The organism is Polaromonas sp. P4_F4, from assembly GCF_056401355.1.
Genome location: NZ_JBFUJO010000003.1, coordinates 168,150 through 283,492, shown reverse-complemented (window position 1 = coordinate 283,492; position 115,343 = coordinate 168,150). Strand labels below are relative to the sequence as shown.

92 protein-coding genes, 2 tRNA genes, 3 rRNA genes and 2 pseudogenes (2 of these 99 cut by a window edge) are annotated in these 115,343 nt (G+C 63.1%); 49 read left to right on the top strand and 50 right to left on the bottom strand.

The annotated features are described in order from the left end of the window. Window positions 1-214, top strand: the end of a protein-coding gene (locus AC1DUR_RS05595; RefSeq protein ID WP_477719178.1) for a helix-turn-helix domain-containing protein. 575 nt of this gene lie to the left of the window's left edge; 214 of the gene's 789 nt are visible here — the last part of the coding sequence; its start codon lies beyond the left edge, outside the window; its stop codon occupies window positions 212-214. 271 nt (window positions 215-485) lie between these two features. After that, window positions 486-1,574 carry a fatty acid desaturase gene (locus AC1DUR_RS05590; protein WP_477719177.1) on the top strand — a complete coding sequence of 363 codons (1,089 nt, stop codon included), beginning with the start codon at window positions 486-488 and terminating at the stop codon, window positions 1,572-1,574. 128 nt (window positions 1,575-1,702) lie between these two features. On the opposite strand, the gene AC1DUR_RS05585 is transcribed toward AC1DUR_RS05590, so the two are convergent. Continuing rightward, entirely contained in the window at window positions 1,703-2,026 is a 324-nt protein-coding gene (locus AC1DUR_RS05585) for a DUF4148 domain-containing protein (RefSeq protein WP_477719176.1), read from the bottom strand. Window positions 2,027-2,440: 414 nt separating this feature from the next. Beyond that, on the bottom strand, window positions 2,441-3,367 hold the full coding sequence (locus AC1DUR_RS05580) for a LysR family transcriptional regulator (RefSeq protein ID WP_477721456.1): 927 nt from the start codon (window positions 3,365-3,367) through the stop codon (window positions 2,441-2,443). Between the two features lie 209 nt (window positions 3,368-3,576). Here AC1DUR_RS05580 and AC1DUR_RS05575 point away from each other — a divergent pair, with 209 nt between their 5' ends. Next, window positions 3,577-3,831: a DUF4148 domain-containing protein gene (locus AC1DUR_RS05575; protein ID WP_477721455.1), complete on the top strand. Its 255-nt coding sequence runs from the start codon at window positions 3,577-3,579 to the stop codon at window positions 3,829-3,831. A gap of 313 nt (window positions 3,832-4,144) precedes the next feature. On the opposite strand, the gene AC1DUR_RS05570 is transcribed toward AC1DUR_RS05575, so the two are convergent. The 3 genes from AC1DUR_RS05570 to aptA all read right to left on the bottom strand — a co-directional run bounded on the left by AC1DUR_RS05570 (window position 4,145) and on the right by aptA (window position 9,285). Next, window positions 4,145-5,491 (bottom strand): cation:proton antiporter, encoded by a 1,347-nt coding sequence (locus AC1DUR_RS05570; RefSeq protein ID WP_477721454.1) that lies wholly within the window; start codon window positions 5,489-5,491, stop codon window positions 4,145-4,147. 157 nt (window positions 5,492-5,648) lie between these two features. Continuing rightward, window positions 5,649-7,760, bottom strand: a complete 2,112-nt coding sequence (gene fusA / locus AC1DUR_RS05565) for an elongation factor G (protein WP_477721453.1) — start codon at window positions 7,758-7,760, stop codon at window positions 5,649-5,651. A gap of 166 nt (window positions 7,761-7,926) precedes the next feature. Continuing rightward, window positions 7,927-9,285, bottom strand: a complete 1,359-nt coding sequence (gene aptA, locus AC1DUR_RS05560) for an omega-aminotransferase AptA (protein ID WP_477721452.1) — start codon at window positions 9,283-9,285, stop codon at window positions 7,927-7,929. A gap of 155 nt (window positions 9,286-9,440) precedes the next feature. Here aptA and AC1DUR_RS05555 point away from each other — a divergent pair, with 155 nt between their 5' ends. Then, the gene (locus tag AC1DUR_RS05555; RefSeq protein ID WP_477721451.1) at window positions 9,441-10,379 is read left to right on the top strand and encodes a LysR family transcriptional regulator; all 939 of its coding nucleotides are present in this window, start codon (window positions 9,441-9,443) and stop codon (window positions 10,377-10,379) included. 31 nt (window positions 10,380-10,410) lie between these two features. On the opposite strand, the gene AC1DUR_RS05550 is transcribed toward AC1DUR_RS05555, so the two are convergent. Together AC1DUR_RS05550 and AC1DUR_RS05545 are read right to left on the bottom strand one after the other, a co-directional pair. Continuing rightward, complete coding sequence (locus tag AC1DUR_RS05550) at window positions 10,411-11,664, bottom strand: phospholipase A (protein WP_477721450.1); 1,254 nt, start codon at window positions 11,662-11,664, stop codon at window positions 10,411-10,413. Between the two features lie 29 nt (window positions 11,665-11,693). Then, window positions 11,694-12,194: a hypothetical protein gene (locus tag AC1DUR_RS05545; RefSeq protein ID WP_477721449.1), complete on the bottom strand. Its 501-nt coding sequence runs from the start codon at window positions 12,192-12,194 to the stop codon at window positions 11,694-11,696. A gap of 392 nt (window positions 12,195-12,586) precedes the next feature. Here AC1DUR_RS05545 and AC1DUR_RS05540 point away from each other — a divergent pair, with 392 nt between their 5' ends. Then, the gene (locus AC1DUR_RS05540; protein ID WP_477721448.1) at window positions 12,587-13,411 is read left to right on the top strand and encodes a phosphate/phosphite/phosphonate ABC transporter substrate-binding protein; all 825 of its coding nucleotides are present in this window, start codon (window positions 12,587-12,589) and stop codon (window positions 13,409-13,411) included. A 48-nt stretch (window positions 13,412-13,459) separates the two neighbouring features. Here the strand turns inward: AC1DUR_RS05540 and AC1DUR_RS05535 are convergent, their stop codons facing one another. Further along, window positions 13,460-15,601 carry a UvrD-helicase domain-containing protein gene (locus AC1DUR_RS05535; protein ID WP_477721447.1) on the bottom strand — a complete coding sequence of 714 codons (2,142 nt, stop codon included), beginning with the start codon at window positions 15,599-15,601 and terminating at the stop codon, window positions 13,460-13,462. Between the two features lie 164 nt (window positions 15,602-15,765). On the opposite strand from AC1DUR_RS05535, the gene AC1DUR_RS05530 reads away from it, so the two are divergent. After that, window positions 15,766-16,728: an AEC family transporter gene (locus AC1DUR_RS05530; RefSeq protein WP_477721446.1), complete on the top strand. Its 963-nt coding sequence runs from the start codon at window positions 15,766-15,768 to the stop codon at window positions 16,726-16,728. A gap of 88 nt (window positions 16,729-16,816) precedes the next feature. Here AC1DUR_RS05530 and AC1DUR_RS05525 read toward each other — a convergent pair whose 3' ends face one another. Further along, window positions 16,817-19,276 (bottom strand): spermine/spermidine synthase domain-containing protein, encoded by a 2,460-nt coding sequence (locus AC1DUR_RS05525; RefSeq protein ID WP_477721445.1) that lies wholly within the window; start codon window positions 19,274-19,276, stop codon window positions 16,817-16,819. Between the two features lie 13 nt (window positions 19,277-19,289). Then, window positions 19,290-20,027: a protein-L-isoaspartate(D-aspartate) O-methyltransferase gene (locus AC1DUR_RS05520; protein ID WP_477721444.1), complete on the bottom strand. Its 738-nt coding sequence runs from the start codon at window positions 20,025-20,027 to the stop codon at window positions 19,290-19,292. 380 nt (window positions 20,028-20,407) lie between these two features. On the opposite strand from AC1DUR_RS05520, the gene AC1DUR_RS05515 reads away from it, so the two are divergent. Next, window positions 20,408-22,750: a PAS domain-containing sensor histidine kinase gene (locus AC1DUR_RS05515; RefSeq protein WP_477721443.1), complete on the top strand. Its 2,343-nt coding sequence runs from the start codon at window positions 20,408-20,410 to the stop codon at window positions 22,748-22,750. Window positions 22,751-22,780: 30 nt separating this feature from the next. On the opposite strand, the gene AC1DUR_RS05510 is transcribed toward AC1DUR_RS05515, so the two are convergent. From AC1DUR_RS05510 to AC1DUR_RS05475, 8 genes are all read right to left on the bottom strand, one after another. Continuing rightward, window positions 22,781-23,101: a non-heme iron oxygenase ferredoxin subunit gene (locus AC1DUR_RS05510; RefSeq protein WP_477721442.1), complete on the bottom strand. Its 321-nt coding sequence runs from the start codon at window positions 23,099-23,101 to the stop codon at window positions 22,781-22,783. Then, window positions 23,101-23,487, bottom strand: a complete 387-nt coding sequence (locus tag AC1DUR_RS05505) for an SUF system Fe-S cluster assembly protein (protein ID WP_477721441.1) — start codon at window positions 23,485-23,487, stop codon at window positions 23,101-23,103. The genes AC1DUR_RS05510 and AC1DUR_RS05505 overlap by 1 nt, the downstream gene beginning before the upstream one ends. Window positions 23,488-23,492: 5 nt before the next feature. Next, on the bottom strand, window positions 23,493-23,942 hold the full coding sequence (sufU, locus tag AC1DUR_RS05500) for a Fe-S cluster assembly sulfur transfer protein SufU (RefSeq protein WP_477721440.1): 450 nt from the start codon (window positions 23,940-23,942) through the stop codon (window positions 23,493-23,495). Next, window positions 23,942-25,207 carry a SufS family cysteine desulfurase gene (locus AC1DUR_RS05495; protein ID WP_477721439.1) on the bottom strand — a complete coding sequence of 422 codons (1,266 nt, stop codon included), beginning with the start codon at window positions 25,205-25,207 and terminating at the stop codon, window positions 23,942-23,944. Before AC1DUR_RS05495 ends, sufU begins: the two co-directional genes overlap by 1 nt. A 217-nt stretch (window positions 25,208-25,424) precedes the next feature. Then, a complete protein-coding gene (gene sufD, locus AC1DUR_RS05490; protein ID WP_477721438.1) occupies window positions 25,425-26,753 on the bottom strand; it encodes a Fe-S cluster assembly protein SufD in 1,329 nt (442 codons plus the stop codon). Between the two features lie 86 nt (window positions 26,754-26,839). After that, window positions 26,840-27,610 (bottom strand): Fe-S cluster assembly ATPase SufC, encoded by a 771-nt coding sequence (gene sufC / locus AC1DUR_RS05485; RefSeq protein WP_477721437.1) that lies wholly within the window; start codon window positions 27,608-27,610, stop codon window positions 26,840-26,842. A 12-nt stretch (window positions 27,611-27,622) separates the two neighbouring features. After that, window positions 27,623-29,071: a Fe-S cluster assembly protein SufB gene (gene sufB, locus AC1DUR_RS05480; RefSeq protein WP_477721436.1), complete on the bottom strand. Its 1,449-nt coding sequence runs from the start codon at window positions 29,069-29,071 to the stop codon at window positions 27,623-27,625. Window positions 29,072-29,113: 42 nt separating this feature from the next. Further along, window positions 29,114-29,578 (bottom strand): SUF system Fe-S cluster assembly regulator, encoded by a 465-nt coding sequence (locus AC1DUR_RS05475; protein ID WP_477721435.1) that lies wholly within the window; start codon window positions 29,576-29,578, stop codon window positions 29,114-29,116. 320 nt (window positions 29,579-29,898) lie between these two features. Between AC1DUR_RS05475 and AC1DUR_RS05470 the strand changes: the two genes are divergently transcribed. Beyond that, window positions 29,899-30,153, top strand: a complete 255-nt coding sequence (locus AC1DUR_RS05470; protein ID WP_477721434.1) for a DUF1488 family protein — start codon at window positions 29,899-29,901, stop codon at window positions 30,151-30,153. Beyond that, window positions 30,140-30,454, top strand: coding sequence for a hypothetical protein (locus AC1DUR_RS05465; RefSeq protein ID WP_477721433.1), 315 nt, complete (start codon window positions 30,140-30,142; stop codon window positions 30,452-30,454). Before AC1DUR_RS05470 ends, AC1DUR_RS05465 begins: the two co-directional genes overlap by 14 nt. Window positions 30,455-30,656: 202 nt before the next feature. On the opposite strand, the gene priA is transcribed toward AC1DUR_RS05465, so the two are convergent. Next, a complete protein-coding gene (gene priA / locus AC1DUR_RS05460) occupies window positions 30,657-32,867 on the bottom strand; it encodes a replication restart helicase PriA (RefSeq protein ID WP_477721432.1) in 2,211 nt (736 codons plus the stop codon). A 375-nt stretch (window positions 32,868-33,242) separates the two neighbouring features. After that, entirely contained in the window at window positions 33,243-34,352 is a 1,110-nt protein-coding gene (gene hemE / locus AC1DUR_RS05455) for a uroporphyrinogen decarboxylase (protein ID WP_477719150.1), read from the bottom strand. Window positions 34,353-34,491: 139 nt separating this feature from the next. On the opposite strand from hemE, the gene AC1DUR_RS05450 reads away from it, so the two are divergent. Next, a complete protein-coding gene (locus AC1DUR_RS05450) occupies window positions 34,492-34,869 on the top strand; it encodes an aminoacyl-tRNA synthetase (protein WP_477721431.1) in 378 nt (125 codons plus the stop codon). Window positions 34,870-34,950: 81 nt separating this feature from the next. Here AC1DUR_RS05450 and AC1DUR_RS05445 read toward each other — a convergent pair whose 3' ends face one another. Further along, complete coding sequence (locus tag AC1DUR_RS05445; RefSeq protein WP_477721430.1) at window positions 34,951-37,536, bottom strand: EAL domain-containing protein; 2,586 nt, start codon at window positions 37,534-37,536, stop codon at window positions 34,951-34,953. 215 nt (window positions 37,537-37,751) lie between these two features. Here AC1DUR_RS05445 and AC1DUR_RS05440 point away from each other — a divergent pair, with 215 nt between their 5' ends. Further along, window positions 37,752-38,057 carry a hypothetical protein gene (locus AC1DUR_RS05440; protein ID WP_477721429.1) on the top strand — a complete coding sequence of 102 codons (306 nt, stop codon included), beginning with the start codon at window positions 37,752-37,754 and terminating at the stop codon, window positions 38,055-38,057. A 44-nt stretch (window positions 38,058-38,101) separates the two neighbouring features. Here the strand turns inward: AC1DUR_RS05440 and AC1DUR_RS05435 are convergent, their stop codons facing one another. The 4 genes from AC1DUR_RS05435 to AC1DUR_RS05420 all read right to left on the bottom strand — a co-directional run bounded on the left by AC1DUR_RS05435 (window position 38,102) and on the right by AC1DUR_RS05420 (window position 43,176). After that, window positions 38,102-39,427 carry a class I SAM-dependent methyltransferase gene (locus AC1DUR_RS05435; RefSeq protein WP_477721428.1) on the bottom strand — a complete coding sequence of 442 codons (1,326 nt, stop codon included), beginning with the start codon at window positions 39,425-39,427 and terminating at the stop codon, window positions 38,102-38,104. 205 nt (window positions 39,428-39,632) lie between these two features. Further along, on the bottom strand, window positions 39,633-40,379 hold the full coding sequence (locus AC1DUR_RS05430) for a hypothetical protein (protein ID WP_477721427.1): 747 nt from the start codon (window positions 40,377-40,379) through the stop codon (window positions 39,633-39,635). Window positions 40,380-40,591: 212 nt separating this feature from the next. Further along, window positions 40,592-41,023, bottom strand: coding sequence for a CoA-binding protein (locus tag AC1DUR_RS05425; RefSeq protein ID WP_477719144.1), 432 nt, complete (start codon window positions 41,021-41,023; stop codon window positions 40,592-40,594). 104 nt (window positions 41,024-41,127) lie between these two features. After that, a complete protein-coding gene (locus AC1DUR_RS05420; RefSeq protein WP_477721475.1) occupies window positions 41,128-43,176 on the bottom strand; it encodes a protein-disulfide reductase DsbD family protein in 2,049 nt (682 codons plus the stop codon). A gap of 388 nt (window positions 43,177-43,564) precedes the next feature. On the opposite strand from AC1DUR_RS05420, the gene AC1DUR_RS05415 reads away from it, so the two are divergent. The 11 genes from AC1DUR_RS05415 to AC1DUR_RS05365 all read left to right on the top strand — a co-directional run bounded on the left by AC1DUR_RS05415 (window position 43,565) and on the right by AC1DUR_RS05365 (window position 55,873). Continuing rightward, window positions 43,565-45,175, top strand: coding sequence for a B12-binding domain-containing radical SAM protein (locus AC1DUR_RS05415; RefSeq protein ID WP_477721426.1), 1,611 nt, complete (start codon window positions 43,565-43,567; stop codon window positions 45,173-45,175). A gap of 215 nt (window positions 45,176-45,390) precedes the next feature. After that, window positions 45,391-45,666 (top strand): DUF3303 domain-containing protein, encoded by a 276-nt coding sequence (locus AC1DUR_RS05410; RefSeq protein ID WP_477719141.1) that lies wholly within the window; start codon window positions 45,391-45,393, stop codon window positions 45,664-45,666. Window positions 45,667-46,017: 351 nt separating this feature from the next. Beyond that, complete coding sequence (locus tag AC1DUR_RS05405; RefSeq protein ID WP_477721425.1) at window positions 46,018-46,779, top strand: molybdate ABC transporter substrate-binding protein; 762 nt, start codon at window positions 46,018-46,020, stop codon at window positions 46,777-46,779. A gap of 60 nt (window positions 46,780-46,839) precedes the next feature. Further along, window positions 46,840-47,226: a DUF488 domain-containing protein gene (locus AC1DUR_RS05400; RefSeq protein WP_477719139.1), complete on the top strand. Its 387-nt coding sequence runs from the start codon at window positions 46,840-46,842 to the stop codon at window positions 47,224-47,226. Between the two features lie 17 nt (window positions 47,227-47,243). After that, window positions 47,244-47,840 carry a hypothetical protein gene (locus AC1DUR_RS05395; protein ID WP_477719138.1) on the top strand — a complete coding sequence of 199 codons (597 nt, stop codon included), beginning with the start codon at window positions 47,244-47,246 and terminating at the stop codon, window positions 47,838-47,840. 244 nt (window positions 47,841-48,084) lie between these two features. Then, on the top strand, window positions 48,085-48,720 hold the full coding sequence (locus AC1DUR_RS05390; protein ID WP_477721424.1) for a LysE family transporter: 636 nt from the start codon (window positions 48,085-48,087) through the stop codon (window positions 48,718-48,720). Between the two features lie 53 nt (window positions 48,721-48,773). Beyond that, window positions 48,774-49,634 (top strand): creatininase family protein, encoded by an 861-nt coding sequence (locus AC1DUR_RS05385; protein ID WP_477721423.1) that lies wholly within the window; start codon window positions 48,774-48,776, stop codon window positions 49,632-49,634. An 84-nt stretch (window positions 49,635-49,718) separates the two neighbouring features. After that, on the top strand, window positions 49,719-51,254 hold the full coding sequence (locus tag AC1DUR_RS05380; protein ID WP_477721422.1) for an ATP-binding protein: 1,536 nt from the start codon (window positions 49,719-49,721) through the stop codon (window positions 51,252-51,254). After that, entirely contained in the window at window positions 51,251-51,937 is a 687-nt protein-coding gene (locus tag AC1DUR_RS05375; RefSeq protein WP_477721421.1) for a response regulator, read from the top strand. The genes AC1DUR_RS05380 and AC1DUR_RS05375 overlap by 4 nt, the downstream gene beginning before the upstream one ends. Window positions 51,938-52,144: 207 nt before the next feature. Continuing rightward, entirely contained in the window at window positions 52,145-54,022 is a 1,878-nt protein-coding gene (locus AC1DUR_RS05370; protein WP_477721420.1) for a potassium transporter Kup, read from the top strand. 489 nt (window positions 54,023-54,511) lie between these two features. Next, entirely contained in the window at window positions 54,512-55,873 is a 1,362-nt protein-coding gene (locus AC1DUR_RS05365; protein ID WP_477721419.1) for a PQQ-dependent sugar dehydrogenase, read from the top strand. A gap of 147 nt (window positions 55,874-56,020) precedes the next feature. Here AC1DUR_RS05365 and AC1DUR_RS05360 read toward each other — a convergent pair whose 3' ends face one another. The 13 genes and pseudogenes from AC1DUR_RS05360 to AC1DUR_RS05300 form a co-directional block, all read right to left on the bottom strand. Then, the gene (locus AC1DUR_RS05360) at window positions 56,021-57,199 is read right to left on the bottom strand and encodes a hypothetical protein (RefSeq protein ID WP_477721418.1); all 1,179 of its coding nucleotides are present in this window, start codon (window positions 57,197-57,199) and stop codon (window positions 56,021-56,023) included. 78 nt (window positions 57,200-57,277) lie between these two features. After that, window positions 57,278-57,730: pseudogene (locus AC1DUR_RS05355) on the bottom strand (histidine phosphatase family protein); the annotation flags it as partial. Window positions 57,731-57,955: 225 nt separating this feature from the next. After that, a pseudogene (locus tag AC1DUR_RS05350) lies at window positions 57,956-58,162 on the bottom strand (histidine phosphatase family protein); the annotation flags it as partial. Between the two features lie 110 nt (window positions 58,163-58,272). After that, a complete protein-coding gene (locus AC1DUR_RS05345; RefSeq protein WP_477721417.1) occupies window positions 58,273-59,280 on the bottom strand; it encodes a threonine dehydratase in 1,008 nt (335 codons plus the stop codon). Between the two features lie 58 nt (window positions 59,281-59,338). Further along, window positions 59,339-59,977 carry a LysE family translocator gene (locus AC1DUR_RS05340; RefSeq protein ID WP_477721416.1) on the bottom strand — a complete coding sequence of 213 codons (639 nt, stop codon included), beginning with the start codon at window positions 59,975-59,977 and terminating at the stop codon, window positions 59,339-59,341. 45 nt (window positions 59,978-60,022) lie between these two features. Beyond that, the gene (locus tag AC1DUR_RS05335) at window positions 60,023-60,739 is read right to left on the bottom strand and encodes a VOC family protein (RefSeq protein ID WP_477721415.1); all 717 of its coding nucleotides are present in this window, start codon (window positions 60,737-60,739) and stop codon (window positions 60,023-60,025) included. 3 nt (window positions 60,740-60,742) lie between these two features. Further along, the gene (locus AC1DUR_RS05330) at window positions 60,743-61,738 is read right to left on the bottom strand and encodes a PhzF family phenazine biosynthesis protein (protein ID WP_477721414.1); all 996 of its coding nucleotides are present in this window, start codon (window positions 61,736-61,738) and stop codon (window positions 60,743-60,745) included. A gap of 22 nt (window positions 61,739-61,760) precedes the next feature. Further along, window positions 61,761-62,381, bottom strand: coding sequence for a glutathione S-transferase family protein (locus AC1DUR_RS05325; RefSeq protein WP_477721413.1), 621 nt, complete (start codon window positions 62,379-62,381; stop codon window positions 61,761-61,763). 41 nt (window positions 62,382-62,422) lie between these two features. After that, a complete protein-coding gene (locus AC1DUR_RS05320) occupies window positions 62,423-63,727 on the bottom strand; it encodes an aminotransferase-like domain-containing protein (RefSeq protein ID WP_477721412.1) in 1,305 nt (434 codons plus the stop codon). A 54-nt stretch (window positions 63,728-63,781) separates the two neighbouring features. Beyond that, entirely contained in the window at window positions 63,782-64,111 is a 330-nt protein-coding gene (locus AC1DUR_RS05315) for a DHCW motif cupin fold protein (RefSeq protein WP_477721411.1), read from the bottom strand. Continuing rightward, a complete protein-coding gene (locus AC1DUR_RS05310) occupies window positions 64,108-64,455 on the bottom strand; it encodes an antibiotic biosynthesis monooxygenase family protein (protein WP_477721410.1) in 348 nt (115 codons plus the stop codon). Before AC1DUR_RS05310 ends, AC1DUR_RS05315 begins: the two co-directional genes overlap by 4 nt. Beyond that, on the bottom strand, window positions 64,455-65,411 hold the full coding sequence (locus AC1DUR_RS05305) for a DMT family transporter (protein WP_477721409.1): 957 nt from the start codon (window positions 65,409-65,411) through the stop codon (window positions 64,455-64,457). Before AC1DUR_RS05305 ends, AC1DUR_RS05310 begins: the two co-directional genes overlap by 1 nt. Beyond that, window positions 65,408-66,019 (bottom strand): LysE family translocator, encoded by a 612-nt coding sequence (locus tag AC1DUR_RS05300; RefSeq protein ID WP_477721408.1) that lies wholly within the window; start codon window positions 66,017-66,019, stop codon window positions 65,408-65,410. Before AC1DUR_RS05300 ends, AC1DUR_RS05305 begins: the two co-directional genes overlap by 4 nt. Before the next feature lie 109 nt (window positions 66,020-66,128). On the opposite strand from AC1DUR_RS05300, the gene AC1DUR_RS05295 reads away from it, so the two are divergent. The 8 genes from AC1DUR_RS05295 (at window position 66,129) to AC1DUR_RS05260 (ending at window position 79,121) form a co-directional block, all read left to right on the top strand. Beyond that, a complete protein-coding gene (locus AC1DUR_RS05295; RefSeq protein ID WP_477719118.1) occupies window positions 66,129-67,625 on the top strand; it encodes an aminotransferase-like domain-containing protein in 1,497 nt (498 codons plus the stop codon). A 603-nt stretch (window positions 67,626-68,228) separates the two neighbouring features. Then, entirely contained in the window at window positions 68,229-69,257 is a 1,029-nt protein-coding gene (locus tag AC1DUR_RS05290; RefSeq protein WP_477719117.1) for a DUF11 domain-containing protein, read from the top strand. A 31-nt stretch (window positions 69,258-69,288) separates the two neighbouring features. Next, a complete protein-coding gene (locus tag AC1DUR_RS05285; RefSeq protein WP_477719116.1) occupies window positions 69,289-69,792 on the top strand; it encodes a hypothetical protein in 504 nt (167 codons plus the stop codon). Window positions 69,793-69,901: 109 nt separating this feature from the next. Then, entirely contained in the window at window positions 69,902-70,066 is a 165-nt protein-coding gene (locus AC1DUR_RS05280; RefSeq protein ID WP_477721407.1) for a hypothetical protein, read from the top strand. Further along, window positions 70,063-71,298 carry an autotransporter outer membrane beta-barrel domain-containing protein gene (locus AC1DUR_RS05275; protein ID WP_477721406.1) on the top strand — a complete coding sequence of 412 codons (1,236 nt, stop codon included), beginning with the start codon at window positions 70,063-70,065 and terminating at the stop codon, window positions 71,296-71,298. Before AC1DUR_RS05280 ends, AC1DUR_RS05275 begins: the two co-directional genes overlap by 4 nt. A 106-nt stretch (window positions 71,299-71,404) precedes the next feature. Continuing rightward, window positions 71,405-76,954: a hypothetical protein gene (locus AC1DUR_RS05270; RefSeq protein ID WP_477721405.1), complete on the top strand. Its 5,550-nt coding sequence runs from the start codon at window positions 71,405-71,407 to the stop codon at window positions 76,952-76,954. Window positions 76,955-76,961: 7 nt separating this feature from the next. After that, on the top strand, window positions 76,962-78,509 hold the full coding sequence (locus AC1DUR_RS05265; protein WP_477721404.1) for a COG1361 family protein: 1,548 nt from the start codon (window positions 76,962-76,964) through the stop codon (window positions 78,507-78,509). Window positions 78,510-78,746: 237 nt separating this feature from the next. Continuing rightward, window positions 78,747-79,121 carry a cupin domain-containing protein gene (locus tag AC1DUR_RS05260; RefSeq protein ID WP_477719112.1) on the top strand — a complete coding sequence of 125 codons (375 nt, stop codon included), beginning with the start codon at window positions 78,747-78,749 and terminating at the stop codon, window positions 79,119-79,121. A gap of 101 nt (window positions 79,122-79,222) precedes the next feature. On the opposite strand, the gene AC1DUR_RS05255 is transcribed toward AC1DUR_RS05260, so the two are convergent. Then, window positions 79,223-80,959, bottom strand: coding sequence for a phospholipase D family protein (locus tag AC1DUR_RS05255; RefSeq protein WP_477719111.1), 1,737 nt, complete (start codon window positions 80,957-80,959; stop codon window positions 79,223-79,225). Between the two features lie 152 nt (window positions 80,960-81,111). Continuing rightward, complete coding sequence (locus tag AC1DUR_RS05250; protein ID WP_477719238.1) at window positions 81,112-83,049, bottom strand: ATP-binding cassette domain-containing protein; 1,938 nt, start codon at window positions 83,047-83,049, stop codon at window positions 81,112-81,114. Window positions 83,050-83,199: 150 nt separating this feature from the next. Here AC1DUR_RS05250 and AC1DUR_RS05245 point away from each other — a divergent pair, with 150 nt between their 5' ends. The 7 genes from AC1DUR_RS05245 to rrf all read left to right on the top strand — a co-directional run bounded on the left by AC1DUR_RS05245 (window position 83,200) and on the right by rrf (window position 91,779). Next, the gene (locus AC1DUR_RS05245; protein WP_477719237.1) at window positions 83,200-83,679 is read left to right on the top strand and encodes a (2Fe-2S)-binding protein; all 480 of its coding nucleotides are present in this window, start codon (window positions 83,200-83,202) and stop codon (window positions 83,677-83,679) included. Next, entirely contained in the window at window positions 83,676-85,988 is a 2,313-nt protein-coding gene (locus AC1DUR_RS05240; RefSeq protein ID WP_477719110.1) for a xanthine dehydrogenase family protein molybdopterin-binding subunit, read from the top strand. The genes AC1DUR_RS05245 and AC1DUR_RS05240 overlap by 4 nt, the downstream gene beginning before the upstream one ends. A 492-nt stretch (window positions 85,989-86,480) precedes the next feature. Beyond that, window positions 86,481-88,015, top strand: a 16S ribosomal RNA gene (locus AC1DUR_RS05235). A 139-nt stretch (window positions 88,016-88,154) separates the two neighbouring features. Next, window positions 88,155-88,231: transfer RNA gene (locus AC1DUR_RS05230), tRNA-Ile, on the top strand. A 27-nt stretch (window positions 88,232-88,258) separates the two neighbouring features. Beyond that, a tRNA-Ala gene (locus AC1DUR_RS05225) sits at window positions 88,259-88,334 on the top strand. A 306-nt stretch (window positions 88,335-88,640) separates the two neighbouring features. Beyond that, window positions 88,641-91,520, top strand: a 23S ribosomal RNA gene (locus tag AC1DUR_RS05220). A gap of 146 nt (window positions 91,521-91,666) precedes the next feature. Then, window positions 91,667-91,779: ribosomal RNA gene (gene rrf, locus AC1DUR_RS05215) — 5S ribosomal RNA — on the top strand. The 16S, 23S and 5S rRNA genes sit together here with 2 tRNA genes alongside, the layout of an rRNA operon. Before the next feature lie 206 nt (window positions 91,780-91,985). On the opposite strand, the gene AC1DUR_RS05210 is transcribed toward rrf, so the two are convergent. Genes AC1DUR_RS05210 through AC1DUR_RS05200 form a run of 3 tightly spaced genes read right to left on the bottom strand, consistent with a single transcriptional unit; the run spans window position 91,986 to window position 95,421 of the window. Continuing rightward, complete coding sequence (locus AC1DUR_RS05210) at window positions 91,986-92,906, bottom strand: MBL fold metallo-hydrolase (protein WP_477719109.1); 921 nt, start codon at window positions 92,904-92,906, stop codon at window positions 91,986-91,988. Window positions 92,907-92,930: 24 nt separating this feature from the next. Beyond that, window positions 92,931-94,616, bottom strand: a complete 1,686-nt coding sequence (locus AC1DUR_RS05205; RefSeq protein WP_477721403.1) for an AMP-binding protein — start codon at window positions 94,614-94,616, stop codon at window positions 92,931-92,933. Between the two features lie 58 nt (window positions 94,617-94,674). Continuing rightward, window positions 94,675-95,421: a DUF8198 family protein gene (locus AC1DUR_RS05200; RefSeq protein ID WP_477721402.1), complete on the bottom strand. Its 747-nt coding sequence runs from the start codon at window positions 95,419-95,421 to the stop codon at window positions 94,675-94,677. A 67-nt stretch (window positions 95,422-95,488) separates the two neighbouring features. Between AC1DUR_RS05200 and AC1DUR_RS05195 the strand changes: the two genes are divergently transcribed. The 5 genes from AC1DUR_RS05195 (at window position 95,489) to AC1DUR_RS05175 (ending at window position 100,350) form a co-directional block, all read left to right on the top strand. Then, entirely contained in the window at window positions 95,489-95,995 is a 507-nt protein-coding gene (locus AC1DUR_RS05195) for a hypothetical protein (RefSeq protein WP_477719106.1), read from the top strand. A 14-nt stretch (window positions 95,996-96,009) separates the two neighbouring features. Then, window positions 96,010-97,635, top strand: coding sequence for a GMC family oxidoreductase N-terminal domain-containing protein (locus AC1DUR_RS05190; protein WP_477719105.1), 1,626 nt, complete (start codon window positions 96,010-96,012; stop codon window positions 97,633-97,635). Between the two features lie 57 nt (window positions 97,636-97,692). Next, window positions 97,693-98,607: an esterase/lipase family protein gene (locus AC1DUR_RS05185; protein ID WP_477719104.1), complete on the top strand. Its 915-nt coding sequence runs from the start codon at window positions 97,693-97,695 to the stop codon at window positions 98,605-98,607. Between the two features lie 205 nt (window positions 98,608-98,812). Beyond that, entirely contained in the window at window positions 98,813-99,481 is a 669-nt protein-coding gene (locus tag AC1DUR_RS05180; RefSeq protein WP_477719103.1) for a helix-turn-helix transcriptional regulator, read from the top strand. 209 nt (window positions 99,482-99,690) lie between these two features. Beyond that, a complete protein-coding gene (locus tag AC1DUR_RS05175) occupies window positions 99,691-100,350 on the top strand; it encodes a Crp/Fnr family transcriptional regulator (protein WP_477719102.1) in 660 nt (219 codons plus the stop codon). Window positions 100,351-100,363: 13 nt separating this feature from the next. Here AC1DUR_RS05175 and AC1DUR_RS05170 read toward each other — a convergent pair whose 3' ends face one another. Genes AC1DUR_RS05170 through AC1DUR_RS05160 form a run of 3 tightly spaced genes read right to left on the bottom strand, consistent with a single transcriptional unit; the run spans window position 100,364 to window position 105,191 of the window. Further along, window positions 100,364-102,265 carry a S8/S53 family peptidase gene (locus AC1DUR_RS05170; protein WP_477719101.1) on the bottom strand — a complete coding sequence of 634 codons (1,902 nt, stop codon included), beginning with the start codon at window positions 102,263-102,265 and terminating at the stop codon, window positions 100,364-100,366. Window positions 102,266-102,296: 31 nt separating this feature from the next. After that, entirely contained in the window at window positions 102,297-103,415 is a 1,119-nt protein-coding gene (locus tag AC1DUR_RS05165) for a phosphatase PAP2 family protein (protein WP_477719100.1), read from the bottom strand. 27 nt (window positions 103,416-103,442) lie between these two features. Further along, window positions 103,443-105,191: an adenylate/guanylate cyclase domain-containing protein gene (locus AC1DUR_RS05160; protein ID WP_477721401.1), complete on the bottom strand. Its 1,749-nt coding sequence runs from the start codon at window positions 105,189-105,191 to the stop codon at window positions 103,443-103,445. A 136-nt stretch (window positions 105,192-105,327) separates the two neighbouring features. Here AC1DUR_RS05160 and AC1DUR_RS05155 point away from each other — a divergent pair, with 136 nt between their 5' ends. The 3 genes from AC1DUR_RS05155 to AC1DUR_RS05145 are packed head-to-tail and all read left to right on the top strand — an operon-like array spanning window position 105,328 to window position 107,606. Beyond that, complete coding sequence (locus AC1DUR_RS05155; protein ID WP_477721400.1) at window positions 105,328-105,705, top strand: hypothetical protein; 378 nt, start codon at window positions 105,328-105,330, stop codon at window positions 105,703-105,705. A gap of 9 nt (window positions 105,706-105,714) precedes the next feature. Beyond that, on the top strand, window positions 105,715-106,500 hold the full coding sequence (locus AC1DUR_RS05150; RefSeq protein WP_477721474.1) for a DUF6065 family protein: 786 nt from the start codon (window positions 105,715-105,717) through the stop codon (window positions 106,498-106,500). Window positions 106,501-106,502: 2 nt separating this feature from the next. After that, window positions 106,503-107,606, top strand: a complete 1,104-nt coding sequence (locus tag AC1DUR_RS05145) for a hypothetical protein (protein ID WP_477721399.1) — start codon at window positions 106,503-106,505, stop codon at window positions 107,604-107,606. Between the two features lie 75 nt (window positions 107,607-107,681). Here AC1DUR_RS05145 and phhA read toward each other — a convergent pair whose 3' ends face one another. The 3 genes from phhA to hppD form a co-directional block, all read right to left on the bottom strand. Continuing rightward, the gene (gene phhA, locus AC1DUR_RS05140) at window positions 107,682-108,566 is read right to left on the bottom strand and encodes a phenylalanine 4-monooxygenase (protein WP_477721398.1); all 885 of its coding nucleotides are present in this window, start codon (window positions 108,564-108,566) and stop codon (window positions 107,682-107,684) included. Then, window positions 108,554-109,327 (bottom strand): transporter substrate-binding domain-containing protein, encoded by a 774-nt coding sequence (locus tag AC1DUR_RS05135; protein ID WP_477719236.1) that lies wholly within the window; start codon window positions 109,325-109,327, stop codon window positions 108,554-108,556. The genes phhA and AC1DUR_RS05135 overlap by 13 nt, the downstream gene beginning before the upstream one ends. An 82-nt stretch (window positions 109,328-109,409) precedes the next feature. Then, a complete protein-coding gene (hppD, locus tag AC1DUR_RS05130; RefSeq protein WP_477719097.1) occupies window positions 109,410-110,549 on the bottom strand; it encodes a 4-hydroxyphenylpyruvate dioxygenase in 1,140 nt (379 codons plus the stop codon). 193 nt (window positions 110,550-110,742) lie between these two features. Between hppD and AC1DUR_RS05125 the strand changes: the two genes are divergently transcribed. Together AC1DUR_RS05125 and AC1DUR_RS05120 are read left to right on the top strand one after the other, a co-directional pair. Next, complete coding sequence (locus AC1DUR_RS05125; RefSeq protein ID WP_011485093.1) at window positions 110,743-111,216, top strand: Lrp/AsnC family transcriptional regulator; 474 nt, start codon at window positions 110,743-110,745, stop codon at window positions 111,214-111,216. Window positions 111,217-111,467: 251 nt separating this feature from the next. Further along, window positions 111,468-112,205: an N-acetyltransferase family protein gene (locus tag AC1DUR_RS05120; protein WP_477719096.1), complete on the top strand. Its 738-nt coding sequence runs from the start codon at window positions 111,468-111,470 to the stop codon at window positions 112,203-112,205. 65 nt (window positions 112,206-112,270) lie between these two features. On the opposite strand, the gene AC1DUR_RS05115 is transcribed toward AC1DUR_RS05120, so the two are convergent. Then, the gene (locus AC1DUR_RS05115) at window positions 112,271-112,594 is read right to left on the bottom strand and encodes a hypothetical protein (protein ID WP_477721397.1); all 324 of its coding nucleotides are present in this window, start codon (window positions 112,592-112,594) and stop codon (window positions 112,271-112,273) included. 301 nt (window positions 112,595-112,895) lie between these two features. Here AC1DUR_RS05115 and AC1DUR_RS05110 point away from each other — a divergent pair, with 301 nt between their 5' ends. Together AC1DUR_RS05110 and lnt are read left to right on the top strand one after the other, a co-directional pair. Beyond that, a complete protein-coding gene (locus AC1DUR_RS05110; RefSeq protein ID WP_477719094.1) occupies window positions 112,896-113,750 on the top strand; it encodes an HlyC/CorC family transporter in 855 nt (284 codons plus the stop codon). Between the two features lie 21 nt (window positions 113,751-113,771). After that, on the top strand, window positions 113,772-115,343 hold the 5' portion of the coding sequence (gene lnt / locus AC1DUR_RS05105; protein ID WP_477721396.1) for an apolipoprotein N-acyltransferase. Its footprint extends 111 nt past the window's final position; 1,572 of the gene's 1,683 nt are visible here — the first part of the coding sequence; its start codon is at window positions 113,772-113,774; the stop codon falls past the right edge of the window.

Here is a 115,343-nt window from a genome sequence, read left to right as displayed (position 1 = left end):
GCAACGGCTGAGAGCCCGCGGCTACTCGGCCAACGAGTTCCACCTCAGGATGTCCCGGGCCGAAATCGGCAGCTACCTGGGCATGAAGCTGGAGACCGTGAGCCGGACCTTTTCGGCTTTCCAGCACAAACGCCTGCTGGAAGTGGACAAGCGCCATATCCGCATCACCGATCCGGAAGGCCTGACGCGGTCATTCGAGATGCATGTGCATTGAGTGCTTCGCAGTTCATCGAAGCACGGGCGGTTGATGTGAATCAAAGCGCCGCCGGGGCAGGCCCGCTAAGCTGACACGCTTTGACCCACGACCCTGCCGCGGCCTGATGGGCGGGTGCCTGCCTGACCGTCCACTCATCCCTTCTGCGTCAATGCAGCCGTCGCCGGCGCCGGGCGGACCGGGCGTCTGAACATGGCCAGCATCTCCTGTACGTCCTGCTGTCCTGCTTTCCTGCACTTGTTCCGCATCAACCACAACCTGCCGAAATTTCATGCCTGCTGATCTCACCGAAGCTATCCCGCACCGAAAAATCATCCGCTCCTGGCTCGCACCCATCGCCACCAAAAACACCGCGTACGCCCTGTTCCTGGTGGTGTCGGATCTTGCCCTGTTCGCGCTGGCCATCACTGCGACCGTCTTGTTGGCCCAGCCTGCGCTGCAGGTGCTGGCGGCCATCCTGACCGGCCTGGTCATCGGGCGTCTTTTCATCCTGGGTCACGATGCCTGCCACCAGAGCCTGACCCCGCACCGCCGGCTCAACCGGTGGCTGGGGCGCCTGGTGTTCATGCCGTCCCTCACGCCTTACAGCCTCTGGGACGTCGGCCACAACGTGGTCCATCACGGCTACACCAACCTCAAGGACTTCGACTTTGTCTGGCAACCGTATTCGATCGAGGCCTACCGAAGCATGCCTGCCTGGCGCAGGCTGTGCGAGCGCCTGTACCGAAGCGGCTGGGCGCCGTGGTTTTACTACGGCGTTGAAATCTGGTGGAAGCGAATGTACTTCCCGTCCCGGGCGTTGATGCCCACACGCCGCGGCATTTTCACGGCCGACTGCCTGCTGGTCACCGCGGTGGCAGCCGCCTGGATTGCCGCGCTCGCCTATGCGGCATCCGCGACCGGCCAGTCGGTGGCGTGGCTGCTCGGCGTCGCGTTTGTGCTGCCGCTCTTTGTCTGGAACGCCTTGATGGGCTTTGTCGTCTATGTCCATCACACGCATACCAGCGTTGCCTGGTACGAGCAAAAAAACGACTGGTCGGCGGCCAGCCCTTTTGTCTCGACCACGGTGCACCTGACATTCGGTGCAGGCATCGGCTGCGCGCTGCACCACATCATGGAGCACACGGCGCATCACGTCGACATGAGCCTGCCGCTGTATCGCCTCAAGAAAGCGCAGGCGCTGCTCGAGAAAAAACTGCCGGGCCGGATTGTGATTCAGCCGTTTTCATGGGCATGGTATTTCCAGACGGCCCGGCGCTGCAAGCTCTACGATTTCGAGCGGCAATGCTGGACAGACTTTGCCGGAAGGCGAACGAGTCAAGGCCTGTTCGCCCTGAAACGCACTTCCGTTTCAGGATGAACAGGCCCCGGCGCCCACCGCGGAATGCGGGCGCCTGAACGCGTGCACCCCGCTGCGCAAAAGCGCAGCGGGGTGCGTGGCTGTCGCACCGCCAATGGGCCTGGGGCCCGGGTGCTCAGGGTGCTTGTTTATTGAACAGCAGGATAGGCATGCTCAAGGGCGCTGACCGATACAGCGGTACCCGACGACGCTTCGGCCTTGACTTCAGCACGGGTCCTGGTGCTGGCCGGTGCCGCCTTGACCTGTTTGTAGCCGCTGTTCAAATTCGCGTCATAGCCTGCGCGCTGTGCCTGCAGCAACTCGGCCTGCACGTCGGCACGGGTTTTGGTGCTGGCGGCGCTCACCTGGTCCAGCTGGTCCAGCGGATAGGGGTCGCGGCCTTCGGCGAAGCTGTTGGCAGAGGCAAGTGCAGCGATGGCAAGAATGGAGGCAGAGACAAGAGTCGATTTCATGATGAATTTCCTTGAGAGTGTTTTTTGAAATATCCGGTCGGACGGGCTTTCTGCCCGAGGGGCCTTCATCGCTGAGTCGCTGATATGTGTGGCTCATCGATGCACTGAACCTTGTTCCGCATCGCTGATAGACAAGTGCGCTTTGGCAGAACATTCCATTATCAAAACTGGAACAATGAAAGCGCCATATGCTGGAACTTTTTGGCACGCTAAAAGTTCCGGGCCGCAGCCTCATCAAGCGCAGCTACATGGCTGCCACGTTGCTGCACATGGCGAAATCGGACGATGCCGGACTCTCATTGCAGAAAGGACGTGCCAGGTTCTGGCATGTCATATGGGGACTGATGGCCGGTTTTCCATGCCAGCCGCGGTCTGGGCTCCCATGACCTTGCGCGTGCGCGGTAAAGGCTCAGCTCAGTCGTGTCGCGCGTCCATCTTCTTGACCACAGCCCGCGTGTACTCGGTCATGAATTCCAGAAACACGCTGGTTCTTGCCGGAATGAATTTGCGGCTGGGCAGTGCCGCATACAGGGTGTTGGTGCCCGTGATCCAGGGCGACAGGATTCGTTTCAGCTCGCCGCTGTGGAGGTGGTTGGCCACCATGTGACTCGACTGGCTGATGATGCCGGCGCCATCGACGCAGGCGCGTATCAGCGTGTCGGAGTGGTTGACCAGCATGGCGGGCTCGATCGGCACTTCCAGCTCGCGCTTATTCTCGTCGGGATTGATGAGGCGCCAGACGCGGTGCCGGTTCGCCGGAACCTTGATCCGCAGGCAGCGGTGCCGGGCGAGGTCTTCGGGCTGCTGCGGAATGCCGTTGCGGCGCAGGTAGTCGGGTGAGGCGCACAGGATGCCGTCCGACGAGGCAATCGGCCGCGCAATGATGTTGGCATCGAAGGTATCGGTCGCACCCAGCAGCGTCAGGTCGTAGTCTTCCACCGGTGGCACCAGAGGCGAGTCCACGTGGATATCCAGCACGACCTTGGGATAGCGCCGCCCGAACTCGGCCACCAGCGGCCCCAGCACATGCACACCGAAGATGGGCGGCGTCAGGATGCGGATCACACCGGACATTTCCTGGGCATGCGCCTGCGCCGCCGCGTGGGCCTCGTCGATGTCGCTCAGGATGTGGCGCACGCGAGCCAGGTAGGCAACACCTGCATCCGTCAGTGCCATGCGGCGGGTGGTGCGATGCAGCAGCCGCACGCCCAGATGGTCTTCCAGGTCGCTGACCAGCCGGGTCACCACGGCCGATGACATGTCGAATTTGCGCGCTGCGGCGGCAAAGCTGCCGTCGTCCACCACCTGTTGAAACACCCGCATTGATTGAAGACGGTCCATGGAATACCCTCGCTTTTCACCTGATTATTGCTGTTTTAGCAGCAATAAATTGTTAATTTTGCTGTTTTTTGATTTGTTTGAAAGGAATAAAGTTCGTCCATCGATGAGCCGGAGCCCCCTTGCAAGGCGACTCACCGAGGCTGGACAGACGGGGTAGATGAGCCCGCCATGCCCGGAAATGTCACTTTAACTTTGAGAGGACTTTCATCATGAAATCAAAATTGATTGCCAGCGCCGTTGTGGCGATTGCTGCCCTGACTTCCGTAGCCGCTTCGGCCCAGACTTTCAATTCCTATCTGTGGGATCAGATGAAAGTGCCTTCGACCCGCACGCGTGCTGAAGTCCAGGCCGAAGTGCTGCAGGGGCAGCGTGAAGGGGCCACGGCCAGTTCCAGCTCTAACGGCGACACGTCTGGTACTGCATCCCAAGGCGCTGCCGGCGTCGTGAAGGCCGTCCAGAAATAAGCGACGCCAGTGAGACAACGGCAGGTGCCCGCTCCAGGCTGGCATCTCCGGTGTACGGTGTATTCACGCAAAGGCTCCGGCGCCCTGACAGGTTCCGGGGCCTTTGCACGTGGTGGATACGCAAAGACCGTCCGGGCCCTTACAAAAATCGCTCAGGCACGGTCGGGACTGTGCGTGGCAGTTGCTGCAAAAACAATGGCTGCTTGATGGCTGTTTGCGCCCCTCTTGCTTCAGCAGTCGGGGAGTCGGCGGATTTGGTGGTGAATAGCTTGATGCACGCTGCAGCGGCCCCCTGTGCGGGGCGCTGCGGCTGTTACTCGGGTGGTACGCCGGACGCCGGCCGGTCGGCGTCCGGGCCCCGGCGTGATGTCTTGCGCGCCTCATAGCGCTTCATCAGCGGCGTGACCGAAATGCCGTGCGCAATCACCGAGGCAATCACGACCGCCAGCGTGATGGAGAGCAGGCGCTGGGCCAGCGCTGTTTCAATGTCGTGGCTGATGGCGTAGAGCAGGTAGTACAGCGAGCCGATGCCACGAATGCCGAACCAGCCCATCAGGCGGCGCTGCGCGCCCTTCACGGGCGTGCCCAACAGGCCAAGGTATACCGCCAGCGGGCGAATCACCAGGAACAGCGCCGGGATGAACCACAGCACTTCACTGTGAAAGCGTACCGTGGCAACCAGCACCCCCACGGTCAGCACCATGGCCACTTCGACAAAGCTTTCCAGCTGGCTGTTGAAGCGCTGCACCTCGTTCATCATGTGGGCGGGAGCTTCGGCGCCGGAGGCATGCTGCTCTGCCGCGCTCAACTCGGGCGCAGGCGGGGCGACCGGCACTTGCGGCAGCTCGTCAATGCGCCGGAGCGCCAGCCCGGCGGCGAACACGGCAAGAAAGCCATAGGTCTGGCTGACCAGGGCCAGGCCGTAGGTCAGGGCGATCAGCCCCAGGGCAATGAATTCGTCAGAGCCCAGTGCCTCGCGATGGCGCATGCGCAGGTAGAGGATGACGCGGCCGATCAGTGTGCCCATCAGGTAGCCCAGCCCGAGGCCGCCGGCCACCGCCCACAGCACATCAACCGCCCACCAGCGCCAGCCGCCGTCGCCCAGTTCGTGCAGGCCCAGCAGGCCCAGCCCGAGCATGACGAAGGGGAAGGCCGAGCCGTCGTTGAGGCCGCCTTCGCCGGTCAGGCCAAAGCGCAGGCGATCCCGGTCCCCCACATTGGCCACCTGTACGTCAGACGCCAGCACCGGGTCGGTGGGGGCCAGAATCGCGCCGAGCAGCACGGCCGCGCCCAACGGCAAGCCGAGGCCCCACACGCCGAGTGCCGTGATGGCGCCCACCGTGGCCACCATCGACACCGTGGCCAGCTGCACCGGGATGCGCCAGCGCCGGTCCGTCAGCGGTAGTTTCAGCTTCATGCCCGCGGTGAACAGCGATATCAGCACGGCCACTTCGGTGAGCCGTTCCAGCAGCGCCACGTTCTTCAGCGCGTCAAGCTTGAGAAGGCCCAGACCCATAGGCCCGATGGCCACGCCCACCCCGAGGTAGAGCATCGCCGCGCTCAGCGGCAGGCGGGCAATGAAGGAGCCGCTCAGGGTCATCACAATCAGCAAGGCGCCGACGATGATGCAGCCCAGGGTGAAAGCATCCGGCTCCATCATGGTGGAGCGGACAGGTGGTGCGGCGGCGGTTGCCCTTCAGCGCAAAAGACGGTGCAAGTCATTTGCACAGCTTAAAGCAAACCCGTTCGGTGGGCGCTGGCCGCCGGGACCGTGATTCCATGATGCTTATGGCGGGGAACCTGGTCCGACCTGATCACTACCTGCCCATTCCCTTTCCGCGAATGATGGCGTCGGACACATCGGCGGGCGCCTCCGTGTAGTGCTTGAACTCCATCGTGTAGGTGGCCCGGCCTTGCGTTAGTGAGCGCAGCGTCGTCGAGTAGCCGAACATTTCGCTCAGCGGTACTTCGGCGCGCACCAGCTTGCCGCCGCCGCCGGCGATGTCTTCCATGCCCTGGATCATGCCGCGGCGCGTGGACAGGTCGCCCATCACATGGCCCATGAAGTCTTCCGGCATTTCGACTTCAACCGCCATCATGGGCTCGAGCAAAATCGGCTTGGCGCGGCGCATGGCCTCCCTGAACGCGATGGCGCCGGCCATGCGGAAGGCGTTTTCATTCGAATCGACGTCATGTGACGAACCGAACACCAGCGTGGCCTTCACGTCAACCACCGGATAGCTGGCCAGCACGCCGGCCGTCAGGGCATCCTGGATGCCCTTGTCCACCGCCGGAATGTATTCGCGCGGCACCACGCCACCCTTGACGGCATCGACGAACTCATAGCCCTTGCCCGGTGGCTGCGGCTCGACGTTCAGCACGGCATGGCCGTATTGCCCGCGCCCGCCCGACTGCTTGATGAACTTGCCTTCAACGTCCTTGACGGCCTGCTTGATCGTCTCGCGGTAGGCAACCTGGGGTTTGCCGACAGTCGCATCCACGCCGAACTCGCGCTTCATCCGGTCGACCAGAATCTCCAGGTGCAGCTCGCCCATGCCGGAGATGATGGTCTGGCCGGATTCTTCGTCGGTTTGCACCCGGAACGAGGGATCTTCCTGGGCCAGCCGGTGCAGCGCCACCCCCATCTTCTCCTGGTCGGCCTGGGTCTTGGGCTCGACGGCCTGGGAGATCACCGGCTCCGGAAAGACCATGCGCTCCAGCATGATCACCTTGTCCGGGTCGCACAGGGTGTCGCCGGTGGTCACGTCCTTCAGGCCCACCGCCGCCGCAATGTCGCCGGCATGCACTTCCTTGATTTCCTGCCGGACGTTGGCGTGCATCTGCAGCAGCCGCCCGAGCCGCTCCTTGCGCGTCTTGCCCGGGATGTACACCGTGTCGCCCGTCTTGACCACGCCCGAGTAGACGCGAAAGAAGATCAGCTGCCCGACAAACGGGTCCGTCATGACCTTGAACGCGAGCGCGGAAAACGGCTCGTCATCGCCGGGGTGGCGCTCGGCCGTCTTGTCGTCTTCGGTGTGGCCGAGGATGGCCGGCACGTCGACCGGTGAGGGCAGGTAGTCGATGATGGCATCGAGCAGCGCCTGCACGCCCTTGTTCTTGAAGGCGCTGCCGCACAGCATCGGGACGATCTCGTTGGCGATGGTGCGCTGGCGAATCCCCTGCCGGATTTCGTCTTCGCTCAGCGCTTCGCCGGCGAGGTACTTTTCCAGCAAGGGCTCGCTGGCTTCGGCGGCGGCCTCGATCATTTTGTCACGCCAGGTCCTGGCGGTGGCGAGCAGCTCGTCCGGAATGTCGCGGTATTCGAAATGCAGGCCCTGGCTGATGTCATCCCAGACGATGGCTTTCATCTTCACCAGATCGACCACGCCCTGGAAGTGATCCTCGGCGCCGATCGGAATCTGCACCGGCACCGCCACGCCTTTCATGCGCTCGCCGATCTGGCGCTGCACGCGGAAAAAGTCGGCACCCACGCGGTCCATCTTGTTGACGAAGGCAATGCGCGGCACCTTGTACTTGTTTGCCTGGCGCCACACGGTTTCCGACTGCGGCTGCACGCCGCCGACGGAATCGTAGACCATGACCGCGCCGTCGAGCACGCGCATGGAGCGCTCGACCTCGATCGTGAAGTCGACGTGGCCCGGCGTGTCGATGATGTTGATGCGGTGTTCCGGGTAGTTGCCGGCCATGCCTTTCCAGAAGGCGGTCGTCGCGGCGGACGTGATGGTGATGCCGCGCTCCTGCTCCTGCTCCATCCAGTCCATGGTGGCCGTTCCCTCGTGGACCTCGCCGAGCTTGTAGTTCACCCCGGTGTAGAACAGGATGCGCTCGGTCGTGGTGGTCTTGCCGGCGTCAATGTGAGCGCTGATGCCGATGTTGCGATAGCGTTCAATGGGTGTTTTGCGAGTCATGACGTCTCCTTGCGCACCAGGTTGGGCAGGCACGACCGGCGCTTTGTGCAACAACAGCGTCCGGCGAAGCCCGCCTGATCAGGGTATGCGAAGGAGATGCTAAAAACAATAGCGAATTACCGCAGCGAACGCTGCGCGTGCAGTTCAAGGGGCGCGAGGGGCTGGCTTATGCCGTTTCGGCCAGCGCATCGCCCAGCGCGTTGATCAGCCGGTCGATCTCGGCCTTTTCGCTGATGAAGGGCGGGGCCAGCTGGATGGTGTCGCCGCCATAGCGCACGTAAAAGCCTTTCTTCCAGCAGTTCATCGCAATCTCGTAAGGGCGGCGTGCCGGCTCGCCCGGCAGCGCGGCAATCGTGAAGCCGGCGGCCAGGCCGTAGTTGCGGATGTCGGCCACATGCTTGCTGCCTTTGAGGCTGTGCACGGCGTTCTCGAAATGCGGCGCCAGCGCCTTGACGCGGCCGATCATGTCTTCCTTCTGCAGCACATCGAGCGCGGCCACGCCGGCGGCGCAGGCCACTGGATGGGCCGAGTAGGTGTAGCCGTGCGGGAACTCGATCATGTACTCCGGGCCGCCCGCGTCCATGAAGGTGTCGTAGATGTCTTTTGTCGCGACCACGGCGCCCAGCGGCTGCGCGCCATTGGTCACCTGCTTGGCGATGTTCATGATGTCGGGCACCACGCCAAAGGCCTCGGCGCCGGTCCAGGCGCCGCAGCGGCCAAAGCCGGTGATGACCTCGTCAAAAATCAGCAGGATGTTGTGGGCCGTGCAGATCTCGCGCAGGCGCTGCAAATAGCCCTGCGGCGGAATCACCACGCCGGCCGAACCGGAGAAGGGTTCGACGATCACGGCGGCGATGGTGGACGCGTCGTGCAGCGCAATCACGTCGAGCAGGCGGTCGGCCAGCTCGGCCCCGGTGGGCGGCATGCCGCGGTGAAAGGAGCCGGTCGGCGGCTGGGTGTGCGGCAGGTGGTCGGCCTCGACCCCCTGGCCAAACAGCTTGCGGTTGGCCGCGATGCCGCCGACCGAAATGCCGCCGAAGTTGACGCCGTGATAGCCCTTTTCGCGGCCGATCAGGCGCGTCTTGCCGGCCTGGCCCTTGGCGCGCCAGTAGGCCCGCGCCATCTTGAGCGAGGTGTCGGCTGCCTCGGAGCCCGAGCCGGTGAAGAACACATAGTCCAGGCCCTTGGGCGTCAGGTCCTTGATCTTGTTGGCCAGCTCGAAGGCCAGCGGGTGGCCGAACTGGAAGGCCGGTGCGTAGTCGAGCTTGCCGACCTGGCGGCTCACGGCCTCGGTGATTTCGCGCCGGCAATGGCCCAGGCCCGAGCACCACAGGCCCGACAGGCCGTCAAAAATCTTGCGTCCCCCGGCGTCCGTCAAGTAGGCCCCGCTGGCCTCCACCACCATGCGCGGGTTGGCCTTGAAGCTGCGGTTGGCGGTGTAGGGCATCCAGTGGGCGTCCAGCCAGGCGGCATCCATGCGGGGGTCGGCGGCCGTTGTCGGTTGCTCAAGGTCAGTGAAGCGCATGTGCGTTCTCCGGAGTTTGGTGTCAGGAAATGGTTGGGAGTGGCCTCTCGCGAGAACCCGAGAGCCCGGGAGCCTTTTCGCGAGGCGATGAGGACATTCTGGAGTGTTCTGTTAACCTCTAAAAGCATGCAATATCAATGTTTACTTGAGGTTTTATGCAAGTGAAGCGCGCCGTGCTGGGGCAGTTGAGCGACATGGACCTGCGGCTGCTGCAGGTGTTCAAGAGCGTTGTGGATTGCGGCGGCATGGCCGCAGCTGAGCTGGAACTCAACATCGGCACGTCCACGGTCAGCCGCCATGTGAAGGACCTGGAAACCCGGCTGGGCCTGGTGCTGTGCCGCCGTGGCCGGGCCGGTTTTGCCCTCACGCCCGAGGGGCAGCGGGTTTATGAAGAGACTTTGCGCTTGCTGGCTTCGGTTGAGGGTTTTCGGAACAGCATTGACGATATCCACTCACGCATGGGGGGAGCGCTGGCGGTCGCGGTGTTCGACAAGACCGCCAGCAATCCGCGGGCTCACATTGGTGAGGCGATTGCCGAATTCACCGAACAGGCGCCAGACGTGCACCTGCAACTACATGTGGCGTCAATCAACGCTATTGAGCGTGGCGTGATGGATGGCAGCTACCAGGTGGGCATCATTCCGGCCCACCGCAATTCGCACAGTCTGCTGTATGCCGAGCTGTTCAGCGAGACCATGCTGCTGTACTGCGGCGCGCAGCATCCGTTGTTTGGCGCCGACCCGGGGTCTTCGCTGACCTGGGACGGGCTGCAGGCCTACCATTTCGCGGGGCTGGGCTATCACTCGCCCAACATGGCCTTAAGCCACAGCGCAGGCCTGTCGCGCAAGGCCACGGGGTTTGACCAGGAGGCCATTGCCACCCTGATCCTCTCGGGGAAGTTCCTCGGCTTCCTGCCAGACCACTACGCCGAAGCCTTTGAGCGACGCGGCCAGATGCGGGCGGTGCAGCCCGCCGTGTTCCGCTACCCATGCACTTTTGTCAGCCTGCTCAGGCGCTCCCCTCAGCCATCGCGCGTGGTTCAGGCCTTTCACGATTGCCTGGTGCGGGCGCACGGCCCGAGCAGGACGCCCTGAAGCGCAGCAGCGAAGGATCAGGACTATTGGACTACCAGTCCACCACGCTCAGGCCCAGGCTCAATACCGTGCGCTTTCTGTTGAAGTCCAGCAGGCTGTCGCCATAGCCGCTGAACAACTGCACGTGGTAGCGCAGGCCGGTGTAGCTCGATGAGGAGGCGGGCCCCACCATCCAGTCCAGGCGGGCCGAGCCGCGGGCTTCCTTGCGCAGCGAATGCCGCACCGTGAGGCCCAGGCTGTGGGCCTTGTTGATCTGCCAGGCACCGGTCAGTTCTGCGCGGCCCACGTAGTTTTCGATCCCGGGGTTGTCGTCATTGCCGGACGACTCGCGCAGCCGGTCCCAGACCCGGCCCTGCAGTGTCAGGCTGGAGTCGCCGGCCAGTGTTTTCTCGGCCGCACCCATCAGATAGACGCGGTTCCAGCTGCGTGACAGCGGCAGCGACTGCCCGTTGGACTGGTGCACCAGTCCCAGCCCGGAGAGCCGGTAGTTCCAGCCACCGGCCAGCGGAATCTGGTGCGGGTAGATGTAGATCAGCTCGGGTTCATGGTCGGTATTGCGAAACGGGCGTGACAGTCCGCCGTTGAACAGCTGCCAGTAACTTTGCTGGGTGTAGCCAAACCACAGCGAGTCGTGGTCGTCCTGGTCCGCGGGGCCGCTCTTGAGCAGGCCCTTGGCGATCTTGGTGCGGACCGACAGCTGGATTTTGTTCTCGGTGCGGCCGTAGGCCTGCGCCGTCAGGGCCGTATGGCCGGCGGCCGTCGAGGACGGCTGGGTGTTCACGCTGTCGGAGGCCGAGACGGCCAGCGAGGTGGGCCGGTAGCCGCGCAGGGAAAAGGTGTCGCAGTCGGTGCCGCGCTGCAGTTCCCAGAACCTGGAGAGCACGCCGTACTGGTCGTTTTTGCAGCCGAGCGGTTTGCCGTCCGGTGCATCGCTGTTCATGGCGGGCAGCACCAGCACCGGCATGGCCGGCTGGCCCGTGTCCGGATTGGCCGGCGCGGTGGTCAGGGTGGGGGCCGGTTTGCCGGCCCCCACCGCCCCGTTTGCGGCTGGCGCCGCCGCGGGCGACTGCGAATCCGCCCATTGCTGAAAACACGCCAGCTGCGCCGCGGCATCGTTCTTCAAGGCCTGGCAAGCCTGCCAGCCCTCGCTGGACGGACGCTGGAGCGGCACACCAGCCGCCGGCGCGGCCTGGGCTTGCGCCGCGCCGGTCAGCAGGCCGGCGAGCAGCAGGGCGCTGGGCAGGTGGCGGGCCGGTGTGGATCGTTGGAGAGGCAGGGGGGACATGGCGTCAGTCATCACGGCGGGTGAAATCCTCAAGGTAATCGGGTCAGGGTGAAGGGCACGTCAGGCGCGTTGGCCGGTGCGCTGCTGCTGGTGTCTTTCCAGGTGCCCCGGAACATCCGGCCGCAGGAGCCTTCCACCGCTTCACCATTCCAGGTGCCGGTGATGCTGATGTTGTCGGACGACTCATCCAGCAGCAGCAGGCCGTCCTCCAGGTCGCCGGCCAGCGCGGCTTTCGCGGCATGGCCGCCAGCCTTCGGCGTGTCCTTGCTTCCGCGCAATTCACGGCTGACCGTGCCGGCCAGGCTTTCCGTGAACTCCGCATGCCGCTCCAGCCGCATGGTGGCGCGGGCCGGCAAGCCGGTGGGCGGATTGGTAAAGCGCACGGCCCACAGGCCGTGCAGTTGCTCGGCCTTCAGGGCGTGGGGAGGCGGGCATGCCGCCGCTTTCGTTGTGTTTTGGGCGCTGACCCCGGAAAAATGGGAGCAGGCAGCGATGAACAAGAGCGTGAGCCGGAGCATCTTTGACGTCATGACTGGGTAAATGTCCTGGTTAGACCGCTCTGGCGCTGGTACGGCAACCAGGGCGTAGCGGAACACAATGAAAGTGATGGATTCGTGCCCAAGGCTGGCGCCAGGCCGCGGCGAGGGCTGCATGCCGGCGGCACCGGCCGCGCAAAGGGACGAAGGGGACGAAGGATCGCGGTTGGAATAAGGATTTAAGTTGTCAATGCGCGAAGTCGGTTTGAGTTTAAAAACAACGCGCAGTGGGTTGAGCTTGGATGAACTTGTGCACTATTTCACGGGCAAGGGCATCAAGAGCAAGCGCGGGCGTGGCGGCAATGCGGTATGCAGGTTAACCCGAGGGAGTGCAAGAATTTGTAACCTGATAATCGCCGGATGTTCCTATTATCCGAAAGAATTTCATGACCATTCGTAAGTGTCTGTGTGCGCTGGCTCTCGGGCTGGGTGCGGTGGCCGGGTCGGCCTGGGCCCAGGGCGGTCCGCTGCTGTTCGCGGTGAACGAAGGCGTGACCTACCGTGTCAACCCCGTCGCCACCGTCGAGCGTTTTCGGGAAATTTCGGAAGACCTGAGCAAACTGCTCAAGCGGCCGGTCAAGGTTCAGCCTGTCACCGACTACAAGGAGCTGGCGGCAGGGCTGGCCGAGCAGCGCTACGACCTGGCCTATGTGCATCCGGCGCACCACTCCATCCGCGCCATGACCAGCGGCGGCTACCACCTCGTGGCGTTGACCAAGGGCTTCACCGAGTACAAGGCGTCGTTCATGGTGCGAGGCGACTCGACCCTGAAAACCCTGGCCGACCTGAAGGCGGGCAAGATCGGCGCGCCCGACGAAGACTCCATCACCTCGGTGATCATGCGCGCCACCCTGCGTGACGCACTGGGGTCGCAGCCGCTGCCCGCCACCTATGTCAAGCTGCAGGAGGCGGTCCCCTTCATGATTGAAAACAACTTTGTGGCGGCTGGCGTCAGCGCATCGCGCGCCGTGGTGAAAAACTGGCAGGACAAGGGCGGCAAGGTGCTGGCCAGCAGCAAGCCGGTCCCCATCAAGCACATGATTGCCAGCAGCAAGCTGTCTGAAGCGCAGCGCGCCCAGCTCACCAGCTACTTCGTGGAGCTGGACCAAAACTCCGAAGGCAAAAAGCGTCTGGACGCACTCAATGTCCCGGGCTTTCTGGTCTCCGACGAGGCCGCCCTGATCGGCTTGGGCAAGTGGCTGAGCATTTGACGGCAGGGGCCTGAGTCGCGCATCCAAAGGGGGCGCAGTCGCGGCCCTCTAGCGCAGTTCCGAGGCCGCCGCGGCGGCCAGTCCATCGGCTGATTTTTTGGCAAACTCGGCCCGCAGGGCCTTGAGCTTTTCGCGCGGGTCTTCTTTCACCGTGGCCTTGTCCAGCGCCATCTCGGCAATAAACCGGCTCGGGATGCCGGCGATGGTGTCACGGTTCTTCTTGCGCCGGCGCAGCCAGTTCACCGCCAGCGTGCGCTGGGCGCGGGTGATGCCCACATACATCAGGCGACGCTCTTCCTGCAGGCGCAGCGCAATGTTGTCGGTGTTGCTGCCGTCGTCTTCTTCGAGCTTGAAAGGCAGCAGGCCTTCGTTGCAGCCGGCCAGCATCACATGCGGCCACTCCAGGCCCTTGGAGGCGTGCAGGGTGGACAGTGTCACCACATTCTGGTCACCTTCGCGCTCGCTGATGGTGGACAGCAGCGCAATCGTCTGCACCACTTCAAGCATGGTTTTGGTTTCTTTGGCCGTGGTCACGCCCGCCGCATCGTCAATCTGCCCGCCGCAACGCTGCGCCATCCAGTCGCAAAAATCCATCACATTGCTCCAGCGCGCGGCCGCGACCTTTTCGCTGTCTTCGCCGTCGTAGAGGTGTTTTTCGTAGTCGATTTCCTTGAGCCAGTCGTTCAGAAACGTGCGCGCATCTACCGCACCCACGGTGCGCCTGGCACGGTATTCCAGCTCGTTCAGATAGCGGCCGAATTCCTGCAGCGAACCGACCGCCTTGGCCGGCAGCACCGAGCTCAATGAGTTGCTGAACAGCGCCTCAAACAGGCTGAGCTTGTACTGGTCGGCAAAGGTGCCCAGGGCGCCCAGTGTGGTGTGGCCGATGCCGCGCTTGGGCGTGGTCACCGAGCGCATGAAGGCCGGGTTGTTGTCGTTGTTGACCAGCAGGACCATCCAGCTGCACAGGTCCTTGATCTCGGCGCGGTCAAAAAAGCTTTGCCCGCCCGACACCTTGTACGGAATCTGCGCCTTGCGAAAGGCTTTTTCCAGCGGCTTGGCCTGGTGATTGGCGCGGTAGAGCACGCAAAAATCTTTCCATTCCTTGTACTGGCTGCCCACGGCCTGCAGCTCGCCGCCCGCGCGCAGGCTCTGGATGCGGGCCACCACGCGCTCGGCCTCGTGCTCTTCGCTGTCGCAGTCCACCACGCGCACCGGCTCGCCCTCGCCGAGTTCCGAGAACAGGGTCTTTGGAAACAGCTTGGGATTGGGGCCGATCACGTTGTTGGCGGCGCGCAGGATGGCGCTGGTCGAGCGGTAGTTCTGCTCCAGCTTCACCACCTTGAGGCTGGGGTAGTCCTGCGGCAGTTTCTTCAGGTTGTCCAGCGTGGCGCCGCGCCAGCCGTAGATCGACTGGTCGTCGTCGCCCACGGCCGTGAAGCGGCCGCGCGCGCCCACCAGCAGTTTGAGCACTTCATATTGCGTGGCGTTGGTGTCCTGGTATTCGTCGACCAGCACATGGCCAAGGGACTGCTGCCATTTGTTGCGAACTGCTTCGTGCTCCCGCAGCAGCTTGAGCGGCAGGCCGATCAGGTCGTCAAAGTCCACGCTCTGGTAGGCCGTCAGGCGCTCTTCGTAGTGCGCCATGACGCGCGCCACCAGGCGCTCTTCATCGTTGCTGGCCTGGGCTGCGGCCTGGGCGGCATTGAGCCCCTGGCCTTTCCAGGCGCTGATGGTCCACTGCCACTGGCGCGCCGTTGCCACGTCGGTGCTGCCGCCGGCGTCTTTCAAAATGCTGGTCACGTCATCGCTGTCCAGGATAGAGAACTGCTGCTTCAAGCCCAGCGCCTGGCCGTCCTGCCGCAGCATGCGCACGCCCAGCGCGTGAAAGGTGCAGATCAGCACGCCCTTGGCCTGCTTGCCGATCAGGCTTTTGGCGCGTTCGCGCATCTCGGCGGCCGCCTTGTTGGTGAAGGTGATGGCGGCAATCTGTTCGGCCTTCAGCCCGGACTGGATCAGCCGGCCGATCTTGTGCGTGATCACCCGCGTCTTGCCCGAGCCGGCACCGGCCAGCACCAGGCAGGGGCCGTGCAGGTAGTTGACGGCTTCCTGCTGGGCGAGGTTCAGCCCGTGACTGGCAGGAGAAGCGCCCGACGGGGCGGCAGGGGGAACAGGGGAGGGAGACGACATGCAGGCGGGGCGCTTGGAGAAATGGTGAAGCAGCTTGGGTTAGCTTGGGTGAGAGGGGCTTGGCGTGAAGAAACCGGTAATCAGGGTCCGGAAAAATTAGCGCGGAACAGCGGGAATCATAGCCAGTCACCGGCGTGCCCGGCTGGCCGGTGACAATACGCCCTGTGTTAAGCATTCTTCTGGTCACCTTTCCCTTCTTTGCCCTGGTGCTGTGCGGCTATGTCGCCGCCCGCCGCGCGCTGCTGCCGCAGCTCGCGATTCCGGGGCTCAACACCTTTGTGCTGTATTTCGCGCTGCCGTGCATGCTGTACCGCTTTGGCGCGAGCACGCCGGTTGCCCAACTGCTCGATGCCAGCCTGGTCGCCGTGTACCTGCTGTGCGCGCTGCTGCTGGTGGCGTTCACGATTGCGGTCACACGGGACCGGCCCAAGGGCCGCATCGGCTGGAACGATGCCTCTTTCGGCGCACTGGTGGCCACTTTCCCCAACACCGGATTCATGGGCGTGCCGCTGCTGGTGGCGCTGCTCGGCGTGAAGGCGGCCGGCCCGGCGATTGTGACCATTGTGGTGGACCTGCTGGTCACCAGCTCGCTGTGCATTGCGCTGTCGCGGCTGGACTCGGCCGACATCCACGGCGCCGAGGTGGCCGCCCAAAAAGCGCTGCGCGGCGTGGCGCTCAATCCGATGCCGTGGGCCATTGTGCTGGGCGCCCTGTCGTCGGGCTTCGGGCTCAGCCTGCCTGCGCCGGTGATGCAGACACTGGGGCTGCTGGCCGATGCCGCCTCGCCGGTGGCACTGTTTACCATCGGTGCGGTGCTGGCGCGCTCCCAGATGAACACCGCGGAAACCGTGCCTTTGCGGGACTATGTGCCGGTGGCGCTCATCAAGCTGGTGATCCATCCGGTGCTGGTCGGGCTGGTCGGCCTCGGGGCGATTGCCGCCGGCCTGCCGCTGGACCGCTTCGCCCTGACCGTGGTGATTCTGGTGGCCGCCCTGCCCAGTGCCAGCAATGTGGCCCTGCTGGCCGAGCGTTTCGGCGCCGACAACGGGCGCATTGCGCGGATCATTCTGCTGTCGACGGTGCTGGCGTTTTTCAGCTTCTCGGCGGCGGTGAGTTTGTTGACCTGAGAACCTGGAGGCCGTGGCCTGACGCTGGCCTGGCCGGCGCACGGTCCGCTTTCCTGTTCCGCTGTAGCGAGGCGGTGTGCATGAAGTGTCAAGGACGGGTCGCCGCCGCAACCCCATACAGAACCAGCGCCGCCATGACCACGGCGGTGAACCCGACATGGATCGCGAGCAGCGTGGCCAGCACCGCTCCGATGACCGACGCGCAGCCGTTGATACCCCAAGCCCAGGGAATGAGCCGGGCATTGATGGCCTCCACCCTTGCCAAACCCAGGGGGAACGGCATGCCCATGAAAAACGCCAGCGGGGCGATGAGGGCGGCCGAGATCAGGATTCTTGCCGCGTCCGGCAGCCCCATCGCGTGCCGGAACAGCCAGGGAAGCAGGGCCAGGCAAAGCGCCGCCGACAGGAAAATGGCGCCCGCCACCGCTGCCGGGTGCCGCATGGCCCTGGTGCCTGCTGCCAGGCGCCCGGAAACGCGGCTGCCAATGCCGGCGAACAGCAAAAACGCGAACAGCACGACCGCGACCGCATGGAGCGGGTGGCTCAGGAACAGGACGAACTTCTGGATGAACGCAATCTCGATGAACATGAAGCCGAAACCGATCGCCAGAAAGTAGACGAGGACGCGGCCGCGCGATTCGGTGAGCGGCATGCTGTTGTCCTTGTTGTCCTGCCGGGCATCCACCCATGTGACCCATGCCAACGGCAGGCCGATCAACAGCAGGCTCGCAACCACCGCCTGGACCAGCGTTGCCACGAGCACCGGATAGCCCCACTCCAGGAGCGGCAAGCCGCCCCGTCCCTTCAGCGACAAGAGCTCGGGCAGCGAGCGCCACTTGAAGAAGTGGAAGAAGTGCGGCTTGTCGTCGGTGGCCGGGGTGATGTGAAACTTGTAGCCCTGCAGGAACGCTTCCCGGCCCGGACCGAGCAGCGCCACCGCGCCGTCGAACAGGTCGGGACCTTCGACCACGTTGTAGCGGTTCGCCTCCTCCGGCCGCATGCCGGGGTAGTAAGCCACATCGAACGAGCGGGCGGCGCAGAAGGCCTTGATCGCCGCGATGTCCGCGCCGTCGAAGGCGCCGTTCTTGACGAGCAGCGTGGTGGTCTTCCAGCTGCGCACCAGGGCGAGTCGTGATCCGGGATCGGCGACGCCCGATCGCTCCAGCGCCAGCGCGGCGGCGGCAAAGAGCTTGAGCGCATCGCGCGGCGGCAGCGTGACCCAGCGTGTGATCGCCAGCAGGCCGCCGGGCTGCAGATGCCGCAGGTCGTCCTGCACGGCTTCGACCGTGTAGAGATAGTTCTCGGACAGCGCATAGAGGCCTGCCGAGGAAGCGCTGAAGGAGTCGAGCAGCGCCACGTGGATGAGGTCGTAGCGCTCCTTGCTGGCCGCGACGAAGCCGCGCGCCTCGGCCACATGCACGCGCGCGATGCCCGAATAGATGCCGCCCGCATAGTCCGCGAACCGGCGCCGCACCAGATCGACGACCTGGGGGTTCAGCTCCACCGCATCGATCTGCCTGGCGCCGTGATGGTGGGCCTGCAGCACGTCGGCGCCGGCGCCGGCACCCAGCACCAGCACGCGCGGATGGCGCAGCAGGTGGTAGGGCAGTGCCGAGCTCATCTGGTCGAGATGGACCAGGCTGCCCTGCCGCCCGTCGAATCGGGTCAGCGCGTTGAGGCCTTCGCCGTCGATGAAGACCCCCAGCTGCGGCGGCGGTTCGGCCGTTGCATTGAGGCTGAGTCCCGGTGCGTGGCGCAGCGCAATGCGCGGACTCTCGACCACGCTGACGAGGCCCAGCGGGCTCGATCGTTGCGCCACCACGCGGGCTTCGGGAATGCGCAAGGTCTGCGACAGCTCCTTGTACGGCGACATGGTGGGCGCAACCCAGGCTGGCGGCAACAGCAAGGGCAGGTTTGCCATGACCATCAGCAGGGCCGCCGGCCGCCAGTGCCTGGGGCCCCGGCATTCGAGCCACGCCACCGCCGCGGCGGCCCACCCCAAGGCGCCGATCAGCTTCAAGGTGTCCGCCGGCGACAGCACGTACAGCAGGGCCACGACGCCCAGGCTGCCCGCCCCGGCGCCCAGGATGTCGAAGCTGTAGATGCGCGGCACCTTGCCGCGAAAGCACGACAAAGCCATGCACACACAGGCGCCGGCGCACAGAAAGGGCAGCAGAAGCAGCAGGTAGACCACCAGCAGATACACCGGCTGGCGCGGGTCCCAGAGGATTTCCAGCGGATTGAACGGCACGCGCTGTGCCAGCACAAAGCAGCCGATGGCGCTGACCCCGAACGCTGCTGCGGACGCACTGAACAGCGGTGCAAAATGCCGCCGCACGGCGTGTTGCGCCAAGGTCAGCACGGCGCCGCTGGCGCCGTAGCCGAGCAGCGCCAGGCTGATGATCATGTAGGCAAAGTGGTGCCACAGGATGATGGAGAACAGCCGCATCAGCAGGATTTCATAGGCCAGCGCGGCGGCCGAGATCAGGGCCACGGCGATCACCGGCGGGGCGGGCCCGCCACGTGCGAGCTCGCGTGTCCAGGCCATCAGCGTTCCAGGCTCAGCGCTGGCCGGTCAGCGGAACGAAGGCCACCGGCAGGATCTGCCGGGTCGACACCGTCCCATCGCGGTTCTTCTCGACCAGCATCAGTTGCTGGACCATGAACGCCGCGCCCACCGGAATCACCATCCTGCCGCCGGCCTTGAGCTGACGGATGAGCGGCGGCGGAATGTGGCTGGCCGCTGCGGTGACGAGGATGGCGTCGTACGGCGCATGTTCCTCCCAGCCTTGGTAGCCATCGCCCAGCCGCACCTGGACATTGTCGTAGCCCAGCTTCTGGAGGCGTTGCTGGGCTTGCAGCCCTAGCGGTTCGACGATCTCGATGGTGTAGACGGCATGGGCCAGATGCGCCATCACCGCCGCCTGATAGCCCGAGCCGGTACCCACCTCGAGCACCTTGTGGCCGGGTTCCACCCTGGCCAGATCGGTCATCAGCGCGACGATGTAAGGCTGCGAGATGGTCTGTCCGTGGCCGATCGGCAGGGGGCGGTTCTGGTAGGCACTGGCAAGCTGGCTGGCGGGAACGAACTCGTGTCGCGGCACCTTCCGCATGACAGCCATCACCCGCTCATCGAGGGCTGGCTTGCCGGTCTCGGTGCGGGTCTCGCGAACGAGCGCCGTGATTTCCTCCATCATCCGCCGGTGCCCGGACGCGAAGTCTTCGGCTGCGGCGATCTGTGCCCCTGTCATGCTCAAGAGGAGCGCTGCGGCAACAACACGGACGGTGGGTGTGGCCATCGCTTCGGTTCGACGACGGGCTGGAGTCCGTCATGGGGGAGCGGAGATTTCCTGATCATGGCAGAGCGGGAGATCGCGGTCCAGCCCGTGGTGTAAGCCCACAGCATGGAAGTGGTCCGGGGTGCGGCGCCGGGGGAGCCGCGGCAGGCCTGACGCTTTGAGTGCGCGGGCTGCGCCGGGAATTCTCTCGGCAAAGCAGGCGTTCCGTCAAGGCCTGCAACATTTCAACCACAATCATGAACTCCGTCGAAGTGGCCGGACGTGGCACGTGATAATCCACAATACGTCAAAGCCGCGAATGAAGCGGGACTGCGAAAAGATTTCAATCGTGTTCGCTGATCCAGGATTCAGTCAGAACGACACACACACGGGGAGAGTGCGTGAACAGGACAGGCAGCAGCTCGATAACGTTGTCAGGCGCCGCACAGGGCATCACTGACAACCGCAAGCTCCCCGCTGAGGCCTTGTGCGCGGGCGGCATGGGTGACACACCATTGCGCCTGCTGGCAGACGCAATACCCCAGATCGTCTGGATGATGCGGGCCGATGGCAGGTACACCTACTTCAATCAACGGTGGTTTGACTATTGCGGCTTGTCCCTGGAGGAGAGCCTGGACCGCGGCTGGTCCGGCCTTGTTCATCCCGATGACGGCCCGCGGGCCGCCGAACTTTGGGCGCAGGCGTTCAAGAGTGGCGAGACCTGCGAGGTCGAATACCGTCTGCGTCGGGCTGATGGCGTCTATCGCTGGATGCTGGGCCGGGCCGTTGTGCACTATGACGCGGCGGGACTGACGGCCCACTGGCTGGGTACCTTGACCGATATTGACGACCTGAAACAGGCCGCTGCGCTCCTGGAGAAAAACCTCGCCATCAACCGCATCGCTGGCAGGGTGGCACGCCTGGGGGGATGGACGATTGAGCTGCCTGACCGCACGCTGACCTGGTCGGATGAAAACTGCCTGATTCACGACGTGGCGCCCGGTTATCAACCGACGCTGGAAGAGGGGATCAGCTACTTTCTCCCGGAGCATCGACCGATAGTCATCCGTCATGTGCAGGATTGCGTGGAACACGGCACGCCTTACGAATTTGTGCTGCCCAAGCTCACCGCCAAGGGCCGGCGCATCTGGGTGCGTTCTATCGGCGAGGCCGTGCGTGATGCCACGGGAAAGATCATCCGCATTCAGGGTGCCTTTCAGGACATCTCGGAGCAAAAGGAGGCGGAGGCGCGCACGCTCGCGCTGGAGGCGCAGCTCCTCACCACGCTGGAAAGCATCACCGACGGTTTTTTCCTGATCGACAGGGAGTGGAAGTTCACCTTCGTCAACGGTCAGGCAGAGCGAATGCTCAAGCGCCGCCGGGAAGACCTGATGGGCCATACGCTGTGGCAGGAGCTTCCCGAGGCCGTGGGCGCGCGCATCGAACGTGAATACCGCCTGGCGGCTCAAGCGCAACACACGACCCGCTTTGAGGCTTTTCATCAGCCGCTGCAGACCTGGTTTGCCTTCCACGTCTATCCCACAGAGGCGGGGCTCGCGGTTTACTTTCAGGACATCACCCAGCGGCGCGCGGAGCAGGCACAGCTGCGCCTGCTGGAGACGGCGGTGTCCCGCCTGAATGACATGGTGGTCATTACCGAAGCCCAGACCTTCAACGATACGGGGCCGCGAATCGTTTTTGTGAATGATGCCTTTGAGCGTCACACGGGATACAGCCGGAAGGAGGTCATCGGACATGCCTCGACGCTGCTGTGGGGAGCCAAAACCGGGCAGGCGGAACTGGACCGCATTCGCATCGCCATGAAAAACTGGCAAGCGGTACGCGCGGAAATTGTCACTTACACCAAGGCCGGCCAGGAGCTCTGGCTGGAAACAGACATCGCCCCCATCGCCGACGAGTCCGGCAGATTCACCCATTGGGTGGCGGTCGAGCGCGACATCACGGAGCGCCGGCAACAGCAGGAAGAAATTCTCAGCCTCAACAGTGAACTGGAGGAACGGGTATTGCTGCGCACGGCCCAGCTCGCCGCGGCGAACAAGGAGATGGAGTCTTTCGCCTACTCCGTGTCCCATGACCTGCGCTCGCCCCTCAATACCATCCACGGATTCAGCCAGCTGCTCGCGAAGGCCGAAGCAGAAAATATCAGCGACAAGGGCAGGCACTACCTGAACCGGATTGGTGCCGGGGTCAAGGAGATGGGCGAGTTGATCGAGGGCCTGCTGACCCTGGCCAAGCTGTCCCGCGAACAGATCAAGTCAGAGCCGGTCGATCTTTCGGCCGTCGCCCGGCGGATCGAGCAGGACCACCGGGAGCGGGAGCCGCAGCGCCAGGCGCAGGTGCTCATCCAGGATGGCTTGTGCGCGCAAGGCGACCCCCGCCTGCTGTCGGCCGTGTTGCAAAACCTGCTGGCCAACGCGTGGAAGTTCACTTCCAGGCAGTTGCTGACGCGGATTGAGGTGGGCTGCGAGCTGGACGCTGATGGCGACACCGTTTTTTTTGTCAAGGACAACGGTGTCGGGTTTGACATGGCCTTCTCGCACAAGCTTTTTGGCACCTTCGAGCGCCTTCATTCACCGGGAGATTTCGCCGGAACCGGCATCGGGCTGGCCACCGTGAAACGTGTCATCGACCGTCACGGCGGCCGCGTCTGGGCCGAAGGCAAATTGAACGAAGGCGCGATGTTCTGCTTTACCCTGGGTCAACGTAGCGAGTCGGCCACCTGACGGGGTGGCTGCCGCTTTGGAGTCAAGGTGTCAGTCGAAGCGGTCGTCCCGCACCTGCACCATGCCGTTCTCGACCTGCACCGGGAAGGTCGGCACGGCCTCGTAGGCCGGCGGCGACAGCGCCTCGCCGGTGACCAGCGAGAACTGCGCGCCGTGGCGGGGGCAGACGATGATGTCGTCCAGCACTTCGCCGTCGGACAGGGTCTCGGCCTCGTGAGTGCACAGGTCCTCGATGGCGTAGTAGCGGCCGTTGACGTTGAACACGGCGATGGGCACGCCGTCCACGTCCACGGTGCGGTAGCTGCCGGGCGGGAAGCCGTCCGCCGGGGCGACGTCGGTCCAGTCGGCCATCACAGCAGCCCCAGTTGCAGGCGCGCCGCCTCGCTCATCCTGTCCCTGGACCAGGGCGGCTCCCACACCAGCTCGACCTCGACCTCGTTCACGCCGGGCACTTCGTCGACGGCGCTGCCGACCACTTCGGGAAAGGTCTGTGCCACCGGGCAACCGGGGGCGGTCAGTGTCATGCGGATATGCACCTTGCCGCGGGCTTCGTCCACGTCCAGGCCGTAGATGAGGCCCAGGTCGTAGATATTGACCGGGATTTCCGGGTCAAACACGCTTCGCAGGGCCTCGATCACGCGCGCCTGCAAGCCCGTGGCGGGGGTGGTGGCAGCCGGCGCAGCAGGGGGCGGGGCAACGGCCTCCTTGGCCCGGTGTATCAAATCGAAAATGTTCATCGCATTCACTCCGTCGAAACCGGCTGGTTGACCTCGCGCAGCGCCGCGCGCAGCGTATGCCAGGCCAGGGTGGCGCATTTCACCCGTACCGGGAATTCGCGCACGCCGGCCAGCACCTCCAGCTTGCCCAGCGCGACCGTCGGCGGCGAGTCACTGCTGCCCGCCACCAGCGCGTGAAAGCCGGCGAACAACGCTTCTACCTGCGCCTCGGTCTTGCCCTTGAGGGCGTCGGTCATCAGCGACGCCGAGGCGGTGGAAATGGCGCAGCCCGAGCCTTCGAAGCGGGCGTCCTGGATCACGCCGTCCACGACCTGGAGGTAAAGCGTCAGCCGGTCGCCGCACAGCGGATTGAAACCCTCGGCGCGGCGGTTGGCCCCCGCCAGTGGCCCGAAATTGTGCGGGTGGCGGTAGTGGTCAACGATGAGTTCCTGATACAGATCGCGCAAGTCAGACATCAGCCAAATACCTCCTGCGCCCTGCGGATCGCGCGCAGCAGCACATCCACTTCCTCCTGCGTGTTGTAGAGGGCGAACGAGGCGCGCACCGTCGCGGGCACGTCGAAATGCGCCATCACCGGCATGGCGCAATGGTGGCCGGCGCGCACCGCGACGCCTTCGTCGTCGAGGATGGTGCCGACATCGTGCGGGTGCACGCCCGCCACGGTGAACGACAGGATGCTCGCCTTGTCCCGGGCGGTGCCGATGAGGCGCAGGCCGGCCATCCCGGCCGCCTGTTCGGTGGCGTAGGCCAGCAGCGCGTGTTCGTGGGCGGCGATGGCGGGCAAACCCACCATGCCCACATAGTCGATCGCCGCCCCCAGGGCGATGCCGCCCGCGATATGCGGGGTGCCGGCCTCGAACTTGTACGGCAGGTCGTTGTACGTCGTCCGGGCGAAGGTAACCTCGCGGATCATGTCGCCGCCACCCTGCCAGGGCGGCATGGCGTCCAGCAGCGCAGCCTTGCCGTAGAGCACGCCGATGCCGGTCGGGCCGTAGAGCTTGTGGCCGGAGAAGGCGTAGAAATCGCAGTCGAGCGCCTGGACGTCAACCGGCAGGTGGGCCACCGCCTGGGCGCCATCGACCAGCACCACCGCCCCCGCCGCATGGGCGAGCGCAACGAGGTGCTGCACCGGGTTGAGGGTGCCGAGCGCATTCGACAGCTGCGTGAGCGCGACGATGCGCGTCGCCGGGCCCAGCAGGCGCTCGAACGCGTCCAGGCGCAGTTCGCCGGCGTCGTCGATGGGCGCGACGCGCAGCACCGCGCCCGTGCGCTCGCACAGCAGCTGCCACGGCACGATGTTGGAGTGGTGCTCCATCTCGGTGATCAGGATTTCGTCGCCGGGCCGCAGGCCTTGACCGTAGCTCGCCGCCACCAGGTTGATCGCCTCGGTGGTGCCGCGCACGAACACGATTTCTTCGCGGCGCTCCGCATGGATGAAGCGCCGCACGGTGTCGCGTGCCGCTTCATAGGCCTCGGTCGCCTGCTGGCTCAGGCTGTGCACGCCGCGGTGGATGTTGGCGTTCAGCTCGGTGTAGTAGCGCGCCTCGCAGTCGATCACGCACTGTGGCTTCTGGCTGGTGGCGGCGTTGTCCAGGTAGACCAGGGGCTTGCCGTGCACGCTCCGGTGCAGGATGGGGAAATCCTGCCGCAACCGCGCCAGCTCCAGCGCGGTCTCGGGCGCGTCGGCGCGTGCAGTCCATTCGTTGATTCGGGCGTTCATATCAGTTGCTCCAGCGCGCTTCGCGCTTCCCACGACACGTGAAACAAGTCGCGCCCATCGCGGGCCAGCGCGGAACCGGCTTTGCCGGGCCGTTGCTGGCGCCCCCTTGAGGGGCTGAGGACCGCGGCTCCAAGCCTGCCTGCGCAGGCTTGGACGGTTCCGAAGAGCCGCCGCCTCTGGCGGTGGTGCCGGGCGCCGAAGGCGCTTCGGGGGTGCTTCATATCAGCTCCTTCACCCGCTCGGGCAGGCGACCCAGCAGCAGCTTCTCCAGCCGCGCCCGCAGCGGCGCAATGCCTACCCGGTCGACCACTTCCTCGGCGAAGGCAAAGGTGAGCAGCGCGCGCGCCGACGCATCGTCCACGCCGCGCGAGCGCAGGTAGAAGATCTGCTCGGGGTCGAGCTGGCCGACGGTGGCGCCGTGGCTGCATTTCACGTCGTCGGCGTAGATTTCCAGTTGCGGCTTGGTATCGACTTCGGCGTTGTCCGACAGCAGCAGGTTGCGGTTGGTCTGATCGGCATCGCTGTGCTGCGCATCGGCATGCACGATCACCTTGCCGTTGAACACCGCGCGGGACGCGCCGGCCAGCACGCCCTTGTAGAACTCGCGGCTGGTGCCATACGGCTGGGCATGGTCGATGCGGGTGTGGTGGTCGATATGCTGGCGGCCGTCGGTCATGTACAGCCCGTCGAGCGTGCACGTGGTGTGCTCGGCATTGAGCCCGACGCCGATGTCGATCCGCGCCAGGACCGCGCCCAGTGCGAACGAGCGCGAGGTGAAGCGGCTGCCGTGCTGCTGGTCCGCATTCACTGCGGCGACGTGGAAGGCCTTGAGGCTTTCCTGCTGCACTTTGTGGTGCTCGATCCCGGCGTCGCGCCCGGCCACGAGGTCGGTGATCACGTTGGTGAAGTAGGCGCCTTCGCCCACGGCCACATGGTGCTCGATCAGGCTGGCCCGGCTGCCGGCGTCGGCCACCACGAGGTTGCGCGTCTGCATCGCGAGGCCCGCTTCGGTGGCGACGAACAGCAGGTGGATCGGCGTGTCGAGCGCCAGGCCGGCAGCCAGATGGACATAGGCGCCGTCGGTCATGAAGGCCGCGTTCAGTGCGGCGAAGCCGGACGGGTAGGCGTTCGGCGTCGGCCCCAGCAGGCTTTCCAGGCGATCGGGGTCGCGTTCCAGCAGCTCGGCGAGGCTGGCCAGTGTGACGCCCGCGGGCAGCGGCCCGATGCGCGACCAGCGCGGCTGATAGTGGCCGTTCACGAACACCAGGCGCTGGGTGTCGGGCAGGCTCCAGTCTTCGATCTGCTGCGCCGTGACACCGTTCGGCGCCGGCGGCGTCCGCGCGGCCAGCACAAAACGGCCTTTCTCGATGGCGGCGACGCTGGTGTACTTCCAGTCCTCCTGGCGCAGCGTCGGGAAGCCGGTGCCGGCGAAAGACGCCAGGCCCGCTTCGCGCGCACGCTGCAGCCACGGCAGGCGCCCGCCGGGCAGCGACGCTTTGAGGCGGGCGAATTCGTCACGGTAAAAGTCGGCCGCAGTGGCGCTCATGGGACCCCCATGTCCGGCAATGCCGGGCTGCCCCTCGAGGGGCGCGCGAGCTTGCCTGAAGTGACTGAAGTGGTTTTGCGCCGCGCTCATGAGATCGCTCCCTTCTGGCAGCTGGCTTCGGCCTCGATCCAGCCGTAACCCTGGTTCTCCAGCTCTAGCGCCAGCTCCCGCCCGCCGGACAGCGCGATGCGGCCCTGTACCAGCACGTGCACGTGGTCCGGCACGATGTAGTTGAGCAGGCGCTGGTAATGGGTCACCAGCACGATGGCCCGTTCCGGGCTGCGCATGGCGCTGACGCCGCCCGCGACGACCTGGAGCGCATCGATGTCCAGGCCCGAATCGGTTTCATCGAGGATGGCGAGTTTCGGCTCCAGCACGGCCATCTGCAGGATCTCGTTGCGTTTCTTCTCGCCGCCGGAGAAGCCTTCGTTCACCGCGCGGTACAGCAGGCTGGTGTCCATGCCCATCAGTGCCAGCTTGCCCTTCACCAGCGCGAGGAAGTCCACAGCGTCCAGCTCCGGCTCGCCGCGGTGCAAGCGCTGCGCATTGACCGCCGCTTTCAGCAGATAGATGTTGGCGACGCCGGGGATCTCCACCGGGTACTGGAAGGCCAGAAAGATCCCCGCCCGCGCCCGCGCTTCAGGCGGCAGCTCGAGCAGGTTGCGGCCCTCGTAGCGCACCTCGCCGGCGGTCACCACATGGTTGTCGCGCCCGGCCAGCACATGGGCCAGCGTGCTCTTGCCCGAGCCGTTCGGCCCCATGATGGCGTGCACTTCGCCCGCCCGGATCGTGAGATTGATACCGCGCAGGATGGGCTTGTCATCGACGGAGACGTGCAGGTTTCTGATCTCGAGCATGGTCTGTCCTTGTCATCCGATGCTGCCTTCCAGGCTCACGCCCAGCAGCTTTTGCGCCTCCACCGCGAATTCCATCGGCAGCTCCTTGAACACCTCCTTGCAGAAGCCGTTGACGATCATCGACACCGCGTCTTCCGGTGCGAGGCCGCGGCTCTGGCAGTAATAGAGCTGGTCTTCGCCGATGCGCGAGGTGGAGGCCTCGTGCTCGACCCGGGCGGTCGGGTTCTTCACCTCGATATAGGGGAAGGTATGGGCCGCGCAGCGGTCGCCCAACAGCAGCGAGTCGCACTGCGTGTAGTTGCGCGCGCCGGCAGCGCCTTTGGCCATCAACACCCGCCCGCGGTAGGCGTTGCGGCCGTGGCCGGCCGAGATCCCCTTGGACAGGATGGTGCTGCGGGTGTTCTTCCCGAGGTGGATCATCTTGGTGCCGGTGTCGGCCTGCTGGTAGTGGTTGGTCAGCGCCACCGAGTAGAACTCGCCCACGGCGTTGTCCCCCTGCAGGATCACGCTGGGGTACTTCCAGGTGATGGCGGAACCGGTCTCCACCTGGGTCCAGGAAATCTTCGAGTTGGCGCCGCGGCAGTCGCCGCGCTTGGTGACGAAGTTGTAGATGCCGCCCTTGCCCTCTTTGTCACCGGGGTACCAGTTCTGCACCGTCGCGTACCTGATTTGCGCGCCTTCCAGCGCGATCAACTCGACTACCGCGGCGTGCAGCTGGTTCTCGTCGCGCATCGGCGCGGTGCAGCCTTCCAGATAACTCACGTAGGCGCCCTCGTCGGCGATGATCAGCGTGCGCTCGAACTGGCCGGTATTTTTGGCGTTGATGCGGAAGTAGGTGGACAGCTCCATCGGGCAGCGCACCCCCGGCGGGATGTAGCAGAACGAGCCGTCGCTGAACACCGCCGAGTTGAGCGTGGCAAAAAAGTTGTCGGTGTAGGGCACGACCGAGCCGAGGTATTTCCGCACCAGGTCGGGGTGCTGCTGCACCGCCTCGGAAAACGAGCAGAACACAATGCCCAGCTCGCCCAGCTTCTCCTTGAAGGTGGTCGCCACCGACACGCTGTCGAACACCGCGTCCACCGCCACGCCGGCCAGCAGTGCGCGCTCCTCGAGCGGCACGCCCAGCTTCTCATAGGTCCGCAGCAATTCCGGGTCCACATCGTCCAGGCTTTGCGGCCCGTCCTTGCGCGACTTCGGCGCGGAGTAGTAGGCGATGTCCTGGTAGGCGATGGGCGGGTGGCGCACCGTGGCCCAGCGCGGCTCGGTCATCGTCAGCCAGTGGCGATAGGCCTGCAGCCGCCAGTCAAGCATGAAGCCGGGTTCACCCTTCTTGGCCGAGATCAGGCGGACCACGTCTTCGGAGAGCCCGCTCGGCACGGTGTCCGTCTCCACGGTGGTGTAGAAGCCGTGCTGGTAGCCCTGACTGATCAGTTCGTCGAGTTTGACTGTGGAGTTTGCCATGTGTCATCTCCCGTTGCCCGTTGCCCGTTGCGACCGCCTCTGCTACTGCCTCACGCCCTCGCGTGGCTGCCGGGCCCGCAGTGCGCCGACGTTCACCGGTCGAAACACCGGTTGCGCCATGTCCGCCAGCGTGAGGTCGCTCAGCACGCGGCGAATGATCTGGTTGACGCGCTGCCAGTTCGCCTGCAACGAACACGAACCTTCCTGCGCGCACAGGCCAAGGGCGGCGCTGCACTCGGTCACGCCGACCGGCCCTTCCATCGCGTCGATGACCTGGGCAATGGAAATCTCATCCGGTGGCCGCGACAACAGGTAACCGCCGTGGGCGCCGCGCAGCGACTGCAGCAGGTTTTCCCGTGCCAGCGTCTTCAGGATCTTGCTCGCCGTGGGGACTGTCACGCCTGTCGCGGTGGCCACTTCAGCGGCGCTGTAGACGCGGGCCGGCTGCCGGGCCATGTGGGTCATGATCACCGTGCCGTAGTCGGTCAGCTTGCTCAGTCTCAACATTGCCGTGGCCTTCCTCTTTATATGGAACCAATTTAGTCCTAAATGTCGGGAAATGCAAGCCTCCTCGGGCATGGACAAGGTTGAACCTCGGCTTCGGGTCGCGTCTGGAGCTTGAACCGAGGCAGGCACAGTCCGGTCAGGAGCCGCCGTTCGTTGGCGCAGGGATATTCGCCTCTGCGTGCGGCTTTTCGTGCTGCTTTTTCCCCTGTCACAAACCCGGCCTCAGAGCCGAGGGCTGACGCAAGGAAGGAAGCCACACGATGCACGGTGATTACTCAGGCCGTGATTACGCCGTCACCAAATAGGACTAGGATGACAGCATGGCGCTCAAGTTTTCCAACCCCAGCCGCAGCTACGACGCATCCAGGCACGGTGTGTGCCTCTGGGGCTGCGACAACGCGCGCGAGATCGACTTCCCGGCAGACGACGCGGTGCCATCGCGTCCGCCCGTGATGGGTTCCAACGAATCCGCCGTGCTGGCGGCCTTCACGTCCTTCACGTATCCGTGCCGACGGCGACCTCCGCTACGCCGGAGTGCGAGACCAACCCCGGAGGAACACCATGCCCGACATTGACCCTAAAAGCACTTTCCGTGGGCTTCCATTGACCGCGGAGCAAGACGCAGAAATCAGGCACTACATCAAAAAGAAAAAGCAGCATGGCGAGCCGTGGGACACACCGGAGTTGGCGGCCATGCTGAAAGATATGCTGGAGCCTCCAGGCGATGATGATGATGAAGGGTTCGGCGCCGCTGCTGACGAAACGAAAGCGGCCGCAGAACGCGCGGGGGCGTCCATCGACGAGGACATGGAGCCCATTGAGGCCAGTGAAGAGCGCAATGCCGCCATGGAGTCTGAGCGTATGAAGGGGCCCTAAATGGCTTGTCGAAAAACAGGGCGGCCCGCTCGAGTTCTGTGTTCTGTCTTTCTGTGATTTGGTTCACCGGGCTTTGAACGTTGAGGGTCGGCTTTCCGGAAGGGTGAACGCAAACTTCAGGAAAGCCGCAAGCACATTGACTTTTCCCTCTTCGATCGCATTCACCTTCTGGGTGACAGCGCATCCAACTGCCGTTTCCAGGTTAAATTGCAATCGGGTCCACATCCACCGCCCAGCGGATCAGGCTTTTGAAGTCGCTGTGCTGGCGGGTGTCAAACAGCACCGGCTGCCAGGCGGCCAGGAAGCGCTGCAGGGCCGCGCGTGACGGGCTTTCCACCAGCATCTGTGCGCGCTCGATGTTGGCCACGCGCTGGATCGTCATCGGCACCGCCGGGTAGGCTGTGACCTGGTCGTGGCCGGTGATCTGCTGCGCCGTGGCCGATGCTGCCGCGGCGTTGAGAAAGCCCTGCGCCACCTCTTGCGTGCGGGCCTCGGCGCGCACCAGCGCCGAGAAACCGAAGGGCGCCATGCCGGCCGCCTGGCGCTCTGCCAGCTGCTGTGCGGCAAAGGCCGGGTAGTCGTGTTTTTTCAGCGCCTCGAACAGCGGATGGTCCGGGTGGAAGGTCTGCACCCACATCTCGCTGGCCTCGCTGTGCCGGGCATCGCGGCCGGCCCGGCCTCCGGCCTGCATCAGCAGGCTGAACAGGCGCTCGGGCGCGCGGAAGTCGCTGGAGAACAGCGCCCCGTCGGGGTTGACGGCCGCCACCAGTGTGATGTGCCGGAAATCATGGCCCTTGGCAATCATTTGCGTGCCGACCAGCACGTCGACCTCGCCCGCATGCACGCTGGCCAGCTGCGATTCCAGCGCGCCCTTGAGCCGCGTGGTGTCGGCGTCGATGCGGGCGATGCGCACCGGCTCGCCGTCCGGCCGCTTCACGCCAGCCAGCAGTTCGGCCAGATGCTCTTCCAGCCGTTCGGTGCCGCGCCCCACCGGCGCGATGTCGATGTTGCCGCAGCTGGGGCAGGCGCGCGGCACGCGTTCGGTGAAACCGCAGTGGTGGCAGCGCAGCGTGCGGTCTATCTTGTGGAAGACGCGAAACGCGCTGCAATGCGGGCACTCGCTTTTCCAGCCGCAGTCATGGCAGGCCAGCACCGGCGCATAGCCGCGCCGGTTCAAAAAGATCAGGGACTGCTCGCCGCGCGCCACACGCTGCGCGATCGCGTCCAGCAGCGGCGGCGCGATGATGCAGTGCTTGGGCTGGTGGTTCATGTCCACGCGCCGCACGGTGGGCAAGCTGCCCGGGTCACCTGGGGCGCTTGGGGCGCCTGGCTCCCTAGCCTTCGGGGGAGAGGAGGGGCCAGGCCGCGGCCCGGCGGAATAGGGCGCGGCCTCCTCGCCGGTTGATGGGGCCGTGCCAATGCGCTCGTCCATGATGAGGCGCTGGTAGCGGCCGGTGAGGGTGGCCTGCCAGCTTTCCAGCGAGGGCGTGGCCGAGCCCAGCAGCACGCGGCAGGGACCGTGGGCATGCGTGGCGTCCCCGGTTTCCAGCTTGGCGCGGTAGACCGCCAGGTCGCGCGCCGAGTAGCGCGCGCCTTCCTGCTGCTTGTAACTCGGGTCGTGTTCCTCGTCGACCACCAGCAGGCGCAAATTGGGCAGGGAGGCCAGCACCCCCATGCGCGTGCCGAGCACCAGCCGGGCCTGCCCGGTATGGGCCGCCAGCCAGCTCTTGAGCCGCTGGGCCGGTGTGAGCCCGCTGTGCAGGGGCACGACCCGCTCCTTGCCCAGGTGGGCAAAGCGCGCCTCAAAACGGGCCTGCAGCTGCGGCGTGAGGTTGATTTCGGGCACCATGACCAGCACCTGGGCGTCCGGGTCCTGCTCAAGTGCCCGCGCCGCGGCCCGCAGATAGACCTCGGTTTTGCCGCTGCCGGTGGCGCCAAACAGCAGGGCGGGCCGGGTGTCGGCATCGAATTCGGCCAATGCCCGCATCTGTTGGGGGGTGAGTGCTCTTAAATCAGCAGTAGCCGGGGCGTGGCTGGTGTCCACCGTGGGCCGCTTGAGCCGGCGCCCCAGCTGCACCGCGCTGAGCTCGCGCAGTTGCGGCGGCAGGGCGGCCAGCGCCACTTCGCCCAGCGAGCGCTGGTAGTAGCCGGCCGTGAAGGCAACCAGTTTTCGCCAGGTTGCGGACAGGGGCGGCAGTCCGTCGAATACGCCGGCAATGGCGCGGACCTGCTTTTCCGGCAGGCCACCGCTGTCCGGCAGGACGCTCCACACCACGCCCAGCACTTCCCGCTTGCCCAGCGGCACACGCACCAGCGCACCCGGAAGCAGTGGGAGCTCACTTCGATAGGTCAGGGGCCCCGCGACGGCACTGTGGGCGGGCGTGGCCATGACCACCTCGATCCAGCAGGTCATGCGGGACAGGCAGATGCGCGAACATCTTCAAAAGCACTTCCAGTTAGCGCGCTAAGTCCTTGATTTATCACTGCTTTACAGATTTCCAGATTTTCTGTGGATAACTTTGTTGATAGCTTCCCGGGGATCTGCGCGAAGCCTTGTAAATCAAGGCTTTTCTTAAAATGCCCGGAAAAAAAGCAATTTGAAGTTTCTATATAAATCAATAACTTAGCTGCGCTATGGCTTTGATAGCGGGGTAGCGGCGGGGCTGTGTGCGTTGCGGCGGCGGAGCACAGATTTTGTGCATAAGTCCAACACCCCGGGCCTGGTTTTATGCTAGTCATGGCTGAAATGACGGCTCCATCGCTTGTCAGAGGAGGCTTGGCAGCCGCTTCAAGCCCCGGCTGTGCGCATGCGGCGAGAGTGAGTGTGTACTGCTCGGACCAGGACTTCCACGCTTTCCGGCGGTGTGTGCTGGCTGATGCCATGGCCGAGATTGAAAATGTGGGTGGGTCCGGGCTGGCTGGCGTCCAAGTGGGGCCGGCCAAAGCTGTCCAGTACGGCCGCCGCTTCGGCTTCGATCTGGGCCGGGCCGGCAAACAGCACGTTGGGGTCCAGGTTGCCCTGCAGGGCCTTGGCATGGGGTCCGTTCTCGCCGACCCGTGCGCGGGCCTGGGCGAGGTTGACGGTCCAGTCCAGGCCCAGCACCTCGCAGTCGAGGGCCGCCATGGCTTCCAGCCACTGCCCGCCGCCTTTGGTGAAGACCAGGCGTGGAATCTTCACGCCATCGTGCTCGCGCTTGAGCTGGCCCAGCACGCGCGCGGTGTAGGCCAGGCTGAAGGTCTGGAAGGCCGCGTCGGCCAGCACGCCGCCCCAGCTGTCAAAAATCATCACGGCCTGGGCGCCGGCCTCAATCTGCGCGTTCAGGTAGGCGGCCACCGCGTCGGCGTTGACGGCCAGCATTTTGTGCATCAGGTCGGGGCGCTGGTACAGCATGGTCTTGACGAGCCGGTAGTCGTCCGAGCCTGCTCCCTCGACCATGTAGCAGGCCAGCGTCCAGGGGCTGCCGGAAAAACCGATCAGCGGCACCCGGCCATGAAGGGCTTTGCGGATCGAAGTGACGGCGTCAAACACATAGCGCAGCTTGCCCATATCGGGCACCGCCAGCCGGGCCACCGCCGCTTCGTCGCGCACAGGGGTGGCAAAACGCGGGCCTTCGCCGAGCTCGAACGACAGGCCCAGCCCCATGGCGTCGGGTACGGTCAGGATGTCGGAAAACAGGATGGCCGCATCCAGCGGGTAACGCTCCAGCGGCTGCAGCGTGACCTCGGTGGCGTAATCGGTGTTGGTGGCCAGCCCCATGAAGCTGCCGGCCCGGGCGCGGGTGGCGCGGTATTCGGGCAAATAGCGGCCGGCCTGGCGCATCAGCCAGACGGGCGTGTGGTCGGTGGCTTGGCGCAGGCAGGCACGCAGAAAGGTGTCGTTTTGAAGTGGTGCAAACATGAGCAGATTGTCTCAGGTGTCGGCAGGGGCTGGTGTGGCAGGCAGGCCGCATCGGCGGGGGCCGGCGTCTATCCAGCGCCGCGATTCAGATTTACCATGGTGTCGTGAGCTTTCATCTGACTCGAAGAAGGACTTCGCCATGCGCATGAACGACCAAGAGTACTTTCGCAGCTGCATTGCCAAGGAACGGCACCTCGCACAGCTGCTGGGCCACCAGCATATTGAAGAGTGCTATGAAAGCGCGGGCACGCTCTGGGACAACGCCCAGGCGCTGCCGCAGTGGACGCGCGACTGGGGCGCCTGCGGGCCGCTGATGACCCGCTACGGCATCACGGTGGTGTATGGCAAGGAGTCGGGGCAGCCGGAGACCAGCTTTGCGACCATGGGCTCCACCGTGGTTCACTTTGCCGACCATCCCGGTCGGGACCGCGCGGTGATGTTCGGCATTGTCCGGGAGGTGGTGTTTTTGCTGGAGCACGGCAAGGTTGCCAAAGCCGCTCAGGAAACAAGCTCCTGATTCTCTTGACTCTCTTGACTTTTCACGCCTGGCCTCTTTCTCTTTCTGAGGTCGCGTGAACGGGCGGGCGCGCCCGCCGGTTCAGCCGCCAGGCGCCAGGGTTTTCATGAACTCTTCCAGCGCATCGATGGGTAGCGGCTTGCAGAACAGGTAACCCTGGTAGCTCTCGCAGCCCTGGCGGTACAGAAACTCGCGCTGCGCTTCGGTCTCGACCCCCTCGGCCATCACGCCCAGCCCCAGGCTCTGCGCCAGGCCGATGATGGTGCGTGCGATCGCTGCGTCATTCGGGTCGCGCAGGATGTCCGCCACAAAGGATTTGTCGATCTTCAGCTGGTCCAGCGGCAGGCGCTTGAGGCAGGAGAGCGAGGAATACCCCATGCCGAAATCGTCGATCGACAGGGTCACGCCCATGGCCTTGAGTTTGGCCATTTTGCCGATGGTGATGTCCATGTCATCGGCCAGCAGGCTTTCGGTCAGCTCCAGCTTGAGCTTGTGCGGGCTGACTTTCGTGTCGTTCAGGGCGGCCATGACGAGGTCGACGAATTCCGGGTGGCGGAACTGCCGCACACTCACGTTGACTGAAATGCTCAGTGCCGCCGTTTCAGGCCGTTGGGCCCAAGTGGCCAGCTGGTGGCAGGCGGTTTCCAGTACCCATTGGCCCAGCGGCAGGATCAGCCCCGACTCTTCCGCTACCGGAATGAATTCCGCAGGCGACACCATGCCGCGTACCGGGTGGTTCCAGCGTAGCAGGGCTTCCGCACCCATCATGCGGCCGTCGCGCCCAACCTGTGGCTGGTAATGCAGGAGGAACTGTTTTTCGCGCAGGCCTTGGCGCAGGTCCGACTGCAGTGCTGCGCTGGCCGACACCGCCGCCTGCGTCACCGGGTCAAAAAAGCAGAGGGTGTTGCGTCCGGCGGTCTTGGCCTGGTACATGGCCAGGTCCGCCTGTTTCAGCAGGTCCCCAATGCTGTTGTGGTTCTGGTTGAACGAGGTCACGCCGATGCTGCAGGTGCTGTAGTGCTGGTAGCCTGCCAGGAGGTAGGGCTCGCTGAGCGCCGCAAGAATATGCTTGCCCACCACCTGGGCCTTCGCGGCAGCCTCGCGGGGGTCGTGGCCGAGGTTCTCCAGCATGACCACAAACTCGTCCCCGCCCAGGCGTGCCACCGTGTCGGCGGTGCGCACGCACGCCGTCAGGCGCTCGGCCACCTGCTGCAGCAGCAGATCGCCTTTGTGGTGGCCCAGGGTGTCATTGAGGATCTTGAAGTTGTCCATGTCGATGAACATCAGCGCACCTTCGCGCGGGAGTTGCGGGGGGTGGGCCAGTGCCAGCTGCAGGCGGTCCATGAGCAGCTGGCGGTTCGGCAGCTGGGTCAGCGGATCGTAAAAGGCCAGGTGCATGATTTCACTTTCAGCCACCTTGCGCCGCGTGATGTCCCGTCCCACGGCAACCCAGTGGGTGAAAAAGACGCCCGCATCATCGGCCACCGGCACGATGTCGACTTCCATCCAGAAGTGCTTGCCGTCCTTGCGGTAGGTGATGAGCTCGGCCTGCACCGGCTCACCCCGCAGGAAGGCCTTGTTGATGCGGTCCAGTTCGCTGCGTTGCGTCAACGGCCCGCACAGCAGCCGGGGTGACTGGGTCATGGCCTCGTCGCGGCCATACCCGGTGTGGCGCTCGAAGGCGTTGTTGACGAAGATGATGCGCAGGCCGGGTTTGCCGGTATGCACGGCCTCGGTGATGAGCACGATGTCGTTCAGATGCGAGATGCTGGTTTCCAGCAGCATGAGCTGCTCGCGGGCCTTGCGCCGTTCGCTGACATCCCGAAAGTAGATCGCCACGCCGTCCGGATACGGATAGGCGCGTACTTCAAACCACCTGTCCATCGGCGCAAAGTGGGCCTCAAACTCCACCTGCTGGTTGCTTGCGACCGCGGCCCCTATCTGTTCCCCGAAGGCAGTATTGATGATGCCGGGAAACTCTTTCCAGATCCTTTTTCCCAGCAACTCCGTACCGGGCCTGCCCAGCAGCCGTTCGCCTTCGCGGCTGAGGTAGGTAAATCGCCATTCGGGATCGAGCGTGTAAAAGCCTTCCGAGATGTTTTCCAGCGTGATGCTCAGCCGCGTTGCCAGTCGGTGTGCGTCTTCCTGGGTCTGCCGCGTGGTGGTGCCGATGTGCTGGCGCTCGGCATCCAGCGCGTGCCGCTGGTGGCGCAACTCCAGTTGCCCCGCCAGCAGCCCGGCCAACGTCTGCAGGCCTTCTTCCTGCTCGCGGCTCAGGCTTCGGGGCAGTGTGTCCATCACCGCCAGCAGGCCCAGCAGCGCGCCGTCTTCCCCGATCATCTGGAAGCCCCGGTAAAAACGGATGCCCGGTGCGTAGGGGGCCGGCAGCGTGGGAGCGCAGAGCGGTGTTTCCAGCGTGGCGGCACAAAGCGTGACCAGGCCCTCGCGCGCTGGCGCCGCAAAGCCGGTGCCGGCGCTGAAAACAGCCTGGCCCTCTTCCAGCAACACCACCATGGCAATAGTCACGCCGCACGACCGGGCGGCCAGCCGGGTGAGCCGGTCGGTTTCCCGAAGGAATGGATGCGGGGGAGGGGCTGAAGCCTCATGGCGCAGCGCGGAGGCGGGACGCCGGGACGCTGACTCAATGACGGAAAGTGACACAGACACGGGCAAACCCTGTTTTTTGACAACAAGGTGGCATCGTGGCGTATTGCGCCGCTTCTTTTGGGCCAGATTTGCAAGCGTTCACGGCAAAGCGTTGCAAAACGTTCTGTTTTTTACCGGACGGCGACCTTGTCCTACAGTGCAGTTCGCATTTGCCTCATCAAACGCCTGTCTGCCACCCGCGATGCTGAATGCACATACAGGGGGGTAAATGGCTGATGACGACTGAGGAACTCGACGAACTGGGACGATGCCCCGACATGACAGCGCTGCGATCGGCCCTGGGCCGGCGGTGCGCCAGATTTGGTTCGGTCACCCAACTCAACATCCTGCTGGCCACGCAAGCCGGCAAGCAGCAGGCCTTGTGCTTTGTGCGAATGGCATCCCCCGAAGAAGAGCGGCGCCTGATGAGCGGCCTTGGCATTGGCCGTTTCGGTGGAGAACTGGTGGTGGTGGTCGATTTGCAGGTGCCCGACCCGCCCCCGCCAGCGATGAATCCGGATCTCTTTACCCAGAGGGCCTGAGCCTTGCAGCGCCCACGCCTTGGCCACCCCGTGCCGCAGGAAGGTCAGGGCGTCACAGCCGTGTCGGCTTCCGGATGCCTCAGCAGCAGGCGGTCCAGCGCGTTCAGGGCTTCAAATGATTCTGAAAAATCGGTGAACAGCGCCGCGTTGTCCGGTGCGGCGGCTTGGCCGCGCCAGTCTGCGCGAAACTGTTCAAAAATCTCGCCGAATGTTCTCTGGCCATCAATCAGGCGAAGGATTTGCGGCCCATATCGGCCGGGGTTGACCATCACCGACACGCCGGAGTGCTGGTGCCGGAGCAGGAAAGGCTGGCCGCGGTTGCTGCTGAAGACCTGTGCCGCGACGTCGCCGGTCAGCGGCTCATGGAAGAAAAAAGGCACGTATTCGGCATTGCCGTAAGGCGCGGTACAGCCGGCATCGCGCGTGACGTACAGCGAATGGGTGATGATGTTGCCGATCATGAGTTCGGCCATCTCATACTGCCGTCGGCGCGGCATCTTGCGCAGTTCGCCGGCCATGGCCGGTGGCTGGCTGCCCAGCACCATGTGCGGCAGGTAGGGCGAACGGCCACGCTGCACGTCGGTGAATTCGAGGTGCAGGCCGTGCCCTCCCGCGCCTGCGGCATCGTGCCCCAGCCAGTCAAACAGTTCGCCCACCGAGTACGAACGGTCCTGCGAATGCAGCAGCAGGTCGTAAATTCCCGCGTCCCCGGCCTTGTGGTCGTGGTGCAGGTCTTCGCTGCGCTTGAACCAGTTGCTGGGCGGCAGGCTGGCCAGCAGGTCGCGGGTGTTGGCAATCTTGCGCTGGTCGTCAGCCTGCGCACCATTGACGAGCCGCATCAGGGCCTGCATCTGGTAGATGCCGGTGCGCCCCGCCGTGGCGTAGACCATCAGGCCGATGGCGCCCTCGGGCTTGAGCACCGCGCGCAGGGCCCTGAAACCCAGGTCCGGGTCGGCCAAGTGATGCAGCACGCCGCTGCAGTTGATGTAGTCGAAGGGCGCCAGGCCCAGATGGGGCAGGTTGAGCAGCGAGTCGTGCACCCACGTGATGTTGTTCAGGCCGCGAATGCGCGCCCTTTCCTTTGCCAGCGCGATGCTCGCCTCGCTCATGTCCAGGTGCACGATCTGTGCGTCGGTCGCGCGCAGCTGCTCGGCCAGGAAGATCGTGGCGTCACCCGTGCCACCGCCCGCCACCAAAGCCCTGAAACCGTTGCGGAACGACTGCCTTCCGGCAAAGCAGTAGTGGTTGATCATCGGCAGGTCTTCCAGCCAGGTCAGCACCAGGCGCTGGCGCTCGTCCTCCGGATTGCACGGGGGGTAGGGCAGGGCTTCGTACTGGCTTCTGACCTGCGGCAGGTAGTTGTCGGGCATGGCATCTTCCGAAAAACGAATGACAAACAGAGGTATTGTCTCCGCCCCAGAGCCACAACATTCCGGCCCCCACCAGTGGCAGCGCGGAACCGGCTCCGCCGGGCCCAAGCAAGTGACGGCGTGGAACCGGCTATGCCGGGCCACAGCAGTCGCCCCCTGCAAGGGGGGATCCGGCTACACGAAGTGAGCCGAGACGGGGGTGAGCTTACCTAACCGGCAAGAATTGCAGAAAGGTGCCCCCCAGCAGGTTCTGCACATAGGTGATCACGGCGCGGCGGTATTTTTCGGTCAGCACGACCGCCAGCAGGTCGAGCCGGCCGATCATCTTGCCGAACTCGCGCTCGAAGCTCAGGTTGCGCTCGCGCTCGGAAATCTCGTCGGCCAGCAGCAGCGGCTGGCCTGCGCTGTTGCGCCGGCTGGAGAGCAGCCACACCGCGATCTCGATGTTGCGGGCCGCGTTGTAGATGTATTGGGCGTCCAGCGCATCGGTCAGGTAGAAACTGGTTTTACCGCCGTGGGCCGTGACCAGCATGTCGGCGCTGGCGTAAATGAAAGCCGCCACGCGGTCGCCCTTGAAGTCGCCGGCCAGTGCCAGCGACAGGGCGGCGATGTCGCGTTTGCCCTGCAGCTCGGGCCAGGGGCTGCGGTTCTCCACGGCGCTGCGCAGCTGGGCCAGCGCAGCCTCGCGGCTGGCCAGGCCGGTTTTTCGCCATTCAGCGGGGTTGCGCCGGTAGAGCTTGTCGCCCAGGCGCAGCAGGCTCTCCAGGTTGTCGCGCATGCCCAGTGTGGCCATGCGGTTCACGTCGGATTGCCCCAGTTCCGAGGAGGTCACGGGTGCGGACTGTGCCTCGCCGCGCGGCGCGGGCGCAGTAGCGGCGCAGCCCGCCAGCAGCAGCGCCAGCAGACCCGGCAGCAGGAAGGGAAACGGTACAGGGGGACGCGGCGTGGGCATGCGGCATTCTCGGGGACAAGCCGGAATGCCGCAAGCATCAAACGCGGCTTGCTATGGATTAAATAGCTGGCCGCGCCCGTTCAGGTTGAGGAAAGGAGGGATGGTGGCGATCAGCCCCGCCGGCAACAGCGTACAGCGTACAGCGGGCACGGCGAGGAGACGGAGGCCGTGATGGCCGCAGCAGCGTGCCCGCCTTGTCGGACTTGATCGGCCTATATCAGGCCGCGCGACAGCAGCACGGTGTGGTCGACCTTGATGCACTGATCCTGCACGACCAGCAGCCCGGCCGCCTGCGCCTTGGCGGCCGCCGCCCGGTTCTCGATGCCCAATTGCATCCACACGGCTTTGGCGCCTATCGCGATGGCCTCATCGACGATGGGTGGGATGTCTTCGCTGTTGCGAAAGCAGTTCACGAGATCGATCTTTTCATGCTTGGCGGCTTCGGTCAGCGAGGGATAGGACTTCTCGCCGAGCGCCTCGGTGGCGTTGGGATTGACCGGGATGATGCGGTAGCCCTGGGCCTGCATATAGCGCGACACGCCAAAGCTGGCGCGATGCGGCTTGGGCGACAGCCCGACCACCGCAATGGTTTGCATGTGCTTGAGAATGTGCGGAATACGCTCCGCGTGGGAAACCTGTGTCATGGCAAATACCTCGTGTGGGGGTAAGGATGCTGTGCTTGCTGGCTAACTTACCATTTTCTGACAGGCATTTCCCGCGGCGTTACCAATTCGTACAAACCGCAGGGTCACAGCTTGGCCAGTTCAGCCCGCAGGTCATCGACCGACAGCACTTCCGACAGGATGACCGGAGCTTGGCCCGGTTTGTAGATGGCATACACCGGCACGCCACTGCGGCCCAGCTGGGTCAGCGCCGCCGTTACTGCCGGGTCGCGGCGCGTCCAGTCGGCGCGCAGCAGCGCGACGTTTTTCGCATCGATGTCGGCCAGCACGGCGGTGTTGGCCAGCGTGGTTTTCTTGTTGTACTGGCAGGTGACGCACCACGCGGCGGTGAAATCCACCAGCACGCTCTGGCCCCGGGCTGTCAGCTGGTCGACCCGGCCCGGCTCCCAGGCCTGCCATCTTCCGGAGGTGGCGATGGCGGGACCTGCCGACGCCTGTAGCGGCTTGGTGATGTTTTGACCGATTGTCAGTACGCCGGCCGCAGCAAGCGCTATGGAAAAAGTCGCAAACAGCGTCCGTGTCCGGCCCTGGAGGGTCAGCGACCAGAGCACCAGTGCCATCAGCACCAGCAGGGCGAGCAGGGCGCCGGCGCCGTCGATGCCGCTTTGCTGGCCCAGCACCCAGACCAGCCAGGCCACGGTGGCAAACATCGGGAAGGCCATCAGCTGGCGAAAGGTCACCATCCAGTGGCCGGGACGTGGCAACACGCGCGCCACTGCCGGCACCGCGCTGGCGGCCAGGTAGGGCAAGGCCATACCCAGGCCGATGGCGGAAAACATGGCCAGCGCCTGCAGCGCCGGCAAGCCCACCGCGTACCCCAGCGAGGCTCCCATGAACGGCGCGGTACAGGGGGAGGCAATCGCGCTGGCCAGCACACCCGACAGGAAAGCGTTGATGGTCGGTCGCGTGGACTGCAGGCGGGTGACCCGGTCGGGCAGGAAGTGGCCAAACTCGAAGAGGCCCGCCAGGTTCAGGCCCAGCAGCGTGAACAGGGCGGCCAGTGCGGCAACTACCGCCGGGTTTTGCAGCTGAAACCCCCAGCCCAGTTGCTCGCCCGCGGCCCGCAGGCCCAGCAGCAGGGCGCCCAGCGCCAAAAACGACAGCACCACGCCGGCGGTGTAGGCCAGGCCGGTGCTCAGGCGCGTGCCCGGGTCCTTCACATGCACAAAGCTCACCACCTTGATGGCCAGCACGGGAAACACGCAGGGCATCAGGTTAAGAATCATGCCGCCCACCAGGGCACCGAGCAGCGCAGCCAGCAGGCTCAGGGGCGGCCCGCTGGCCTGCACCGGCGCGGCACCGGCCGAGGCATTGGCCTTCAGGGCGGCTTCGAGCGCCGGCGGCACCACGGCGGCAGCGGCCACGGCCGGCCACGGCCCCTTGACGGGTGCTTCGATGCGATAGGCGCTCTGCTGGAAAGCGACCACCAGCGGCAGCTGCGTGGGGCTCTCGGTACGCTGGCCGGACAGCGGCACTTGCGCCGTCCACACCGCGCCCTGCCAGGCTTGCTGCCACGGCGCCGCCGGCTCAATCAGGCTGCCGGTTTCGGGGAAAAAATCGAGGGTCTTGCCCTGCAGGCCAGCCGGCAACCCGCTCAGGACGACCTTGATGGCCTTGCCGCTGACTTCGACCTGGCTGGCGCCTGCCGGCAAGGCGGTGGGCGTGGCATCAAACGTGGCCTGAAAGGCCTTGCCGCTCAGCGCCGTGGAGCTTTTGACCGGCAGGCTCAGCGTGAACTCGCCTTCCTGCGGGATGCACTCCTTGCGGCAGACCAGCCAGGCGGCATTGAGCTTGACGTTGAGCTGGGCACCGTTGAACCCGGGCGCCACCGTGAGCGGCACGGGCAGCAGCACGGTGTTTTCGTAGCCATAGTTGGCCAGCGTGCCGACCGGGATTTTTTTCGGCGTCGGCCAGGCGATCTCACCGGCCGTGATGCCGGCCGGCAACTGCCACGCCAGCTGTGTCGGCAGGCCGGAATCGCCGGAATTTTTCCAGTAGGTGTGCCATTCGGGCTGGTGCGTCAATTGCAGGCCCAGCCAGAGCGGCTTGCTCGCCTCCACGCCCTCGGGGGCCCAGGCCAGCAGTTCGGCACGCACCTGCTCGGTGGTCACCAGGGCGCCCGATGCAGGGCGGCCACCCTGGTTCAGGAAATTTGCCTGGAAATCCCGGGAATTCTGGTCATTTTGGGTATTTTGGGCATAAGTCAGCGTACTTATTGCGCCCACAGCTATCAAAACAGCAGCAAAAAACGCAGCAAACGGGGAACACTTGAAATTCATGGTCGAGGTGTGAGCAGAGGGCGGCGGCTTTAGTTCCGGGGCGGCCCTAGCCTTCATCATCGCGGCCGGTTGGTCAAAACCGGGCGCCGCGGGACCGAAGGAGGGCCAGATCAAGGCAAATTCAGGGGGTGGTGTGGTTGATTGCCGGGTTTGTGTGGTGGTGGGTCAGACCGCCAGGGGCTTTATTACAGCCCCCTGCGGGTGCAACTCCGATAATAGGCCCATGCCGCGCATCGTAATTGCCACCCTGAACGCCAAATACATCCACGCCTCGCTGGGCCTGCGTTACCTGCTGGCCAATATGGATGCGCATGGCGGGGCGGGGCTGCGTGCACAGACGCAGCTGCGGGAGTTCGTCATCCAGCAGCGGCCCATGCAGATTGTCGAGGAGTTGCTGGCGCTCAACCCCGCGGTGATCGGCCTGGGCATCTATATATGGAACGTTGTCGAAACCACCCAGGTCGTGCGGCTTCTGAAAACCCTCAGGCCGGACATCAAGGTGGTGCTGGGCGGGCCCGAGGTCAGCTACGAAACGGGCGAGCAGGAGATTTGCCGGCTGGCTGACCATGTGGTCACCGGCTGGGGCGATGTGAGCTTTCCCAAACTCTGCCGCGCCCTGCTGGATGGCCCGAAGCCGCTGATGAAGGTGATTGCCGGCGAGCAGCCCGCACTCGCGGAACTGGCCTTGCCCTACGGCGAGTACACCGCCGAAGACCTGGCCAAGCGCCTGTTGTATGTCGAGGCCTCGCGCGGCTGCCCCTTCAAGTGCGAGTTCTGCCTGAGCTCGCTCGACAAGACCGCCTGGGCCTTTGACCTGGACCTGTTCATGGTCGAGATGGAGGCGCTCTACCGGCGCGGCGCGCGCAACTTCAAGTTTGTCGACCGCACCTTCAACCTGAAGGTGGAGCACTCGGTGCGCATCCTGCAGTTTTTCCTGGACCGCATGAAGGATGCGGACGGCCGGATTCAGGCCGCGCCCGATCTGTTCGTGCATTTTGAGGTGGTGCCTGACAGCCTGCCCGACCGGCTGAAAGCTCTGATCGTGCAGTTCCCCGCCGGTTCGCTGCAGTTTGAAGTCGGTATCCAGAGCTTTAACCCCGAGGTGCAGCAGCGCATTTCACGCAAGCAGGACAACGTCAAAACCGCTGACAACCTGCGCTGGCTGGTGGGGCAGAGCCAGGCGCATGTGCATGCTGACCTGATTTTTGGCCTGCCCGGTGAAACGCTGGAAAGCTTTGCCCAGGGGTTTGACCGCCTGTATGAGTTGGCCCCGCACGAAATCCAGTTTGGCATTTTGAAGCGCCTGCGCGGCACGCCGATTACCCGGCACACGGCCGACTTTGCCATGGCCTACGACCCGCAGACGCCCTACACGATTCTGCAGAATTCGACGATTGACTTCGCCACCATGCAGCGCATCAACCGCTTTGCGCGCTACTGGGAGATGGTGGCCAACTCGGGGCGGTTTGCGCTGGGGCTCAAACTGCTGCTGGAGCCCGGTTCGGCGTTCAACCATTTCCTGGCTTTCAGCGACTGGCTCTGGCAGACCACCGGCAAGACGCACGAATTTGCGCTGGAGAAGCTGGTGGATCTGCTGTTTGAGCACCTCACCCTGACGCGCGGATTGGCGGCGGGCGAAGTGCGCGCCGCGTTGATGGCGGATTACCGGGCCAGTGGGGCGCGGGGGCGGCCCCAATGCCTGGCTGAACTGCTGAGTGCCGAGCGGCTTGCCTTGCCGGCCGTGTCCGGAAAGCTCAGGGCTGAGCGGCAAAGCCGGCATGTTAGTCAGCAGGCGCATCGCGAGGAGATACAGAAGGCTGCGGCGGCCGCTTGAACTGCGCAAGCGCGCAGTTCCAGTTTTCACCGTTCGGACTGAACCGGTCGAAGCCTTCGCTTCACCTCATGTTGCAAACAAGAACGGATGGGGCTTCCGTTCGACTGATTTGCGGAGTACGCTTCCCAAGCCCCAGGTCGGCCAATGGGATAGGGATGCCGCGAGGCCGAGGTGCAAGCAGCGGCAAGCCTTGTCAATGATTTCTGGAGATTGTCATGAAGTACATCCTCAGTTGGACCTTGCCGCCGGGTACGTATAGCGCCGCCGTGGCGCGTTTTCTGGAGACCGGGGGCGCGCCGCCCAAGGGTGTGGAGATGTTGGGACGCTGGCACGGCATGAACGGCCAGGGCTTCGCGGTCATCGAGTCTGGCGACGCCAAGGCTCTGTACCTCTTTCAGGCGCAATGGGCCGACCTGCTCCCGATCGTGGTCACGCCCTGCGTGGAGGACGCCGACGCCGCCGCGGTGCTGGCGTCGCTGGGCAAGCGCTGAGCGCCAGCCTTTACATCGCCACCGCCGCCAAAAGCCGGTAGCGGTGGCCGTTTGGCCATCAATCCCGGCAAGGCGTCGCGTGGGACGCGGGTGCACAAGTGTGGGTGCGCCAAACGCATCCACGCCATGCGCGGCAAAGATGCTCTTGGCGAGAGCAATCCCCATGGTGATAATGGCCATGATTTCCCCTTCCGGGTGAGTTGATGAAAGTTCGCACTTCCCCCGGCTAGCTTCGGCCGGGGAAGTCCCTTTCATTCGTTAGGCGTGACGTGGCCTTTCCGTGTGGGCAATCACTGCGCACCGCAGACCTGTGCAATGCAGTGGTCAGCCTAATTAATCAGGAGACATACCATGGCACTTCGCTCTGTCGCCGCGATCGCGGCAATTTCGGTCTCGTTGTGGGGCGCGTTAAGCGCCAGCGCTCAAGCGGCGGAGATCGTTGTTTTCAGTACGGTGGCGGCAAAGTCCGTATTGGAGGAGATTGCCCCAGCGTTTGAACGCGACTCCAAGCACAAGCTAACCTTGCGATTTGCGACAACAGCGGAGCTCAAGGCTGAAATCGAAAGGGGCGCGCCTTGTGACGTTGCGCTGTTGACGGTTGCCGCAGTAGACGACTTGATCAAACAGGGCCGGCTGACACAGGACGGCCGAATCAATGTGGCCAGGTCAGGCGTCGGTATTGCCGTCACGAAAGGGGCCGCCACACGGCCCATCACTACAGGCGAGGAACTGAAGCAGGCGCTGCTATCCGCGAAGTCGATTGCGTACTCCGCGCAGGGCGCAACGGGGCCAATCATGAAGAGAATATTCGAGCGCTTTGCAATCACCGACGTGATGAGCGCGAAGACTGTTGTGGTTACCACAACAACCGCACCGGAGGCCGTGGCAGCGGGTCAGGTCGAAATGGGCTTTACCCAGATCAGTGAGATTCTTGATGTGCAGGGTGCTCGACTGGTCGGCCCGCTTCCGTCGGAAGTTCAGGTCTACTCCGCGTTTACGGCGGCTGCGGCGGCCGGAGCCAAGGACCCCGGTGCCGCTCAGGCGTTCATTGATGTGCTGACTACCCCAGCCACGAAGGTGGTCCTGAAGGTCAAGGGTTTGGAGCCCAACTGAACAAGGCATCTTCAACCGGAACGCGCAGCGTAAACATGACGCCGAACCGAGGGGATACACATGGTCATTCGTGTTGTCAGGCTGGGTAGCGCGCGACTCGAGGATGAAGGCACCCGCATTGGCACGGTCCGCCGTCCGCCACGCGGCGTTCCCAAAGAGGCGTTTGCTGCGCAGAACTGGTACGACGTCTGGTTCCCCAACCTGGCGCCCAGCGTCGACACCATGAAGTTTTCCCAGCAGGCCACAACGCCGAAAGAATGGCTTTCCTTCATCAAGAAGTACCGCACCGAAATGGCCACACCCGACAACAGCCGGACACTCGATCTGCTTGCCACGCTGTCGCAGCACGCCAACTTCTCCGTCGGGTGTTATTGCGAAGACGAATCGCATTGCCATCGTTCCGTATTGCGTGCGCTGCTCGCCGAACGCGAGGCCAGGTTGGAATAGTCCGCGCGTCGAGCCACATGACGCCCAGCCCTTCCATCGACTGGCCTGCGTGCATCGTGACGGCATTCGACTTCGTGGGAACGAAGGGCGACGCGGCAAGCGGTCGCGCATCCTTGGCGATGATCGAGATGCATCGGTTCGCGGTCGAGAAGATCAATTCAGGCTTGCCACACCACAGCCACGGATACGTCTGGAATGACTCGGTACTGCTGCTCTCGTACAACACGACGCCGGCGCACACCAGGCTGGCGGTTCTGCATGAGCTGAGCGAATTCAAGCGCGCGCTGGAGCTTCAGTCCGGCATCCGTACCTATGCCATGGCGGTCAGGGGGCGCACCTTCCCGGACGACACGCTGACCACCCCTGTCTTCCAGGGCTCACCCGCCGGGCAGCCGCGTGCCATAGTGCTCAAGACGTCGAGCTGGGCCATGGCCAACTGCTTTCTCATTGAAAAAGCACTCAAGCGGCACAGGGCCGACTGGTATATCGACAGCCGGATCACCCGGGGAACGGGGCTTCCTGAGCCTTTCGCCACGGAGTTGGTCTCTTTGCTCCCAAAGAACGAAGAGAGAAGCATCAATATGTACAAAGGGTTCTTTGATGTCGAGGGCTGACCCCTCGCCGTCCTTCGCCATGTGCGGGTTTGAATTTATCAGCGCCTTGTGCTTCTATCCCGTGCGTGGCGCGGGAAAAAGAGGCTGTTGAATGATTAGCAAAATAACTGGCGCCGTTAAATTTTCAGTGTTCGGGCTGAGCCTGTCGAAGTTCTTGCATGCGTGCGATGCACGGCAAGTACATTCACGGCAACGTTTCATTGTCTTGGGGATAATGGGTTTCCCCTTCCGAAGAGGTCTCTTCATGCTCTCAACTCTCCTTGGCATCTGGTTTCTTCACGTTGCTGCGCTGCTCAGTCCCGGTGCCAACGTGCTGCTGGTGTCTCAGCTGGCGGCGAGTGATCGTGCGCGAAGCGCGGCATTCGCGGCGATGGGCGTCACTGTCGGCGCTTGCATATGGGCCAGTTGTGCGGTGCTCGGCGTGCACGCCTTCTTTCAGGCATTTCCCCAGTTGCGTCTGGCACTTCAAATCGCTGGCGGGTTGTACTTGCTGTATGTCGCCAGTCGCCTGTGGCGCTCCAACAGCATGGCCTTGAACGGGCGTGCCACGTCAGCCTCTGCGTTGGCAGCCTTTCGTCTCGGTTTTCTCACCAACATCACCAATCCCAAGGCGGCACTGTTCTTCGGCAGCGTCTTTGCTGCGTCGTTTCCAGCTGAGCCGGGCCTGCTTCTTCAGGTGTCGGCGGTCGCAATGGTTGTGGTGAATGCGCTGTGTTGGCACCTGCTGCTCGCCTACATGTTCTCTCGCGAGCGAGTCCGAAGCGCCTATTCCCGCACACGACATGTCGCCAACCGCATCGCGTCGGTCATTGTCGGCGCTCTGGGGCTTGGCCTGCTGGCTGCCTCGTTGCGCGAAGCGAGGTCGCAGGCTGTTTCATAGGTGGTTGAAGCCGGCCCCTTCAGCCGCCGTCGAAATGCCCCCAAAATACGCCCATGAACCCTGCAACGCCCACCCTGGCCGTCCCCATCGCTGCCTCCCGTTTCTGGGCTGACCTCAAAAGTCCCGACTTTGCGCGGCTCGACATGGCCCGTGCCATTGCCGTGCTGCCGGTCGCGGCGATTGAGCAGCACGGCCCGCACCTGCCGCTCAATGTGGATGCGACGCTGGTGGAGGGCGTGATTGCCGCCGCGCTGCCGCAGTTGCCTGCGGATTTGCCGGTGCTGTTTTTGCCGACGCAGTCGGTTGGTTTCAGTCCCGAGCACACGCGCTTTGCGGGCACGCTTACCTTGAAAGCCGAAACAATCATCCAGCTCTGGACCGGGATCGCCGAGTCGGTGGCGGCGACAGGCGTTCAAAAACTCGTGCTGCTCAACTCGCACGGTGGTCAGGTGGGGCTGCTGGATGTGGTGGCGCGTGACCTGCGGGCGCGCCTTGGCATGCTGGTGTACAGCGTGAACTGGTTCAACCTGCCTCTCGTCAACGAGCAAGGGGATTCCGTGGCAGACCTGTTCAGCGCGCAGGAGCATCGCTTTGGCATTCATGCCGGCGAGATTGAAACGTCCATGATGCTGGCCCTCAAGCCCGATCAGGTGGATATGACGAAGGCGCGGGACTTTCATTCCACCTCGCAGGACCGGGCCGGGAAATTCAGCATCCTGGGCGATGGCCGCAGCGCCAAGCTGGCCTGGCAGATGCAGGACTACAACCCGCAGGGCGCGGTGGGCAATGCCGCTGCGGCCACTGCCGACAAAGGCCGTGCGCTGCTGGGGGCTGCAGGTCGCAGTCTGGCGCAACTGTTGGGGGAGATAGACCAGTTGCCGGCCGATACCTTGAGCACCAAGACCGCGTTCTGACGCCCGACTCGAACCGGGGCGGGCTTGTCCGCGTCTGCGTTCCTTATACGTTCCTGATGTGCCCGGTGTTACGCTGATCGCATGATGAATGCTCCAACGGTCCGGGAAGGCGGTGTCGCATCAGCCCGAGGCTGGGTCACGGTTGCGCTGCTGCTGGTGGCGGCCACGCTTGTCAGCATGTTGCTCGACCAGCATGTGGCGCTCATGAGCCAGGCCATGGTTTATGTGCTGGCCGTCGTCATCGCCTCGTACAGGCTGCGCTGGATCGAATCGGCTGTTTGCGCGGTCGGCGCCGTCACCGCATTGAACTTCTTTTTTGTGCCGCCGCGCTGGACGCTGGTCGTCGAAAATCGCGAGCTCTTCATCGGGCTGGCGACCATGCTGGTGCTGGCGCTGGTCATCAGCCATCTGGCGACGCGTCTTCGGCGCGAGTCGGAGATGGCCCGCCAGAGTGAACGGCGGGCGCGCCAGTTGCAGGGCTTGTCCACCGACCTGGCCAGCGCGGCGTCACCGGCGGAAGTCCTGTCGCTGGGGCGGCAGGCGCTGGACGCTGCCTTCGCCGGGCCTTGCACCCTGATATTGGCCAATGAGCCGCAGGAGACGCCCGATGCGGCCGCGCAGCCGGCCCCCGTGCTCGATGGCCTGCGCTGCTGCATGACCGAGGCTGCCGTGCTCGGGCCGGGAACCGGACGCTGGCCGGGGCTCAATGCCTGGTACCTTCCGCTGGGCGACAAGGAGCGCACTGTTGTCGGCGCGGCCTGCGTTCGTCCCGCGCTGTCTGGCGATACGGACGGCCGGGAGCATGCGCAGGCGCTGTGTGCCTTGCTGGCGCAGTCCCTGTGGCGGCTGCGCCTCAGTGCCTCGGTCGCCGAGGCGCAGGGCGAGATGCAACGCCATCAACTGCAAAGCACCTTTCTTGCCGCGGTGTCGCACGATCTGCGCACCCCGCTGGCCGCGATCGTGGGCGCCGCATCGTCCCTGCAAACCCAGCGCGACCGGCTGCCGTTGCCGGATCAGGACCGGCTGCTCGACAGCATTGTCAATGAGGCGTCCTACCTGACCGAGGTGACGGAGAACACCCTGCAATTCGTGCGGCTGTCGAGCTCGGAGCAGGCACTTCGCCGCGATTGGGAGTCCATCGAGGAGATCGTCGGCGCCGTGCTGGCGCGCGTGCGCCAGCGTGACCCGCAGCGCCGCATCAAATCCAGAGTGGCGAGTGGCTTGCCGCTGGTCAGGGCGGACCCGGTGCTGCTCGCCCAGATGCTGGGCAACCTGCTCGACAACGCGCTGAAATACAGCGATGGCAGCATCGACCTGACAGTCGGTGCGCTGGGTATGGAGGGCGGGGCGGGTGCGAGCGTCAACAGCCAGGAACTGGAGATCGCGGTGAAAGACCGCGGACCCGGCGTTGCCGAGGCAGATCAGGAAACGATTTTCGAGCCCTATGCGCGCGGCGAGCAGTCCGGCCACCGGGGTGCCGGACTGGGCCTGGCGGTATGCCGCGCCATTGCCGCCGCCCATGGCGGGCGGCTGACGCTCAGGCGCCGCAGTGGGGGTGGCAGCTGTTTCACCGCCAGCCTGCCGATCGAGGCCCAACCTGCCGGGAAGGAGCTGCCATGACCCTGCGGGTGCTGGTCGTGGAAGACGACCGGGAAATACGGGCGCTGATGCAGTCATCCCTCGCCGTCGAGGGTTTTGACGTCCAGACCGCGGCCTCGCTGAGCGAGGCCGGCGCGCTGCTGCGCCATGACCCGCCCGATGTCATTATTCTCGATTTGGGGCTTCCCGATGGGGATGGCGTGCAACTGGTGCGCGAAGTGCGCCGGCACAAGTCGGTGCCCATCATCGTGGTGTCGGCCCGCCATCAGGAGGCTCAGAAGATCGCGCTGCTCGATGCGGGGGCGGATGACTACCTCACCAAACCCTTCAGCGTGGGAGAGCTGCTGGCACGCATCCGGGTTGCCTTGCGGCATCGCGGCACGGCGCTGGCCGCCGCCGTGACGATACATGAGCTGGACGATCTGCGCATTGACCTGGCGGCGCATGTGGTGCAGCGCGCCGGTGAAACCCTGCATCTCACGCCGACCGAATTCAAGCTGCTGGCGCGCCTGGTGCGCAGCGCCGGCCGCGTGGTGACGCACCGGCAACTGCTGGTCGATGTCTGGGGTCCTGAATTCACCGAGCACACGCATTACCTGCGGCTGTACATGGCCCAGCTGCGCGCAAAAATCGAGCAGGACCCGGCCGAGCCGCGGCATCTGCTGACAGAGACCGGGGTGGGCTACCGGCTGGCCGACGCCTGATTCCATTTCCAGATCAAACGTGCACTTTGTCGGCCCGCCTTGCCGTGCTACAGCACTGTCTGCGGCGAGCCTTCGCGTTCACGCTTGATCTGGAAACGGAATGAGTCGGCGCAGGCTCTGAGGACGGCGCTTGTCCGGTGTCATCCTTATGCGTTCCTGATGCAGGCACGGCGATAGTGCAGTCCTGTTCTTCATCGATCGCTTTCAATGAATCAAATTTCGCAGAGGCAGGGGGTGGCCGCGCTCACCCTGGGCGCCATTGGCGTGGTGTATGGCGACATCGGCACCAGCCCGCTCTACACCATGAAGGAAATCTTCAGCCCGGCCACCGGTATTCCCCTGGATGCCACCCATCTGATCGGCGCCGTGTCGGTGATATTTTGGGGCCTGATGATGATCGTCACGCTGAAGTACGTGCTGCTGATCCTGCGTGCCAGCAACCGTGGCGAAGGCGGCATCATGGCATTGACGGCGCTGGCGGCCCAGGCCGCCGGCAAGACGCCGGGGCGGCGTACCGCACTGCTGCTGACCGGGGTGCTGGGTGCGGCCCTGTTTTACGGCGACAGTGTGATCACCCCCGCCATTTCGGTGTTGAGCGCGGTCGAAGGGCTGGAGGTGGTGGCGCCGGGGCTGAAACCTTATGTGCTCCCCATTTCCCTGGCGGTGCTGATGGGGCTGTTCATGGTGCAGCGCCACGGTACCGGCGTGGTGGGCAAGCTGTTCGGCCCGGTCATCGTGCTCTGGTTCGCCGTGCTGGCGTTCACGGGTGTCGTGCAGATCATGCAGCAGCCGGCCATCCTGGCGGCGCTCAACCCCTTGCGCGCCGTGGCGTTTTTGCATGCACAGGGGTGGCACCTGTTTGTCGCGGTCGGCGCCATCGTGCTGGCGTTCACGGGCGTTGAGGCGCTGTATGCCGACATGGGGCACTTTGGCAAACGGCCCATCCAGCTCGCATGGATGGGCCTGGTGCTGCCCGCCCTGGCGCTCAATTACATGGGCCAGGGTGCGCTGCTGATGCGCGACCCTTCGGCGCTGGAGAATCCGTTTTTCCGTCTGTACCCCCAGGCCTGGCTGATTCCTGCCGTGCTGCTGGCGACCTGTGCCACGGTGATTGCTTCCCAGGCGGTGATTTCCGGCGCCTACTCCATGACCAGGCAGGCGATTCAACTCGGCCTGCTGCCGCGCATGCAGGTGAACTACACGTCGGCCAGGGAAGCCGGGCAGATCTACATGCCCGAGGTCAACTGGATCCTGCTGGTGGCGGTGTTGCTGGCCGTGGTGGGCTTCGGCAGTTCGTCTGCGCTGGCGGCAGCCTACGGCATCGCGGTGACCATGACGATGCTGATCACGACGGTGCTGACCTTTTTCGTCGTCCGCCATGGTTGGGGCTACCCGCTGCCTGTAGCGATTGCCGCCACCGGGGTGTTCCTGGCGCTGGATACCGTGCTGGTCATCGCCTGCTCGCTCAAGTTCTGGCAGGGCGGCTGGTTCCCGCTGGTGCTGGGCGTAGCCATTTTCACGGTCATGGCGACCTGGAAACGCGGACGTGAATTGCTGATCGAGAACATCCGTCAGGACGACCCGGAACTGCTGCCCTTCATCACCAGCCTGGCGAACGACGACATGCACCGCACCCCGCGCACGGCGGTGTATGCCGTCGCCAACCCGGACACCGTGCCGCAGGCGCTGCTGCACAACCTCAAGCACAACCAGGTGATACACGAGCGCAACCTGATTCTCACCGTGGTGTTCCACGAGGTGCCCTGGATTCCGTTCGAAGAGCGCGTGCAGGTCACGCCGCTGGTTCCGGGTTTCTGGAAAGTCCAGGTGAATTACGGCTTCAAGAACACGCCCGACATTCCACAGGCCCTGGAACTCTGCCGCACCCAGGGGCTGGCCCTCAATCTGTTTGAAACGTCGTACTTCCTGAGCCGTGAAACGGTCGTGCCGACCAGGGGGGCCGGCATGGCCCATTGGCGCGAAGCCCTGTTTGCCGCCATGTCCCGCAATGCGGGCAGCGTGGTGGGTTTCATGCGCCTGCCCAATAACTGCGTCATAGAACTGGGAACGCGGGTGCAGATTTAGGGCCTCAAAAAACAAGGCCCCAGGCCGGGGGTAACCTGCCTGGAGCCTTGTGCTGCGGGCCTGACCGGTAAGCCCTGCCGCAGTGTGACTCAATTATCGGGTAGCCACTGCCGAATAATTTGCTGGATTTGCTGGGTTATTTCCAAAATACGGAATTTAAATTCTAAAAAACCGGCTAAATCAGATGAATTGTCTGCACTGGAAGATTGAGGCAAAAAGTCCTTCATGTTTTGCGGACGAATTCCCCCTCCAGCCAGCCGTCGGCTACGCGCAGGGCCTGGGTGGCAGACGGAGAAGGCAGGTCACGCGGGAAGCAAAACCCTGACATTGCGCCGCGCGGGCGGCTGACAGGCTAGGCCACCCAAAGGACGGATAGTCAAAACGCCCGCTTCAAGGCCTTGCGCGGGGCGTTTTTACATCGGCGCAAGCAGGCGTCCATCTGGGCGTCTACCTGCCGGGTAAACACCGGTTTTAAAGGAGGGCTGATTGATGCAGTCGCTGATTGTTCCTTTCCAGCGGCACGTCCACCTGAAAGCGGTGCTGCGCGGTGCATGGGCCTGCCTGCTGCTGGGCGGTCTGGCCGCCTGTGGTGACGTGACCCGGCTGCCGCCTTCCGCAGACATGGGCGCCAACCCGACGCTGCCCAAGCCTGCGACCCGCCTGATTCCCACCGTGAACATAGCGCCGGCCAAAGGCTGGCCGGCCGGCGTGATGCCCACGCCCATGGCCGGCTTGGCCGTCACCGCCCTGGCTTCCGGCCTGGACCATCCGCGCTGGGTCTATGTGCTGCCCAATGGGGACGTGCTGGTGGCAGAAAGCAACGCACCACCCAAGCCCGAAGATGGCAAGGGCCTCAAGGGCATGATCATGAAATGGGCGATGAAGCGGGCCGGTGCCGCGGGCCCTTCGGCTAACCGCATCACTTTGCTGCGCGATGCCGACGGCGACGGCCAAGCCGAGACCCGCACGGTGTTTTTGCAAGACCTGAACTCGCCGTTTGGCATGGCGCTGGTGGGCGATACGCTTTACGTGGCCAATGCCGACGCGGTGGTACGCTTTCCCTACCAGAGCGGGCAAACCAGCATCGCTGCTACGCCGGTCAAGGTGGTGGACTTGCCGGGCGGCCCCATCAACCACCACTGGACCAAGAACATCATCGCCAGCGCCGACGGCGGCAAACTCTATGCGACGGTGGGCTCCAACAGCAATGTCGGCGAGCGCGGCATGGCGGCTGAAGAAGGCCGCGCCGCGATCTGGGAGATCGACCCCAAAACCGGCAGCTACCGCGTGTTTGCCTCGGGCCTGCGCAATCCCAACGGCATGGGATGGGCCCCTGAAAGCGGCGCACTCTGGACGGTGGTGAACGAGCGCGACGAGATCGGCAGCGACCTGGTGCCCGACTATCTGACCTCGGTGCGCGACGGCGGGTTTTACGGCTGGCCCTACAGCTACTACGGCCAGCACGTGGATGCGCGGGTACAGCCGCCCCGGCCCGACCTGGTGGCCAAAGCCATCGCACCCGATTACGCGCTGGGTTCCCACGTTGCGCCCTTGGGCCTGGTTTTCTCCAGCGGCCAGGCCATGCCGCCGCTGTTGGCCAGCGGCGCATTTGTCGGCGAGCATGGTTCCTGGAACCGCCAGCCGCACAGTGGCTACAAGGTCGTGTTCGTGCCCTTTGTGAAGGGCAAGCCGGCGGGCCTTCCGGTCGATGTGTTGACCGGTTTTCTGAGCGCTGACGGCGAGGCCTACGGCCGGCCCGTGGGCGTGGCCATGGACCCGCGCGGCGCGCTGCTGGTGGCCGACGATGTCGGCAATGTGATCTGGCGCGTCAGCGGCATGCCGGCGAAGTAAGTGCCAGCAAGGAGACCTTGCTGGCAAAACAAGGCAACCAAGGCAACCAAGGCAACCAAGGCAACCAAGGCAACCAAGGCAACCAAGGCAACGTATGGCCCACGTCGCCTTCAATCGCGTTGACGGGCCGGACTGAAGCGACGCGGTTCAGGCGGGCGGCAGCACCAGGTCGGCCGTCTCCGGGCGGATCCAGCGCGGGTACTCGCGCGAGGTGTCTATGCAGCCACCCGACTGGTACACCCCCTTGGGCTCCCGCAGGCGCAGCATCAACTCCAGGATTTGCGCCGCCTGGGTCGCGTCGGCCAGCGAGTCTTGCACGCGGGCTTCGACAATGTTTTCGTCGATCTTCAACTCGCCGGCTGCATCCGTGTAAGTGGCATGGCGCCAATGAAACAGCTCCAGGCATTTGGATGTCAAGGTGTAGGGCTGCTCCCGTTTCCAGAAATTGGTGAAGAGCCCGCCGCCCAGATAAAACACCCAGGAGCCCTCATAGCCCGTCACATCGGATGAGTGCGGGTCCGGGTTGCGAAACCACAGGCGGTCGCCCGGCACGTAATACCGGGGCGGCAGCGGCGCCTCCATGGAGCCGTATTCGCGCAGGAACACGTCATGGAACTGACCCGACATGATGGCCCGGCGCTCCCACTGCTGCTGCAGTTGGTGCAGCAGTGCCGGATTGCTGCGCTCGAGCTCCTGCGCAATCGCCAGCAGGATCACGTATTCGGTGGCCCGGTAGCACGAAAAGGAGTACAGCTTGCCCGAGTCCTCCGGTTGGGTGGCTTTCTGCAGCGCCGCAATCAGGGCGTGGCCCGGCCGCACGGTAAAGCCCCGTCCCTCGGCGTAGGTCCAGCAGTCGTGCGGCCGCTCCGCCTCGCTGGTGTGAAAGGCCAACGCCGTCTTGCGCGCGGCCAGCACGATGTTGCGGCGAATGCGCACCGCCGACGCGAGCTCTGCATGGCTGGGAAACGAAAATCCCACCGGGCTCAGCAGCATGGCCAGCAGGATTTCCCGGTCCAGGTCGTCGTTGCGCTGCCCGGTATCGAGTTGCAGGTGCTGGTTCAGGCCGGTGGTGTCCAGGCCGGGCGCCCAGCGGTCAGCCAGGTCGGCCCGCAGATGAACGCTCTGTTCAACGCCCTTGTTGTCCGGCGACGGGCGCACGGGCGTCATGTCGACGTAGCGCTGCAGGCCGAGGTGCACCAGCTGTTCCTGCAGGCTGCGGCTGGCCGCTGTGAGCGCCTCGTTGGTTTCGGTGTGGAGGCGGATGCCGCCGGGGCGGGGTCCGGGGTCGGGTATGAGGTGGGGTGCGGGAAGAGGGTCGGCGCTCATGTTGCCGCAGAGTATCCGGGCTGGCGGCAGATCCGGCAATACCGGGAAAACACCGCATGCCAGCCGGCCTCCGCGGGCTCAGGCGTAGGTTATCCAGCTGGCGTATTCGGGCCCCTCCAGGTGCGGCAGCGTGTTGTAGGTCACCAGCATGTGGCGCTTGGGCGTGAAAGCGAATTCAGTGACGGAGCAGTTGCGGATACGCAGGTTCAGCTCGATCGTCGTTTCCGGGCTGGTGCCCAGCACATGGCCCACCGCAGTCGCGATCGGCCCGCCGCTGGAGACCAGCAGCACATTGCCCTCGCAGTTTTTTCGGACGTGGTCCAGCGCGCTGGTCACGCCAACCACAAAGTCGTTGTAGCTGGGCATGCCCCGGGGGCTGACGACGCCGGCCATCCATTGGGCCAGGCCGTCGCGCAGCAGGCGAAAGTGGCTGCGGTACATCTCGGGCGAAGTCGGCTTTTCGAGCTTGTGCGGGTGAATGGTTTCAATGACCGCATGGCTGTCGTATTCGTTCAGGCCTGGCCAGAGGAGATGGGCCCCCACGCTTTTCACTGCGTGTAATGCGCTGCCCCCCGGGGGGGCGCTGCGCCTGCGGCCCGGCAGAGCCGGTTCCGCGGCCCCGGCTGGAGTGGGATGGCCCTCACGTTCGCTCACTGAACTCCGTTCGTCCTGAGCCTGTCGAAGGATGCCCCCCAAAGGGGCTGAACTTGCTTGGGGCGACCCGTCGCGGCGTTCGGCTCCGTCTGGTATCGCAAACTCCACGCCCATGCCCTGGCAGATTCCGGCAAATGTCTGGATCTGGCGATTCAGGGTGCCGGTCAGTGCGGCGTCAAACGTCACGCCCCGCTGCTGGAAGTATTCGCCCAGGCGCACGCTTTGCTGGTGCCCCATCGCACTGAGCACATCGTAGTCATCGGCGCCAAACGAGGCCTGGCCATGGCGCACGAGGTAAAGGGTTCCCATGGCTGAAATTTAGGCCAGACGGGCGCCGGAGCGTGTCCCAAGGGCGACGGGGAGGTGGCGGGGTGATACCGGGGTGACACGGACCCGCCGGCGGGTCCGTGCGGGTGGCGCTAACCGGCCGCGAGCACGCTGGCCAGCGTGGCGCTGTCCACATTGCCGCCGCACAGGGTGGTGCCGACCACCTGTCCCTTGAGCTGGCTGCGCTCCTGCATGGCGGCGGCGAAGCTGGCCGCCCCGGCCCCCTCGGCGACGTTGTGCGTGTCCGCATACAGATCGCGCATGGCCTGCGCGACCTCGTCATCGGTGACCTGCACCACGTGGTCGATGTGCGGCGCCATGAGTTCAAGCGCTTCCGGGTCCGCGATGCGGCAGGCCATGCCGTCGGCCAGCCGGGTTGTCACCGGCGCCTCCACCACGCGGCCTGCCGCCAGGGAGTCGGCGTAGGTGGGGGCGTGCGCGCTCACCACGCCGACGATGCGCAGGCTACGTCCGAGCGCCAGCTTGGCGGCAATGGCCGAGCAGCCCCCGGAGCCCTGGCCAATCGGCACGTACACCACATCCAGCTGCGGCACGGCCCGCATGAATTCCCACCAATAGGTGCTCACGCCGCGCAGCAGGTCAGCATGAAAGCTCGGCACCATGTGGGCGCCGCGTTCGGCGGCCAGCCGGATGGCGAACTCGCGGCTCTCCTGGAAGTCCTGGCCCTGCTCGATCAGCGTCGCGCCCAGTGAACGCATGGCTGCATTCTTTTCGAGCGAATTGCCGTGGGGAACAACGATGGTGCAGGCCACGCCATGGGCGCGGGCGGCCCAGCCTATGCTCTGGCCGTGGTTGCCCCGTGTGGCGCTGATGATCTCACGAGGGAGCATGCCGCTTTTTTCCAGCGCGTCAAAGTAGGTTAGCCCGCCGCGAAGCTTGAAGGCGCCGACGGGCGTGTGGTTCTCGTGCTTGATCCAGCAGTCGGTGCCCAGCCGCTCGCTGGACAGGCCCCAGCGGTATTGCGGCGTGGCCTGGAACTGCCGGTACACCACGCCGGCCGCCTCTTCGATGGCGCGCAGCGAAGGAAGGGCATCGGCCCGCGGGGTGACCGCGGGCGCGTCGTGCAGCGCGGTGCTCATGGCTTAAGCTCCGCACTACGCGCTGCGGTGCCATTCGCCTTGGGAGCGGCCCGGCGGCTCATGCCGCGGCCCGCTTCTCGGACAGCAGGCGTAGCGCCAGCAAGCCCAGCACGCTACCCATCACATAACGCTGCACGCGCATCCAGCGGCGGTTGCGGTTCAGGAAGCCGGCCATCCCGGCCGCGAAGCAGATGAGCACCGTGTTGACGCCGGTGCTGATGCCGATTTGCACGGCGCCCAGGCTCAGGCTTTGCAGCAGCAGTTCGCCGCGTTCCGGATGCAGGAACTGCGGGAAGAAAGACAGGTAAAACATGGCCACCTTCGGGTTGAGCAGATTGGTCATGAAGCCCATGAGGAACAGCGTGCGCGGCGTATCGTGCGGCAATTCGCGCGTCTCGAACGGCGCCAATCCACCCGGCTTGACAGCCTGCCAGGCCAGCCACAGCAAATACATCGCGCCGGCCAGCTTGATGGTGTCGAAGGCCAGCGGAACGGCCAGCAGCAGGGCTGTCAGGCCGAATGAGGCGGCCAGCAGGTGAACCACAAAGCCCAGCACGACGCCGCCCAGCGAAATGAGCCCGGCACTGCGGCCCTGACACAGGGTGCGCGAAATGCAATAAATCATGTTCGGCCCGGGCGTGAGCACCAGCACGAGCGCAGCAAGTGCAAACCAGGCGAGTTCCTGAACAGTCAACATGGCGTTTCTCTTTCTCTTCTCTTTACTCTTTACTTTTGCCACGCCTTAAATGCCCATGGACTCCAGCGTGACGACACCTCGCGGCGTTTGCAGCGTGGCGATGAGATTGGGGGAGCCCTGCACAACCTCCACGCCGGTGAGTCCGATGGCCTGGTAGCCTGCTCGCAGCGCATCGGGCCGCGGGTGGCTGGCGTGCAGTGACTGCAGCGTGACGCCTGAGGAAGCCATGCTGTGCGTCGGGTGGACCGCGCCCCACTGGATCAGCGTCGGCAGCGCGCCGTAAAAAAGCCGCTGGCCGTCGTTGCGCACGGTGATCTTCCAGTCCAGCAAGCCCTGCGGTGTCATGCGCGAGGCTTGCAGTACCTCGCCCCGGTCCAGGCCCAGGCGGGCCAGCGCCCGCACGCCGGCCTGTGCCTGCGTCGTGCTCGCGACAAAGTGCGCCAGTTGCGGCCCGTGCTTGGCTAGTTGCAGCTGCAGCTCCCGGTCATCCAGGTCAAACCAGCGCTTGGCACCGGACGTGCGGGCACAGGGGGCTCCCGCGTGGATGGCCATGATTTCGAGGTAGGTCTGCGGATAGGCCGGTGAGGCCACGGTGAAGAGGCGGTTGTGCGTTCCCATCAGCGCATGCTCGCCGCCCGGCCCGGGCGAGATGCCCAACAAGGCTTCGCACCATTGCACGCCTTCGGCCAGGCTGGCCGCCATCACCACCAGGTGGTCGACCTGCGACGCCAGGGGCTGGGGGGCATGGGCCGCGATTTTCATGATCTACAGCATGACCTGGCCGGTGATGCAGGTCACCGATTCACCGCCGACCCACACCTGCCCTGAGGCATCGCGCTCGATATGAACCTGTCCCGCGCGGCCCAGGCACACCCCTTGCGCGGCCAGATAGCGCTCGGGCACATGACCTTCCGCGATCAACCACTGCGCCAGGCCGGCATTGAGGCTGCCGGTCACCGGGTCTTCGTTGATGCCGATGGAGGCGACAAAGGCGCGCACTTCCAGGTCCGGCTCGGCGCTGGCCGTCATGGAGGTCATCGAACGCAGCGAAGGGCCGCCCCGAGCAAGTTCAGCCCCCTTGGGGGGCAGCGCAGCACACGCAGTGGCAAGCGTGGGGGCCACAAAGGCTTGCGCTTCGCGGTTGGCTCGGGCGATCAGCGACGGCGTTTCCTCGGGTTGGTAGACGGCCGCCACGCCGACCTTGGCGTCCAGCTTTTCAAGCTCCAGATGGTTAGGCGTGAGCTGCAGCACGGTTTCCGGGCTGTCCAGCAGCAGGCCGAGCCAGACCGGCCCGTTGTCGAGCAGCTGCGCGGCAAGAATCTGCGGCGCTTTCACACCGAGGGCGGCGGCGACCTGGGCCAGCAGTGCCGGGCTGGGCGCGGAGCGTTTGAGCGGCGGCGCTGCGAAGGCCAGACGCGCGCCTTCGCGCCGGATTTTCACCAGGCCAATCTTGCATTCCTGCACGATGAAGTCCTGGCTGCGCGGCTGTCCACCCGCCTGCAGCCAGCTGTGGCAGCTGCCCAGCGTGGGATGGCCGGCAAAGGGCAGCTCGCCGCCGGGCGTGAAGATGCGCAACCGGTAGTCCGCCGACGGGTCGGCTGGCGGCTGCACGAAGGTGGTCTCCGACAAATTCGTCCAGCGGGCAAAGCGCTGCATCGTCTCGTCATCGAGGCCGCTGCCGTTGAGCACCACGGCCAGTGGGTTGCCGAAATAAGGCACTGGGGTGAACACGTCAACTTGTTGAAAGGGTCTGGTTTTCATGGTGTGGGTCCGTTTGAAGGTGTCAGGACAGTGCTAGGTCCAGCACGCCCTTGCTGGCCTGCCGGGCGCGGATGCCCGCATACCAGCGTTCGAGGTTCGGCCGGCTCTGGCGCGGCTGCGGCAGGCCGAACCAGCGGTGCACTTCGCAGGCCAGTGGAATGTCGGCCATGGAGAAATGCTCGCCGGCCATGAAGGCACGCTGCGCGAGGTGCCGGTCCAGCGTCGCCATCAGGGACTCGACTGCGGCGTTCGACTCGGCAATCACCGCCGCGTTGCGCTGCTCCGCCGGCGTGCGGATCAGCTGCCAGAAGCCGGGGCGGCTGGCCGGGTTCAGCGTGGTTTGCTGCCAGTCCATCCAGCGCTCGGCGTCAAAACGCGCGCGCAGGTCGGTGGGGTACATCTGGCCTGCCGAGTGTTTGGCGCACAGGTAACGCACGATCACATTGGACTCCCACAGCACGAAGTCGTCGTCCTCGATCACGGGCACCGTGGAGTTGGGATTCAGCCGCACATACTCGGGCGTCTTGACGATGCCGAACAGGCCGCCGGCATCGGTGCGCTGAAAGTTCAGCCCGAGCTCTTGCGCGGTCCAGATCACTTTCTTGACATTGATGGAGCTGATGCGTCCCCAGATATGCAGCATGCTGAATGTCTTTCCTGAAATATTGACGAATTTTGGACGGTTTAAAGGCTGGCTGCCAGTGCCTGATCCGTCGCGGCCTGCGAAGCCGCCAGCGCGGCAGGCGCCTGTCGCTCGCGAATCGCGGCGGCCAGCGCGGCGATGCCGATATTGATCTGCTCGACGCTCGCGGTGACAAACGACAGGCGCAGGGTGCCCGCGTCCGCTCCCTCGGCATAAAACGCGGCGCCGGGCACGAAAGCCACCCCGCGCTCAACCGCATGGGGCAACAGGTCCACGGCATTCATGCCCTCGGGCAGGCGCGCCCACAGAAACATGCCGCCCGCCGGTGTGTTCCATGACACGCCATCGGGCATTTCGCGCTGCATCGCGGCCAGCATGGCATCGCGCTGCGACTTGTAGAGCGCCCGTATGGTCGGCACATGGCGGTCCAGAAAACCGCCCTTCATGACTTCAGCCACCATGCGCTGGTTAAAACCCGGGCTGTGCAGGTCGGCCGCCTGCTTGGCCTGCAGCAGCTTGGGGTAGAGCGCCTTGGGCGCCACCATGAAGCCCAGCCGCAGCCCCGGCGCCAGCACCTTGGAAAACGAACCGAGGTAGACACAGCCTTCGGGGTTGCGTGCCGTCAGCGGCAGCGGCGGCGGGTTGTCAAACCAGAGATCACCATAGGGGTTGTCTTCCACGATGGGCAGACCCAGGCGCGCGGCTTCAGCGCTCAGCGCCGCACGGCGTTCTTCGGTCATGGTGCGGCCTGTCGGGTTCTGGAAATTGGGCAACACATAGAAGAACCGCGCGCCGGCGGCCTTGTTCGCCGCCGGGCCGCCCCAAGGCGAACCTGCCCCCTCGGGGGGCAGCGCAGCACACGAAGTGGCAAGCGTGGGGGCTGCCTTACTTGCCAGATCGGCAAGGTCCACGCCTTCGCCGTCGCTGGCCACGCTGACGATGTCGGGTTCCATGGGCGTGAAAGCCTGCAGCGCGCCCAGGTAGGTGGGCGTTTCCACCAGCACGCGGCTGCCCGCATCGATCAGGATTTTGGCGATCAAGTCCAGGCCCTGCTGCGAACCGGTGGTGATCAGCACTTGCGCCGGATCGACCTTCCACGGCAGCATGGCCGCCACCATCTCGCGCAGCGGCGCATAGCCTTCGCTGGCCGCGTACTGCAGCGCAGCGTGGCCGTCTTCGCGCAGCACCTTTTCACAGGCCGCGCTGAAGGCGCTGACCGGAAATGTCTTGGGCGAGGGCAGCCCGCCGGCAAAGCTGATGATGCCGGGCTTCTCGGTGACCTTCAGGATCTCGCGGATCACGGAGGGGTTCATTTTTTCGGCACGTGCGGCCATGTTCCATTTCATGTGTGTTCCTTTTTCTCTCTTCTCTTCTCTTCTCTTCTCTTCTCTTTTCTGCATTCAGTCCACGATAAACAGTTTGGCGCCATTCGGTGCCTTTGAGCGGTGCGCCTCGGCCCCATCGGCCACCTGGTAGCTCATGCCCGGTATCAGCACATGCACGCTGCCGTCTTCCAGCTCGGTATGCAATTCCCCCTCCAGGCACAACAGGATATGCCCTTTGCTGCACCAGTGGTCGGACACATAGCCGGCGGTGTACTCGACCATGCGCACGCGCACGTCGCCAAATTGTTGGGTACGCCAGAAGGCCTTGCCTGCCAGCGCCGAATGCTCGGTGCGGTCCACGGTGGACCAGTCGGTCGTGCCAAAGGGGATGTTGCTGATGTTCATGCTATCGGTTCTTCCTGTCGCGTTCGCTGGTTGGGCGTGATGTGCGCAATCGTGCCGTCGCCATACGAGCGCAGCACCTGCGAGATGACAATGTGAAAGCCCTTGTACCACTGGGTGTACTGGCGTTTGGCTTCCAGGTGCTTGGGGTGCGACGAGAAGGCGCGCAGCGACTCCTCGGTCTCCCAGAAGTAGACGGCGTTGCTCTTCGTGCCGTCCGGCGACTTCCACCACTCCGCACCCAGATAACCGGGGGTGGCGTGGGCGGCCTGCTCGATCAGCGCGTCCAGCGCGTGGAATCGCTCGTCGTAGGTGCCCGGTTCAAAGATGAAGGCGGCCGAATACATCACTGCTCCCCGGTGTTCAGTAGCGGGCCTGGGCCGGCCATCGGCGCGCGCGTGGCTTGGTGCACCGGCATTTTCTTGCCGACAAACACCGTGGCGATCACGGCCACGCCAAAGCCCACCGTCACCGCATCGAGCGACTCACCGAGCAGCGGCACGGCAAACAGCATCGACAAAAAGGGCTGCACCAGTTGCACCTGGCTGACGCGCACCGTGCCGCCCAGCGCCAGCCCGCGGTACCAGGCAAAAAAGCCCAGCCACATCGAGAACACCGCCACATAGGCAAAGCCCCACCAGGCGCTGGCCTTGAGCGGCGCCGCCGGCCAGCTGATGAGGGAGAGCGGCAGGGTCAGCGGCAGCGCCATCACCAGTGCCCAGCAAATCACATGCTCGGCACGCATGTGCTGTGACAGCCGCGCACCGTAGCCGTAACCTATGGCCGCGCACAGGCAGGCGGCCAGCAGCAACAGGTCTGCGAAATTGATCGACAGGCCACCCACAGCGCTGCCCGAGCGCAGCATGGCAAACGCCACCACCAGCGCGCTGCCCAGCGCGGCGCACAGCCAGAAACCCGCGGAGGGGCGCTGGCGGTGCAGCAGTGCGCCCACGGCAGCGGTGGCCAGCGGCAGCACACCCACAATCACGCTCGCGTGCACCGCCTCCACATGGCGCATGGCGACCGAGGTGAACAGCGGAAAGCCAAACACCACACCGCTCGCCGTGACAGCCAGCGGCCACCAGTCCTGGCGCCGTGGCAGGGGTGCACGTGTGGTCAGTAAAAACACGGCTGACAGGCCAGCCGCCACCACGGCCCGGCCCAGTGCAATGAAGACGCCTGACATTTGCGGCGCGTCGGGCGTGCCCGTGGCCAGGCGCGTCATCGGCAGCGTGACGGAGAAAATCACGATACCCAGCAGGCCGAGCCAGAGCCCCTTGTTGAGTTGGGCGTCCCGGTTCATAGATAGAGCATCCAGATGGCGGTGACCACGAGCACCAGCGCCATGGCGTGGTTAAACCGGAGCAGCCGGCGGGCCGTGCCTTCAGGCCCCGACAGCCAGTCACGCAGCAGGGAACCCGCCAGCGCATAGGCCAGGTTGCTGACAAAGGCAAAGGCCAGCATCACCGGCAGCACCACGGCCATGCGCAATGCGGGGTCGCTGCGCCCGGCGATCCAGCCGCTGACAATCGCCAGCGCCAGCATCCAGGCCTTGATGTTGACAAACTGCAGCGCCGCGCCCTGCCAGAAGGTGACATTCATGCGGGCCGCGTCGGCTTCGCTGAGCTGGCGAGAGTGGGCTATTTTTGAGGCCAGCCACAGCAAATAGGCCACGCCGACCACCTTGATGGCCCAGCCCAGCAGTGGCACCGCCAGCAGCAGCGCGCCCAGGCCCAGCGCACACAGGCTGAGCAGCGCGCCCCAGCCGACCGGCACGGCGCAGACAAAAGGCAGCGCGCGCTTCAGGCCGTGGTTGGCCGCCAGCGCCGTGGACAGCGTGGTGTTGGGCCCCGGCGTGAAGCTCATCGCCGTGGCCAGTACCAGTAAAGCCATAAATTCTTGCCAATTCATGACTCAGACTTTATAGTTGAAACCAACACACTACCAATACAGTTAAGGGTACAAATTTCAAAACTGTATTGATAACCGTGTCGGCACACTTACCCATCAAGGCCACGCCATGTTGATGAAAACCGCTTCGCAGTCCCTGACAGAACAGCTCAGCGCACGCTTTGCCGAGCGCATTCGCAGCCGCCTGCTGGCACCCGGCGCGCGTCTGCCATCGGTGCGGCTGTGTGCCGAACAGCAGGGCGTGAGCGCGTCCACGGTGGTGGCGGCCTATGACCAGCTGCTGGCGCAGGGGCTGGTGGAGGCGCGCAAGAATCGCGGCTTTTTTGTCCGCGATGCATCGCTCAATGCGGCGTTGACTCCCGCCAACAAAGTGCTATCAGCTATGAAAAACATAGCGACTGCGCCGGGCGCCGCACCCGCATCCGAAACCCCGGCCCCGCTGAACAGCTGGAGCACCGCCACCTGGATGGCCACACGCCAGGCGCCGGTGGACGCCACCGCACTGATTCGCGGCATGTTCCACAAGATCAGCAACAAGCCGCAGCCCGGCATGGGCGTGTTTCCACCGGACTGGCTGGAGACCACTTTCATGCCGACGGCCGTCCGCAAGGTCACCAGCGTCAGTGCGCTGCGGGATTTTTCGCTGCAGTACGGCGAACCCATGGGCGACAGCGGCCTGCGCCGCGCACTCTCGCAAAAGTTGAGCGCACTCAATGTGCACGCCGTGCCCGAGCAGATCATCACCACCGTCGGCGCCACCCATGCGCTGGACATCGTGAGCCGCACCCTGTTGCGCGCTGGCGACTGCGTGATGGTGGAAGAACCCGGCTGGGCCGTGGAGTTTGCGCGGCTCGACGCCCTGGGCATGCGCATCCTGCCGGTGCCGCGCCGCGCCGACGGGCCCGACCTGGAGGTGATGGCGCAGTACTGCGAAATCCACCAGCCCAAACTGTTTGTCAGCGTTAGCGTGTTCCACAACCCCACCGGCTACTGCCTCACGCCCGGCAGCGCCCACCGTGTGCTGCAGCTGGCCAATCAGCACAACTTTCATATCGCCGAAGACGACACCTACAGCCACCTGGCGCCCGAGCACGCCACGCGGCTATGCGCCCTGGATGGCCTGCAGCGCACGATTTATGTCAGTGGTTTTGCCAAAATCCTCGCGCCCGGCTGGCGCGTCGGCTTCATGGCCGCGCCGCCCGACCTGGTCGAGCGCCTGCTCGACACCAAGCTGCTGGCGACGCTGACCACACCCGCCCTGCTCGAAAAAGCCTTGGCCTGGTGCATAGACCAGGGCCAGTTGCGCCGCCATGCCGAACGCATACGCACCCGGCTCGACCAGGCGCGCGCCCGCAGCGTCAAGCTGGCGCTGGCGCATGGCTGCACCTTCGCGGCCGAGCCGGCCGGCCTGTTTGGCTGGGTGGATACCGGGGTAGACACCGACGCGCTGGCGCAGCGCATGCTCGACGAGGGCTACCTGATTGCCCCCGGCGCGCTGTTCCATGCGGTGCGCAAGCCCAGCACCCTGATGCGCATCAACTTTGCGACCACGCAGGAGGCGGCGTTCTGGAAGGTGTTTGCGCGCTTGCGCGATGGGGTGCGCTGAGATTTGCCTTGAGTTTATGAGCGGCTTTGGTTTCCAGCCCAGTGACTGCAGGCGCAGGTAGCTATCTGATTCGTAGCAATCATTCGCCGTCACCCGTCACCCTTCATTCGCTGACTTTGCCTGGCAAGGTTACGCAAAACATCCCCTCCCACGAAAAAAAGCCGAGGCCAAGGTTGGGTGCCATCGTCTGCTTGCCCGCATCAGATACAGGGCGAAAACCTGGCTTGCCTTTTTCACAAGCAACCCGGACTCGGGGCGCCTGTCGTTGTTACGTAAATTTACACAATCACCCAGAAAAAAGTAAATCTAAATACTTAAATTTGCCGTGATGACGATTGAGGGGATAGGCGTTTTTATTGGGAAAAGTTTCGTGAAAAAGCACGCCATACAAGAAATGTTCAGGGAATATGTGTGGTTTTAGGCAATGAACCGATTTATTTGATTCATTCGTATCACTAAATTCGCCAGTTGTAGCTGGCTTTTGTTACGATACAAAAAGTTACATACACCGGTCAATTGGTGAGAAATATTTACACCTTGTTGGGGGTGGAGGCAAAGGTGCTCTGTCTTGGCCCGAGGTTGGCAACTGGAATCGAGTAATGGATGAGATTGCGTCGAGGATTCGGTAATTGGAGAAAAAGCCTGGCGGGCCTGACGGTTGCCGTGGCTGGCTTCGCCGCGCCTGTTGCCTTCGCCGCAGGCGCCCCTGCGGGCACGCCGATCCCGAACGCGGCCACGCTCACCTACTCCATCGCCGGTCGGCCGGCGACACCCGTCACGGCGGTCGCGCCGGTTGTGGTTGTGGCCGAGGTGATCAACGTGGTACTGACCTGGCAGGACGGCACTCCGGTGGCCGTGAACTCCCCGGACGCGGGCAAGGCACTGACTTTTGTGCTGACCAATACGGGCAATGGAGCCGAGACGTTTGGGCTGGCGCGTAACAACGCGATCGCGGGCGACCAGTTCGACCCGACAAACGCGGCTGCCGGCGCGATCTACCTCGAAAGCGGCGTGCAACCCGGCTTCCAGCCGAGCGGCCCCAATGCCGACATCTTGTACCTGCCCGGCATCAACGACCCGGTGCTGGCAGCCGATGCCAGCCGAGCCGTCTACGTTTTCAGCAGCATCCCCGCAGCGCTTGCCACTGGCGCAACCGGCAACGTCAGCCTGAGTGCCAGCTCGACGACGCCTGGCGCGGCCGGTGCCCGGCCCGGAGCTACGCTGGCCGGACTCGGCCAGGGCGGGGTGGACGCGGTCGTCGGCGGCAGCCGCGCGCAATCAACCGTCACCGGCGGCTACATCGTCTCGGGCATATCGCTGACGGTGGTCAAGACGGTCGTTGCCGTGCGCGACCCGCTGGGCGGCAGCCTGGTCATGCCGGGCGCAGTGCTGACCTACCGGGTGGTGCTGACCCTGACGGGTTCGGGCATCGCCGAAAACTTTTCCTTCGCCGACCCGCTGCCTGCCAGCACCACCTATGTGCCCGCCAGCATCACCGTCGATGGTGTCGCGCGCAGCGATGGCGCCGACGCCGACAACGCCAGCTTTGCCGGCGGCGCGGTCGGTGTCCTGTTCGGTAACACCCCCGTGCCAGCCGCCCGCGTCATCGAATTCAAAGTCACCGTCAATTAACCCTGAAATCTTGGAATCCCGGAAAACCACCATGCGCAAAACTTTAACCAGCATCCTCCTGTTCGGCCTGGCCGCTACCGCCGGCCCATTGGCCTACGCGCAAGCCCGCCCGGCTGGCGGCAACATCGAGTTCAAAAACATCGCCGAGGTTGAAGTCGAGGTCAAGGCCGCCGACGGCAAGATCGAGAAAAAACGCGGCCCGGTGCAAAAGGCCATTCCCGGCACGGTGGTGATCTACACCTCCACCTTCAAAAACATCAGCGCCAAGCCGGCCGGCAACATCAACATCAACAATCCCGTCCCCGCCAACACCACATTGGTGGCCGCCAGTGCTTATGGCGAGGGCATGGACATAACTTACTCGGCCGATGGCGGCAAAACCTGGGCTGCGGCCGACAAGGTCAAGGTCAAGGGCGCCGACGGCAAAGAGCGCCCGGCCGGTATTTCCGAGTTCACCCACATCCGGTGGAGCCTGCGCGGCGAACTTGCGCCGGGCAAGCAGGGCGAGACAGGCTTTCGCGTCGTCGTCAACTAAGCCCAACCCCCACGCCTGACTTTGTGTGCTGCGTTGCCCCGCGGGGCGCGCAGTCGGCTTGCGACGGCCTGGCGCCGCCTGAGCCGCGCGCGCCCACGGAAAACCCGCCATGAACACCCTGCATCAAGCCGCGCCTTGTGTGGTCGCCGCGCCGGCGATTCAAGCCGCCTTCAAGAAAGAACCGAATCGCAACACAAACCCAATTTCAGATTTTGGTTTTCCACTTTCCACTTTCCACTTTCAACGTTCAACTTTTTACAAGGAAGCACCATGAACTTATTCTTTCGTAACATCCTGGCCAGACCGGGGGTGCTCATCGCGCTCGCGGTGTCCGGCCTAATGAGCGGCGGCGCGGCCCATGCGGCAGGTACCGCGGCCGGCCAGGCCATCACCAACCTGGCCACGCTGAATTATTCGGTCGGTGGCACGGCCCAGAGCCCTATCGGTTCGTCTGCGACGGGCAACACATCTGGCGCGGGCACCAATACCAGCTTCGTGGTCGACAACAAAATCAACCTGCTGGTCACGACAACCGACGTCAGCCCCGGCGTGTCCGTCGTGCCGGGCTCGACGACGGCGACTGCCACTTTCAACGTGCTTAACTCAGGCAACAGCGCGCAGGATTTCTCGCTGTCAACAGCCAACCTTGCCAATGGCACGGTACTGTTCGGCGGCACCGACAACTTCGATCCCACCGCCTGCTCGGTCAAGGTTGAAAGCGGCGCCACCGCAGGCTACCAGGTGCTCGAAGACACGGCGACCTTCATCGACGAGCTGGCGGCTGATGCCAGCAAGACGGTCTACGTGATCTGCTCGATCCCGTCCGGCCAGATCAACAATGACATCGGCGTGGTCTCGCTGACCGCCACAGCCCTTGTCGGCGGTGCGGCCGGCCAAGGCGTTGCCCTCGTCGAGACCACTACCGCCAACACAGCGGGCGTGGACATCGTGTTTGCCGACGCAGCCGGCACGGATGACGTTGCCCGTGATGCCAAGTCCTCCTCGCGCGACGTCTTCAAGGTCGTGACGGCCACCCTGACGGTCACCAAGGCGGTGGCACCGGTCTGCGATCCGTTTAACGGCGACGTTAATCCGAAAAACATACCGGGCAGCTTTGTTCGTTACACGATCACGATCGCCAACATCGGTGCCGCCTCGGCCACCCTGAGCACCATCACCGACACGTTGACCGCCTTGGTGACCTTCGACGCCAACCTGATCACGGGCGTGGGCACGGCCGCACCGGCGACGACCTGCAGTGCAGCCACGGGAACCGCTACATCGGCGGCTGGTTCAGGCTTCCTGGTTGACGTCGCGGGCGACACGCGCGCGGGCTTTCCGAAGTACTACACCACGACAAGCAGCGTCGACGGTGTCGACCTGACGGGCGGCAACGTCGTCAACGTCAATTTCGGACTGGTGCTGCCGGTGGAGGGAACCTATACGGCCGGTGAATTGAAGGCGACCGAATCCGTCTCGGTGATCTACCAGGTCAAGATCAACTAAGCAGAAGTTGCGCCAGATTCACGGCATCTTCCAGCCCTCCAGCGCGGTCCTCCGCGCGGGAGCGGCTGCCTTGCGCTCGCTGAAGTCCGCTTCAGCGGGCCTTTGCATGGGTACGCCTCGTGCCCATGCAAAGGCCTGGTTTACCGGTTGCCTTGGCGCGCCTGCGGCGCTGGCGCGCCGCCTGCTGGTCGGAGGCGTGATCGCCTTGACCGGCATGGGCGGCATGGGCGGCGCTTTGGCCGCCACGCCCGCCAATACGCCGATCACCAACATCGCCAGCGCCATCTACAGCATTTCAGGCACGCCGGTCACGGTGACCGGTTCGGTCACCGTGCTGACGGCCGCGCGCCCGCCCGCGACCATCGAGTTCATGCAGTATGTGTCCAGCACCAATGGCCTGCCTGCCGGCGTTGCGACCTCGCAGAACGTGCCGGTCACGCAGTGCAACGCGGGTGCCGGGTTCAACCCGCTGCCCACACCCGCTCTGCCGGGCGGCCGGTCGCTGGCGATTCCGGGAAGCCAGTTGCTGGCCCCCGCCAGTCTGTATGCCAACGGCGACACGGTGTTTGTGCGCGTTACCGACTACGACCAGGACATGGACCCACTGGTGGCCGAAACCGTCGTGGTCACGGTGTCCAGCAACGGTGTCGACACCGAATCGCTGCGGCTGACCGAAACCGGCCCTTCTACCGGTGTGTTCATCGGCTACATTCCCGCGAAGTCCGGTGCGGCCCAGTCGGGCAACTGCCAGCTCAACGTCGGCGGCAACCACCGCTTGTTGGCCACTTACAAGGGGCAGTCCGCGGGCAGCATTGCCGTCACTGCGGCGGCGCTGGTGGACCCTTTCGGGCTGGTGTTCGACTCGTCCACCGGCCTGCCGGTCAATGGCGCACAGATCACGCTGATCAACATGGCGACGGGCCAGCCCGCCACGGTGCTGGGCGACGACGGCACGAGCAGCTTTCCCTCGACCGTGACCAGCGGCGGCAGCGTCACCGACAGCGGCGGCGCGGTTTACTCCTTCGCGCCAGGGCGTTACCAGTTTCCGCGCATCGCGCCGGGCAGCTACCGCCTGGCGCTTGCGCCACCTGCCGGCTATGCCTTCCCCTCCCTGGCATCAACGCCTGCGCTGCAGGCCTTGCCCGGTGGGCCTTTCCTGATTGTCACAGGCTCGCGCGGTGAAACCTTCCCGGTGCTGCCCGGCCCAGCGCTCGAAATCGACATGCCGCTCGACCCGTTGGCCACGGCCGGCGTGCAGATTACCAAGAGCGCAGGCAAGGCGTCGGTCGCCATAGGCGAATTCGTGCCCTACACCGTCACCATTAGCAATGGCAGCAATAAATCGGTGGCCGGGGTGCGGATTGCCGATCGGCTGCCCGTGGGCTTTCGCTACCAGGCCGGCTCGGCCAGGCTGGAGAAAACGGTGCTGGCAGACCCCCGTATCAGCGCTGACGGGCGTGGCCTGGAGTTCAGCATCGGCACGCTGCCCGGCAACGGCACCTTAAGCCTGCGCTACGTCGCGGCGGTACAGGCCGGTGCCCAGGTGGGCCAGGCCGAAAACACCGCGCAGGCCATAGGTGGAGCGAGCTCCAACATCGCGCGGGCCAGCGTGCTGGTGCGCGAGGACCTGAATCGCAGCCGCGCCATCCTGATGGGGCGCGTGACGCTGGTCGAATCCTGCCAAAACGACGCCAGCAACGAGAAGGACGACGCGAAACCCGACCCGGCAAGCATGCCGCTGGGGCTCAAGGGCGTGCGTGTGATGCTGCAAGACGGCACTTACATCGTGACCGACCAGGAAGGCCGCTGGCATGCCGACAACATCCGGCCCGGTACGCATGTGGTGCAGCTCGACGAAACCAGCCTTCCCAAGGGCTTCGAACTGCAGGCTTGCGAGCAGAACACCCGGACCGGCGGCCGCAATTTCTCGCAGTTCGTCAACGTGCGCGGCGGCACCCTTTGGCGCGCCGACTTCCGGCTCAAGAAAGTGGCAAGCTGCCTGAGCCAGCAGATGCAGGTGCAGGTGCAAGGCAAGGCTGTGAGTCTGCGCCTCGCGGCACCGGTCGCCAACCAGGCCCTCAGCGCCACCGTGATGCTGCCCCATGGCGCCAAGGTGGTGGGCGGCAGCGTCAAGCTCGACGGAAAGCCATTCGCCCAGGCCGAGCCAGGCGACGGCTTCCTGGTGGCGCGGCTGGGCGCACAGTCCGGCAATTGGCAACGGTTGCTGAGTTTTGAGCTGGAATCGGCACCCAGCGCAGATTTCGCGGTGAGCGTGCAGGTCCAGCCGAACGATCAGCCGGCGCAAAGCCTGTTGCCGCTGCACCTCAAGGCGCCGGCCACCGAAGCCGCGCAGTGCGCGCCCATCGCCCTGCCGGCACCAGCTGCCGCGGGTGCCGAGCCCAAGCCTTCCGCTCCAGCGCCCACTGTCAGCCGGGCCGCTCCCCTGCAGCAACTGGTCGAACAGTTGCCCTACGATGACAAATGGATTGCCGCGGCCGCACCCGGCGCCGAATGGCTGCACCCGCAAGCCGGCTTTGTACCGGCGCTGCCCGTGGTGAAAGTGGCGGTCAAGCACGAGCCCCGGCACCAGGTGGAACTCAAGGTCAACGGCGCCCCGGTTGGCGTCTTGCGCTACGACGGCATGGTGATGAACCCGGCGGGCACGCTGGCGCTGTCCAGCTGGCGCGCCGTGGAGCTGCGCGATGGCGCCAATCTGATGGAAGTGACGGTGCGCGACCCGCAAGGGCAGATCGTGCTGCAGGAAAGCCGCAACATCCACTACGCCGTGGGGCCGGCCAGCGCCGTGTTCGACGCCAAGCGTTCACGGCTGGTCGCCGACGGCCGCTCGCAGCCGCTGATCGCCGTGCGCATGCTGGACAAGGAGGGGCAGCCGGTGCGGCGCGGCGCGGGCGGCGAGTTCCAGGTCGCGGCGCCCTATCTGTCGCAAGACCAGGCCGAGGCGATCCAGCGCGAGCCCCTGACGGGCAAACTCGGGGGCAAGGCGCGGTACCAAGTCGGCGACGACGGCGTGGCGCTGATTGCGCTGCAGCCCACCACGCAGGCCGGCGAGGTGGTGCTTAACTTCGACTTTGGAAGCAGCCGCACGCAAGAGATCCGGGCCTGGCTCAAGCCCGACCTGCGCGAATGGGTGCTGGTCGGTTTTGCCGAGGGAACCCGGGGCTTCAAGGGCCTGAGCGGCAACATGGAAAGCCTGAAGGCTGCGGGCGCCGACGAGCAGCTGTTCGACCAGGACCGCGTGGCGTTTTATGCCAAGGGTCAAATCAAGGGCGAGTACCTGCTGACCATGGCCTACGACAGTGCCAAGGAAAAAAATGCTGCCGGCAGCACGGTGCTCAAGCAGGCGGTCGACCCGAACCTGTTTTACACGCTGTATGCCGATGCCACCCAGCCGCAGTTCGACGCGGCCAGCGCGCGCAAGCTGTACCTGAAGATCGAGAAGGCGCAGTTCTATGCGATGTTCGGCGACTACGACACCGGCCTGTCCGTGACCGAGCTGGGCCGCTACAGCCGCACGCTCAACGGCTTCAAGTCCGAGTACAAGGGCGAGCGCTTTGGCTACAACACCTTCGCGAGCGTGACCGCGCAGAGCTTTCGCAAGGACGAAATCCAGGGTGACGGCACTTCGGGCCTGTACCGGCTGACCAGCCGTGACATCGTGGTGAATTCCGACAAGGTGCGCGTCGAGGTGCGCGACCGCTTGCGGCCGGAGATCATCATCAGCACCAGAACCTACACGCGCTATCTCGACTACCAGATCGACCACGCGCTGGGTACGCTATTCTTTCGCGAACCGATTGCCCCGCGCGACGCCGCTTTCAACCCGGTGTTCATCGTCGCCGAATACGAGTCCGGGAGCCAGGCCGATGCCAAGCTGACATACGGTGGCCGCGTCGCCATGAAGGTGGGTGAGCAAAGCGAGCTGGGCCTGACCCGTATCCACGAGGGCAACGTGGGCCGGGAAGCCTCGCTGACGGCCGCCGACACGACGCTGCGCTTTGGCGACAGCATCAAGTTGCGCGCCGAGCTCGCCCAGAGCCAACGCAACGCGGCAGCAGGCAAGGAAGGCGGCAACGCCTATCTGGCGGAGTTGAGCCATGTGGATGGCAACCTGGACGCGCGCGCCTACGCGCGCCAGCAAGACGCCGGCTTCGGCCTGGGTCAGCAGGCCGGTTCCGAGGCCGGAACGCGCAAGACCGGCGCCGACGCACGGTTCAAGCTGTCCGATTCGACGCAGATCCAGGCGGAGGCCTACCGCCAGGAAAACCAGGTCAACAACGCGCGACGTGACGTGGCCGAGGCGCGCGGGCAATGGAAACACCAGGCGCTCACCACCAGCGCCGGCGTGCGCGCGGCCAGCGAGAGCGACGGCAAGGGCAAAGACGCCAGCGCACGCCAGCTCGTCGGCAGCGTGGGCTACGAGATGCTGGACAAGCAGCTGAATTTGCGCGCCAGCACCGAGCTGGACATGGGTGGCCGTGGTGACAGCACCACCTTCCCGAGCCGGATGATCCTGGGTGTCGACTACAAACTGACGGCGCAAACCACGGTCTTCGCCGAGCATGAGCTGGCACGCAGCGCGACGCTGCAGGCCGACACCACCCGCGCGGGCCTGCGCACGCGGCCCTGGAACGGCGCCGAGGCCATTGCGTCACTGGGTAACCAGGTCAGCCCCGACGGCGGACGGCTGTACAGCAACCTCGGGCTGGTGCAGAAGTGGCAGATTGACGAGCAATGGGCCGCCGATTTCGGCATCGACCGTTCGCAGACGCTCAGCGGCGTCGCGGCCAACCCGTTCAACACCGCGCAGCCGCTGGCCTCGGGCACCACGGCCAGCACTTCATCCAGCCTGATGTCCGGCACGGCGACAGGCGCCACGCCCGGCCTCGTGACCGGCGACTACACGGCGCTGTTTGCGGGTGCGGCCTACAGAACCAGGGACTGGAGCAGCAACGCCCGCATCGAATGGCGCGACAGCAGCACCGACACCAAGATCAATCTGCTGCTGGGCGCGCAGCGCAACCTAGACGACGGCCGCACCATGGCCGCAGGCCTGACCTATAGCCGGGTCAAGGGCACCGTAGACAACACCAAGGTCGATGCCCGCCTCAGTTACGCGCACCGGCCGTTGAACAGCGAGTGGATCTGGCTCGACCGGCTACAGTACGTGCACGAATCCACGCAGGATCTGGCGGGCCGTTTGCTCACACGCAAGCTCATCAACAACGCCAACGCCAACTGGATGCCGAACCGGCGCACCCAAATCGCGTTCCAATACGGCGCCAAGTATGTGCGCGACAGCATCGACAACACCGCCTACAAGGGCTTCACCGACCTGATCGGCATCGAGGCGCGGCAAGACCTGGGCAAGCGCTGGGACATCGGTCTGCATACCGGCATGCTGCGCTCGTGGCAGACGGGCGCGCGCGACTACCAGCTTGGCGTTTCGGTCGGTGTCAAGGTCGCCGACAATGCCTGGCTGAGCGTGGGCTACAACCAGCGCGGCTTCGTCGATGCCGACTTCACCGGCGCGGCGTACCGGGCCCGTGGCGTGTACCTGAACCTGCGCGTCAAGTTCGACCAGGACACCTTCAACCTCAACGACCGGAACAAGAGCCCGTTGTCATTCAAGCCCTAGGCATCCCATGCGACTTAACGACCTCATCAGGATTTTTCCGGCCTTGTGGCTGGCGCTGCTCATGCCGGGCCTGGTCCATGCTTTCGGTGCGACCCAATGCGCGGCAGAGCGTTTCGGGTCGGACCTCGGCTGCACGGCCAACGACGTCAGCATCACCGCCATCACCGTGGTGGGCGGACCGGCCTCCTGCACCGGCGGGCAGAACATCACGCTCGACCTGGATGTCACGGTGCAATTCGCGTCGCCTAATCGCTGGGACGTTGGCATCTTCATTTCAAACGACGGCAACAGTCCGCAGACGCTCCCTGTCAATGGCGGTGCGGCTTCCTGCTCGGTGGCGATTCTGCCCACCCCCTCGGTTCTGGCGACGTCGCCCTTTCTCGACCTGGACCCCGGGCCATGGAGCGGCACGCGCGACACCTGCGGCGACGGCAACGGGAGCATCCGGGGCGGCACCGGTAACGGCGTGTTGCGCATGGCCGGCGTCAGCGTGCCGTGCCGGGCGAATCCGCCGCCGGGAACCGCAGGGACCCTGGGGACCGCGGGCAAGCTGTTCATCCCGTTCGTCGTGAGCTGGGACAACCAGTCCAGCCCGTCGGGCGGCACCTGCACCTCCATCAACGATCCGGCGCCCAACACCAAGTCGAAATGCAACGCTCCCGAGATCTTCCAGGGCTCGGTTGATGTGATCGTGCTGCCCACCATCAGCAAGACCGACGGCATCACCAGCATCACGCCGGGTGACGCGACGAGCTACACGATCACCATCACCAATTCCACCGGCATCGTATTGTCAACTGCCAACAGCAATGCCGCAGTCTTCAAGGACCCGGCGGTGAGCAACCTGAACGTCAGCAGCGTGACCTGTCTGGCTTCGGGCGGTGCAACCTGCCCGAGCGCCGGTACGGCCTTGACGGTGGCCAACATGCAAGGCGCCTCGGGCGTCACGATTCCCGCGATGCCAGTGAACAGCGCCGTGGTGTTCACGGTCAATGCGCAGCTCAGCGGCAACCCGACCGGAACCCTGACCAACGTCGCCACCGTCACCGCCAACAGCCAGACCAACAGCGCCAGCGACGTGGACACGATCGTCTACCCGGGTCTGCTCAACATGAAGACCGTCTCGGTGATCAGCGACCCGGTCAACGGCACGACCAACCCCAAGAACATTCCGGGTGCGCAGGTGCTCTACACCATCACCATCAGCAATACCGGCCTGGGGACGGTCAACACTGATGTGATGACCATCAGCGATCCGATTCCACCCAATCTGGAGCTGTACGTAGGCGCCGCGGGCGGCCCGGTGACGTTCACGGATGGCACGACTTCGAGCAACCTCTCGTACACCTTCACATCGCTGTCGAGCGCCACGGACGACGTCACGTTCTCCAACGACGGCGGCACCAGTTTCACCTACACACCGGCGCCCAACGGTGCCGGTTACGACGCCGCAGTGACCAACATCCGGATCAATCCCAAGGGCAAGATGGCGGCCTGGAGCGGTTCTGGTTCGTATCCCTCGTACAGCCTGGGTTTGACCGCGCGCATCAAATAATCGGTATCAACTTTGCGACCGCGGCGTTCTGGAAGGTGTTTGCGCGCTTGCGGGATGGGATGAAGTAATCCGTGCGGCGGATTGCGCCCTGGCGTGGGGCGGTTTATAACTGCAGGAAAATTCAGCCTGGTGAAGGCGGTGGAGCAACTGGAATGAAGCCCACATCGAACGCTATTTGGTGCAGTGAACGAAGTTCCAGGCGAAGTTTGAGGCTTTAAGCGGCAAAGGAGGTAAAACATGTCGACCATCCTCAATTTCCGGTGCCTGTACCCCGACGATGACGGTGTCTCGCACTTTGCGCCGCTTGACGTCGAGATGTCGCCGCGCGAGTTCGCGCCGCCGGCTCCGCCGTTCAGCGTTTCGCCCCTCGAAACTGCGTCGCGCTATGGATTCCTGCATTTGCCCGCGGGGTGGGTCGGAGATTTGCACCCCTCGCCCCTGCGCATGTGGATCATCGTGTTGTCGGGGGAAATGGAGTTCGAGGCGGGCGACGGCGAGCAGCAAAAAATTGCGCCCGGCAGTGCGTTGCTGCTGGAAGACACCACCGGCATGGGTCATTGCAGCCGCGTGCTCGGCAACCAGCCAGCCGTCCTGGCGGTCGTGCATGTCTAGGAGTCTGCCGGGCTTGGGACTTCGAAAGCGAAAACCGGCCCCAACCGAATTCATCAAAAAACCGGCGCGCTTCGGTTCTTCAACGGTTCGTCAACGGTTCTTCAAAGCATCTCCTCCGGGGCAAACGGCCCGATCAGCTTGAGCATCAGCTTCAAGCCCACGCTGGCATCCGGCTCGGAGGTCGAATCCTTCAGCTGGGAGCCTTGCGGCGCGCGCCAGGTCAGTTGGCCGTCCACCAGCTCCACCCGGTAGGCGCCGCGCGCCAGCGCCGGCTCGATCAGGCGCGCAGCTTCCTGCGACAGGGCGCGGCTACGGATGACGATGGCGACCTCGCTGTTCTGCAGCTTGGAGCGCAGATCCAGGTTCATGGAGCCCACTGCCAGCAGGCGGTCGTCCATCACCACCACCTTGGCGTGCAGGCTGGCCCGCGAACTGCCATTGGAGCTCGAGGACGAGCCGAGGCTGCTGAGGGAGCCTGCCTGGTTGGCGCGCATTTCGTAAAGCTCGATACCCATGCCGAGCAGCGCCTTGCGATAGCGGGCATAACCGACGTGCGCGGCCGGTGCATCGTTGGAGGCCAGCGAGTTGGTCAGCACCCGGATGCGCACGCCGCGTTGCCGGAGGTCGGCAAACTGTTTCATCATGCGTTCCCCGGGCACAAAATAGGGCGAGACGACCAGCAGGTCGGTTTTGGCCTGCGACATGAGTTGCAACAGGCCATCCACCGCCGTGTCTTGCGACTCTTCGGTACTGTCAGCATCGGCGGCGATCTTGGACGGTTTGTCCACCAGCATGGCCGATGGCGCCCAGGTCCAGCTCAGCAGTTGCAGGTTGGTTGAATTGGGCAAGGCCGGGAGGGTGGTGGTGCCGCCGTTCGGTGACGTGACCACCCGCTCGGTGGTGGTGGGGTTGGCGCCGCCCGTCGCGGCAGCCGGGACGCTGGCGGCGGTGGCTGCGGCGGCGGGTTTGTCCGGATTGGCGGGTTGGGTGCCGGGAATGGCTGCCGTGTTGTCGGCCCGGGGCTTGAGGGCTTCGATTTGCCTGGCGGTCATCAGCGACTGCACCGGGTAGGCCTGCGGGTTGTTCCAGTACTGGTCGAAGCTGCCGGACAGGTCGCGCGCCATGCGGCCGGCGGCCAGGATGTCAATGTCGACAAAGTTGGTGTTCTCACTTTGGCCGAAATAGGTTTCGCCCAGGTTGCGGCCTCCGGTGATGGCCACGGCGTTGTCGGCAATGAAAATCTTGTTGTGCATGCGCCGCTGGATGCGGTCCGCGTCCTTGAGGTTGCTCAGGATCCGGAAAAACAGTGAGCTGCGGCCGCCGGGCAAGGGGTTGAACAGCCGCAGTTCGATGTTTTTCTCAAAGGCCAGCTTCAACACCTGGGCGTTCTTGCCTGAGGTGTTGAAGTCATCCAGCAGGATACGGATGCGCACGCCCCGGTTGGCGGCGTCGCGCAGCGCCTCAAACATGCGCTCGGTGGTGTCGTCGGCAAAGATGGCGTAGTACTGGATATCCAGCGTTTTTTGCGCCGACTGGATCAGCGTCATGCGGGTGGTGAAGGCCAGCTCGGCACTGCCCACCAGTGCAAATCCGGAATCGTTGCGGGTGCCGGCCCTGGCAGCCCAGACTTCGACGGCCCGGCCCAGCGCGGTTTCCGAAGGAGCGGCCAGGGCGTGCGAGACCGGCCTGTCGACCTCAGTGGGCAGCGATGCGCAGCCGCTGATCCAGCAACTCAACAGCAGTGCGCAGGCCCACTGTGCGCCGCGCGATAAACGGGCTGCAGAAAAGGCCCGGAAAGAGGGAAGGCCTGCCCGGCTGGATGCTGCGGTGGTGGGCATGATGCAGACCACTTTAGCGCAGGCTGGGGGATTTGTGCGCCCGCGGCGCCCCGGTGTCTGTCTACACTTTCTGTAGGCGCCCGGCTTGTCCGTTCCTGCAGGAAGCGTTGAGGAGGACAGGCCAGAAAGACAAAACCAGCAAGACCAGCAAATCAGGAAGACAAGGCTTCCCAGCGCTGCAATGCCGCCATCAACTCTTCCTCGATCTTGCTGTTGCGCGCATTGAGTTCGGCCGCCCGTTTGGCGTCGCGTGTGTATAGCGTGCCGTCATAAAGCTCCTGCTCAATAGCCTTTTGCTGCGACTCAAGTTGCTGGATCAGCGCTGGCAGGCCCTCCAGCTCACGTTGCTCCTTGTAGCTCAGCTTCTTTTTTGATGGCGATGCTGCCGCGTCCTTCTTTGGCTCGATGCTGCTTTTGCCGGCATTTTTCGGGCTGGAGGCCGCGGCTGTGGCCGTAGCCGCAGTTTTACCGCCGCTGATTTGGGCGGCCCGCTTTGACTGGGTAATCCAGTCCGTCACGCCGCCTTCGTATTCGCGCCAGAAGCCCGGGTTCTCGGGCGTGCCTTCGTAGGCAATGGTGCTGGTGACCACGTTGTCGAGGAAGCGCCTGTCATGGCTGACCAGGAAGACCGTGCCTTCGTAGTTTTGCAGCAGGTCTTCCAGCAGCTCCAGGGTGTCGATGTCCAGGTCGTTGGTGGGCTCGTCCAGCACCAGCACGTTGGCCGGCCGCGCGAACAGGCGCGCCAGCAGCAGGCGGTTGCGCTCGCCGCCCGAGAGGGTGCGCACCGGGGAGTTGGCGCGCGCGGGCGAGAACAGGAAGTCGGTGAGGTAGCTCTTGACGTGCTTTTTCTGACCGTTGATCTCGACCCACTCGCTGCCCGGGCTGATGAAGTCTTCCAGGGTCGCGTCCAGGTCCAGGCTGTCGCGCATCTGGTCGAAGTAGGCCACCTGCAGGTTGGCGCCCTGGCGGATCTTGCCGGGCGGCGTGGTCACGTCGGGCTGCAGCTCGCCCAGGATGAGCTTGAGCAGTGTGGTCTTGCCCGCGCCATTGGGGCCCAGCAGGCCGACCTTGTCGCCGCGCAGCAAGGTGCCGGTGAAGCGGTTGACGATGATTTTTTCCGAACCCGGGTGGCCGAAGCTTTTCGAGACATCGGTGAGCTCGGCCACGATCTTGCCGCTTTTCTCGCCGCTGGAAACGTCCAGGTTGACGCGGCCGACGGCATCGCGCCGGGCCGCGCGGTTGTCGCGCAACGCTTCCAGCCGGCCAATGCGGGCCACGCTGCGAGTGCGGCGCGCTTCCACGCCCTTGCGGATCCAGATCTCTTCCTGCGCCAGCAGCTTGTCGGCCTTGGCGTTGATGACGGCTTCCTGCGCCATCTGCTCTTCCTTTTGCACCAGGTATTGGGCGAAGTTGCCGGGGTAGCTGGTCAGCTTGCCGCGGTCCAACTCGACGATGGCGGTGGCGACCTGGTCCAGGAAGGCCCGGTCGTGGGTGATGGTGATGATGCTGCCGTTGAAATTGACCAGCAGTTCCTCCAGCCAGGCGATCGAGTCCAGGTCCAGGTGGTTGGTCGGCTCGTCAAGTAGCAGTACGTCGGGTTTGGCGACCAGCGCCTGGGCCAGCGCCACGCGTTTTTTGGTGCCGCCCGAGAGCGAGCCGACGATGGCGTCCTTGTCCAGGTGCAGGCGGTGCAGGGTTTCCTCGACGCGCTGCTCCCAGTTCCAGCCGTCCAGCGCCTCGATTTCGGATTGCAGGGCGTCCAGATCGGTGTGCTCATCGGCCGCCAGGTATTGCTCGACCACGTGCCGGGTCCGCGCCAGCCCCGCGCTGGCGGCGATAAATACCGTAGCGTGCGGGTCCAGGCTGGGTTCCTGCGGCACGTAGGCAATGCGCAGATTTTGCTGCAGCTGCAGGGTGCCGTCGTCGGGCTTCTCCAGGCCTGCCAGGATTTTGAGCAGGGAGGACTTGCCCGTGCCGTTGCGGCCGATCAGGCCAATGCGTTGGTTGGTCTCGAGAGCGAAATCTGCGTGGTCCAGCAATGCGACGTGCCCAAAAGCGAGTTGGGCGTCAAGTAGGGTAATTAGTGCCATATAGGGCATGGATTATCCGGCCGGAGGCCAAGGACGGCGATTTGTCAGGGCTTCCGGGCTTCGGCGGGCGGTGGGCTGGCCGCCGCATCGTCGCGTTATAGTGGTCCTGTCCTTGATGGACTTTCAGGAGGACGCCGCGTGGAGTTACCGATCAAGCTGGACCTCAATGGCCGCGCTGTGCAGGTCGAGGCCGACCCCGGCATGCCACTGCTCTGGCTGCTGCGGGATGTACTGAACATGACCGGTACCAAGTTTGGCTGCGGTGTGGCGGCCTGCGGGGCCTGCACCGTACGGGTGGACGGCCAGGCCGTGCGCTCCTGTGTGACTCCTGTGTCGGCCGTGCTGGGCAAACGCGTGCAAACCATTGAAGCCCTGGGCACGCCGGACAAACCCCATACCCTGCAGCTGGCCTGGATCGCGGAGCAGGTGCCCCAGTGCGGGTATTGCCAGTCGGGCATGCTGATGGCCGCGGCGGCCTTGCTCGACAGGAAGCCCAAACCCACCGATGCCGACATAGATGCGGCCATGACGAATATCTGCCGCTGCGGTACTTACCAGCGCATCCGGGTGGCCATCAAGCGGGCGGCGGGTATGGCGCCCAATGGTTCGGTGAAAAAGGCCAACCGATGAAAAGGCGCGCCTGGCTGCTGAGTGCTGCGGGGGCTGCAGGGGCGCTGGTCATCGGCTGGAGTGTGTTGCCGCCCCGTTCCCGGCTGGGCAGCGCTGTCCTGCACCCGCCTGCGGAGCCTGTGGCCGGCATGCCGGCGTCAACCGCGGTGGCGCTCAATGGCTGGATCAAGATTCGGGACGACGGATCCGTCGTGCTGGCCATGCCGCGCAGCGAAATGGGGCAGGGCGTGCATACCGCGTTGGCCATGCTGGTGGCTGAAGAGCTGGATGTGCCCCTGGCGCGGGTGAGCCTGGAGCAGGCCGGCAGCGACACCATTTACGGCAATGTGGCCATGTTGGTGGCCAGCTTGCCCTTTCATCCGACTGAGCTGGACACCTACTCTGCAGAGGGGGCGCCCAAAGTCCGGCCGGTCAAAATCAGGGTCAGCGAATGGATGGTGGGCAAGATTGCTCGCGAGCTGGGCATCAATGCGACCGGCGGGTCGTCGAGCGTGGCCGATGCCTGGGAGGTGCTGCGGACGGCCGCGGCCACCGCACGGGCCAGCCTGCTGGGGGCGGCTTCGCTGGACTGGAAGCTGCCGGTGGATGAGCTCAGCATCAGCAACGGGGTCATTTCGCATCCTTCGGGCCCCTCGGCCCATTACGGTGAGCTGGCCAGGTTTGCCGCCGCCACCCCGCCGGGCGAAGTAACACTCAAGAGCCGCAAGGACTGGAAACTGATAGGCCAGAGTGCCCCGCGCCAGGACGTGCCCGCCAAAGTCAATGGCAGCGCCACTTTTGGGCTGGACGTGCGTCTGCCCGGCATGGTGTTTGCCGCTGTCCGCCTCTGCCCCATGCTCGGCGGCTCGCCCGGCGCCATCAACCCCCATGTCGCGCTGGGCCTTCCCGGTGTGGAACGCCTGGTGCGCCTGCCCGCCTACGCCGGCTCCACCGCCGGGTTTGCCGTTGTGGGTAAAACCTGGTGGCATGCCCAGCAGGGCGCGCTGGCCGTGCAGGTCGACTGGCAGCAGCGCCCCGCTGGCGCGCTGGACAGCCGGCTGATCGAAAAAGAGCTGGAAACCGTCCTGGAGCGCACGGATGGCTTTACCTTTTATGAAACAGGCGCCGTGGAAACTGCCGAAGCGGGCGCTGTACGCAAGATCGAAGCGCTGTACCGTGCGCCGTACCTGGCGCATGCGACGCTGGAGCCCATGAACTGCACGGCGCAAGTGGTGGATGGCAAGGTGCTGCTGTGGGCGCCAACACAGGTGCCGCAGATGGCTGTGGCGGCGGCGGCGCGGGTGGCGGGCGTTGCGGTGGAGAAAGTCAAGCTGACCGTCACCTTGCTGGGCGGCGGCTTTGGGCGGCGGCTGGAGGTGGACTTTGTAGCGCAGGCCGTGCGCGTGGCCATGGAGTGCGGCGGCCGGCCGGTGCAGCTGATCTGGTCCCGCGAGGAAGACACCACCCATGACTTCTATCGGCCCATGCATGTCGCCATGCTGCGTGCCGCTGTCAATGCAGAAGGCCAGGTGACCAGTCTGCGCATCAAATCGGCGGGCGACGCCATCACGCCGCGCTGGATGGCCCGTGGCCTGCCCGCGTTGTCCGGGCCGGTAGATACCCCTGACAAAACCACTTCGGAAGGCCTGTTTGACCTGCCTTACGGCTTCGCCAGCCAAAAAATGTCCCATGTGGCCACCCGCATGGGCGTACCCGTGGGCTTTTGGCGCTCGGTAGGACATTCGCACAACGCCTTTTTTTCGGAAAGCTTTATTGATGAGCTGGCTTGGGATGCCAAACAGGACCCCTTGGCCTTCCGCCGTGCCTTGTTAAGACACGCGCCCCGGCATCTCGCGGTGCTGGATCTGGCCGCCGGCAAGGCTGATTGGGGTGCTGCGCTGCCCGCCGGCCGTGCGCGAGGCCTCGCCTTGCATGAATCGTTCGGCTCCATCGTGGCGCAGGTGGTGGAGGTGTCGCTGGTGGGCGGGACGCCACGCGTGCACCGCGTGGTGTGTGCGATAGATTGCGGCACGGTGATCAATCCGGGTATCGTGGCGCAGCAAATGGAAGGCGCCGTTGTCTTCGCGCTGACTGCAGCGCTGTACGGACGGGTCGATATTCATGAAGGCGTGGTGCAGCAGAAGAACTTTCACGACTACCCGATGCTGCAGCTGGCGCAGGCGCCATTGGTACAGACCTATATGGTGCCCAGCACGCGCCCACCGGCCGGCGTGGGCGAGCCTGGTGTGCCGTCCCTGGCGCCCGCCTTGGCCGGCGCGCTGTTCACCTTGACCGGTAAACGTATGCGTTCCTTGCCCCTGTCCCTCTAGTGGTAGCTGGCCGTCCGGGATGAGTGGGCGCCGGCGTACGGCAGTGGATGGAACGCCCGCCTCAAATGCGTTTCGATTTCTTCTTCAGGGCCTGAAAAATAGTGTTATAGTCTATGGCTCAGCTGATAAATAAGCGCTTCGCAAGAAGCTCATATCGGCAGAGAGAAGAAGAAAAAAGAGTCAAAAAAGTTGACCCGGCTGCAAAATCCGGTATATAATTTGAGGCTCAGCTGATCACAGCAAACGACGAAAACGAAGCGACGAAGTTGCCGAGTAAGTAGTCAGGATCATTAAAAATTTACAGCCGATAAGTATGGGCGTTTGAAGGCGATTGCCAGGCGAAGTTAACGAAAGTTAATCAGCCAGGTCTTCTGACCTTAAACGCTCATAGAGATAGAAAATGTGAAATCGTCAAGATTTCTCATCAATTCCGTTTTTATGAGTTTTCTTCCCGCAGTCAAATGCGGGGAGTTGAAAATTATTGCAGTGATTAAACTATAGAGTTTGATCCTGGCTCAGATTGAACGCTGGCGGCATGCCTTACACATGCAAGTCGAACGGCAGCACGGGAGCAATCCTGGTGGCGAGTGGCGAACGGGTGAGTAATATATCGGAACGTGCCCAGTCGTGGGGGATAACGTAGAGAAATTTACGCTAATACCGCATACGATCTAAGGATGAAAGCGGGGGATCGCAAGACCTCGCGCGATTGGAGCGGCTGATATCAGATTAGGTTGTTGGTGAGGTAAAAGCTCACCAAGCCGACGATCTGTAGCTGGTTTGAGAGAACGACCAGCCACACTGGGACTGAGACACGGCCCAGACTCCTACGGGAGGCAGCAGTGGGGAATTTTGGACAATGGGCGAAAGCCTGATCCAGCAATGCCGCGTGCAGGAAGAAGGCCTTCGGGTTGTAAACTGCTTTTGTACGGAACGAAACGGCTCTTTCTAATAAAGAGGGCTAATGACGGTACCGTAAGAATAAGCACCGGCTAACTACGTGCCAGCAGCCGCGGTAATACGTAGGGTGCGAGCGTTAATCGGAATTACTGGGCGTAAAGCGTGCGCAGGCGGTTATGTAAGACAGTTGTGAAATCCCCGGGCTCAACCTGGGAATTGCATCTGTGACTGCATAGCTAGAGTACGGTAGAGGGGGATGGAATTCCGCGTGTAGCAGTGAAATGCGTAGATATGCGGAGGAACACCGATGGCGAAGGCAATCCCCTGGACCTGTACTGACGCTCATGCACGAAAGCGTGGGGAGCAAACAGGATTAGATACCCTGGTAGTCCACGCCCTAAACGATGTCAACTGGTTGTTGGGTGCATTAGTACTCAGTAACGAAGCTAACGCGTGAAGTTGACCGCCTGGGGAGTACGGCCGCAAGGTTGAAACTCAAAGGAATTGACGGGGACCCGCACAAGCGGTGGATGATGTGGTTTAATTCGATGCAACGCGAAAAACCTTACCTACCTTTGACATGTACGGAATTCGCCAGAGATGGCTTAGTGCTCGAAAGAGAACCGTAACACAGGTGCTGCATGGCTGTCGTCAGCTCGTGTCGTGAGATGTTGGGTTAAGTCCCGCAACGAGCGCAACCCTTGTCATTAGTTGCTACATTTAGTTGGGCACTCTAATGAGACTGCCGGTGACAAACCGGAGGAAGGTGGGGATGACGTCAAGTCCTCATGGCCCTTATAGGTAGGGCTACACACGTCATACAATGGCTGGTACAAAGGGTTGCCAACCCGCGAGGGGGAGCTAATCCCATAAAACCAGTCGTAGTCCGGATCGCAGTCTGCAACTCGACTGCGTGAAGTCGGAATCGCTAGTAATCGTGGATCAGAATGTCACGGTGAATACGTTCCCGGGTCTTGTACACACCGCCCGTCACACCATGGGAGCGGGTTCTGCCAGAAGTAGTTAGCCTAACCGCAAGGAGGGCGATTACCACGGCAGGGTTCGTGACTGGGGTGAAGTCGTAACAAGGTAGCCGTATCGGAAGGTGCGGCTGGATCACCTCCTTTCTGGAAATATGCAATCAAATTCTTACGCCCATTCTTATCGGCTGTTGTCTTAAACAACAGCATTGGTTATCAATTTAGTTTTAGAGTTAATTTATTAATCTAATTGGTGCCGCCTTCGGAATTCAACGCTGAATCGAGAGGGTCTGTAGCTCAGCTGGTTAGAGCACCGTCTTGATAAGGCGGGGGTCGTTGGTTCGAGCCCAACCAGACCCACCAAATCAGGTTTGAAGTAGTTTGAATCCTGGGGGATTAGCTCAGCTGGGAGAGCACCTGCTTTGCAAGCAGGGGGTCGTCGGTTCGATCCCGTCATCCTCCACCAACTTATCCTGGTCGTACTTGATTAATGCAAAGCATCTTCTTTGAGGATGTTTTGTGTTAATTGATTCATTTCAATTATTGGCTGTTCTTTAAAAATTCATAGAGTTAAATCAGCGTTGCTAGCGGAAACTGCACATTCGTAAAGGTTTAGTGCAGACCGTGCCGCTAGCGACATAGTAATTTTTTGATTGCGTCAAAAGAAACTTCCAATTTCGAGTCAAATCGATTTTTGAAGACGGCATAACGCGTCTGGTGAAAGACCAGACATCATTCCTTGAAGATGACTTCTGAGAAATCAAAGTTATAGGGTCAAGTGAATAAGAGCATGTGGTGGATGCCTTGGCAATGATAGGCGACGAAAGACGTGATAGCCTGCGATAAGCTTCGGGGAGCTGGCAAATTAGCTTTGATCCGGAGATTTCTGAATGGGGAAACCCACCCTTCGGGGTATCGCATACTGAATACATAGGTATGCGAGGCGAACCGGGTGAACTGAAACATCTCAGTAGCTCGAGGAAAATACATCAACCGAGATTCCGAAAGTAGTGGCGAGCGAAATCGGAGAAGCCTGTTAGTGATAGCAAGACTCTTAGCAGAACAGCCTGGAAAGGCTGGCCATAGCGGGTGATAGCCCCGTATGCAAAAAGAGACTTGTGGTACTGAGCTAACGAAAAGTAGGGCGGGACACGAGAAATCCTGTCTGAATATGGGGGGACCATCCTCCAAGGCTAAATACTCATCATTGACCGATAGTGAACTAGTACCGTGAGGGAAAGGCGAAAAGAACCCCGGGAGGGGAGTGAAATAGATCCTGAAACCGCATGCTTACAAAAAGTAGGAGCCTCGCAAGGGGTGACTGCGTACCTTTTGTATAATGGGTCAGCGACTTACATTCAGTGGCAAGGTTAACCGAATAGGGTAGCCGTAGAGAAATCGAGTCCGAATAGGGCGATCAGTCGCTGGGTGTAGACCCGAAACCAAGTGAGYTATCCATGGCCAGGATGAAGGTGCGGTAACACGCACTGGAGGTCCGAACCGACTAGTGTTGCAAAACTAGCGGATGAGCTGTGGATAGGGGTGAAAGGCTAAACAAACTTGGAAATAGCTGGTTCTCTCCGAAAACTATTTAGGTAGTGCCTCAAGTATTACCGTCGGGGGTAGAGCACTGTTTTGGCTAGGGGGTCATGGCGACTTACCAAACCAATGCAAACTCCGAATACCGACGAGTACAGCTTGGGAGACAGAGCACCGGGTGCTAACGTCCGGACTCAAGAGGGAAACAACCCAGACCGCCAGCTAAGGTCCCTAAAATTGGCTAAGTGGGAAACGAAGTGGGAAGGCTATAACAGTCAGGATGTTGGCTTAGAAGCAGCCATCATTTAAAGAAAGCGTAATAGCTCACTGATCGAGTCGTCCTGCGCGGAAGATGTAACGGGGCTAAGCCAGTTACCGAAGCTGCGGATTTGCAATTTATTGCAAGTGGTAGGAGAGCGTTCTGTAAGCCTGTGAAGGTGGTGGTGTAAACCCTGCTGGAGGTATCAGAAGTGCGAATGCTGACATGAGTAGCGTTAAAGGGGGTGAAAAGCCCCCTCGCCGTAAGCGCAAGGTTTTCTACGCAACGTTCATCGGCGTAGAGTGAGTCGGCCCCTAAGGCGAGGCAGAGATGCGTAGCTGATGGGAAACAGGTCAATATTCCTGTACCGATGTGTAGTGCGATGTGGGGACGGAGAAGGTTAACTCAGCCAACTGTTGGATATGTTGGTTCAAGCCTGTAGTCGTGCCTGGTAGGTAAATCCGCCGGGCTTAGATGAGGGGTGATAACGAGTCTGCTTGCAGACGAAGTGAGTGATACCCTGCTTCCAGGAAAAGCCACTAAGCTTCAGCTACACACGACCGTACCGCAAACCGACACTGGTGCGCGAGATGAGTATTCTAAGGCGCTTGAGAGAACTCAGGAGAAGGAACTCGGCAAATTGACACCGTAACTTCGGAAGAAGGTGTGCCTTTAGTAGGTGAACCATTTACTTGGGGAGCCCAATGAGGCTGCAAAAAATCGGTGGCTGCAACTGTTTATTAAAAACACAGCACTCTGCTAAGACGAAAGTCGACGTATAGGGTGTGACGCCTGCCCGGTGCTGGAAGATTAAATGATGGGGTGCAAGCTCTTGATTGAAGTCCCAGTAAACGGCGGCCGTAACTATAACGGTCCTAAGGTAGCGAAATTCCTTGTCGGGTAAGTTCCGACCTGCACGAATGGCGTAATGATGGCCACACTGTCTCCTCCTGAGACTCAGCGAAGTTGAAATGTTTGTGATGATGCAATCTCCCCGCGGAAAGACGGAAAGACCCCATGAACCTTTACTGTAGCTTTGTATTGGACTTTGAACAGATCTGTGTAGGATAGGTGGGAGGCTTTGAAGCCCGGTCGCTAGATCGGGTGGAGCCAACGTTGAAATACCACCCTGGTGTGTTTGAGGTTCTAACCTAGGTCCATTATCTGGATCGGGGACAGTGCATGGTAGGCAGTTTGACTGGGGCGGTCTCCTCCCAAAGTGTAACGGAGGAGTTCGAAGGTACGCTAGGTACGGTCGGACATCGTGCTAATAGTGCAATGGCATAAGCGTGCTTAACTGCGAGACTGACAAGTCGAGCAGATGCGAAAGCAGGACATAGTGATCCGGTGGTTCTGTATGGAAGGGCCATCGCTCAACGGATAAAAGGTACTCTGGGGATAACAGGCTGATACCGCCCAAGAGTTCATATCGACGGCGGTGTTTGGCACCTCGATGTCGGCTCATCTCATCCTGGGGCTGTAGCCGGTCCCAAGGGTATGGCTGTTCGCCATTTAAAGAGGTACGTGAGCTGGGTTTAAAACGTCGTGAGACAGTTTGGTCCCTATCTTCCGTGGGCGCTGCAGATTTGAGGAAGCCTGCTCCTAGTACGAGAGGACCGGAGTGGACGAACCTCTGGTGTACCGGTTGTCACGCCAGTGGCATTGCCGGGTAGCTAAGTTCGGAAGAGATAACCGCTGAAAGCATCTAAGCGGGAAACTCGTTTCAAGATTAGATCTGCCGGGGCCTTGAGCCCCCTGAAGAGTCGTTCAAGACCAGGACGTTGATAGGTCAGGTGTGGAAGCGCAGTAATGCGTTAAGCTAACTGATACTAATTGCTCGTGCGGCTTGACCCTATAACTTTGATTCATTCAAAGTTGTTATGCCAAGTTGACGCATTCAAAAGACGCATCTGTCAAAAGATGTGCAACTACTAAACAAAAGCTGATTTGCTCTATGAATTCGATGGGTTGTTCTCTGAACAATCGATCAAAAAGTTATGCCTGATGACCATAGCAAGTTGGTACCACTCCTTCCCATCCCGAACAGGACAGTGAAACGACTTAGCGCCGATGATAGTGCGGATTCCCGTGTGAAAGTAGGACATCGTCAGGCTCTTACAGCGAGGAACGCCCGGTTGATTTTTGATCAGCCGGGCGTTTTCTTTTGTGCACCAACGATTTCAGTTGCACACCTGAAATAAGAAACCTGAAATAAAAAGCCCACATCCTTGGATGTGGGCTTTTTTGTATTTCACTTTTCACTTGCCTGGAATAAGACAGCAGCACCAGGCTCGTGGCGCGCTTCAGCAACATCGCGAGTCACGCATTCAGCAGATAGGCACCTTCTCTTCGGGCCACGCCGGCGCTGACCAGCTCCTGGCACAGCTGCTCTATCCACGGACGAACGGGGATGCTTCCAAAAAATCGTTCATTGAGCAGTATGAAATAGGGCGTCCTGGCGGCCCACTGGGTGAACCCGTCAAAAGACTGCCTTTGCGTCTCGAGCAGTTTGAATTTGAGCAGCACCTTTGCCGCATGGTGTGCGTGTTTGACAGGGTTGCTGACAAAGGCGTCGAGGCGCTGGCGTGCGCGAGCCAGGACCTCGGGGGTGTAGGCGAAAACCCGGCCGTGCCCCGGGATCACGGTTTTCGGATCCAGGCGCTCAATCATGTCCAGTGTTGCGGCCACCTCTGCAAAAGCATCGACCCCCTCCAGCTCCGGAAAGACCACGCCAAAACCGTTCTCCCAGAGAGCGTCGGCAGATATGAGCACCCTTTCGGCAGGTTCAAAAAACACCAGTGAGTGAGGGTCGTGCCCGGTTGCCGCATGGACTTGCCAATCACTGGCGCCAAACCGCGCTTGCGTTCCTGGCTGAAGCGTCTGGTCGAATCCGAAGCGCGGGCAAAGCTGCCCGGTTGGCTGATAGGTCAGCGCCACGGGGTCCCATTGGGCCACCTGCTGCGCATGCCCGGGCGGGATCAATGTCTTCATGGCCGGGTAACGGGCCTGCAAGGCCGCATTGCCGCCACAGTGATCACTGTGCAAATGGGTGTTGACGAGAAAGCCAAGGCTTCGGCCGCCCAGTGCCGCCTCAACCAGCGACAGCGTTTGTGCCGAGTGGGTGCAGTAGCCGCTGTCCACCAGCAGGCTTTCTTCGCCAGCCATAAACAAAATATTGTTGGAAGAAAGCCAGCCACGCTCAAAAACGTGCATGCCGCCAGGCAAAGTTTGACTAGACATCAGAACGCAACCGTGGGCGCGGCGTCAGGCCGTTGCGCGGAGTTCGCGCCTGAGGATTTTTCCGACATTGGATTTGGGTAGATCATCGCGAAACTCGATGTACTTGGGGCGTTTGTAGCCCGTGAAATGCTCTTTGCAATAGGCGCTCACATCGTCTTCAGTCAGCGTAGGGTCGTTCTTCACGACAAACACCTTGATGGCTTCCCCCTGCTTTTCATCAGCAATGCCAATGGCCGCGCACTCCACGATACCCGGGCACAAGGAAATCACGTTCTCCAGCTCATTCGGAAATACATTGAATCCCGAAACAATGATCATGTCTTTCTTGCGGTCCACAATTTTGGTGTATCCGCGCTCATCCATGATGCCGATGTCGCCCGTGCGCATGAATCCGTCGCGGGTAAACGCCTTCTCATTTTCGTCTGGCTGGCGGTAATAGCCGGTCATCACCTGCGGCCCCCTGATGCAGATCTCGCCCGACTCGCCGGGCGCAAGGGAGTTGCCGTCCTCGTCCTTGATGGCCACTTCAATGCTGGGCAGCGGCAACCCGATCGTGCCGGTGAACTCCCGGTTCGTCACGGGATTGTTCGTTCCGATGGCGCAAGTCTCACTCATGCCCCAGCCCTCGATCATGGGACAGCCGGTGACTTGCAGCCAGTGCYTGGCGGTACCCGCAGACGCCGCCATGCCACCCGCCTGGGAGACGCACAGGCTGGAAAAATCCACGGTCTTGAACTGTGGGTGCTGCAGCAAGGCATTGAACAGGGTGTTGACTCCCGGCAGCAGGTGAAAGGGCCGTTTCTTCAGCACTTCAATGAATTTTCCGAAATCGCGCGGATTGGGTATCAGTGTCAAATGCGCACCCCAGCGCATGGTGAGCAGGCACAGGGTGAGCGCGAAGATGTGATACAGCGGCAGTGCCGCAATGTTGTTCGTCGTGCTCACATCGCCGATGCGCCGCAGTGCCGGAGTAAACCAGGCTTCGGCCTGCAGGATGGCGGCGACGATATTGCGGTGCGTGAGGATTGCCCCCTTGGACAAGCCTGTGGTGCCACCGGTGTATTGCAGAAAGGCGATCGAATCCAGATTGCTTTGCGCAGGCGTGAGCGGGAGCCGGGCTCCCTCGGCCACAGCCCGGCCGAAGGTGGTCACGGTGCGGCCGTCACCGAGCGGGAGCTTGTACGCTGGTACCAGTTTGGCAAGGTGGCGGACTGCGAAGGTGATCCAGGCCCCGTACCAAAAGCCGAGCAGATCACCCATGGAGGCCATGACGATGTTTTTGACGGGTGTCCGCTCAATGACTTCGGACAGCGTCCCCGCAAAATTTTCCAGGATGACAATCGTGGTGGCGCCCGAGTCCTTGAGCTGGTGCTCCAGTTCGCGCGCGGTATACAGCGGATTCACGTTCACGCAGGTGTAGCCGGCACGCAGCACGGCGGCCATGGTTACGGCGAACTGGGGAACGTTGGGCAGCATGATGGCCACCCGTGCGCCCGGCTCCAGCCCCAGATTTTGCAGCCAGGCGCCCAGGGCCGATGACAACTCATCGAGTTGTCCGTAAGACATCCAGCGGTCCATGCAGACCGAAAAGGGTTTCGACGCATTTTTCCTGAAAGAATCTTCCAGCAGCTGGTTGAGCGAGCGGAACTGCTCCGGGTCGATCTCGTGTGGGACGCCATCGGGGTAACTTTTAAGCCAATGCCTGTTCATACAAACTCCTTGCGGCTCATTGTGTAAGCCCTGCAGACGAAGGCCCATGGGGCTTGTCCTAATGCGGTGCGCCGGCAGCCAGCAAATGGCTCAATTGGGTCTCGCACGTGACAGCTTCGTCCTCAAACAGGGAGCGGATCCACTCCGTCTCGCGCTGGGCAACCAATTTCAGGAAGTCGTCCGCTCCCCGCATGCCGGCGAAAGCATCAAAGCCGGTTTCCAGAAAATGCTGCAGCGAACTCAGCCCCGCAGCGGCTGCCGGTCGGCGCATCATCTTGAGCAGCGTGCGCAGTCCCCGCGTGCGTGTCAGGTGGTTCAATTCGTGCCCCAGGTGAAGCACCACGTCGAGCTGCCTCTGCCGTGCACCCGCGTCCCCCACGCRGCGCCAGCACCGGATGTAGCGCGCRCACTCGCTGCCGCCCGAAGGGGCCGACTTGTCAGCCAGCCACTGCCGGGCCATCAGGTCGTCCAGCTTCTCCGTCAATGCATGCGCCTCGGCCAGCGCAGCCGCCGTATTCACAACAGGTTGCGGAAAGAGCCTGGCGATGGTGTTGGCGATGCGGGCAAACTGCTGGTCACGCTCGGTGTAGTCCTGGTCGCTGTACAGCTCCTCCAGGAAGAAGGAGGCAGCGGTTTGATAGCGCGGGCTGTGCAGAAGGTCAACGTAAGTGGCCTCAAAGCGGCGCGCCTGAAAACGCTTGATTTCAGCGCTGGCCCGCGCCAGTGAGGGATCCTCCGCGTGCAACTGCCGAATCCCGGCCACAGCCTGCAGTGCGTCGCGGATATCGTTTGCAGTTGCGTCCATACAAACCCGGAGTTTATCTAGGTATGGTGCTCTATTGAAACGCGGGAGCCCGTGAGAAACTTCCCGCATGCAAAGGCGAACGCTTCTCAAGCTCGGCATGACCTCGGCGGCTGTGCTCACGTTGGCCGGCGGCGCTGCGGCCTTGCTGCAGCCCGGGCTCGAGGACGGCTCATTGAGTTCCGCCGGGCGGGAGGTGTTTGCGGCCGTCGCCCAAGCTGTTCTCGACAAGAGCCTGCCGGTTGATCCCGCTGCACGCCAGATGGCGCTCAAGGGCTTGCTCCATCGGATTGATGCCCTCGTGCAATCACTACCACCTCACGCGCAAAGCGAGTTGTCGCAACTGCTGTCATTGCTGGCCAGCGCGGCGGGTCGCCGCACATTTGCCGGCCTTGCCCAGCCGTGGGCCGAGGCGACTGTCGCCGACATCCAGCAGGTGCTGCAGAACATGCGCTTGTCCAGCCTCGCCTTGCGGCAGCAGGCGTATGCGGCGCTCCACGACATCACGGCGGGCGCCTACTTCTCGGATCAGGCCAACTGGTCCATGCTGGGGTATCCCGGCCCCCTGAAAATCTGAGGATCAATACCGGCATGAGTCAAATGAGGGACCCGATCCGCGAGGGCATTCAGCGCGGCTGGAAAGTCTCGGGTGGTGCGCTGGGCCCTGTCCCGGCAAAAATTGTTTGCGACGTAGCCATCATTGGCAGTGGCGCGGGCGCCGGCATCACGGCCGAGTTGCTGGCCAAGGCCGGGCTGCAGGTGCTCATCATCGAGGAGGGGCCCTTGAAGAGCAGCAGCGACTTCAACCAGAAGGAGTCCGAAGCGTATCCTTCGCTCTACCAGGAAAGCGCTGCCCGCAAAACCGAAGACAAGGCCATCAACATCCTGCAGGGGCGCTGCGTCGGTGGTTCCACCACCGTCAACTGGACCAGTTCTTTTCGCACCCCGCCCGCTACGCTCCAATTCTGGCAAGACCGGTTTGGCCTGAGCGGCTACACCGCCTCAGCCCTGGCGCCGTACTTCGCGCAGGCCGAGCAGCGACTGAACATCCAGCCATGGCGCGTCGCGCCCAACGAGAACAACGACTTACTGCGCCGCGGTGCGGCCGCGCTCGGGATTCCCGTCGCCGTCATTTCACGCAATGTCAAAGACTGCTGGAATCTCGGTTCGTGCGGGCTGGGCTGCCCCACCAATGCCAAGCAGTCCATGCTGGTCACCTCCATTCCCGCCGCGCTCGACGGGGGCGCGCAGCTGCTAACCGAAACCCGCGCCGAGAAGTTTGAGCTCGCCAACGGCAAGGTAACCGCGCTGATTTGCCGGGCTGTCGCGCCCAATGGGGCATTGGCCCCTGTCAATCCATCAGGCGAAGCTATAAAAATAAAAGCAAAACACTACGTGCTGGCCGGCGGCGCAATCAACTCGCCGGCGGTGCTGCTGCGCTCGGGCGCGCCCGACCCGCACGGCCGGCTGGGTGCCAGGACTTTTTTGCATCCTGTGGTGATGTCTTCCAGCGTGTTCGAGCAAAAGGTGGAGGCCTGGAATGGCGCGCCGCAAGCCATCTACTCCGACCATTTTCTGGACACCCAGGCGCTGGACGGCCCCATGGGCTACAAGCTGGAGGCGCCGCCGCTGCACCCGGTGATTTTTGCGTCAACGGTGCCAGGCTTCGGCCAGGGGCAGCATGATCTGCTCAAGTCATTTCCACACAACCACACGCTGCTGGCCCTGTTGCGCGACGGCTTTCATGAGGAGTCGCCCGGCGGCAAGGTCAAGCTGCGAAGTGACGACTCCGCCGTGCTGGACTATCCGCTGACAGACTATGTGATGGAGGGCGGCCGCCGTGCGCTGCTGTCCATGATGGAGATCCAGTTTGCCGCCGGTGCCCGGCAGGTGTTGCCCCTGCATGAAATGGCGCAGCCCTACACCTCGTGGGCGCAGGCACGCGAAGCCGTGAAGGCGCTGCCAATGAAACCCAGGCTCACCAAGGTCGTGAGTGCGCACGTCATGGGTGGCTGCGGACTGGCAGGCGCCGAGCGCCTGGGCGTGACGCGCCCCGACGGCGTGCATTGGCAGCTGGACAACCTGTCGATTCATGACGGGTCCCTGTTTCCCACCAGCATCGGTGCCAATCCGCAGCTGTCGATTTACGGTGCGGTGAACCGTCTCGCGCAGGACCTGGCCAAACGGCTGTCCGGCCGGGATGTCGCACTGGCCTGAGGGCCTGCGGGCCTGAGGTAAGGGYCTGAGATACTGCAGGCCTGCGCTTGTTGCTCCATGCTGGCATATCTACAAAGACTCATCACCCTGACCCTGGCGGCCGCGGCCTGCGGCTGGCTGCTTTACTTCGGCAGCAGCAGGCCCTGGCTGGCCATGGCGGGGTTCCTGGTCATCACCTTTGGCCATGCGGCCTTTCTTGCCATCGAATTCATGCTGCTTCGGGTGATCAACAAGGCAGATCCGGTGCCGGTGCCTCAAGCCACCTGGAAAGAACTCCTGCGTGCCTGGCTGGGCGAAACAGGCACGGCGCCGCAGGTGTTCTGCTGGCGCCAGCCCTTTCGCGCCAATGCCATCCCGGACCAGCTTGCACCGCACTCTGTGGTTCACGGGCGGCGTGGTGTCGTGTTCGTGCATGGTTTTTTCTGCAACCGCGGTTTGTGGACTCCCTGGTTGCAACGCCTGCAGGGCCGAGGACACGCCTTCGTCGCCCTCAGCCTGGAGCCCCTGTTCGGATCGATTGACGACTACGCACTGCAAATCGAAGACGCCGTCCAGCGGGTCACCCGTGCCACCGGCTTGCCGCCGCTGCTGGTCTGCCACAGCATGGGCGGGCTGGCCGCCAGGGCCTGGCTCAAGCACATGAAAGCCGAGGCCCGGGTGTTCCAGGTGGTGACCATAGGAACACCGCACCGCGGCACTTGGCTGGCGCGATTCGGTCATGGGCACAACAGCCGCCAGATGCGTTTGCTGTCCGACTGGCAGGCGCAGCTGGACCATGAGATGCCAGAGGATCGCCACACGCTTTTTACCTGTTGGTATTCCAACTGCGACAACATCGTGTTTCCCGCCTCGACCGCCACCCTGCCCGACGCCGACAACCGGCTGGTGCGCGGCGCCGCCCACGTGCAACTGGCGTTTTTGCCGCCGGTCATGAATGCCACGCTGGCCATGCTGGACGATCCGTCGCCCTGAGCTTTGGCCATGCCGGTTGTATGGCCGGTGAGATGCCAATCAAACCGCGGGCGACGCATGCCCCGGCGCTGGCGGTGGGCCAGGGGGGTCAGGACCATTTCCATGGCGGATGGTAATTTCGCACAAAAATCGGTAGGCAAATTCACTATCCAGATCAGCGGTGACTTTCTACGCTCATCTATTTAGAGGATGGAGTGCCTGGAATATGCAAACAATGCTGGATAACGGCCTTTTAAATGCCAGTCTGCCGCTGGCTCCTGGTGGCCTGGATGCGGCCACGGACAATGAACCGGACCTGATGGCCCTGCTGATGGATGAACTGGCCCATGGTGTGCTGGTCACCAACGTGCAGGGCCGGATTTTCCACGCCAACCAGGCGGCACGCCGCGAGCTTGCGCGTGGTTTTGTATTGAACGCCAGTCATGGTGAACTCAAGGTCGTTTCATCCACCGATGCCACGGCACTCCAGGTTGCCTTGGGCAAAGCGGTCGACGGCAAGCGCAGCCTGCTCAAGCTGACGGCCAGCGGCGCGGATGTCATGCTGGCCGTCATCCCCCTCAATCGCCAGATGGGTGCACCCTGCGAACGCATCGCGCTGTTTTTGTCGCGCCCGGGCGTCTGCGACTCGGGCGTCTTCGGCTCTTTTGCCCGCAGCCATGGTCTCACGCACACCGAAGAGCAGGTGCTGGCCTTTTTATGCCGCTGCCTGAGCACCCCGGAAATCGCCCTTCAAATGAAGGTTGCCGTGTCGACCGTGCGCAGCCACGTGCGCAGCCTGTGCATCAAAACCGCTTCCAGCGGCGTGCGCGAGCTGGTCAACCGGGTGGCCATCCTGCCGCCCATTGCGCCCCTGCCCCTGGGGCAAATGCACTGAGGGCTATCGTGACGTGACTTGGGGCCCTCCACCTGCTGCTGCCGGCAGGTTGGCGCCTTGCTCGGGGTGTTGCCGGACGGCTTGAGCCGTGTTGAGGCGCTTCCGGCGCTTCCGAATCCAGCAAAAGACCGGTTTTGCAGGCGCCAGCATGCGCTTTTAAAGGCTCCGGTCCGTCTTTTTGACGCTAACGTGCTAGATTACGGCTCATCATGAGTTCATTTACCGCCTCAGGCGAGGATCTGTACGCCCATTTGACCCCCGAATTGCATGCGCTCGCCATGCGCGGCGTGGTGCGCAGCTATCCCAAAAAAGCTGTGGTGATCAATGAGGCCGAAATTGGCGACAGCCTGTTTGTGGTGCTCAAGGGCAGCGTCAAGGTGTTTTCGATGGACGAAAGCGGCCGGGAGATCACCTTTGGCCGAATTTATGCGGGTGATTATTTTGGTGAAATGTCGCTTGATGGCGGGCCCCGCTCGGCGTCGGTGATCACCGTGGAGCCTTGCACATGTGCCGTCGTCAACCGCACCGAAGTGGGTGAGCACCTGGCCAGCGCGCCCGAGTTTGCACTTAGCCTGGTGATGCGGGTCATCCGCCGCGCGCGCGACGCCACCGAGGCTGCGCGCAACATGGCGTTGCTGGACGTGTATGGCCGGCTCATCGCGGTGCTTGAAAAGCAGGATGGCCTGACAACCAGCACCACGGCTGCCGGCGTCACGCTCGAAGCCATCACGCATCAGGAAATCGCCAGCCGCGTCGGCGCGTCCCGCGAGATGGTCAGCCGCCTGCTCAAGGACCTGGAAAAGGGCGGCTACATCGAGATGGAAACCAAGCGCATCACGCTGCTCAAGAAGCTGCCCCAGCGCTGGTAGTCGACCTCAATGGCTACATCGCGTTGAGGGTCTGACGCGTTTCTTGAGGTGCCGCGTCGCTGGTTCCCCGCATGCGCACCACCGCCGTACTGCGGGTGCCCGCTGCACGAACGCCGGTTAATGCCGGATTCTCGTCGCTGGCGGCTTGGGTCTTCGGTACTTTGACAACGCCTGGACGCTGTGGTCTGGCCTGGTCCGGATCGGGTTTGCGTGGCGAATAACGGGCCCAACTGCCATCCGAGAGGCGAATGCCGCCCACCGTCAGGGTTTTTTTGCCCGTAGCAATGCTGTTGAAATTTCCGCTGCGGCGTATTGGCGTTGGATTGTCGGGATGGTCGACGAAGGAATCGGGGTTGCCACTGGTGTCGTACCATTTGTCTTCAAAGTACGACTGCCTGGCACCGGTGCCAAGTTGAAGTATGTCGTCATCGCGCTCTACATAGGCATCAAAAGTTGCGGTGCCTTTTTCCCGGTTGGTGATCACGACTTTCCAGGTACCGCTCGGAGCGGTCGCTGTGCTTTCGTCAAAACTGAACGTCGGTGCAACGGCCAGCAGGGCGCAGGTTCCATGCTCTCCGGTCGCGACCTTCGCCGGGTAGATCAGGGCCAGCAGTGGTTTCCCCCCGCTGTTTGTCCATAGGCCGGACTGACCGAACTGCAGAGGCGGTAGTGCCGGATGTCCGGGGGGTGTCACCTGGATTTCCAGTCCCTCGTGGCCTTGTTCCACCCAGAGTTCCAGAAAATTCTGGGTTGAATCACCCGGCTGTCCCCGCCAATTAAGCTCAATTCGCTCATTTTTTGATAGCGTCGCATTGGCATGGGTGCGGCTCTGGTAGCTGTTTCCTGCCGGTAGCACAATTTGCAGATGCCCGGCTTTGAGTTCAATGAGCTGATCCATGGCAGCTTCCAGCAGGCACGTGCCGTCATGCGGGCCGGCCAAGGTGCCCCAGCTCAGGTTGACGGCCAGTTTGGCTTCAGCCTCACACCGCGAGAGGACGTACATCAGGGCATCAAGAACATAAACGTTCAGCGAGCCGCCTGACGTGTCTTTAACGGTACCCCAGTCCAGCTGTACCGCCACGATGGGTGCGCGGCTCGCGTCGTCATCGGCGAGGGTCCAGCTCGGCGGGGCATCTGGCCCGGCCACTTGCGCCTGCAGGGTGCGCGGCCCACCCGCCAGATCCAGCACATGGGAGCCATGACTCACCCGCTTCTCAAGCTCCATGCCCATCTGGAAATATCGGTACACCGCCTCTTCATCAACCAGGCCGTTGAAGGTATGGTGTTGCAAGGCTTGGTCGATATTTGCCGCCGTCAGCTCGTGTCCGTAGCCCATGGCGGCTGGCGACGGGCCCTTGCCCCGCTGATCTTGCCGCCAGAAATAGGCCGTACGGGCCTTGCCCTTGTCGTTTTGTTTCGTCAGGAAGTTGGCATTGGCAAAGGCCAGCCCGCCATCAATCAGGCCGAGAACTTTGCCTTTCAACCGCGGGCCGGCTGGTGCGTAAGCCGGCGCGCCTGCGGCCTTGGGGTCGTCCATATCCTTACCAAGCGTCATGCCCAACTCAAACCGCTTGACGAGCTTATGCAGCGAGCCGCCGGGCTGGATATGCTTGAAAAAGGCCGGCTTTACCTTTGCCGTGCAAAAACGCAGGCCGACAGGGGCTGCTTGTGACGTGTACACCGGCGGCACATGCAGCCAGGCGGGTGATGCCGCCGCTTCAAACTGGGCCACGCTGGTGCCCGGTGTCAGCTCAATGGCCAAGGATAACCACTTGGGCTTGTGTTTTCCATAGCCAGAGAACTGATCCGCTTCAGCCCACACCAGATAAGGGTCGAAGCCGGTGGTAGCGCCCGGCTTGGCCCAGTCGATGTTTGTAAAACTTCCTGTCGGAAGGGCAGTCCATTTCATGGTCATGGCAGGTGCTCCGCTTGTATTTTTTATCTGCTTACTTGACCGGCTGCCATTCTTTAACGGCTTTGCCCCACATGAAGGCCAGCAGCGGCGACGCGGCCACCGCGCCCGCTGACGAGAGCAGTTGGTAGTAGCCGCTCTTGTTGTCTGTCATGGAAACACGCAGGTCGAAGTCCACTGCATGCCCTTTGGCATCATGAAACTTGGGGCCGTCAAAGCCGCGTTGGTGGAGTTTTGAACTGCCCATGCAGCGGGCCACCATGAACTCACCCAAAGTCGTACCGAGCAAGCGCCCCACCGCGCTGTCGACGGGGTAATGCAGGCCGGCAACCGTTCGGTTAACGGCCACGCGAGCCGCCAGTCGCTCAAGTTGTTCTTTGTACTTTTCGCCTTGAGGGATCAAAGCTTGCAGCAAGGTCGCTGCCATGAATGCTTCGGTGGCATGCCCGCTGGGCCAACTTGCATGCCCCGGCGTGGGAATCATGGGCTGAATCTGGGGCGACAATTCAACGGGGCGAGGGCATGCAAAGGCGTGCTTGAAACGCATCTCCACATGAGTAGCGAGTGACATTGCCAAAGCGAGTAGTTCGATCGTGTACTTGTGACGGTGCGGCTGCAGGCCGACGATGGAGGCGTAAAAATCCAGCGCACCGCCCATCTGCGCGAGGATTTCTCCGCCGCGGTCTTCGCGAAGTTGTGCGTAGTTGGCAACAAGCTCCAACTGCTTCTTGAAAACTTTTGCGGTGGGCCGCACGAGCTTCACTAAATTTTGGCTTTTGAGGGGCTTTTTATTCAGATTTACAAACGCCAAGGCCACGGCTTCCTTGGCCTGATCAGTTGTGAAGTGCAATCCTGCCAGAAGATCAAGCTCGCAAATCTGCAAGCGGGGGCCTACAGCCCAGTCTGCTAATCGTTCTGGTGTATCCAGCGGCGTTGGCAAATTGATGGGCAAGGTGTCTCCTTGAAAAGGCCCAACCAGCGCTGCCCGGCTCAGCGTCAAGGCGCTGGCAACGAGTGGAGATTCTGGCGCCTCGGCGAAGCCTCCGCCGAACCCACCCCCAAAACCTCCGCCGAACCCCCCACCAAAACCACCTCCAAAACCTCCACCGAACCCCCCACCAAACCCCCCACCCATTGAAGACAATTCAGACATTCTTAGCTCCTTGTAATGTTTACTTCTTTATTCAGGTACGCTGAGCAGCCTTAATGCTGCGGCACACCGCTTTCTGGTAACACTGTGTCCACTGCCCATCGCCAAGTAGCCCGAAACCGTCAAGTGCGGTTCTTCTGCGAGCAGGCGACCCAACGTGACACGCGCATCGTCAATCGATCCAAGCTCGACCTGGGCGGTTAACAAAACGCGCAGTGTTGGTGAGTGCTGCCTGTTTGCACGCAGCGACTGTAGGCTGTGTGCGATAGCGCCATGATGGTCGTTGTTCGCAAGCAATGCCGCTGCGAGCAGCATGTCAAAATAGTATTTCAACGGGTCAATGGGCGACAGTTGCGAGGCGTGAGCGGCCTCGGTGACAGAGTCGGCTGCCCCACCCCACATCGAAGACCACACGCTTTTATAGAGCCATCCCAACGGCTCATTCGGATTGAGTTCAATCGCACGATCGATACAAGTCCGCGCAACCTCTGCCTCGCCCAGCAACTGGCATCTAGCGTAGCCTTCAATCGCGAGAGACAAAGCGTTGTCCGGGGAAAGATCCAAGGCTCTGCGCGTCTGCTCAAGTGCCAGCTGAGTATCTTTTCCGGGTTCGTCGCTCATCCCCCGGATCACCCGCATGGTGTACCACTTGGCCAGCCAGGCACGCGGGGTAGCGGCCCGGTTGTGCCGCTCCAGCAAGGCTTCCAGCACTTGCCGGCTGCGGTCAAAGTCGTGCAGAGAGGATCGGTGCATGAGGGCAATGCCCCCGAGCAGAAGTGCGCCGCTGTCCAGCCGCGGCAGCGGTTGCGCCAGTGATTGCTGGACTTCGGTATCAATCAGGGCCCGGCTCGCCGCTGATGCGATGTTGTTGACCAGCTCACTTTGGGCTTGAAGCAAATCCAGGGTGTCGCCCGACAGGCGATCAGCCCAGATGACCTGGTTTTTGCGGGCATCGGCCAGCTCGGCCATGATGAGGATTTTCCCGCCGCTGGCAACATAGCTGCCCGACAGAACAAAAGAGGCCGCCAGGCGGGACTCCACTTCCGGCATCGCATTCGCCCGTCCCCGAAATGCGGTGGTGGACAGGCGGGAAATGACACGCAGGTCGGCGCTGCGCGACAACTGGGCAATGATGCCATCGGCCACGAGCTCACCAATGACAAAGTGTTCCGGTTCATTGCTTCGGGCTTCAAACGGAATGACGGCCACCGTCGGTCGAAAATCTGGCGGTGCCGCGTCGCTGGCGTGCACCACCGGGTCATGACCTGCTGGCCCGACACGGTAAGCCTGGACGGGTTCCTTGACGTGCTTGAGGTGGCACTCGCCCAGGTCTTCAATGTCCGCGTCAAGCCCCGCGGTCAGGCCGTCGCGCAGATCAGCCGAGACAACCAGTTCACCGGGGCCGGCCAGCGTGGCGAAGCGCGCCGTCAGGTTGACATCGGTGCCATAGATATCATGCTGGTCCGCTACAAAGCTGGCCAGATGGCCTCCCATGCGCAAGTGCATCTGCTGCTCAGGGCGCAGGCCGGCGTTGGCTTGCTGGCTGAACTGCTGCAGGGCGAAAGCCGCCCGGACACCACTTTGCGCATTGGCAAACTCCAGCATCAGGCCATCACCCAGGCTTTTGACAATGCGCCCGCCATGCAAAGGCAAAATTTGTTGCTCCGCCTGCTGCACCAGTTGTTGCCACCGCCGTACAAAGTCATGTTCGTCCTGCTCCATGAGCCTGACCGACTCCACCACGTCCATCACCAGCAGCACCTTGGTGTTGCGATGCATGGAGCACGGGAGCTCAATCAGGGGGAGGGACATCATAAGCGGCGTAACAAATATTTACCTCCTCATTTTGGAGGAGAAGCCGTGAATTGGTATGCACGACCTGTTGTTTTGCTCCGAGAAACCTCAATACTGTTGCGTGAGTGCCAAACTGCATGGTAGATTGCGTGCGGTTGCTCGCTGGTGGCAACTTAAATATCTTAAAAAAGGTTACATGATGCAAAAAGTTCAAATAGGTGGTGGATTTATTTCGCCGGCGGTGACGGCGCATGTCCAGAAAAGTTCGATGCAACTGAAATCTATGGAGATTGGCTCAAAAGAGCCCTCTGACGCGCAAATTGGTGGCGGAATTATTAGCCCTAACGTCAAAAAGCATATAGCTGAATCAACGAAGGTGAACATGGGTGGTGGAATTATTAGCCCCGATGTCAAAAAACACGTCGCCAAATCGACCAAAGTGAATATGGGTGGTGGAGTGATTCATCCCCACATCGCAAAGCACGTGCAAGCGCAATAAGTGCTGAGCATGCAGCCCGGGCGTGAGAACTCTTCCGTCGTTACTTTTCACAAAATAAGCCCGGGTGCTATCTCGCCGATGCATGCCGATAAGTCGGCTCTCGGCAGCATGCCGGCCGCTGCGCACCAGTTTTGCGAAGCGTTGCGCGCGGCTTCCAGTTTTGGGTGGTACATCTTTCCCCCGCACGACATAAGGTTGCGGTGGGATGGAGCCCAAACTTTCTTTGATGCTGGCGATGAATGGTTACCGCTGACCAGCGTGGTCGACCCGGAACTTTCTTCCTATTGGGACAAGCATTGTCCGGAGGATATGAAGGAGGGCGCACCGCCTTATTTGTCTGCCCTGTTTGTGCCCGGTGTTGTGCAGATCTGGTCTGGGTTGTTGGTCAGCACGGCGCCTGACTGGAGTGTTCTGGTGCGTCCGTTGGCAAATCTGGCGCAGAGCCGGGCTTATTCATGCTACGAAGGCATCGTGGAGGCGGACTGGTTCAAACCGACACCCCTGTTTATCAATATCCGGTTGAGCGCAACCGATACGGTGATCGAAATCCCCCGGGGCAAGCCTTTATTCCAGCTTCAGCCTGTTCACCGCGCAAGCTACACCACGGCAATGAGCAGCTTTGTGGAGCACGAGGGCTTGCAGCCACGGGAGGGCAGCATCGGCGGCATGTCCCCCGACGACTGGGCGGGTCTGGGAAGTACCGTACGCAGCATTTCACCCTCAAGGCCGCATGACATTGGGCGGTATGGGGCAGATGTGCGAAAACGCGCTAAACGAATCGTTGGATCGGACTGATTTTGCGTGTATTGATTGGCGCCAGTGTGCTTTCGGCGGCGGGTTCACTGCCTCTGCAAATATTGCCTTTTCTGGTCCTGACCCTCGTGTCGGAGGGGCGTGTTGACATCGCTTTTGCCGGGTGGGTGGGTTCGGCGTTCCTGGTCGGAATGCTGTCGAGCGCATTGCTGCTGCCGGCACTTCGGGTGTCCAGGCTGAACCGCTGGCACGCTTTGGGCGCTGTTGGTGCCATTGTTTTGTCGCTCGCCTTGTCAATTGGCAGCAGTTTGCTGCCTCTTTTTCTCGCTCTCTGGTTCGTGGTGGGGTTTGCTTGCGGGGGGCTTCAGTTTTTGGGGGCCACGACCGCAGCTGCCGCCGCCAATAAGCCGCAGGCATTTGCCTTGCGCCTCGCAGTAGCCTTGATTGTGGCAAGCGGCGTGATTGTTGCGCTCGCGCAGTTTAGTGGGCAACGAAGCTACACGACGCTCGCATACTTTCTCATCGGTACTTTTGGGCTTGCCGCGTGCATTGGGCTGGCACTTTATCGCAACCTTCCGGCTCCCCTGCCTGTGGCTGGCGGTGCGGCCGCCAGTTCAACGTCACGGAGCTGGTCGGGTCTGATGATTGTCTTTGCCTTCTTTGTGGGGCAGCCAGGATTCTGGGCTTATGCCATGCAGTCAGCCTCTCAGCGAGGCCTCGATTTAAGAGACGCGGCGCTTGTGATCGCATCATCCAAAATGGTGTCTGCGCTGGTTCTTCTCTACAACAGCAAGAGCAACGCGCCGGCATCTGGCCTTCTTGGTCTGCTGGGGTTGGGGTGTGCGATTGCGGCGGGCATTCTCGTCATGACCTCTTCCGGCGTTGTGATGGCTTTTTTTGTCGGCTTCCTGTTTTGGGAGCTTGCATTGAACGTGCTGTCTGCTCGCCTTCAAGGTATTGTGGTTGCCGCAAGCCCAGGTCATGCGGGGGTTTGGATCACCGGCGCAATTTTGCTGGGTGCTGCTACCGGGCCAATCGTGCATGGTGCGGCCATCGGTGCCGGAATCGGGCTGGCTTTCATTTCATACTCAGCCCTGTCCGGGTTGTTCCCTTTTCTGTGGGCCTGGTCGAAAAGCCGTCAAGCTTAAAAGTCCTGCATACGCGGTTATGCCCGGGGCGGGAATTTGCGCGTGAATCGTTCCTCGGCTGGATTTGATGGCTTCTCAGCGCTGAATTACCGTGTCTTCCGGCAAAAGCGTGTTGGCCGCCAGCTCGGGCAGAGTCTTGAGCTGGGCGTACAGCGGCGTGAAATCGGGGGCCGTCATGTCAAACAGCTGCTGGAAGCTGTCGATCACGAAATAGGTTTGCTGGTAGCTATCGATTTTGTAGCGCGTGCGCATGGTGCGCAGCAGATTCAGCGCGATCCGCTGGGGCTCGGGGCTCTGCACGGCGTAGGCCAGCTCGCCGGACGAGCTCAAGATGCCGGCGCCATAGGCCCGCAGGCCGTTCGCCTGGCGGATCAGCCCGAACTCGACCGTGTACCAGTACAGGCGCGACAGCTGCTCGCAGGCGCCCAGGGCATGGGCCTTCAGCCCGCCGGCGCCGTAGGCCTGCATGTGGTCGGCAAACACCGGGTTGAACAGCAGCGGCACATGGCCAAACAGGTCGTGAAACACGTCGGGCTCGACGATGTAGTCAAACTCCGCCGGCGTGCGCAGCCAGTCGGTCACCGGGAACTTGCGGTTGGCGAGCAGGGTAAAAAACGGCACTTCAGGGATCAGCCCCGGCACGGCAACGACTTCCCAGCGAGTGGCCTTGTACAGCCGGTCGTTGATTTCCTCAAAACGCGGAATCCGCTCTTTCGCTCCCAGCAAGGGCAGCGCCGCGATGAATTCATCGCAGGCCAGGCCCGGCACGAGCGCCGACTGCCGCTGATACAGACGGTGGTAGATGTCGTGGTCTGCGGCGGTGTAGGCGGCATAGTTTTGCGGGCAGGTGTAGTCGGCCTGGACCAGGCCGCCGCGCGCATAGTCGCCCCGCGGTGGCCGAGCCGACTCGCCGTAGACCGCCGGGCTGGGGCTGGGGCTGGGGGTGTTTACTTCAGCCATTGGCCTTCCACTCGCTGGTAATCGCCGCTGGCTTTGGCCAGGTGCAGCCACTGGTCTACATAGGCCTTGAACGTGACATCGCCGCGCGGCAGCAGATACGCCATTTCGCCGTATTGCAGGGGCTTGTCCGGGTTGATGGCGCACAGCCCGGGCTTGAGCCTTTGCTGGGTGATCGCCTCGGCCGATTCCGTGACGAACACATCCGCGCGGTTGGCCAGGATTTCGTCAAAGATCGTCAGGTTCTCGGGGTTCATCCGCATCTGCGCCTGCTTGAAGTTGGCGCGGGCAAAGCGCTCGTTGCTGCCGCCGGGGTTGAAGATCACGCGGGTGGACGGCTTGTCGATGTCGGCCACCGTCTGGTATTTGGCGACATCGGCGCAGCGGGCAATCGGCGTCTTGCCGTTGACCATGTAGGCGGTGCTGAAAAACGCTTTCTTCTGCCGTTCTGTCGTCACCGAGATGCCGCCGACGGCCATGTCGCATTTGCCGGCCACCATGTCGGGCATCAGGTTGGACCAGCTGGTCTTGACCCACTCGGGCTTCACGCCCAGGCTGGCGGTCAGCGACGCCATCAGGTCCACGTCAATGCCTTCAAAGGCGCCATCCGGCTTCTGGAAGCTGAAGGGCTTGTAGTCGCCCGGCGTGCAGATACGCAGCACCCCCGCCTTCTGCACGGCATCCAGGCTGGACGCCGGCGGCGCCGTTTGCGCGGACGCATGGGGCGCGATCAGCGGCGCGCAGGCCGCTGCGGCCAGCGCCATGTTTTGGGCGAATGTGCGAAGGCGGCTGGTTGAGGAAAAGCGAAATGGCATGGTCAGGCTCCGGTGGTTGTGTGGCGAGGTTTTATTTTGCACCTTGCGCAGCGGAAAGAACGCCGCGGCGCATCTGGTCCAGCTCGATGCTCTCGAACAGTGCCTTGAAGTTGCCTTCGCCAAAGCCCTCGTCGCCTTTGCGCTGGATGAACTCAAAGAAGATCGGGCCGAGCTGGTTTTCGCTGAAGATCTGCAGCAGCAGCGCGCCTTTCTTGCCGTCCACGAGGATTTTGCGCTTTTGCAGTTCCGCCACATTCTCGCCATGGCCGGGAATGCGCTTGTCGATCAGTTCGTAGTAGGTGTCCACGGTGTCCAGCAGCTTGACGCCGCTGGCGCGCAGCTTGTCCACGGTGGCAGGCAAATTGCCGCTGCCCATGGCGATGTGCTGGATGCCTTCGCCCTGGTAGCGGTCCAGGTACTCCTGGATCTGGCCGGCTTTCTCATTGCCTTCTTCGTTGATGGGAATGCGGATCTTGCCGCAGGGACTGGTCATGGCCTTGCTTTTCACGCCGGTCACCTGGCCTTCGATGTCGAAGTAGCGGATCTCGCGGAAGTTGAACATCCGCTCGTAAAACCCGGCCCATTCGTCCATGCGGCCGCGGTGCACGTTGTGCGTCAGGTGGTCAATGTAGGTCAGGCCGTGGCCGGCGGGGTTCAGCGCCTCGGGGCCGCTCACGCCCGGCAGGGGCTCGAAGTCGACATCGTAAAACCCGATGTTGCCGATGTCGCCTTCCCGGGCGCCGTTCTTGCCGCGCCAGCGGTCAATGAAATAGATGATGGAGTCGCCAATGCCCTTGATGGCCGGGATGTTCAGCTCGCCCGGGCCGGCGGTGTGGGCGTAGCCCCAGGCGCCCAGCGCAATCGCGCGCTCGTACGCGGCCTTGGCATCCCGCACCCTGAAGGCAATGGCGCACACGCTGGGGCCATGCTGGCGTGCAAAGCGCTGTGCAAACGAATCGGGCTCGGCGTTGAGGATGAAGTTGATGCCGCCCTGGCGGTACAGCGTCACGTCTTTATGGCGATGCCTGGCGATCGGCTTGAAGCCCATGCGCTCGAACAGCGCGCCCATGGCCTTGGGGTCGGGCGCGGCGTATTCAATGAACTCGAAACCGTCGGTGCCCATGGGGTTGTCCCAGGCCGCGCCTGTTTCGAAAGATAGGGGTGCGTTCATGCGTGTCTCCGTAAAAATATCGACTGACTATTGGCTTGGCTTGGCTATTGCTGATGGGCTATTGGCTACCGAGTGTTTGCGGGTTTCATTCACTGGCTTCAACAACCAACTTTAGCGGCACCGCCTGTCTTTTTTATTGCAAACTGGGGCGTGTAAGTTGCCATTGACGCAATAAACCTGCAAAATTAAGGCAATGGAAACACTAGACAAGCTTGATCGGCATATTTTGCGCAGCCTGCAAGCTGACGGGCGGGCAACCTACGACCAGCTCGCCGAGCAGGTGAGCCTCTCCCCCAGTGCCGTATTGCGGCGTGTGAAACGGCTGGAGGAGGCCGGGGTTATTGACCGCTATGTGGCGCTGGTCAAGCCCGAGTCGGTTGGCTTGGGGCTGACCGCCTACCTCAATGTCCGGCTGGAAAAACACACCGAAAGCCACAAGCGCAACCCCATGGACCTGTTTCGTGCCAGCGTGCAAACCTGGCCGGAGGTGGTGGAGTGCGCGGCCCTGACGGGTGAGATGGACTACCTGCTGCGTGTGGTGGTGCAAGACATGGCTCACTACAGCCGCTTTATCATGGACACCCTGCTCAAGCACCCCAGTGTGCAGGACTGCAAAACCAGTTTTGTGCTGGACCGGGTGAAAGCGACGACGGCCGTGCCGCTGTAGCGGGGCGGCCAGTTGTGCCGCCTGGAGCCAGCGGCTGTCGGGGAGATGGCAGGTATTTAGCGGCTGCAAATGTTGCTGCGGTGCAACATTTTGGCGGTCGGCGGCGAGATTTGCTATTAATTTGATGGCAGACATCCGGCGTGTTTATTGGGAAAAGGCGAATTTGATGTGGGTTTTGGTGGGCCTCCCTATTGAGGGGCTTCCAAGCCCTTTTAGCTGGAAAATCTAGGGAAAACCCTTATATTTGAGCCATGGTTACACCGAGCGCACTTTTGAAGGCTTCCCTCCACGCGGGCAAGGAGTTCTTTCGCCCCCCCGTGGACGAGGGCGCAGCGCGCCCGCCGGCCGTTTCTCCCGCGGCGCAGGTCATGGTGCCCATCCGCTCCATCGGACCGAGCCACGGCGAGCGCATCGCCACGCACCTGCTGGCGCTCAGTGCGCATGACCGCTACCTGCGCTTTGGCTATGCGGCCAACGACGAGCAGATTCGCCGCTACGTGGACGGGCTCGACTTTGAGCGTGACGAGATTTTTGGCATCTACAACCGCAAACTGCAATTGATTGCCATGGCTCACCTGGCATTTTCGACCGACCCGGAGCTCAAGAGCTGCGCTGAGTTTGGCGTTTCGGTGCAGGCCCAGGCACGGGGCCGGGGCTATGGCGCGCGCCTGTTTGACCGCGCCGTGATGCATGCCCGCAATGACGGCGTCAACATGATGTTCATCCACGCGCTGAGCGAGAACACCGCCATGCTCACGATTGCCCGCAAGGCCGGCGCCACGATTGAGCGCGATGGCTCCGAGAGCGAGGCCTACCTCAAGCTGCCGCCGGCCGACCTGGATTCGCGCGTGACCGAAATGGTTGAAGAGCAGATCGCCCAGACCGACTACCGCCTCAAGGTCCAGGCCAAGCAGTTCTGGGACTTCCTGGGCGTGCTTCAGGAGGTCCGGCAGGGCGTGCGGGATTCGCGCGACCGCATGCCGATGTAGAGCACGCGGGGGCAACCCCGCTTGGGTCCCCTCCGCTCCGAGCCCCGCCCCTCCCCGAGCCCCCATCATTCGTTCAATGGGACTTCTGTTTTTTCCGGCGGGCAGACGGCGCAGGGCTCCGACAGCTTGTGGGCCTGCCACCATTCGATGAGTTTGTCGAAATCACCGCCAAAGACCTTGTGCTTGAGGGCCTCCGAGATGTGGGAGCAAACCACTGCATCTGCAAACCCAAGAAATTCGCGGGCGGCACGCCGGTCGCACATCAGGTAGGACGTCTTGAGCTGCTCGGCAGACAGCCCGGCGACCTCCTCCCTGCCGAGCTGACCGTGGGCACTCAAAGAGCAGGACATGAGGAAAATTCCAAATTTGAGCAAGGTCAGGTTTTTCATCTGAAGACCTCCGAAAGGGCTGTCGCCCGTTCTTGCAAAAACCCACTTGACCAACCACTGGATCGCACCCGCGGACAAGCCAGATCGGGCAGCTTGATATTCCTGCGAACAGGCTTTGAATTCAAGTGAAAAGGTGGCTGTTTTGAAGTGACGGGGTGGCAGCCTTTCTGTGGGAAAGTTGCCCTTGGCGCCGCCGCACGGCGCGGGTGCAGCAGCCGGAAAGCGCCGGCAGGGCGGAATGGCCCGATACGCCGGGGAATTGCGCTATCCTTGGCAGCTTCACAACTACCGAACACCCTTCGTGTCCGACACCCCCCCCAGTCGATCTTCCAGGCCGGAAGACAAGCGCGGCTTTCTGCAGAAGCTCGCTGAAATGCTCCACCCCGGTCCCGACTCCAAAGACGAGTTGATCGAAACCCTGGTCGAAGCCCAGGACAACGAAGTCATCGGCGCCCAGAGCCGCGAAATGCTTGAAGGCGTGATCCGCATGGCCGACATGACGGCCGGTGACGTGATGGTGGCGGCCCCGCGCATGGATGTGATCAACATCGACGCGCCCTTCGACGAACTGCTGCATCTGGTGATCGACACCGCCCACTCGCGCTTTCCGGTCTACGAGGGCGAGAAGGAAAACATCCTGGGCATTCTGATGGCCAAGGACCTGCTCAAGCTGCAGCGCGCGCCCGAACTCAACATCAAGGCGCTGCTGCGTCCGGCTGCGTTTGTGCCGGAAAGCAAGGGCCTGAATGATTTGCTGCGCGAATTCCGCGGCAACCGCAACCACCTGGCCATCGTCATCGACGAGTTCGGCCGCGTCGCCGGCCTCATCACCATTGAAGACGTGCTGGAGCAGATCGTGGGCGAGATCGAGGACGAGTTCGATATCGCCGAGGACGAGGGCGACATCTTCGGGCTCTCGGACCACACCTACCGGGTCAGCGGCGACACCTCGATCGAGCGCGTCAACGAAGCGTTTGAGGTGACGCTGCCCGAAACCGACTTTGACACCATTGGCGGCCTGGTGGCGCACGAGATGGGCCATGTGCCCAAGCGGGGCGAACATTACGCGCTGGCCGGGTTGCAGTTCACGGTGCTGCACACCAAAGGCGGTGCCGTGCGCTGGTTCAAGGTGTCGCCTGTTGTGGCCAGGGCCTGAGCCCTCAGAAGAAAGAGACCGATGGAGCCGAGTTCAATTCAAAGCATGATGTCCGCGCTGCCCACCCTGCCGGCGCTGCTGCAGCACTTTGGCCAGACGCCCACGCGCAGCCGCTTGTCCTGGATCCAGGTCGCCATTGTGTTGATGGCGGGCAGCGTGCATGCCGCCAGCCTGGCATGGCCGTTTCCTTTCGCCTTTGCGCAAGGCGAGCCCTTGTGGGGCCTGCAGCTGCTGGCGCTGACGCTGCTGGCCGCGCAGCTGGACGGCTGCCGCTCCTGGGCGCGCGCCGCCTGGCTGGGCGGGCTGTTTGGCACCGCCATGCTGTGCGGCACCTTCTGGTGGCTGTTCATCTCCATGCATGTGTACGGCGGCCTGGCCGCGCCGCTCACGGTGCTGGCCATTGTGCTGCTCGCGGCGTTTCTGGGGCTGTACTATGCCGCCGCCGCTGCCTTGTTCGTGGTGCTGGCTCCCGCACAGCGGGCGCAGCGCGCGCTTGTTTTTGCCGCGCTCTGGCTGCTGGCCGAGCTGGCCCGGGTGAAGCTGTTCACCGGTTTTCCCTGGGGGGAAGCGGGCTACGCCCATGTGGACGGCTGGGCCAGGCCGCTGGCGGCCTGGGTGGGTGTGCATGGCCTGAGCTTTCTGGCCGCGCTGGTGGCGGCCTTGCTGGCCATGTGCCTGCGCGCGCGCAAGACCCGCTGGCTGGCGGCGCTGAGCCTTGTTTTTGCAAGCGTTGCGGTGGCGTGGCTGCCGGTCACCGATGCGGCCTACAGCAAAGACCAGTCCGCCCTCCTGCCCGTCACCCTTTTACAGGGCGACATTCCCCAGAACGAAAAATTCCAGCCGGGGACCGGCGTGGTCACGTCACTGCGCTGGTACGGCGAGCAGTTGCGCGACGCCAAAACCGCGCTGGTGGTCGCGCCTGAAACCGCCATTCCCCTGCTGCCGCAACAGCTGCCCGACGGCTACTGGCGGGCCGTGCAGTCGCGTTTTGCCACGGGTGAGCAGGCCGCGCTGATCGGCATCCCGCTGGGCAATCTCCAGACGGGTTACGCCAACTCGGTGGTGGGACTCAAGCCGGCTGCATCAGCGGGCGCATCACCGGCTTCATTACCGGGCTCATTACCGGGTTCATCGCCCCATCCCGCCGAGCCCTACCGATACGACAAGCATCACCTGGTGCCCTTTGGGGAATTCATTCCACCGGGGTTCCGGTGGTTCACCAACATGATGAACATCCCGCTGGGCGACTTCAACCGTGGCGCCGTGGGGCAGGCTTCCTTCGACTGGAAGGGCCAGCGGCTGGCACCCAACATCTGCTACGAAGACCTGTTTGGTGAAGAGCTGGGCGCACGCTTTACCGATCCGGCGCTGGCGCCCACCGTGTTTGTCAACCTCAGCAACATTGCCTGGTTTGGCAACACCGTGGCGATTGACCAGCACCTGCAGATTTCGCGCATGCGGGCGCTGGAGTTCAGCCGGCCGATGCTTCGCGCCACCAACACAGGCGCCACCGTCATCATTGACCACCGCGGTCAGGTGACCCATGCCCTGCCGCGCCACACGCGCGGTGCGCTGGTCGGCGAGGTGCAGGGG

Coding starts and splice junctions, on each gene's coding strand:
- AC1DUR_RS05210 (WP_477719109.1), bottom strand. CDS start 92,906: ATGTCTAGTCAAACTTTGCCTGGCGGCATGCACGTTTTTGAGCGTGGC.
- AC1DUR_RS05580 (WP_477721456.1), bottom strand. CDS start 3,367: ATGGACCGTCTTCAATCAATGCGGGTGTTTCAACAGGTGGTGGACGAC.
- AC1DUR_RS05265 (WP_477721404.1), top strand. CDS start 76,962: ATGCGACTTAACGACCTCATCAGGATTTTTCCGGCCTTGTGGCTGGCG.
- AC1DUR_RS05185 (WP_477719104.1), top strand. CDS start 97,693: ATGCTGGCATATCTACAAAGACTCATCACCCTGACCCTGGCGGCCGCG.
- AC1DUR_RS05335 (WP_477721415.1), bottom strand. CDS start 60,739: ATGAAAATCGCGGCCCATGCCCCCCAGCCCCTGGCGTCGCAGGTCGAC.
- sufC (WP_477721437.1), bottom strand. CDS start 27,610: ATGCTCGAGATCAGAAACCTGCACGTCTCCGTCGATGACAAGCCCATC.
- AC1DUR_RS05115 (WP_477721397.1), bottom strand. CDS start 112,594: ATGAAAAACCTGACCTTGCTCAAATTTGGAATTTTCCTCATGTCCTGC.
- AC1DUR_RS05410 (WP_477719141.1), top strand. CDS start 45,391: ATGAAGTACATCCTCAGTTGGACCTTGCCGCCGGGTACGTATAGCGCC.
- AC1DUR_RS05540 (WP_477721448.1), top strand. CDS start 12,587: ATGACCATTCGTAAGTGTCTGTGTGCGCTGGCTCTCGGGCTGGGTGCG.
- hemE (WP_477719150.1), bottom strand. CDS start 34,352: ATGTTTGCACCACTTCAAAACGACACCTTTCTGCGTGCCTGCCTGCGC.
- AC1DUR_RS05590 (WP_477719177.1), top strand. CDS start 486: ATGCCTGCTGATCTCACCGAAGCTATCCCGCACCGAAAAATCATCCGC.
- AC1DUR_RS05375 (WP_477721421.1), top strand. CDS start 51,251: ATGACCCTGCGGGTGCTGGTCGTGGAAGACGACCGGGAAATACGGGCG.
- AC1DUR_RS05260 (WP_477719112.1), top strand. CDS start 78,747: ATGTCGACCATCCTCAATTTCCGGTGCCTGTACCCCGACGATGACGGT.
- AC1DUR_RS05345 (WP_477721417.1), bottom strand. CDS start 59,280: ATGAGCACCGCGCTGCACGACGCGCCCGCGGTCACCCCGCGGGCCGAT.
- AC1DUR_RS05300 (WP_477721408.1), bottom strand. CDS start 66,019: ATGAATTGGCAAGAATTTATGGCTTTACTGGTACTGGCCACGGCGATG.
- AC1DUR_RS05405 (WP_477721425.1), top strand. CDS start 46,018: ATGGCACTTCGCTCTGTCGCCGCGATCGCGGCAATTTCGGTCTCGTTG.
- AC1DUR_RS05290 (WP_477719117.1), top strand. CDS start 68,229: ATGAGATTGCGTCGAGGATTCGGTAATTGGAGAAAAAGCCTGGCGGGC.
- AC1DUR_RS05425 (WP_477719144.1), bottom strand. CDS start 41,023: ATGACACAGGTTTCCCACGCGGAGCGTATTCCGCACATTCTCAAGCAC.
- sufD (WP_477721438.1), bottom strand. CDS start 26,753: ATGAGCGCCACTGCGGCCGACTTTTACCGTGACGAATTCGCCCGCCTC.
- sufB (WP_477721436.1), bottom strand. CDS start 29,071: ATGGCAAACTCCACAGTCAAACTCGACGAACTGATCAGTCAGGGCTAC.
- fusA (WP_477721453.1), bottom strand. CDS start 7,760: ATGACTCGCAAAACACCCATTGAACGCTATCGCAACATCGGCATCAGC.
- AC1DUR_RS05430 (WP_477721427.1), bottom strand. CDS start 40,379: ATGCCCACGCCGCGTCCCCCTGTACCGTTTCCCTTCCTGCTGCCGGGT.
- sufU (WP_477721440.1), bottom strand. CDS start 23,942: ATGTCTGACTTGCGCGATCTGTATCAGGAACTCATCGTTGACCACTAC.
- AC1DUR_RS05325 (WP_477721413.1), bottom strand. CDS start 62,381: ATGCTGCATATCTGGGGACGCATCAGCTCCATCAATGTCAAGAAAGTG.
- AC1DUR_RS05330 (WP_477721414.1), bottom strand. CDS start 61,738: ATGAAAACCAGACCCTTTCAACAAGTTGACGTGTTCACCCCAGTGCCT.
- AC1DUR_RS05270 (WP_477721405.1), top strand. CDS start 71,405: ATGGGTACGCCTCGTGCCCATGCAAAGGCCTGGTTTACCGGTTGCCTT.
- AC1DUR_RS05510 (WP_477721442.1), bottom strand. CDS start 23,101: ATGGCCGACTGGACCGACGTCGCCCCGGCGGACGGCTTCCCGCCCGGC.
- AC1DUR_RS05575 (WP_477721455.1), top strand. CDS start 3,577: ATGAAATCAAAATTGATTGCCAGCGCCGTTGTGGCGATTGCTGCCCTG.
- AC1DUR_RS05570 (WP_477721454.1), bottom strand. CDS start 5,491: ATGATGGAGCCGGATGCTTTCACCCTGGGCTGCATCATCGTCGGCGCC.
- AC1DUR_RS05120 (WP_477719096.1), top strand. CDS start 111,468: ATGGTTACACCGAGCGCACTTTTGAAGGCTTCCCTCCACGCGGGCAAG.
- AC1DUR_RS05370 (WP_477721420.1), top strand. CDS start 52,145: ATGAATCAAATTTCGCAGAGGCAGGGGGTGGCCGCGCTCACCCTGGGC.
- AC1DUR_RS05400 (WP_477719139.1), top strand. CDS start 46,840: ATGGTCATTCGTGTTGTCAGGCTGGGTAGCGCGCGACTCGAGGATGAA.
- AC1DUR_RS05465 (WP_477721433.1), top strand. CDS start 30,140: ATGCCCGACATTGACCCTAAAAGCACTTTCCGTGGGCTTCCATTGACC.
- phhA (WP_477721398.1), bottom strand. CDS start 108,566: ATGGCTGAAGTAAACACCCCCAGCCCCAGCCCCAGCCCGGCGGTCTAC.
- AC1DUR_RS05285 (WP_477719116.1), top strand. CDS start 69,289: ATGCGCAAAACTTTAACCAGCATCCTCCTGTTCGGCCTGGCCGCTACC.
- AC1DUR_RS05250 (WP_477719238.1), bottom strand. CDS start 83,049: ATGGCACTAATTACCCTACTTGACGCCCAACTCGCTTTTGGGCACGTC.
- priA (WP_477721432.1), bottom strand. CDS start 32,867: ATGACCTGCTGGATCGAGGTGGTCATGGCCACGCCCGCCCACAGTGCC.
- AC1DUR_RS05535 (WP_477721447.1), bottom strand. CDS start 15,601: ATGTCGTCTCCCTCCCCTGTTCCCCCTGCCGCCCCGTCGGGCGCTTCT.
- AC1DUR_RS05125 (WP_011485093.1), top strand. CDS start 110,743: ATGGAAACACTAGACAAGCTTGATCGGCATATTTTGCGCAGCCTGCAA.
- AC1DUR_RS05360 (WP_477721418.1), bottom strand. CDS start 57,199: ATGAGCGCCGACCCTCTTCCCGCACCCCACCTCATACCCGACCCCGGA.
- AC1DUR_RS05475 (WP_477721435.1), bottom strand. CDS start 29,578: ATGTTGAGACTGAGCAAGCTGACCGACTACGGCACGGTGATCATGACC.
- AC1DUR_RS05295 (WP_477719118.1), top strand. CDS start 66,129: ATGTTGATGAAAACCGCTTCGCAGTCCCTGACAGAACAGCTCAGCGCA.
- AC1DUR_RS05365 (WP_477721419.1), top strand. CDS start 54,512: ATGCAGTCGCTGATTGTTCCTTTCCAGCGGCACGTCCACCTGAAAGCG.
- AC1DUR_RS05505 (WP_477721441.1), bottom strand. CDS start 23,487: ATGAACATTTTCGATTTGATACACCGGGCCAAGGAGGCCGTTGCCCCG.
- AC1DUR_RS05275 (WP_477721406.1), top strand. CDS start 70,063: ATGAACTTATTCTTTCGTAACATCCTGGCCAGACCGGGGGTGCTCATC.
- hppD (WP_477719097.1), bottom strand. CDS start 110,549: ATGAACGCACCCCTATCTTTCGAAACAGGCGCGGCCTGGGACAACCCC.
- AC1DUR_RS05150 (WP_477721474.1), top strand. CDS start 105,715: ATGCAGCCCGGGCGTGAGAACTCTTCCGTCGTTACTTTTCACAAAATA.
- AC1DUR_RS05415 (WP_477721426.1), top strand. CDS start 43,565: ATGCCGCGCATCGTAATTGCCACCCTGAACGCCAAATACATCCACGCC.
- AC1DUR_RS05395 (WP_477719138.1), top strand. CDS start 47,244: ATGACGCCCAGCCCTTCCATCGACTGGCCTGCGTGCATCGTGACGGCA.
- AC1DUR_RS05135 (WP_477719236.1), bottom strand. CDS start 109,327: ATGGCGCTGGCCGCAGCGGCCTGCGCGCCGCTGATCGCGCCCCATGCG.
- aptA (WP_477721452.1), bottom strand. CDS start 9,285: ATGCGCTTCACTGACCTTGAGCAACCGACAACGGCCGCCGACCCCCGC.
- AC1DUR_RS05545 (WP_477721449.1), bottom strand. CDS start 12,194: ATGACGTCAAAGATGCTCCGGCTCACGCTCTTGTTCATCGCTGCCTGC.
- AC1DUR_RS05585 (WP_477719176.1), bottom strand. CDS start 2,026: ATGAAATCGACTCTTGTCTCTGCCTCCATTCTTGCCATCGCTGCACTT.
- AC1DUR_RS05440 (WP_477721429.1), top strand. CDS start 37,752: ATGACGACTGAGGAACTCGACGAACTGGGACGATGCCCCGACATGACA.
- AC1DUR_RS05380 (WP_477721422.1), top strand. CDS start 49,719: ATGAATGCTCCAACGGTCCGGGAAGGCGGTGTCGCATCAGCCCGAGGC.
- AC1DUR_RS05435 (WP_477721428.1), bottom strand. CDS start 39,427: ATGCCCGACAACTACCTGCCGCAGGTCAGAAGCCAGTACGAAGCCCTG.
- AC1DUR_RS05450 (WP_477721431.1), top strand. CDS start 34,492: ATGCGCATGAACGACCAAGAGTACTTTCGCAGCTGCATTGCCAAGGAA.
- AC1DUR_RS05555 (WP_477721451.1), top strand. CDS start 9,441: ATGCAAGTGAAGCGCGCCGTGCTGGGGCAGTTGAGCGACATGGACCTG.
- AC1DUR_RS05470 (WP_477721434.1), top strand. CDS start 29,899: ATGGCGCTCAAGTTTTCCAACCCCAGCCGCAGCTACGACGCATCCAGG.
- AC1DUR_RS05385 (WP_477721423.1), top strand. CDS start 48,774: ATGAACCCTGCAACGCCCACCCTGGCCGTCCCCATCGCTGCCTCCCGT.
- AC1DUR_RS05320 (WP_477721412.1), bottom strand. CDS start 63,727: ATGAAATGGAACATGGCCGCACGTGCCGAAAAAATGAACCCCTCCGTG.
- AC1DUR_RS05180 (WP_477719103.1), top strand. CDS start 98,813: ATGCAAACAATGCTGGATAACGGCCTTTTAAATGCCAGTCTGCCGCTG.
- AC1DUR_RS05190 (WP_477719105.1), top strand. CDS start 96,010: ATGAGTCAAATGAGGGACCCGATCCGCGAGGGCATTCAGCGCGGCTGG.
- AC1DUR_RS05550 (WP_477721450.1), bottom strand. CDS start 11,664: ATGTCCCCCCTGCCTCTCCAACGATCCACACCGGCCCGCCACCTGCCC.
- AC1DUR_RS05195 (WP_477719106.1), top strand. CDS start 95,489: ATGCAAAGGCGAACGCTTCTCAAGCTCGGCATGACCTCGGCGGCTGTG.
- AC1DUR_RS05310 (WP_477721410.1), bottom strand. CDS start 64,455: ATGTATTCGGCCGCCTTCATCTTTGAACCGGGCACCTACGACGAGCGA.
- AC1DUR_RS05305 (WP_477721409.1), bottom strand. CDS start 65,411: ATGAACCGGGACGCCCAACTCAACAAGGGGCTCTGGCTCGGCCTGCTG.
- AC1DUR_RS05170 (WP_477719101.1), bottom strand. CDS start 102,265: ATGACCATGAAATGGACTGCCCTTCCGACAGGAAGTTTTACAAACATC.
- AC1DUR_RS05390 (WP_477721424.1), top strand. CDS start 48,085: ATGCTCTCAACTCTCCTTGGCATCTGGTTTCTTCACGTTGCTGCGCTG.
- AC1DUR_RS05280 (WP_477721407.1), top strand. CDS start 69,902: ATGAACACCCTGCATCAAGCCGCGCCTTGTGTGGTCGCCGCGCCGGCG.
- AC1DUR_RS05160 (WP_477721401.1), bottom strand. CDS start 105,191: ATGCATCGCAACACCAAGGTGCTGCTGGTGATGGACGTGGTGGAGTCG.
- AC1DUR_RS05315 (WP_477721411.1), bottom strand. CDS start 64,111: ATGAACATCAGCAACATCCCCTTTGGCACGACCGACTGGTCCACCGTG.
- AC1DUR_RS05340 (WP_477721416.1), bottom strand. CDS start 59,977: ATGTTGACTGTTCAGGAACTCGCCTGGTTTGCACTTGCTGCGCTCGTG.
- AC1DUR_RS05255 (WP_477719111.1), bottom strand. CDS start 80,959: ATGCCCACCACCGCAGCATCCAGCCGGGCAGGCCTTCCCTCTTTCCGG.
- AC1DUR_RS05525 (WP_477721445.1), bottom strand. CDS start 19,276: ATGGCCTGGACACGCGAGCTCGCACGTGGCGGGCCCGCCCCGCCGGTG.
- AC1DUR_RS05520 (WP_477721444.1), bottom strand. CDS start 20,027: ATGGCCACACCCACCGTCCGTGTTGTTGCCGCAGCGCTCCTCTTGAGC.
- AC1DUR_RS05175 (WP_477719102.1), top strand. CDS start 99,691: ATGAGTTCATTTACCGCCTCAGGCGAGGATCTGTACGCCCATTTGACC.
- AC1DUR_RS05240 (WP_477719110.1), top strand. CDS start 83,676: ATGAAAAGGCGCGCCTGGCTGCTGAGTGCTGCGGGGGCTGCAGGGGCG.
- AC1DUR_RS05495 (WP_477721439.1), bottom strand. CDS start 25,207: ATGAACGCCCGAATCAACGAATGGACTGCACGCGCCGACGCGCCCGAG.
- AC1DUR_RS05165 (WP_477719100.1), bottom strand. CDS start 103,415: ATGTCTGAATTGTCTTCAATGGGTGGGGGGTTTGGTGGGGGGTTCGGT.